Origin of the sequence: Turicimonas muris (assembly GCF_002221595.1) — a bacterium.
GTDB lineage: Bacteria > Pseudomonadota > Gammaproteobacteria > Burkholderiales > Burkholderiaceae_F > Turicimonas > Turicimonas muris.
The window spans coordinates 346030-445785 of the sequence record NZ_NHMP01000002.1 but is presented as its reverse complement, the minus strand read 5'-3'; the positions used below and the strand labels follow the sequence as shown (position 1 = coordinate 445785).

The 99756-nt window shown below is 42.7% G+C and carries 84 protein-coding genes and 1 tRNA gene (1 of these 85 only partly in view); 36 read left to right on the top strand and 49 right to left on the bottom strand.

Annotated elements, in window-relative coordinates; translation table 11 throughout:
* Window positions 1-470 precede the first annotated feature (470 nt).
* The 4 genes from ADH67_RS05325 to ADH67_RS05310 form a co-directional block, all read right to left on the bottom strand.
* The gene (locus ADH67_RS05325) at window positions 471-2030 is read right to left on the bottom strand and encodes a 2-isopropylmalate synthase (RefSeq protein ID WP_066592093.1); all 1560 of its coding nucleotides are present in this window, start codon (window positions 2028-2030) and stop codon (window positions 471-473) included.
* A gap of 135 nt (window positions 2031-2165) precedes the next feature.
* Entirely contained in the window at window positions 2166-3044 is an 879-nt protein-coding gene (gene pssA, locus ADH67_RS05320) for a CDP-diacylglycerol--serine O-phosphatidyltransferase (RefSeq protein ID WP_089275712.1), read from the bottom strand.
* Window positions 3045-3065: 21 nt separating this feature from the next.
* Window positions 3066-3827: a phosphatidylserine decarboxylase gene (locus ADH67_RS05315; protein ID WP_066592086.1), complete on the bottom strand. Its 762-nt coding sequence runs from the start codon at window positions 3825-3827 to the stop codon at window positions 3066-3068.
* Between the two features lie 163 nt (window positions 3828-3990).
* Window positions 3991-4740: an SIMPL domain-containing protein gene (locus ADH67_RS05310; protein WP_066592084.1), complete on the bottom strand. Its 750-nt coding sequence runs from the start codon at window positions 4738-4740 to the stop codon at window positions 3991-3993.
* 484 nt (window positions 4741-5224) lie between these two features.
* Here ADH67_RS05310 and ADH67_RS05305 point away from each other — a divergent pair, with 484 nt between their 5' ends.
* Entirely contained in the window at window positions 5225-6214 is a 990-nt protein-coding gene (locus ADH67_RS05305; RefSeq protein ID WP_066592082.1) for an NAD-dependent epimerase/dehydratase family protein, read from the top strand.
* 151 nt (window positions 6215-6365) lie between these two features.
* Here the strand turns inward: ADH67_RS05305 and ADH67_RS05300 are convergent, their stop codons facing one another.
* From ADH67_RS05300 to ADH67_RS13625, 3 genes are all read right to left on the bottom strand, one after another.
* Window positions 6366-7031 (bottom strand): DNA-3-methyladenine glycosylase family protein, encoded by a 666-nt coding sequence (locus ADH67_RS05300; RefSeq protein ID WP_066592079.1) that lies wholly within the window; start codon window positions 7029-7031, stop codon window positions 6366-6368.
* Complete coding sequence (locus ADH67_RS05295; RefSeq protein ID WP_066592077.1) at window positions 7021-7380, bottom strand: antibiotic biosynthesis monooxygenase family protein; 360 nt, start codon at window positions 7378-7380, stop codon at window positions 7021-7023. Before ADH67_RS05295 ends, ADH67_RS05300 begins: the two co-directional genes overlap by 11 nt.
* Window positions 7381-7517: 137 nt before the next feature.
* Window positions 7518-8054, bottom strand: a complete 537-nt coding sequence (locus ADH67_RS13625) for a methylated-DNA--[protein]-cysteine S-methyltransferase (RefSeq protein ID WP_066592075.1) — start codon at window positions 8052-8054, stop codon at window positions 7518-7520.
* 120 nt (window positions 8055-8174) lie between these two features.
* Here ADH67_RS13625 and ADH67_RS05285 point away from each other — a divergent pair, with 120 nt between their 5' ends.
* A complete protein-coding gene (locus ADH67_RS05285; protein WP_066592073.1) occupies window positions 8175-8921 on the top strand; it encodes an AraC family transcriptional regulator in 747 nt (248 codons plus the stop codon).
* A gap of 16 nt (window positions 8922-8937) precedes the next feature.
* Here ADH67_RS05285 and ADH67_RS05280 read toward each other — a convergent pair whose 3' ends face one another.
* Together ADH67_RS05280 and ADH67_RS05275 are read right to left on the bottom strand one after the other, a co-directional pair.
* Window positions 8938-10146, bottom strand: coding sequence for a MalY/PatB family protein (locus ADH67_RS05280; RefSeq protein ID WP_066592072.1), 1209 nt, complete (start codon window positions 10144-10146; stop codon window positions 8938-8940).
* A gap of 332 nt (window positions 10147-10478) precedes the next feature.
* Window positions 10479-11159 (bottom strand): hypothetical protein, encoded by a 681-nt coding sequence (locus ADH67_RS05275; RefSeq protein ID WP_066592061.1) that lies wholly within the window; start codon window positions 11157-11159, stop codon window positions 10479-10481.
* A gap of 220 nt (window positions 11160-11379) precedes the next feature.
* On the opposite strand from ADH67_RS05275, the gene ADH67_RS05270 reads away from it, so the two are divergent.
* Both ADH67_RS05270 and ADH67_RS05260 read left to right on the top strand, forming a co-directional pair.
* Complete coding sequence (locus ADH67_RS05270) at window positions 11380-12294, top strand: DUF805 domain-containing protein (RefSeq protein WP_066592052.1); 915 nt, start codon at window positions 11380-11382, stop codon at window positions 12292-12294.
* 519 nt (window positions 12295-12813) lie between these two features.
* Window positions 12814-13584: a DUF805 domain-containing protein gene (locus ADH67_RS05260; RefSeq protein ID WP_066592049.1), complete on the top strand. Its 771-nt coding sequence runs from the start codon at window positions 12814-12816 to the stop codon at window positions 13582-13584.
* Window positions 13585-13594: 10 nt separating this feature from the next.
* On the opposite strand, the gene radA is transcribed toward ADH67_RS05260, so the two are convergent.
* Complete coding sequence (radA, locus tag ADH67_RS05255; protein WP_084081448.1) at window positions 13595-15025, bottom strand: DNA repair protein RadA; 1431 nt, start codon at window positions 15023-15025, stop codon at window positions 13595-13597.
* A 158-nt stretch (window positions 15026-15183) separates the two neighbouring features.
* On the opposite strand from radA, the gene wbaP reads away from it, so the two are divergent.
* Window positions 15184-16635: an undecaprenyl-phosphate galactose phosphotransferase WbaP gene (gene wbaP / locus ADH67_RS05250; protein WP_066592047.1), complete on the top strand. Its 1452-nt coding sequence runs from the start codon at window positions 15184-15186 to the stop codon at window positions 16633-16635.
* Window positions 16636-16654: 19 nt separating this feature from the next.
* On the opposite strand, the gene ADH67_RS05245 is transcribed toward wbaP, so the two are convergent.
* A complete protein-coding gene (locus tag ADH67_RS05245) occupies window positions 16655-17635 on the bottom strand; it encodes an NAD(P)H-dependent glycerol-3-phosphate dehydrogenase (protein ID WP_066592045.1) in 981 nt (326 codons plus the stop codon).
* A 551-nt stretch (window positions 17636-18186) separates the two neighbouring features.
* Here ADH67_RS05245 and ADH67_RS05240 point away from each other — a divergent pair.
* From ADH67_RS05240 to ADH67_RS05230, 3 genes are all read left to right on the top strand, one after another.
* Entirely contained in the window at window positions 18187-20157 is a 1971-nt protein-coding gene (locus ADH67_RS05240; RefSeq protein ID WP_066592042.1) for an acyltransferase family protein, read from the top strand.
* Between the two features lie 462 nt (window positions 20158-20619).
* Window positions 20620-21543 (top strand): O-antigen ligase family protein, encoded by a 924-nt coding sequence (locus ADH67_RS05235; protein WP_158212627.1) that lies wholly within the window; start codon window positions 20620-20622, stop codon window positions 21541-21543.
* The gene (locus ADH67_RS05230; RefSeq protein ID WP_066592038.1) at window positions 21521-22627 is read left to right on the top strand and encodes a glycosyltransferase family 4 protein; all 1107 of its coding nucleotides are present in this window, start codon (window positions 21521-21523) and stop codon (window positions 22625-22627) included. Before ADH67_RS05235 ends, ADH67_RS05230 begins: the two co-directional genes overlap by 23 nt.
* Here ADH67_RS05230 and ADH67_RS05225 read toward each other — a convergent pair.
* Window positions 22566-23549 carry a hypothetical protein gene (locus ADH67_RS05225; RefSeq protein ID WP_066592036.1) on the bottom strand — a complete coding sequence of 328 codons (984 nt, stop codon included), beginning with the start codon at window positions 23547-23549 and terminating at the stop codon, window positions 22566-22568. The genes ADH67_RS05230 and ADH67_RS05225 overlap by 62 nt on opposite strands.
* Entirely contained in the window at window positions 23549-24328 is a 780-nt protein-coding gene (locus tag ADH67_RS05220) for a glycosyltransferase family 2 protein (RefSeq protein ID WP_201415715.1), read from the bottom strand. Before ADH67_RS05220 ends, ADH67_RS05225 begins: the two co-directional genes overlap by 1 nt.
* On the opposite strand from ADH67_RS05220, the gene ADH67_RS05215 reads away from it, so the two are divergent.
* Window positions 24210-25208, top strand: coding sequence for a glycosyltransferase family 2 protein (locus ADH67_RS05215; protein WP_084081447.1), 999 nt, complete (start codon window positions 24210-24212; stop codon window positions 25206-25208). The genes ADH67_RS05220 and ADH67_RS05215 overlap by 119 nt on opposite strands.
* Window positions 25209-25210: 2 nt before the next feature.
* On the opposite strand, the gene ADH67_RS05210 is transcribed toward ADH67_RS05215, so the two are convergent.
* Together ADH67_RS05210 and ADH67_RS05205 are read right to left on the bottom strand one after the other, a co-directional pair.
* Window positions 25211-27046: a sulfatase-like hydrolase/transferase gene (locus ADH67_RS05210; RefSeq protein ID WP_066595679.1), complete on the bottom strand. Its 1836-nt coding sequence runs from the start codon at window positions 27044-27046 to the stop codon at window positions 25211-25213.
* Between the two features lie 90 nt (window positions 27047-27136).
* On the bottom strand, window positions 27137-27454 hold the full coding sequence (locus tag ADH67_RS05205; protein WP_066592035.1) for an HU family DNA-binding protein: 318 nt from the start codon (window positions 27452-27454) through the stop codon (window positions 27137-27139).
* 503 nt (window positions 27455-27957) lie between these two features.
* On the opposite strand from ADH67_RS05205, the gene ADH67_RS05200 reads away from it, so the two are divergent.
* The 6 genes from ADH67_RS05200 (at window position 27958) to ADH67_RS05175 (ending at window position 36423) form a co-directional block, all read left to right on the top strand.
* A complete protein-coding gene (locus ADH67_RS05200; protein WP_066592030.1) occupies window positions 27958-30093 on the top strand; it encodes an acetate--CoA ligase family protein in 2136 nt (711 codons plus the stop codon).
* Window positions 30094-30122: 29 nt separating this feature from the next.
* Complete coding sequence (locus ADH67_RS05195; protein WP_066592029.1) at window positions 30123-30704, top strand: 2-oxoacid:acceptor oxidoreductase family protein; 582 nt, start codon at window positions 30123-30125, stop codon at window positions 30702-30704.
* Window positions 30705-30706: 2 nt separating this feature from the next.
* Complete coding sequence (locus tag ADH67_RS05190) at window positions 30707-31960, top strand: transketolase C-terminal domain-containing protein (protein ID WP_066592027.1); 1254 nt, start codon at window positions 30707-30709, stop codon at window positions 31958-31960.
* Entirely contained in the window at window positions 31960-33021 is a 1062-nt protein-coding gene (locus ADH67_RS05185; RefSeq protein ID WP_066592020.1) for a thiamine pyrophosphate-dependent enzyme, read from the top strand. The genes ADH67_RS05190 and ADH67_RS05185 overlap by 1 nt, the downstream gene beginning before the upstream one ends.
* 16 nt (window positions 33022-33037) lie before the next feature.
* The gene (locus tag ADH67_RS05180; protein ID WP_066592017.1) at window positions 33038-34666 is read left to right on the top strand and encodes an NAD(P)-binding protein; all 1629 of its coding nucleotides are present in this window, start codon (window positions 33038-33040) and stop codon (window positions 34664-34666) included.
* A gap of 353 nt (window positions 34667-35019) precedes the next feature.
* A complete protein-coding gene (locus ADH67_RS05175; RefSeq protein WP_066592015.1) occupies window positions 35020-36423 on the top strand; it encodes an FAD-dependent oxidoreductase in 1404 nt (467 codons plus the stop codon).
* A gap of 58 nt (window positions 36424-36481) precedes the next feature.
* Here the strand turns inward: ADH67_RS05175 and ADH67_RS05170 are convergent, their stop codons facing one another.
* Both ADH67_RS05170 and ADH67_RS05165 read right to left on the bottom strand, forming a co-directional pair.
* Window positions 36482-37102, bottom strand: coding sequence for a response regulator transcription factor (locus tag ADH67_RS05170; RefSeq protein WP_066592012.1), 621 nt, complete (start codon window positions 37100-37102; stop codon window positions 36482-36484).
* The gene (locus ADH67_RS05165) at window positions 37089-38843 is read right to left on the bottom strand and encodes a sensor histidine kinase (protein WP_143597726.1); all 1755 of its coding nucleotides are present in this window, start codon (window positions 38841-38843) and stop codon (window positions 37089-37091) included. The genes ADH67_RS05170 and ADH67_RS05165 overlap by 14 nt, the downstream gene beginning before the upstream one ends.
* A gap of 216 nt (window positions 38844-39059) precedes the next feature.
* Here ADH67_RS05165 and ADH67_RS05160 point away from each other — a divergent pair, with 216 nt between their 5' ends.
* Complete coding sequence (locus tag ADH67_RS05160) at window positions 39060-39560, top strand: Tat pathway signal protein (RefSeq protein ID WP_066592007.1); 501 nt, start codon at window positions 39060-39062, stop codon at window positions 39558-39560.
* Window positions 39561-39696: 136 nt separating this feature from the next.
* Here ADH67_RS05160 and ADH67_RS05155 read toward each other — a convergent pair whose 3' ends face one another.
* Window positions 39697-42567 carry a heavy metal translocating P-type ATPase gene (locus tag ADH67_RS05155; RefSeq protein WP_066591994.1) on the bottom strand — a complete coding sequence of 957 codons (2871 nt, stop codon included), beginning with the start codon at window positions 42565-42567 and terminating at the stop codon, window positions 39697-39699.
* Between the two features lie 103 nt (window positions 42568-42670).
* On the opposite strand from ADH67_RS05155, the gene ADH67_RS05150 reads away from it, so the two are divergent.
* From ADH67_RS05150 to ADH67_RS05135, 4 genes are all read left to right on the top strand, one after another.
* Window positions 42671-43060, top strand: a complete 390-nt coding sequence (locus ADH67_RS05150) for a winged helix-turn-helix transcriptional regulator (protein WP_066591991.1) — start codon at window positions 42671-42673, stop codon at window positions 43058-43060.
* Window positions 43061-43094: 34 nt separating this feature from the next.
* Window positions 43095-44339, top strand: a complete 1245-nt coding sequence (locus ADH67_RS05145; protein WP_066591989.1) for an AI-2E family transporter — start codon at window positions 43095-43097, stop codon at window positions 44337-44339.
* A gap of 89 nt (window positions 44340-44428) precedes the next feature.
* Window positions 44429-45895, top strand: a complete 1467-nt coding sequence (cuyB, locus tag ADH67_RS05140; RefSeq protein WP_066591983.1) for a cysteate racemase — start codon at window positions 44429-44431, stop codon at window positions 45893-45895.
* Window positions 45895-46797, top strand: a complete 903-nt coding sequence (locus tag ADH67_RS05135; RefSeq protein ID WP_066591981.1) for an NAD(P)-dependent oxidoreductase — start codon at window positions 45895-45897, stop codon at window positions 46795-46797. Before cuyB ends, ADH67_RS05135 begins: the two co-directional genes overlap by 1 nt.
* Before the next feature lie 289 nt (window positions 46798-47086).
* Here ADH67_RS05135 and orn read toward each other — a convergent pair whose 3' ends face one another.
* The gene (gene orn, locus ADH67_RS05130) at window positions 47087-47665 is read right to left on the bottom strand and encodes an oligoribonuclease (RefSeq protein WP_089275707.1); all 579 of its coding nucleotides are present in this window, start codon (window positions 47663-47665) and stop codon (window positions 47087-47089) included.
* A gap of 182 nt (window positions 47666-47847) precedes the next feature.
* Here orn and ADH67_RS05125 point away from each other — a divergent pair, with 182 nt between their 5' ends.
* From ADH67_RS05125 to ADH67_RS13250, 5 genes are all read left to right on the top strand, one after another.
* Window positions 47848-49116 carry a M48 family metallopeptidase gene (locus ADH67_RS05125; RefSeq protein WP_369910914.1) on the top strand — a complete coding sequence of 423 codons (1269 nt, stop codon included), beginning with the start codon at window positions 47848-47850 and terminating at the stop codon, window positions 49114-49116.
* Complete coding sequence (gene rsgA, locus ADH67_RS05120) at window positions 49103-50008, top strand: ribosome small subunit-dependent GTPase A (RefSeq protein WP_066591980.1); 906 nt, start codon at window positions 49103-49105, stop codon at window positions 50006-50008. Before ADH67_RS05125 ends, rsgA begins: the two co-directional genes overlap by 14 nt.
* A gap of 558 nt (window positions 50009-50566) precedes the next feature.
* On the top strand, window positions 50567-51082 hold the full coding sequence (locus tag ADH67_RS05115; RefSeq protein WP_236578477.1) for an IclR family transcriptional regulator: 516 nt from the start codon (window positions 50567-50569) through the stop codon (window positions 51080-51082).
* Between the two features lie 764 nt (window positions 51083-51846).
* The gene (locus tag ADH67_RS05110; protein ID WP_330873126.1) at window positions 51847-52569 is read left to right on the top strand and encodes a transposase; all 723 of its coding nucleotides are present in this window, start codon (window positions 51847-51849) and stop codon (window positions 52567-52569) included.
* Window positions 52570-52661: 92 nt separating this feature from the next.
* Window positions 52662-52802: a hypothetical protein gene (locus ADH67_RS13250; RefSeq protein WP_157108096.1), complete on the top strand. Its 141-nt coding sequence runs from the start codon at window positions 52662-52664 to the stop codon at window positions 52800-52802.
* A 201-nt stretch (window positions 52803-53003) separates the two neighbouring features.
* Here ADH67_RS13250 and rplS read toward each other — a convergent pair whose 3' ends face one another.
* The 6 genes from rplS to ADH67_RS05075 all read right to left on the bottom strand — a co-directional run bounded on the left by rplS (window position 53004) and on the right by ADH67_RS05075 (window position 56836).
* Window positions 53004-53372, bottom strand: a complete 369-nt coding sequence (rplS, locus tag ADH67_RS05100) for a 50S ribosomal protein L19 (RefSeq protein ID WP_066591966.1) — start codon at window positions 53370-53372, stop codon at window positions 53004-53006.
* Window positions 53373-53457: 85 nt separating this feature from the next.
* Complete coding sequence (trmD, locus tag ADH67_RS05095) at window positions 53458-54195, bottom strand: tRNA (guanosine(37)-N1)-methyltransferase TrmD (protein ID WP_066591965.1); 738 nt, start codon at window positions 54193-54195, stop codon at window positions 53458-53460.
* Between the two features lie 9 nt (window positions 54196-54204).
* Entirely contained in the window at window positions 54205-54729 is a 525-nt protein-coding gene (gene rimM / locus ADH67_RS05090; RefSeq protein ID WP_066591962.1) for a ribosome maturation factor RimM, read from the bottom strand.
* Window positions 54730-54754: 25 nt separating this feature from the next.
* Window positions 54755-55015, bottom strand: coding sequence for a 30S ribosomal protein S16 (rpsP, locus tag ADH67_RS05085; RefSeq protein ID WP_066591959.1), 261 nt, complete (start codon window positions 55013-55015; stop codon window positions 54755-54757).
* A 136-nt stretch (window positions 55016-55151) separates the two neighbouring features.
* Entirely contained in the window at window positions 55152-56078 is a 927-nt protein-coding gene (locus ADH67_RS05080; RefSeq protein ID WP_066591956.1) for an electron transfer flavoprotein subunit alpha/FixB family protein, read from the bottom strand.
* An 11-nt stretch (window positions 56079-56089) separates the two neighbouring features.
* Window positions 56090-56836: an electron transfer flavoprotein subunit beta/FixA family protein gene (locus ADH67_RS05075; RefSeq protein WP_066591953.1), complete on the bottom strand. Its 747-nt coding sequence runs from the start codon at window positions 56834-56836 to the stop codon at window positions 56090-56092.
* A 185-nt stretch (window positions 56837-57021) separates the two neighbouring features.
* Here ADH67_RS05075 and ADH67_RS05070 point away from each other — a divergent pair, with 185 nt between their 5' ends.
* The 3 genes from ADH67_RS05070 (at window position 57022) to ADH67_RS05060 (ending at window position 59950) form a co-directional block, all read left to right on the top strand.
* On the top strand, window positions 57022-57426 hold the full coding sequence (locus ADH67_RS05070) for a YqaA family protein (RefSeq protein ID WP_066591950.1): 405 nt from the start codon (window positions 57022-57024) through the stop codon (window positions 57424-57426).
* A 191-nt stretch (window positions 57427-57617) separates the two neighbouring features.
* Window positions 57618-58145 carry a hypothetical protein gene (locus tag ADH67_RS05065; RefSeq protein WP_066591946.1) on the top strand — a complete coding sequence of 176 codons (528 nt, stop codon included), beginning with the start codon at window positions 57618-57620 and terminating at the stop codon, window positions 58143-58145.
* Between the two features lie 161 nt (window positions 58146-58306).
* Window positions 58307-59950: a formate--tetrahydrofolate ligase gene (locus tag ADH67_RS05060; protein WP_066591943.1), complete on the top strand. Its 1644-nt coding sequence runs from the start codon at window positions 58307-58309 to the stop codon at window positions 59948-59950.
* Window positions 59951-60020: 70 nt separating this feature from the next.
* On the opposite strand, the gene ADH67_RS05055 is transcribed toward ADH67_RS05060, so the two are convergent.
* On the bottom strand, window positions 60021-60791 hold the full coding sequence (locus ADH67_RS05055) for a metallophosphoesterase (RefSeq protein ID WP_066591940.1): 771 nt from the start codon (window positions 60789-60791) through the stop codon (window positions 60021-60023).
* A 216-nt stretch (window positions 60792-61007) separates the two neighbouring features.
* On the opposite strand from ADH67_RS05055, the gene ADH67_RS05050 reads away from it, so the two are divergent.
* The gene (locus tag ADH67_RS05050) at window positions 61008-61844 is read left to right on the top strand and encodes a DNA adenine methylase (protein ID WP_201415714.1); all 837 of its coding nucleotides are present in this window, start codon (window positions 61008-61010) and stop codon (window positions 61842-61844) included.
* A 182-nt stretch (window positions 61845-62026) separates the two neighbouring features.
* Here ADH67_RS05050 and ADH67_RS05045 read toward each other — a convergent pair whose 3' ends face one another.
* Window positions 62027-62953: a histone deacetylase family protein gene (locus ADH67_RS05045; RefSeq protein ID WP_066591929.1), complete on the bottom strand. Its 927-nt coding sequence runs from the start codon at window positions 62951-62953 to the stop codon at window positions 62027-62029.
* Between the two features lie 221 nt (window positions 62954-63174).
* Between ADH67_RS05045 and mltB the strand changes: the two genes are divergently transcribed.
* Window positions 63175-64353 (top strand): lytic murein transglycosylase B, encoded by a 1179-nt coding sequence (gene mltB, locus ADH67_RS05040; protein ID WP_066591921.1) that lies wholly within the window; start codon window positions 63175-63177, stop codon window positions 64351-64353.
* Here mltB and ADH67_RS05035 read toward each other — a convergent pair.
* The gene (locus ADH67_RS05035; protein WP_066591919.1) at window positions 64350-65066 is read right to left on the bottom strand and encodes a fumarylacetoacetate hydrolase family protein; all 717 of its coding nucleotides are present in this window, start codon (window positions 65064-65066) and stop codon (window positions 64350-64352) included. The two genes, mltB and ADH67_RS05035, sit on opposite strands and share 4 nt — an antisense overlap.
* A gap of 8 nt (window positions 65067-65074) precedes the next feature.
* Complete coding sequence (locus ADH67_RS05030; RefSeq protein ID WP_066591917.1) at window positions 65075-65662, bottom strand: DUF2939 domain-containing protein; 588 nt, start codon at window positions 65660-65662, stop codon at window positions 65075-65077.
* A gap of 170 nt (window positions 65663-65832) precedes the next feature.
* On the opposite strand from ADH67_RS05030, the gene ADH67_RS05020 reads away from it, so the two are divergent.
* Together ADH67_RS05020 and ADH67_RS05015 are read left to right on the top strand one after the other, a co-directional pair.
* Window positions 65833-67635 carry an FAD-binding protein gene (locus ADH67_RS05020; RefSeq protein ID WP_066591909.1) on the top strand — a complete coding sequence of 601 codons (1803 nt, stop codon included), beginning with the start codon at window positions 65833-65835 and terminating at the stop codon, window positions 67633-67635.
* Between the two features lie 171 nt (window positions 67636-67806).
* The gene (locus ADH67_RS05015) at window positions 67807-71043 is read left to right on the top strand and encodes an MFS transporter (RefSeq protein ID WP_066591903.1); all 3237 of its coding nucleotides are present in this window, start codon (window positions 67807-67809) and stop codon (window positions 71041-71043) included.
* Between the two features lie 426 nt (window positions 71044-71469).
* Here ADH67_RS05015 and ADH67_RS05010 read toward each other — a convergent pair whose 3' ends face one another.
* The 14 genes from ADH67_RS05010 to leuC form a co-directional block, all read right to left on the bottom strand.
* Window positions 71470-73287 carry an IS1634 family transposase gene (locus ADH67_RS05010; protein WP_066591901.1) on the bottom strand — a complete coding sequence of 606 codons (1818 nt, stop codon included), beginning with the start codon at window positions 73285-73287 and terminating at the stop codon, window positions 71470-71472.
* Window positions 73288-73476: 189 nt separating this feature from the next.
* A complete protein-coding gene (locus ADH67_RS05005; RefSeq protein WP_236578476.1) occupies window positions 73477-74994 on the bottom strand; it encodes an efflux transporter outer membrane subunit in 1518 nt (505 codons plus the stop codon).
* Window positions 74991-78473, bottom strand: a complete 3483-nt coding sequence (locus ADH67_RS05000) for an efflux RND transporter permease subunit (protein ID WP_066591900.1) — start codon at window positions 78471-78473, stop codon at window positions 74991-74993. The genes ADH67_RS05005 and ADH67_RS05000 overlap by 4 nt, the downstream gene beginning before the upstream one ends.
* 15 nt (window positions 78474-78488) lie before the next feature.
* Window positions 78489-79856 carry an efflux RND transporter periplasmic adaptor subunit gene (locus ADH67_RS04995; RefSeq protein ID WP_066591897.1) on the bottom strand — a complete coding sequence of 456 codons (1368 nt, stop codon included), beginning with the start codon at window positions 79854-79856 and terminating at the stop codon, window positions 78489-78491.
* A 436-nt stretch (window positions 79857-80292) separates the two neighbouring features.
* Window positions 80293-81792: an amidophosphoribosyltransferase gene (gene purF / locus ADH67_RS04990; protein ID WP_066591896.1), complete on the bottom strand. Its 1500-nt coding sequence runs from the start codon at window positions 81790-81792 to the stop codon at window positions 80293-80295.
* A gap of 26 nt (window positions 81793-81818) precedes the next feature.
* The gene (locus ADH67_RS04985; protein ID WP_066591894.1) at window positions 81819-82307 is read right to left on the bottom strand and encodes a CvpA family protein; all 489 of its coding nucleotides are present in this window, start codon (window positions 82305-82307) and stop codon (window positions 81819-81821) included.
* Between the two features lie 3 nt (window positions 82308-82310).
* Entirely contained in the window at window positions 82311-83339 is a 1029-nt protein-coding gene (locus tag ADH67_RS04980) for an SPOR domain-containing protein (RefSeq protein WP_158212625.1), read from the bottom strand.
* A gap of 86 nt (window positions 83340-83425) precedes the next feature.
* A complete protein-coding gene (folC, locus tag ADH67_RS04975; RefSeq protein ID WP_066591884.1) occupies window positions 83426-84697 on the bottom strand; it encodes a bifunctional tetrahydrofolate synthase/dihydrofolate synthase in 1272 nt (423 codons plus the stop codon).
* A 32-nt stretch (window positions 84698-84729) separates the two neighbouring features.
* Window positions 84730-85605, bottom strand: coding sequence for an acetyl-CoA carboxylase, carboxyltransferase subunit beta (gene accD / locus ADH67_RS04970; RefSeq protein WP_066591883.1), 876 nt, complete (start codon window positions 85603-85605; stop codon window positions 84730-84732).
* 79 nt (window positions 85606-85684) lie between these two features.
* The gene (gene truA, locus ADH67_RS04965; RefSeq protein ID WP_066591882.1) at window positions 85685-86458 is read right to left on the bottom strand and encodes a tRNA pseudouridine(38-40) synthase TruA; all 774 of its coding nucleotides are present in this window, start codon (window positions 86456-86458) and stop codon (window positions 85685-85687) included.
* A gap of 2 nt (window positions 86459-86460) precedes the next feature.
* Window positions 86461-87591, bottom strand: a complete 1131-nt coding sequence (gene asd, locus ADH67_RS04960) for an aspartate-semialdehyde dehydrogenase (RefSeq protein ID WP_066595666.1) — start codon at window positions 87589-87591, stop codon at window positions 86461-86463.
* A 41-nt stretch (window positions 87592-87632) separates the two neighbouring features.
* Window positions 87633-88709, bottom strand: coding sequence for a 3-isopropylmalate dehydrogenase (gene leuB, locus ADH67_RS04955; RefSeq protein WP_066591880.1), 1077 nt, complete (start codon window positions 88707-88709; stop codon window positions 87633-87635).
* Window positions 88710-88721: 12 nt separating this feature from the next.
* Window positions 88722-89369 carry a 3-isopropylmalate dehydratase small subunit gene (leuD, locus tag ADH67_RS04950; RefSeq protein ID WP_066591871.1) on the bottom strand — a complete coding sequence of 216 codons (648 nt, stop codon included), beginning with the start codon at window positions 89367-89369 and terminating at the stop codon, window positions 88722-88724.
* Window positions 89370-89378: 9 nt separating this feature from the next.
* Window positions 89379-90815 (bottom strand): 3-isopropylmalate dehydratase large subunit, encoded by a 1437-nt coding sequence (gene leuC, locus ADH67_RS04945; RefSeq protein WP_066591869.1) that lies wholly within the window; start codon window positions 90813-90815, stop codon window positions 89379-89381.
* A gap of 365 nt (window positions 90816-91180) precedes the next feature.
* On the opposite strand from leuC, the gene ADH67_RS04940 reads away from it, so the two are divergent.
* On the top strand, window positions 91181-91609 hold the full coding sequence (locus tag ADH67_RS04940; protein ID WP_084081445.1) for a hypothetical protein: 429 nt from the start codon (window positions 91181-91183) through the stop codon (window positions 91607-91609).
* A gap of 155 nt (window positions 91610-91764) precedes the next feature.
* Window positions 91765-93039 carry an IS256 family transposase gene (locus tag ADH67_RS04935; RefSeq protein WP_066591855.1) on the top strand — a complete coding sequence of 425 codons (1275 nt, stop codon included), beginning with the start codon at window positions 91765-91767 and terminating at the stop codon, window positions 93037-93039.
* Between the two features lie 309 nt (window positions 93040-93348).
* Here ADH67_RS04935 and ADH67_RS04925 read toward each other — a convergent pair whose 3' ends face one another.
* Both ADH67_RS04925 and ADH67_RS04920 read right to left on the bottom strand, forming a co-directional pair.
* Window positions 93349-93768: a YolD-like family protein gene (locus ADH67_RS04925; protein ID WP_066591850.1), complete on the bottom strand. Its 420-nt coding sequence runs from the start codon at window positions 93766-93768 to the stop codon at window positions 93349-93351.
* Window positions 93765-95276 carry a Y-family DNA polymerase gene (locus ADH67_RS04920; RefSeq protein WP_066591845.1) on the bottom strand — a complete coding sequence of 504 codons (1512 nt, stop codon included), beginning with the start codon at window positions 95274-95276 and terminating at the stop codon, window positions 93765-93767. The genes ADH67_RS04925 and ADH67_RS04920 overlap by 4 nt, the downstream gene beginning before the upstream one ends.
* 403 nt (window positions 95277-95679) lie before the next feature.
* Between ADH67_RS04920 and ansB the strand changes: the two genes are divergently transcribed.
* A complete protein-coding gene (ansB, locus tag ADH67_RS04915; protein WP_066591843.1) occupies window positions 95680-96723 on the top strand; it encodes an L-asparaginase 2 in 1044 nt (347 codons plus the stop codon).
* Between the two features lie 101 nt (window positions 96724-96824).
* Here the strand turns inward: ansB and ADH67_RS04910 are convergent, their stop codons facing one another.
* A complete protein-coding gene (locus ADH67_RS04910) occupies window positions 96825-97055 on the bottom strand; it encodes a hypothetical protein (RefSeq protein ID WP_066591838.1) in 231 nt (76 codons plus the stop codon).
* A gap of 88 nt (window positions 97056-97143) precedes the next feature.
* A tRNA-Ser gene (locus ADH67_RS04905) sits at window positions 97144-97235 on the bottom strand.
* A gap of 100 nt (window positions 97236-97335) precedes the next feature.
* On the opposite strand from ADH67_RS04905, the gene paeA reads away from it, so the two are divergent.
* A complete protein-coding gene (gene paeA / locus ADH67_RS04900; RefSeq protein WP_066591833.1) occupies window positions 97336-98682 on the top strand; it encodes a polyamine export protein PaeA in 1347 nt (448 codons plus the stop codon).
* Here the strand turns inward: paeA and ADH67_RS04895 are convergent.
* Both ADH67_RS04895 and ADH67_RS04890 read right to left on the bottom strand, forming a co-directional pair.
* Window positions 98679-99212, bottom strand: a complete 534-nt coding sequence (locus ADH67_RS04895) for a GNAT family N-acetyltransferase (protein ID WP_066591830.1) — start codon at window positions 99210-99212, stop codon at window positions 98679-98681. The genes paeA and ADH67_RS04895 overlap by 4 nt on opposite strands.
* Before the next feature lie 48 nt (window positions 99213-99260).
* On the bottom strand, window positions 99261-99756 hold the 3' portion of the coding sequence (locus tag ADH67_RS04890) for a DUF4198 domain-containing protein (RefSeq protein WP_158212624.1). It continues 158 nt past the right edge of the window; the window shows 496 of its 654 coding nt (coding positions 159-654); its start codon lies off the right edge, out of view; the stop codon is at window positions 99261-99263.

Genomic DNA, 99756 nt, shown 5'->3' with positions numbered 1-99756 from the left:
CCTAACTCCCATTTTCGCTTTGGTAAAACTCCCAATTTCGCCCTGGAATAAGCTCTCAGAATCGCCTAGGAAACTACTCTCAAAATCCCGTAGGAAGTTACTCTCAATTTCCCTTTTGCTTAACAAATGTCGTTTTGTACGAGGTAAAGAAAATGACGCTTAGTTACAATTACATCTGAGTGAACTTGTGAGCTTAGAAATTTTGTGAGTTCCCTGTCATGCAGTATCGAAAGGACCCATAAATTCTCTTTTTAACTGTCGACCCTCCCACAGACAGTAGTCGCCATCCATAGTCGATCGGCGATTTTTTTTTGCCGGCAATTTGCCCAATAAAAAATCCTTTATAAACAAAAGAATCCTGGGAAAGACATTTAGAAAATTAACAGCGCGATCTTCGGCTTAGCTGTAAAAGAAACAGCACACAAAAGTTCGAACTTTCATGTGCCGCTCTGAATTGAAATTAGAAGAAATTAGACCGCTGCCGCGTCGTTTCCGAATTGCGGATTCTTCTTCTCTCTTACAACATTGAGTTTATTCAAAGCATCCAGATAGGCTTTGGCAGAAGCTGCCAAAATATCCGGGTCTGCTCCATTGCCATTGACCATTCTGCCGCCAAATGACAATCGGACTGTAACTTCGCCCTGAGCTTGGGTTCCAAGAGTCAATGCATTAACGGAGTAAAGAAGAAGTTCTGCCCCGCTCTTCGCACAACTTTCAATCGCATTGAAAGTTGCATCGACCGGGCCGTTTCCTTCGGCTTGACCGTGACGTTCTACTCCGTTTTCCAGATAAACAATTTCTGCATAGGGACGCTTGCCGGTTTCGCTAGCCTGTTTCAAAGAAACGAATTTAATGTTTTGCTGCTCGGTGTATTGCTCATCAAATAATGATTGAATATCTTCATCAAAAATATCCGTCTTTTTGTCTGCGAGCTCTTTAAACCGAGCAAAAGCTTCATTAATTTCTTCTTCACTCTTTGTAGGAATACCGAGTTCTCTTACGCGCTGACGGAAGGCAGATCTACCGGACAATTTTCCGAGAACAAGCTTGTTGGTATTCCAACCCACTTCCTCAGCCGTCATGATTTCGTAAGTGTCTCTAGCTTTTAAAACACCGTCCTGGTGAATACCCGAAGCATGAGAGAATGCATTGGCACCAACAATGGCCTTGTTCGGCTGAATCGGGAATCCTGTGATAGAAGAAACCAACTTGGAAGCTGGAACCAGTTGTCTCGTATCGATATAGCAGCCGAGGTTAAAGAAATCTTTTCTTGTCTTAACGGCCATTACAACTTCTTCCAAAGCGCAATTGCCTGCTCTTTCGCCCAGACCGTTGATAGAACACTCAATTTGGCGGGCACCTCCGAAGTGGACACCGGAAAGAGAATTAGCAACAGCTAAACCGAGATCATTATGACAGTGAACAGACCAAATAGCTTGATCCGAGTTGTACACATGCTCTCTTAGATTCTTGATAAATTCTCCGAAAACAGATGGAACGGCATATCCGACGGTATCCGGAATGTTAATCGTGTTTGCTCCCTCTCTGATAGCTGCCTCAATGATTCGATATAAAAATTCAGGTTCAGATCTGGAGGCATCTTCACAGGAGAATTCGATATCGTCCGTGTATTTTTTAGCCTCACGGATCGCAGAAACCGCAGCTTCAATTACTTGGCCTGGCTGCAAATTGAGCTTTTTCTCCATATGCAGGGGAGAAGTAGCAATAAAGGTATGAATTCTCTTTCTGGGAGCGGCTTGAATAGCCAAGCCAGCCTTTTCGATATCTCTAAGGTTTGCTCGTGCCAAAGAACAGACTGTTGAGTTTTTAACGACCTGAGCAATAGCTTGAATAGCTGCGAAATCACCGGGAGAACTCGCTGCAAAACCAGCTTCGATAACGTCTACTCCCATTCTTTCTAATTGTTTAGCAATTCTTAATTTGTCTGCCTGCCCCATTGTGGCGCCCGGGCTTTGCTCACCGTCTCGAAGAGTGGTATCAAAAATGATTAATTTTTCCGGTGTATTCATATAATTTTCTGAATTTAAGGTTTATAGGCTTAGAGTTGTATCTAATCCTATCAATTATATTGAGGTGTGAAAAGAAATCGTAGTTTTCGATCAATAAAAAGGCGCCACTCGGGCGCCTAACTTTGATCAAATTAATTATTGCCGATCTTGAGCCTCAACAGGTTCCTCCGGCTCGTCTAATTCGATCTCATCTTCTTTGGGTCTGACCGGATTATCTTGCCCTGTGTACCAAAGATAGAACTGGTAAATAAATCCGCTGAGTGCGTAGCAGCAGAAAAGGACAAATACCACTAAAGCAGGATCATTTGCTACAATAAACAAAACAACCACAGCAGCAATCAGAACCCAGAAAGGAACGCTCTTACCGGAATGGAAGCTCTTTCCGGAATAGAAAGGAGCGTTGCAGACCATGGTTAAGCCGGCATAAACTGTGATAACCAAGGCGAGCCAAGGCAGCCATGCAGCATTAACCGGAATTCTTTGATCAGCAGCAAGCCAAACGAAACCAGCTACAAGAGCAGCCGCTGCCGGAGAAGGAAGACCTTGGAAGAAACTCTTATCAACTACACCGACATTAGTGTTGAAGCGTGCCAGTCTCAGAGCCGCGCCTGCACAGTAAACAAATGCAGCCGCCCAACCCAGACGTCCGAGATCATGCAAACACCACTGATACATAACTAAAGCCGGTGCCATGCCGAATGCACACATATCTGCCAAGGAGTCGAATTCAACACCAAATTGGCTGGAAGTATGAGTCAAACGCGCTACGCGTCCGTCGCATCCGTCCAAAACCATGGAGACGAAAATGGCAAGAGCAGCTTTCTCGAAATCTCCCTGTATTGCTACGACCACTGCGAAAAAGCCCGAAAAAAGACTGGAAAGAGTAAATAAGTTCGGAAGAAGATAGATCCCCTTCTTCTTTACCGTGTCAATTCTTTCCTTGACAATAGCCTGAGGAGTGATACGGGGTCTAGGAGCGAGATTTAAACGTCTTCTCGAGCGAGCGGCTTTCATCTTATCGCTTGGTGTGGGCATTTATGCCTCCTGTTTTTCAGCTGTTTGAACCGGCTGAGCAACCGGGATTTCAACTTTTTCAGAAGCTTCTAATTCAGGAACAGGCTGACCTTGGACCGGTTCCTCTAATTTTTCCGGATTCAAAAGGGCAATCACTGTATCAGTAGCTCTGACCTTCTGTCCTACAAAAACTAAAACTTCTGAATTTAAAGGAACATAGATATCAACTCTGGATCCGAAACGGATGAAACCATATCTCTGTCCTCTTTCAACTTCTTCACCAACATGCAGATGGCAAATGATACGGCGTGCAACTAAGCCGGCAATCTGTACGAAAGTGATAACAGGACCTTCATCGGACTTGACGACAACAGCGTTTCTTTCATTTTGCTCGCTGGCCTTGTCCAGGTCGGCGTTAACGAAAGAACCGGGGATATATTCGATGGCTTCAACTTTACCGCCAACAGGGCAGTAGTTTGAGTGAACATTGAAAACATTCATGAAGGTAGAGATAAGCATCTCTTCCTTGCCTGTATACGGGTTAATACATTTTTGAATCTTGCAGATTCTGCCGTCAGCACCGGCTAATACAGCATGAGGTGTCTGGCTGACTGCCCTGGGCGGATCTCTGAAGAACTGAATAACGAAGGCCAACAGGACAAAGCAAAGGAAGGATATAAATCCTCCGAAAAGGAGCCAAACAAGAAGGGCCACAAAAATTGAAGCGCCTATGATGCCCCAACCTTCTTTAGCAAGAATGGGGTGGGATGAATTTGGTCTCACGAATAAATCTCCTTATTAGTTTCCGCAGATTCAATCAACTTCTGCGACTGTTTGTGCATATCTTGATTATTTTAGTCAAAAACCCTAGTGCATGAGCGCCAAAGAGCAAATAAAAACGCAAAATTAACCGATTTTCAACTAATCATTCGGGTTTGCAATCGGGTTACTGTGGGCTGTCGGGTAGAATTTTCAGACTTGCCCGTGCGGATAGCTCTACATTTGAAGTACCCGCTTCGAAAGACGGCATCGTCACCCCTGCAGAAGAATCTGCCGCCATCATGGAGCGCACAGCGAAGTTTCTTGGAGCAGAATCAAATCCTTGATTAAACTCAAGCTTTTCTATATAAAAAGTTTCAACCGGAAGTTTCATCGCCAATGCAACATTGGCTGCTTTTTTGTTGACGTTTTCGACAACCATGCCAATTAATTTTTCCTGAGTAAGTTCTTTGGTTGCTTTTGTCAGACCGTAGTTAATGTTGTCTAGAGCCAATTTGGCATTTTGTGCGGTTTGAACGAGAGCAGGAACCCCTTCAATATCTTCAGTCTGAACCTGGATACGCTGAACGGCTTTCCAGCCGACAATTTCAGGGGCCTGCCCTGCTTTTGGTTTGGAATAGACAGGAAAAGCGGAGTAACCGTAATTTTGAATTTTTGCTAAAGAGGAAAAATCAGAGATAGTCTTTTGTGCCTCGGCCATGATCCCATTTAGATTTGACTGAGCCGTAGGAAGATCCTTACTCTCAGAAACAGCCGAAAAAACCATCACTGCCAGATCATTCGGAATTTCCGAACTTGCTTGTGCAACAAATGTAAGATTTGAACCAGCCGGCAATGACTTTAGTTGGATACTTTGAGCCGCAGCTCCTGTAGAAAGAATAACTGCGGCAGTAATAGCTGTTAAATATCTAATCATTTTTTTCCTTTGTTTGAGTAGACTTCAATGATATACAAATAGCACGGAAATGTTCCTGTCTGAAGAAACTCGAGGCTCAAATTAAAAAATGTCAGCAATTCTGTAAAACCTTGTTATTTTGTATACCAATTCTTAATTTGGTTAAAAGAAAACTAGAAAATTATTGGTAGTATTGTCCATGTTGTTTGCAGGGGTGAAGAAAAATCTAAATAAGTCTGTGATTTATCCACCTCATAATCCTAAGTAATTTCCATGGATAAGTAGTTTATTTAGTCATATTAAATAAGTTTGTAATATAGCGAAATTATGCTCCTACATTATGAAATAAATGACAAATATCAAAGGTTTTAATTCCATTTAACCCCTAAAACTGACAAATTGAAATATAGGCTATAAGTACTAAGTGTTTTTACTCTATAACAAATCCCAATTTTAATTTTGAAAGCAGTTAAATAGAATGAACCCAATAATATGAGGTGCAAGTTTGAAACGTGTTGCAGTTTTTGGTGGTGCCGGCTTTATTGGCACCAACCTCGCCTATCGTCTTATTGAAGAAAATCGGCAGGTTTATAATTTTGATAACCTTTCGGGTTCGGGAAATCTGCTCAATATCGCTGATTTGATGCAGAAGCCTCACCATATTTTTGCCCGCTGCGACGTTTCCCATGCTGATGAAGTCCGTCAAGCGCTTCTTACAGCTGCAGTAGATACAATCTTTGTCACAATCGCTCCCAGGAATAAGTCTGTGGAGGATGCTCTAGAGGGATTGAAGACTTTTTTAGATTCGTTAACTCTTTGGAGAAACAGGTTTGTTCGGAACCCTGAGAATGCGCAAAAGATTATTTTTCTGACAACCAGAACCTGCAAAAATGGTTTTTCAGAGAAAGCTGTACAGATGATTGACGGTTACGCCTCACAGGGGCTGCCTATAATAACTTTATCCGTTCCTTCGGTTTTCGGTCCATTCCAACAACCAGACAGCCCCACTCCTTTCATGATTTACCGTGCGATCGAAGGAGAAAGCATTCCGGTCGTTCCGGAAGCTCTTATTGACGATCCTCTCGTCTCCGTAGATGATGTTGTATCAGCCCTTCTTTACATAGAAGAGAACGGGAAGCTTGGAAAGCATTACCGCCTCCTTCCTCCGGCCTCCCAACTTTCACAGCTTGAGATTGCTAACACCATCTGTGACGTTCTCAATGCTGAAGTTCCTCCTCCAATGGGAAAGTATCAAGCTTTGATTGATGAACTGGATAACCCGGCGATTCAAAATGGAATTTCAAACAGCTGGGAGAATGAACTCATTCCTCTTCAGATTAAAAATCCAAAAGAAATAAAAGCCGCTCTGAATGATACGGTTAAGTGGTACTTAAAGCATCCGGCTTGGTATTCTCAATCTAGAACCAGATTTTTTGATCTCTGGCAGGACAGCAATAACATTTTTAATTTTTCCGGACTTCAAAAAGTCAGTTGACCATAAACAAGGCTGCACCTTTCGTTCCTGACAATTACTGGTGCAGTCATGAGCTTTGCTGAAAAATTCTGGTGCATCTTTACAAACTAACCTGACTTTCACCGGACAACGCTGCAGAGCTATGTTCTCTCAAGACTTCAAAAACTATTCTTCATCTTTTCAACGAGCGTTTTTTAGTTGCATAGTCCTTCATTTCCAGGACTGCTCCGCCGGCAACCGCCCAAAAGTAAAGACTTGCCACAGATGCGTAAGGAGATAAACGTTTTTTATATTTTTCAAAAAGTTTTTTAGAGATTTGTCGATGATGGTAAACCATCCGCATTCCTCTCAAGATGGCTAAGTCACCGAAGCTCAATATATTTGGACGCCGCATTGAAAAAATTAAAAGCATTTCTGCTGTCCAAACTCCTATTCCATCGAGTTTGACCAATTCTTTGCAGACTTCGTTGTCAGACAGGAACCTCAGCCTCTCTATGTCTAAATCTCCGTCCACAACTTTCTTAGCCGCTACTTTGATGTATTCCTCCTTCTTAAAAGTAATGCCAAAGGTTTGCAAAGTTTCTTTATCCAAGCCTGCAATATGTGTAGGAATCAGCGGATATCCAAGTTCATTCTCCATCCTCTGCCAAATTGTGGAGTGATCCTTAGTAGAAATCTGCTGACCGACAATTGAGTGGACCAGGGCGGAAAATAAATCCGGGATAGTCTCTCTTTCAATGTGGACAACTTTATCGATGACCTTCCCTAAGCGCTTATCTTTGGCTTTGAAGTAACTTATTTCCTTTTTGCCATAAACGAAGAAAGCCTCATCCTTCATCGTTTTCTTCTAGAAAGTATTTATTTGAATCTTCCGGAGCTTCTTCCCTCTCCTTATCTCCGTATTCCCTCACTGCATGAGCAACGGTTATTCTGTAACTTTCGAACAATTCAGACCGTCCTTCTTTCTGAGATATCCGATGTGCAATTGTGTTTCTCCATCTGTCAACATCTTTTTCACTTTTCCAGACATTCAAGGACAAAAGCTTGTCTTCATCCTTCAAACTAACGAATCTCTCTGTACGGACGAGTTCTTCTGCCCCGTTGAGCAGATGTTTAAGTTCTTCTGCTAACTCGAGATAATGATCTTTTTTGTTAGGTAAAAGCCTTACCTCAAAAATTACGAACACATTTTGATTTTTTTGTCAATTTTCATTTGATCTTGCCATTAAAGAGGATTCTAAAAATATTCATTTGCCGTGCACCTTCAGCCCCCTTTCATTGAAGCTCCGTTTGGTTCCCAGTGAACTCCTCTTAGCCACCGAGCTCAAGAGAGATAGAACTTGGAACGTTCATGGGATAACAGCCACGTTTTAGCCTCAAAGCCTCCACCATAGCCAGTGAGCTTGCCGTTTGCTCCAATAACTCTGTGACAAGGAACAATAATAGAGAGAGGATTAGATCCAACAGCCCCGCCGACAGCCTGGTAAGCTTGGCATCCCACAGTTGCAGCTATCTCACCATAGCTCTTTGTTTCACCAAAGGGAATATCCAGAAGTGCAGTCCAAACTCGTTTCTGGAAATCTGTTCCTATAAATTCAAGCGGAAGATCAAAATTTTCCCTTTTCCCTTGAAAATATTCGAACAACTGCGTCTTCGCTTTTTCAATAACCGGAGAAGTTCCGGTTTCAAACTCCTTCTTTGTCAAACGACGAAAACGACTTAACGTTGGTAAACGATGCCAACCCTCCACCCAATCACTCATGACAAGGGTATTTCCGATAGAAGCTAAATCTAGCCAGCCGCAAGGGGAACACCACTCTTGGTGAATAATTACATCGTTGTAGTCGGTAGTTTTTATCATTTTGACTCCTTGTAAAAATATAATGCTGACTTGAAATAAACTTTAAAGAGGTGCTGTCTCAACCTCTTAAATCAACTCAATTAAGGAAACCAAGCTCGTTCTTTATCTGAACAGTTAAATATGCAAAGCGAAACCTCTGACAAGTGGCAATCCGTCTCTAAAGACTACATAGCGGGAGAAATGCGCCCGGCCCACAAACATTCAAGAGCCCAGCTTCTCTATGCTTGCGAAGGCATAATGCTTGCCACCACACGCCAAGGAAGAAGAATAATTGCTCCTTATCAAGCTCTTTGGATTCCTGCCGGCATTGAACATACAATCACATTTTTATCAGCTACTAAAATGCGTTCTTTGTATTTTGATAAGAGCGAATACAAAGATATCTTTGAATCAAAAAGCATTAAGGTTTTTGCCGCAACTGCTCTAATTCGAGAACTTATCGCTACTCTTTTTCAGCACCAATTCCCCGGGGCAAAGCAAGAAATGAGACACCTTCTTCTGCTTCTAGTCCAAGAGACAAAAGCTTTTAACGCAGACGTCTTAATGCCCGAAGAAGAACCGTTACGTTCAGTGCTCAACGATTTACTTCATCATCGTGCCTGGTCAACCAGTGCACAAGAGCTAGCCAATAAATTAAATGTGACCCCGCGAACCTTAACTCGTCACTTTATCCGAGCTACCGGTATGAGCTTCCGAGATTGGAAACACCGGATGCGTCTTATATTTGCTCTTGAAAAAATTGCGAACGGCTCTCCGGTGAAATCCACCGCCATTCAAGCCGGCTATAGCGACGCATCGGCATTTTCAATTCAGTTCAAGAATCTTTACGGCTCCTGTCCGAGAGATTTTTTCAAATCCGACAACTAATCTCCGATCTATTGGATTAAATAAAAACGTACTTGAGCAGTCGGTCACACACTTCCTTTATCTTGGCAAACGGAATCCCAACGTTCATTCGGATTCCGCAGGGAACATTGAAAGCCTTCCCGTCTCTCCAAATAACACCGGCTTCAACCCCTCTTAATAAAACTTCTTCAATGGCTACCCCATGTTTTTGACACCATTGAGAACATTCAAGCAACATCACGAATGTGCCTTGAGGCTTAACCAGTCGGATGCCCTCAAAATTTTGATGAATAAAATGAGTAGTGTAAGTAATGTTCTCTTCAAGAACTTGTTTAAGTTCATCCAGCCAGATTCTTCCTTGTTCTGAATAAGCACCTATTAGTGCATGCATTGTCAGAACGTTCATATCGTTGTAGTGAGATGTGCAGCTCTGCCAAGAAAGTCGATCCATCAGTCTCTGGTTATAAACAATATGGTATGCACCGACAATTCCGGCTAAATTGAAGGTCTTTGACGGAGAATAAAAGGCCATTGTCCTTTCTCTTAGTGCCAGAGACACAGTTTGAAGCGGAATGTGGCGGTTTCCGAATAATGAGAAATCAGCCCAGATCTCATCACAGATAACGTAAATATCATATTTTTCACAGAGATCTGATAAGCGTTCCAGCTCCTCTCTGCTCCATACTCGGCCGGTCGGGTTATGAGGAGAACAAAAAAGGAGAGTATGGATTTTGTATTGTTGGATTTTTCTTTCCATATCAGCAAAATCCATTCTCCAAACTCCAGCTTCATCTACTACCAAATCACTCAAAACAATCTCATAACCATTTCGCTTTAACTGAGTTAAAAAACCAGAATAAATGGGTGAGTGAACAAGGACTGCTCCTCCCCGATCCGTGAGGACGGATAAGGCACTTGTGACACCACCTAAGACGCCGTTTTGGTACCCAATGTTTTGCTCTGACAAATCCGTTACGCCGAAGCTGTCTTTTTGCCATTTCTTGATTGCTTCGTAATATTTTGCAGAGGGAGCAAAATAGCCAAAGATTGGATGATCCAAACGTTTTTTGATTACTTCGATTACGCATGGGGCTGTAGCAAAGTTCATGTCTGCCAGCCATAATGGAATTGGGTCAAATCCCGGTTTTGGATTTCCAACCGGCAATTGCCATAAATCATTTTTTAATCGATCCGCAGACATCGAATCGTGTCCGCACCTATCAACCCATGTCTCAAAGTCAAACATTTTTTCCTCGGTAAAAACTAACGGTTTAATTGGTTTTAAAAATCACCTAATCAACCTAAGCAGAAATTACTTGCCGAGGGGGAGAATTAGCTCATAACTCCTGACCCCATCAGCTTTTAATTGAAATCAGTCTACCAAAGGCAACATTTTCTTAAAAGACAAAGAGTTTTTGTTAACAGACAAAAAAAATGAAAACTCACCGCTTACAGATAGCCAACATAAGTCTTTAACGGAGAGTCTTATTGCAATTACTTTGAATTTAGAGCTTTAAAAGAAAAAATGCCCCTTTAAGAAGGCAGCTTTAAACCGTCAACTTAAAGGAGATTGAAGATTTAACGGGTTGGTTTCGACTTCCAATAATCTTCTTCCGTATCCGGTTGGAATACTGATGTGATGCTCACAGCTTTCATTGATGGAACGTACCCGAGGCCAGGCTGAACCATTTCTTGGAATCTTGGATCACTAATTGTTTTAAGAATTGACCAGGCAACAGCCTTATCTAGTCCAGCGGCTAATCGTGAGCAGCCCTCTCTCATGTTCTTTAAACCGTCAGTCGGAGCGTTATAGGTAATTTCTTGTTTAAGCATACCGCCATTGGAAGAAAAGATTTCCATTTTGATCCGCCATTGAAGCTGAGTCGGCTCAGCAATAATTTTGACGGAATCGATGAGGTTATAGAGCTTTACCTTTGGCTTTTCTTGATTGAGCATTCCAACACTGGAAAGATCGGTGATGAACGCATTCTTCCAATAATGAGCGAAAGCGTCCCTCAGATCTGAAAATTCTCCTTCACCTGGAACAGCAATTCTGTCGCCAGCACAATCCAAATCTATTATTTTGACTACTCTTACTTGTTCAACCCCAATGTCTTTTGCGTCGATGCGATGCCATGCACGCTGAATTTGTGCGTTAGGCTCGAAGGAATAGCTGTAATAAGGCTCTGTTGTTTTACAAGCAGTTAACAAAAGAGCGGCAGAGACTGCCAAAGAAATAGAGAGAAGTGTTTTCTTCATGAGAGGAATTTACCTATTCAGATTTTTTGAGGAATTGTATCGCACCTCTTACCTCAAACTTTTGACTTCCGCTGATTTTCCATCTATTACCTTAAATGGAAACAGGAATCTTTCGTAAAGCCTATGAATTGGTCTCCGTATTCAGCCATTCTTTCTCGAAACAAAACCTATATCTTCTGTGCCTCTCATCAGCTATCATCTTATAAAAGGAGAAGGCGATATGTTGAATTGGTACCGCTATTGCTTAAGAAAATACTTTGATTTCAATGGCAGAGCATCCAGAGCTGAATTCTGGTCATTCGCGCTAATTAATATTTTTGTTCTTTTCAGCTTTTCTCTTCTTACCGGAACTATTCATGGAGAAACCACATCCGGAGAAAAATACAGAGTAATGCTCGCTGCGCTGAACAACTCTCCTACCTTAGTTTCTGTTCTCACTATTTTGGAGGTTGTATTCGGCGTATTTATTTTTTGTCCGGCTCTGGCTGTTACCGTTAGAAGACTCCATGATAGAAACCATTCCGGCTGGTGGGCGGTAGGACAGTTCATTCCTTTCTTGAACTTTCTTGTTCTAATTTTTTTAATGCTTGATTCACAAAAAGCTCAGAATAAATACGGTGCATGCGCTCCAGCTAGTCCAGACGACGTTGTCCATTCTGAAAACCAGACCTCCGATAATTTTTTCTCTAGATATTTACGACCAAACAGAAAAAGCTCCTATAGTTTTCTCTCTCAACACCAAAGGCTAAGCAGTCCGCATTCTGATGCTCCTTCAGCCTCTAATCTTCTAAAAGATGAGAAGAAAGAACTGGAAAGAATTGTTGACGAATTGCTATCCGAAGACTTTCCTGGCTCTCTGGAGGATTTTGACCGAGAGGTTGAAGTAAGATTAGACAAAGCTATGGGAAGAGACCCTGCTTATCCAGATGAATTTCTTTCCGGAACGTCTTTTGCTCGACACCGTATAGAAGAAAAAGGATATGAAATAGCCAGGCGGCTCGATGCTCTAGCAGAGCGTCAGCCCCCGCTCTCCAAGGAGGAAATGGATAGGGAGGCCGAAAAAATCATTAATGAAGGATTGGGGAGGCATTGGAAAACACAAAATGTTTCTTCCGAAACTTCCTCTGCGATCTAACTAGTTGAAGAAAAAGGAGATGAAATAGGAAGAAAGCTCGAAGCTCTTAACGAACGCTCACCTGCACCTTCAAAGAATGAACTTGCTAGAGAATTTCAAAAAATAGTAGATGAGGCATTGGAAAGAGACACAAACGATCAAGTTCTCTCTTCCCAAATCTTTTTTGCCTCCAATCTAGACAAGATGGAATGAGGTAATGAGCAGACTTGAGGAACTAGCGTCCCGAAAACCGCCACTCTCTCAAGACGAACTTGATAGAGAAGCTTTGGTAACCTCGGTAGAAGTGTTGGGCAGATAGGATCCCCTTGATTATTCATAATCAGAACTTTAAGAATATTGTCTTTCCTGTTCTCAGATTCTGAATGAAAATATTTCAAGAAAACCAACTTGTTGTGTTTTGCAATATCGCCCAACGGAATCAAAATTTGGTTTTTCTTGTCCTTTACTTTTTTGGGTGATAATCTCGCTCAGCCTTTTGCAGGTACTCTAAGATATCAACGCTTATAAGGAGAAGAAGCCATGTTTCGTTGGTATTTTTATTGTTTTTCTAGATATTTAACTTTTAAAGGAAGAGCATCCAGAGCTGAGTATTGGTCATTTACTTTAATCAATATCGTCATTCTGTTTTGTTTAGCTCTTTTTGGTGGCGACATAGATGCCGTACTTACCTCCGGCGATTCCATTAAAACTCTTGTCAATCCCCTCGCAGGCCAGCCTGAATTGGTTTCTGCTATCTCCATCATCAATGCGGCGTATAGCCTGCTAGTTATTTGTCCGGTTATTTCGGTGACAATTCGCCGCCTCCACGACCGAGATCACACAGGATGGTGGATTTGGGCTCAATGCATTCCTATCCTGAATGTTGTTCTTTTGATTTTCCTCTTGTTAGGCTCTCAGCGCGGTCCTAATCAATACGGTTTACGGGCTCCAACCAGCCCCTCGGATATTGTGCCCGAAGGTTATATGAGCCCTTATGGTTATTTCCAAGCAGAGGATCCTTCACAACATCCTTACAACAATAGTAATATCTATCAAAGACAGCCTGAGCAAAGCTATTATCGCCAGCCTGCTCCGGTTCAGACCAACAACTATCAAAACGTAGGAGAAGGAAGCGTTATGGACGAAATGATGAAGAGCAATGAAAAAAATGCAGACGTTCAGGCCGGCATTGATCAAGGAAAAGCACAAACTCCGGCACAACCTGCCAGCAAATCCTCAACTCACCGTCCGATGGGAGCTGAGGAATCCAGTATGGTAGATTATTTAAAACGCCTTTCCCGAAAGAAATAATCAACCGAAATTAAGAATCAAAAGATTCTGCTTGAGAGACTTGAGAGCCGAAAACGGCTTTCACAGCCTCTCTTAAATTTTCTACCGGTACGATTTCAACTCCCAGCAACTCAGCAACTTTGTTCTTCTTCGGAACAATAATTCTCGTAAATCCAAGTTTTGCAGCCTCTTTAATTCTTTCCTGGCCTCTGGAAACCGGACGAATTTCCCCGCCCAACCCTACTTCGCCGAACATGGCTGTTTTGTTAGATACAGCATGATTGGTCATAGAAGAAACAATAGAAATCAAAACCGGCAAATCACTTGCCGTTTCGGTAATCTTTATACCTCCGACGGCATTTAAAAAGACGTCCTGGTCATAAGTCGCCAATGACACATGTCTGTGAAGAATCGCCAGAAGCATGGTCAATCTTTGGCTGTCAGTACCTACCGTCAAACGTTTTGGATTTGGCAGCATTGATTTATCAACCAGAGCTTGAATTTCAATGAGAATGGGCCGCGTTCCTTCCAAGTTGATAAAGGTTACGCTTCCGGATACGCCTTCCCTTCTTTCAGCAAGGAATAAAGCAGAAGGATTTCTAACGCCTCTGAGCCCTTTATCTGTCATTCCGAATACGCCGATTTCGTTGACGGAACCAAATCTGTTCTTACAAGCTCTAAGGATACGATAGTTTGATTCGGTGTCTCCCTCGAAGTAGAGGACTGTATCTACCATATGTTCTAAAACACGAGGGCCCGCCATTGCACCTTCTTTAGTTACGTGGCCAACAAAAATCACGCCGATCCCTTTTCGTTTTGCTAGGCGAGTTAATCGAGCAGCGCACTCTTTCACTTGTGAGACCGAACCGGGAGCTGCAGAAAGCGCATCAGAGAACATGGTTTGAATGGAGTCGATCACAACCCATTGAGGCTGCTGGCTTTCAATAATACTCTCGATCTTTTCCAGTTGAATTTCGCTAACGAACTTCAATCCCTTGGTATCGACTTCCAACCTTTTTGCTCGTAAAGCAACTTGCGTCGGACTTTCTTCACCGCTCGCATACAAACAAACTTGACCGAGGCCAACCATTTTACACATTGACTGAAGCAATAAGGTTGATTTACCAATGCCAGGATCTCCACCGATAAGAACTACCGAACCGGGAACAAATCCTCCTCCGAGTGCTCTTTCTAACTCGCTGAATCCAATGTGAATGCGTGCAACTTCTTCAGCTTTTACATCCGAAAGGTCCAAAATGTCGCTAGTTCCTGCAAGGGCCAAATGAGCTGGCTGAGAATCTTCTTCTGCTCTCGCGTAGCGATTCTGAGAGGGCTCTGCCACCTTGAACTCCTTCATCGTGTTGTAGGCTTTGCAAGACGGACACTGCCCGAACCATTTCACGGTGTCATACCCGCACTCAGAACAAACCCAGTAAGTTCTATTTTTTGATTTTGCTGCCATATTCGATCTCTAATTTCATGCCGGCTAATTGTATTTTCTTTCTGAAGAACTGAAAAGGAGACCCTTCGAATGACTAAAACTTATTCGAGAACCGACAAATCAGAGAAAACACCGACACTAAGGTAAAATCATACTTAGCAACAACCGAACCTTATTAAATGCCTATACCTAAAATAAAAGACTCAGAGAGATGGAGTACTTTCATTCAGCCAGTAATTATGCTGGCTGTTGATTATTGTTCTATTCTTCTCGCTGAATGCGTTGCAATTGAATTTCGAGAATTTATCCTACAGACATTAGGACATACGCACGACAAATTCGACTTAGACAGCTTTTATTTTTTCCTGTTTGTTCCTTTAATTTTTATTGTGTTTCTCCACTGGGGCCGAACTTATATTCGTCTCCTTTCCATCGGAGAAATGATAAGAAGAACTTTCTGGTCAGTTCTTTATTCCGTTGTTGTTTACATCGTCATTTTATTTTTAGCAGGAAAGGCTCCGGTTGTATCCAGACTTTTTGTGACTTTATTAGGCACGTTCGTATTTTCTTTTGTCTGTGTCGGGCGCTTAGTGATGAGGCACCTCCTAAACAGGTACTCATTATTTTTAGAACCGACAATTATGATTGGTTCAGATGAGACAGCTAAGAAGTTTTTAAATTACACAACGTCCAATGTATTTTTCGGCATCCGAGTCGTTGGCCTAATCGATGATAATCCAAAAGGAAAAGCTCTCAGCGGGAAGTTTCCGATCCTCGGTCCAACATCAAAAGCCACTGAAATTATCAAAGGAACCGGCGTTCAGAATGTTTTGATTCTTGCTCCGAAGATGGACCCTAAGAAGCTTAATCTTTTAGTTGATGAGCTTTTTCCTTTGGTAAAAAACGTTTCTTTTGTTCCGGATACCGAAGAGATGCCGGTATCCAATATGGAACTGCATCGTCTTTATTCCGAAAACTTAATTGTTTTATCCGTCAAGAATAATCTTTCCCGTTGGTACAACCAATTTGTTAAAAGGGTATTTGACTTGGTCGTTTCCGTCATTGGAACCCTTCTCATCTTTCCTTTCCTTCTGGTAATTGCTATTCTTATTAAAGCGACCAGCCCTGGTCCTGCAATCTACGCCCATATGCGGTTAGGAAGACACGGAAAGATGTTTCCCTGCTACAAATTCCGTTCCATGGTGAAAGATGCGGATAAGAAGCTTGCCGCTTACCTAGCTTCAAATCCGTCTGCGAAAGCTGAATGGGAAAGAGAACAAAAACTCAAAAATGATCCGAGAGTGACTAGGGTTGGTATGTTCTTGCGAAAAACCTCCTTAGATGAATTACCTCAGTTATTCAATGTCATTATCGGTGACATGAGCCTTGTCGGGCCTCGTCCTATAACGCGCTCTGAAGTCTGCAAATATGGCACTTACTTTTCTGATTACGAGATGGTTCGTCCGGGAATGACAGGGCTTTGGCAAACGAGCGGCCGCTCAGATACTTCTTATGACAGAAGAGTTCGGCTTGATGCTTGGTATGTCAGAAATTGGAATCTTTGGCTTGACATCAGCATGCTGGTAAAAACCGTCCGAGTACTCCTGTCCAAAGATTCCGGTGCCTACTAAACGAGCGCCCTCTGCCTCCTTAGTAAGTGCCTTTAAGAAGCTGAACGAGTCCTTTCATCTTGGTTGGCGAAATTCTCTTCTTGATGATGTTGTTTATGAAATTAATAACCGGAATAGAGACTTGTTTTTCTTGAGCAAGTTCTAATGCGCCTTCCATCGCATTTACGCCCTCAACAACCATCCCAACCTGTTGGAGAGCTTTTTCAACAGAAATACCGCTGCCTAATAGTTGGCCGAATTTCCTATTTCTGCTGTACGGACTGCCGATAGTTGTAATGAGGTCTCCCAGGCCACCAAGTCCCATTAGAGTTTCGGGGGCCGCTCCTCCAGCCACTGCCAAATTTCTCAAATCTGCCATACCTGCTGTGACCAGCATGGAATAAAAGTTAGTTCCGAGACCTTGTTCAAGTGCAATCCCATATCCAATTGCAATAATATTCTTGAGAGCCCCTCCCAGCTGAGTTCCTATCAAGTCATCTGTTGCCGGAAGATAAACATTTGCTTTATTGAAAGCTTTTCGAATTAATTCAACTGCTCGCAAATCTACGGATGCTAATTGCATACCGAAGGGCTCCCCTTTGATTACTTCCTCGGCATGGCTTGGTCCGGATAGAACAGCAACAGAATTATGAGGGAAAGCCTCTTGAATAATTTGCGAAGGGACGAGAAGCGTAAGCGGCTCTAAGCCTTTAATGACCGAGATTAGGAGCTGACTTTCTTTAATAAAAGGTTTTACTACTTCAATAGAGGGGCGCAAGTATTTTGAAGAAACAGCAAAAATTACAATATCAGCGTTAACGAGGGAATCTTCAACACTCTGAGTAAATTCGACTTCCTTTGGAAGGAGCAGCCCTTCAAAATTTGGATGGTATCCGGAACGAAGTGAGATTAAGTTTCTTTTGGTCAAACTTAATACTTTGACTTGATTCCCGGCCTTGGACAAAATGACTGCCAAAGCTGTACCCCAGCTGCCGGCTCCAATCACTGTAATTTTTAACATTTAATCAACTTGCTTTTCTGTACAGGCAGATCTTATTTCAAATTCACAATGTGCATATGAAACATTTCTCAAATTTTAGGTTAATCAGCATTTCGGCCCCATTAAAGTTTGGGCTCTGCGGACCTTGAATAGAAAATCTAACGGTCCTCTGCCTTTTATCCATTCCGCATTATAAAAATTCACGGTAAAAATTAGACTTTTAAGACCTTAAAACATAAAGAAGAGGAAATAAACTCTAAACATCTATTAAAACTCCAGTTTCTGAATGAGTTCTAGATCTTTAAGCAACAAATTGACCTAACTCATTAACGCTTATTACCATTTTCACTCTAGGTTTCCAACGATCAACCTATTAAGAGCTTTATTTATTTTTATCTAGAAATTACCATTAAAATTTTTGGGAAATAAAGAATATCATTCTTAGGAATAGGTATGGACTAGAGACACTTTACTATAATTTCAAAACTTTTAAAAAGAACAGGACTATTTCTACTCACTGTTCCATTAAATATTCTAAGAAGATTTTCCAAAAACCATATGGTCTGAGAGACATGTTTTATTCCCCTCCAAGAATAAATAATTACCGTCCGGACATCGACGGTCTAAGAGCTATCGCTATTTTGACCGTAGTATTTTTTCATACTTTTCCCGAGTTTTTTCCTGGCGGATTTATTGGCGTAGATATCTTTTTTGTTATCTCAGGCTTTCTAATTTCTGGAATTATCTTTAAAAAATTAGAAAAAGAAAATTTTTCATTCACCGATTTTTACTTTCGAAGAATTCGAAGGATTTTTCCAGCATTAATTTTTCTTTTAATTGGTATCACAATTGCTGGATGCATACTTTTGGCCCCTCCTGAATTACGCTTATTGGTTCGTCAGATTTGTTGGGGAGCTTTTTTCGGAGAAAATATTTACCTCATTAAAAGCACAGGGGGATATTGGGATCAAGCTACAGAAATGATGCCATTGATGCATCTATGGACATTAGCCGTTGAGGAACAGTTCTATATTTTTTATCCCTTAATATGCGTGATTCTTTTCAAAATTAAAAAACTTGTCTCAGCTTTAGTCATCCTAACCCTTCTTTCATTTTTTTCCGTTTATTTTTTTAAAGATAATACTATTTTGAACTTTTATTCTCTCCATACGCGTTTTTGGGAACTCGCATGTGGTGGATTATTAGCTTTTTATATAAATAAAAATAACTTTTTATCTATTTTATCTTTAGCCAAGCAAAATTTGTCATCCTTCTCAGGCATTTTGTTAGTCACTATTGGATTAGTTATAACAAATGAACAAGACAAGTTTCCTGGAATAATCACTCTTTTTCCAGTTCTTGGAACTCTCTTGATCCTAATAGGCCAAAACTCCATCTTTAATAAATCCATTCTTTCACATCGATTAGTAGTTTTCGTTGGCTTGATCAGTTATACCTGGTATTTGTGGCACTGGCCACCTTTAGCCTTCTCCAGAATCATTCTTGGGGGAGATATTCCGGGGTTTGGAGCAAGGATTATCCTTATCTTTGTTGGTTTGTTAATCGCAATTATTAGTTATTTCTTTGTTGAAAATCCAATAAGAAAAATGAAGGCGACTTTGAGACTTTCCATTTCTCTGTCTGTAATTCTTTTTTTTGTATTTGCTTCTGGAACGACTATTCGCCTTATGAAAGGACTTCCACAACGGCTGGATAAGGCACAACAATTAGTCTTGGAGAGCGCAGATAACAATTTCCCCCATACCACCGACTATTGCTTAGAGAAATATGGAAAAGGAAGTCTTGATGCTTATTCTTTTTGCTACGCAGAAAAAGGTAAAACTGCCGAGATTGCAATTTTAGGGGACTCACATGGCAGGCACCTCTTAAGAGGCCTTTTCGCGGGCACCTCGAAAGGCATTGTGTTTCTGGGGATGAAAGGAACGCCCGCGATTAAAAACGTATTTGAGGTTACAGCAGAGCCAAACTACATCAAAAAAGGACAGGGACAATCTATGCTCGATAAGGCTTTCGACAAGATACTTAATGATCCGAAGATTAAAACTGTAATTCTGGCATCTAGATGGAATCTTTTTTTGAATTCACCAGGCCTATACAGCTGGCTCAACGACAATAGGGTTGAGCCGAACGATTATACAAAACGTGAGGAGGCTCTTAAACTTTTTATGACCGATTGGTTGAAGCAACTGCAAACTCACAAAAAAAATGTGATGATTATTTTGAATACACCAGAATTTCCCTTTACTGTCTACTCTTGTTACCGACCTATCTTCTCTTTAGACAAATGTGGTGTAAGCCAAAAAGAAGCAACTGCTGCTACTTCTAAGGTAAACGAAATCATCAAGGGGATCTCTTCAAAATTTACAAATGTGGAAGTTATAGATCCTACTAATATAGTTTGTAAAAATGGCTATTGTTCTCTCGTAAATAATGGTAAAGCTGTTTATAGAGATGAAAATCATTTAACTTCATATGGGAGTACTTTGATTGCTCCGGCAATCCTTGAAAAACTAAAAGACTAGTAAAAACCATTTTACTGGGTGAGTATTTAGAAATAGTTAAAGAGACTTTTGGTTATGTGTTGTAAGAGTCAAAACGGCGTAATGCAACGGGGAAAGCGAGAAGATCTCAACTATGGACATTCTCTGTTCTCAACATTTGGATGGATAATCTGTGGAAATAAAATGAACCTCTCAAACTTTTTTAAACGACAAAATTTCTTGGAAAGTTCTCTACTCCTTTGTTTTTGTCTTTGTGCATTTTTTCAATGCATCCAAGTTAAGGTTTCGAACTTATTTCAGATCCTTGTTTATCTTTTTTTTGTTCTCTACTTAATCAAAAATCCTCAGGAAATTAAGACGAGATTCAAAAGATTTCAAATCTTTTTTTTGATTTACTTAATTTACGCTATTTTAGAGTTTTTACCAGTTCTCACCAGCCCTGACATCTTCATAGCCCTAGGGGTGTGGTCCAGAACTTATCTAATGAGAGGGGTTTTATTTTTAGTTCTTTTGCTAAGTTTTAAAAACTGGAGGCCATACTTTCTAGTATTTTTTTCCTTAGTTGTTTCTTTTAGTGTCGACTCCATCGCCTGTCTTTTTATTGATCCTCTACCTAAATTTGGTGGCCGAGTGACTGGATTCTTTGGTCACCCTATGGTCTATGCTGGCTTCGCATGCATTGTTTTGCCTTTTTTCTTCTACAAGGCATTGCAAGAAAATATTCTTTTTAAGAAAGTAGCTTGTATTGCTTTTTGTTTTGCGTTTTTAGTCTTGCTGGTCTTGAATGGCACTCGAGGAGCATGGCTTGCTGTTGGGGCCAGCTTTATCGTAATGCTTTTATTCTTTAAGTTCTCTTTTAAGAGCTTACTGATAGTGTTCTGTATTGCAAGTAGTATTGGTGTGGGATCTTTATATACCTCAGAAGAAGTTTCTAGCCGAATGAAAACCCTAACTTCTTCAGAAATTTATTTGAAATCAGAACGAATACTTTTGTGGAAAAGTTCCTACAAAATGTTTCAAGATCATCCTTTTTTTGGAGTGGGTCTAGGCGCGTATGGCGACCAATATAAAAATAAATATATAGATAACAACGCAAAAGAAAGAAATCTAACCAGAGCTCACAGCAATATATTTCAACTCTTAGGAGAAAGTGGTTTGTCTGGACTTATTGGATACCTGCTTTTATTTGGCTTCCTTCTTCTAAATAGCTTCAGAAATTTTACTAAGTTTAAACAAGGCATTTATGTTGTGATTTTTGTATCAACTCTTTGTCTTTTTCTTCAGGGATTAACAGAATATAACTTAGGGCATTCAGCTGTAATGAAGTTTTATTGGTTATGGGTAGGAGCACTTTTCCCTTTATCTTTATATTTAAGAAATCAAAATGAAAATTGGAATAGCCTGTAATAGTTTTAAAAATGATGGAGGAATGGAGACCTACACATTACAGTTAGTTGAAGCTCTTTTACCTTATTTAGAGTCCAAACCTGTCATTCTTACGAAAAGAATTGATCCAGAACAGAGGCTTCTTAATAATGTAAGTCCCGTCAAGATAAATGTCACTTGGCTACCAAGGATATTAAAAGATCTTTACTTCTCCTGGAAAGTTAAAAAACTTAAGAAACAGTTAGGAATTGATATTTTAATTGGTTGCTGCAGATGTTCGGCCTCAGATATCGTTATGTGTGGAGGCACTCATAAAGGATTTGTTTTATCGAAGGGACGTAGAACTCTTTATGACAGAGTTATTGAAAAAATAGAAACATCTCAGAATAATTCAGCTAAATTTATCGTCGCTCATTCAAAATTAATGAAAGATGAACTCATGAGGCTTTATGGAGTACCTTCCGAGAAAATAAGCGTACTTTATCCCCCAATATCTTATGCAAAATTTCATCCTGTTTCTAAAGATGAAAAAGCAAACTTAAGAAAAAAATTGGGTTTGTCCCCTGAGAAATTATATTTTCTGTTCGTTTCTTCTAGCCATAAGAGAAAAGGATTAGATCTCCTTGCTCAATATTTCTCAGAAAGCGATCTTCCGGTAATTCTTTTAGTGGTTGGTAAAAAAATTGATCGCCCAATCAGAAATGTTGAATATTTCGGTTACTCCAATAACATTGAAGAACTTTATCAAGCTGCTGACTTTTCAATCCTAGCTTCCAATTATGAGCCTTTTGGTTTAGCTGCTGTTGAAAGTATCGCTTCTGGCACACCAATAATCGCATCTAATAAGCTTGGAAGCAACGAAATAATCGAAAACAAATTCAAGTATGTTTTCGAGGCTGGCAGTATAGAAAGTCTGAGAACTCAAATAGAACTTGCGATCAAAAATCGCTCCCCGATAATAAGAGGAAGAGATGATAAAACCAAGTTTAACTATGATCTCTCCGTCCATTACCATGTCTCTAAAGTTTTAGAAATAATAAATTCTATTCATTTGAAAAAAGGCCAAAATCAAGATACGGAACTACTTCATAAGGAAGTAAAGTAGATGGAGAACAATTAAAAATTTTTCGATTGTTCTTCATAAACCAAGCCGAAGCTAATAACATAAATGGAAGGATCCCGGTTTCATAATCGGCTAGCAACCCACTCCTAACTTGGTCCCCTTCCTTTTCATAGAATCGAGGCTGGTTGGAATTTCCTATATCAAATCCTAAAAGGTATACTTCCTCATAACCAAGAAAAGCCGCAATTTGAATTCCGACTGTCATAACCGAACCGCAGTGAAAGACTCCAGCCTTATCAAAGGAAGAGAATATCTTCATGGTAACGTCATTACGTTCAATCCTTTGCTTGTAATCATAAATATTTAAAGATGCTTGACTTTGTACGACCACGTCGGGAAGTAATTCTTCAAAGAGAAAAATCTTTGCGCCCTCCGGAAGGAGAATTTTTTCTTTAAGAAAAGCCCGAAGAACTCTAAAGGAAAAACATAATCTAATCTTGCTCCCACTCTCTTGAACATACTTCAGCACTTCATTCAACAAACGACTTCTTTTTTGTATAAACGAATCATCTGAGATAACGAGTGTCGCTTCTTTTAAAGCGAGCTGTTTGATTAGAATACAACTTCCGTTTAGAAGAATAACTTCTTCATTTTTCAAAACATTAAGATTCTGCTTAGCAATTGATGGACCACTTCCAATAATGAAAATTCTTTTACTTCTGCTATCCATGTTTTTTCTAAGAGATTGAAAAGAAGAAGTTAAAAGGAGGAAACGACTATTGAAATATATCGAATAAACATCGTCAAATATTTCCTCCCCATCTTTTGAAAATGAGAAACTCCTTTTCTTCCATAGACCATCAGAAAAAAGATAAATTTGAGAAAAATCCGGGAGTCCAAAAAGTCTTAAAAATTTTTTAAATATACTTCTGCGTTGTTTAGAACGAAAAGCTGGGGATAACATCAAAATTTCCCTCCGGAATGCCTAAGCAGATAGTATCTTATATATTTTTGAAGAGTATATGAATAGTGATTGGCTGCAAAAATAAACCCAATCTTTCCATCCAGAAATCCTAAATTTATGAAATAAACCTTAAATGCTGCCCACGCAGGCCTAAGCACAATATCTCTAAAGAAAGAAAGCTTTCTTTCTTCTTTAAAATATTTTTCAGCACTAAGCTTTGCATATTGATTCAATTTTCTATAGTACTGATCAGGGTTCTCGTATGGAAAGTGAATCATTCTTCCTTGAAGTTTCTTCTCGGGAAAGGAAGAAATGATCTTAGGATGGACAAAGCCTTCAACTCTGATTCCTTCATTTGGAAAGAACCTCTGAACCCAATCTGGCCTTAAGGTACCATGTTGAGCATGATAGTGTTTAAAGTGATTTTCTCTTTGGATCAAATAAGTCTTTTTTTCACCAGTTCCAATTACGTCTTTTATGCTCTGATACAGACTAGACGTTATACGTTCGTCGCAGTCGAGAAGTAATAACCAAGGCTGAGTGGTCTGGTTAATACCAAAACTTTGTTGACTTCCCCAATCGCCGTTCAGAGAACGCTCAAATATTTTTGCATTAAACTTTTTTGCAAGTTCCACAGTTCGATCTGAACTACCATCATCGATGAGGATTATCTCATTGGCAAATTTGCAGGATTCTAAGCAATCTTCAATATTTTTTTCTTCGTTTTTAGCCAGGATGACCACTGAAATTGGAAGCTTTTTGTCTGTTCCTGTCGTCAATTTAAATTCCTACTCTTTAAAATTTTTGGTACATTTACTTATTCTACTCAGAGTTGCTCTTCTTACTATGAAGTTAAGTTTAATCCTTTCTACTTACAACCGGCCAGACGCTGTGGAAAAGTCCTTACAATCGTTAATGAAACAGAATGATAAGGATTTCGAGTTATTAGTTGCTGACGATGGAAGTACGGCCGAGACTAGAGAGCTCCTTAACTCTTACAGGTCTTTTTTTAAATTTGGATTCAAACATATATGGCAAGAGGACTTAGGTTTCAGACTAAGTGCGTCGAGGAACAATGCTCTTCGTCAAGCAAGAGGGGACTATATTGTTTTTTTAGATGGTGACTGTTTGGCTAACCCAGAATTTATTGCAAACCATAGAAAACTTGCAGAGCCTGGTTTTTTTGTTACGGGTAATCGAATTTTAGCCTCCCCATCTTTTACAAAACAAATTCTGGCAGCTAACGATTTTTCCTTTCCCTCTTTAGGAACGCTATTTAGGCTTAAGAGGAATAAAGAAATAAATAAGGCTATATCGGGTATAAATTTCCCTCGGCTTGATTTCTTGAGAAAACTCTATCCACAAAAATGGCAAAGGCTGAGGGGCTGTAATTTTGCAGCCTGGAGAAAAGATATTTTTGCCGTCAATGGATTTGATGAAGATTTCGTCGGCTGGGGGTTTGAGGACTCAGACTTCGCAGTCAGAATGATAAACAACAAAATTTACAGAAAGTCTGGAAACTTCGCAACCGCAGTCCTGCATCTTTACCATCCAGAAGGGAATAAAGCAAAGGAAGGTCCCAGTTGGGAAAAGCTCTCATATCGCTTAAAGCACAAAGAGAGCTTCTGTGCTAATGGGCTAATAAAAAGTGATTGTTAGACTTATTTAAGAAATTTAGTCATCTCTTTTAGAGCCTCTTTCCAATAAGAGGGCACATCTCTATCTGATGCTTTGTCGTTGTTGGGCAAACGATAATCTAAGCTTCCTGCCTTGTTAATAATGACTATTCTTTCCGGCTCAATAAAGGCATCATTGCTGTAATTGCTGCCAAACACAAATTTACGTTTTGAATCTCTCCAGAGAGATGCCCCAGAAGAATAATCCTCTATTGGATTTTCGCATCCTAAAGCATCAGTTAGTAGCGTAGGAGCTATATCAAGCATTGAAGTTCTGTAACCAACCTCTTCAGCTTGTTTCCCGGGCCATAAAATAACGAGAGGAACTCTTGCTTGATATGTTGTGAAATTCCCATTGTGCCCCCAGAAATTCTTTTTATTGTCGTTAAATTCTTCTCCGTGATCTGCCCCTATCACTATGATCGTCTTGTTCAGAAGATCTTCTTTTCCTAAGAAATCAATTAGTTTTTTTATATTCCTATCAGCAAATCTAACAGCATTCTTATAACGATTAAAGTAAGGTTCTCGATCAAAATCGTTGTTCAATTCCAAGTGATTTATTTGTTTCCAATATGGTTCATAGAACGTGTTCTCTGTATCTTCTGGGAAAGCAGCAGAATGTACATTATCTAAGAAGATAAAACCAAAAAACGGCCCTTTATTTTTTTTCTCCTCAGCCCATTTTTCAAAATCTCGGATAGCGTCCAGATCTCTTTCTATAACGTTGTTCCCTTTTGATGACAGTCTTAAGTCTTTAACGCCTGCAAATATAGTCTGATTAAACTCCGGCATGGTCAAACCCGCGCCGGTAAAAGCTCCGATAGAATAGCCACGCTGTTCAAGAGCTTGAACTAATATAGAAGGGGTCTTTGTAGACAGAGCTTTAAACCAATAACTTCCCGGGAGGCCCGTAAACAATGTAAAGATTCCGTGTCTGGTGTTTATGCCTCCGGAAATATGATCTTTGAATACAATTCCTTCCTTAGAAATTTCATAGGTATTCGGCATGTACTCTTTATCGAGCATGTCCGCCCTTAAAGAATCAACGAAAAGAAAGAGAATATTGAAATCCTCTCCATTTTTTTTACAAACAAGCGGATGAAGAGGATAGTTCATCTTCTTGTTCTTTCCATTCCCAGGAAGTTCAGTTGAGTAAACTTCCTCTTTTGTCAGAATCCCAGTCTTTATAAGCAATTTGCTAAAAGTCAAGGGCTTATTGAGAGGGAGCATTTCACTCACTTCAACATAATTTTGTTTATGTGTAGCAAAAGCAAAGCCGTGAATGCCGTTGGTAATTATTAGAAGGAGCAAGGAGAATACAAAAGTAGTGACAGCAAATCTTTTGCTTTTATTAAGTTTCACGGCTAAAAAGACACATAAAACGGCTGCTGCAACACAAGCAGCTGAAAGTCCGAAAATTTCTATGAGCATCTTGGGCGAGAAAGAGACGATCTGACCTCCTCCCAAGAATGTCATTTCTAACATGGCTAAATTGATGTGTAATCTAAACTGATTAAAAACGAAGGTATCAGCTAAGAAAAGAATCAAAATAACGGCATCAAGCAAAAGAGAAAGAACAATAACGGTTTTTCTTAACTTAAAAATATTGAAAATTCCAGTCAACAACAGTTGAACAAGGAAAGTTATAAAAAAATAAAGGGAAAAAGCTACGGCATAAAAATAAACAAAATTGAACCAGCTCCAACTTTCTGTATCCACAACACTTACGAATCTGCCTGAACAGATAGATAAGCATATGGACATAAATAAAGAGTTATATAGGAAAAAAGAAAATTGAAGGCGCCCCGTTCTATCTTTCATCATTTTTATGCAATTTAAGGAATTTTTCTTATACTCTAAAGAAAAAGCCCTCGGTTTAACTCGAGAGCTCTTGACAGAATAAATTAATTCTTATTTCTTAGCAGCTTTCTTAGTTCTACGAGCTGATTTCTTAGGTACATTGACCGCATCTTTGAACTTCTTGCCAGCTACGAATTTTGGAACTGTGGCTTCAGCGATCTTAATAACAGCGCCTGTAGAAGGATTGCGGCCTTCACGTGCTTTGCGGACAGCAGACTTGAAGGAACCGAAGCCAATGATTGTGAATTCACCACCAGCTGCTACAGTTTCAACTGTCTTTTCTACAAATGCGTTGAGAACTTTTGCAACATCGGCTTTTGTCAGGCCAGTTTGTTCAGCAATCGCATCAATCATTTCAGTCTTGTTCATTGGAATTCCCCTTTACGACGGTTATTTGAAGGTTTGAACATAGTTAACAGTCCAACTATACGCTAATTTGCAACAAATTTTATAAATTTTTTATCACAAACCCTCTTGTTTACTGACTTCCTGCTGTTTTTTTCCAAAAAACAACAAAAAATCTAGCAATTTTCTCGCTGCTTTTGACTTGAAAAGTTCTTTCCTCTTTTCTGAATACTTCTTTCTCTCTCCACTACCGAGAATCCGGTATAAAAAATTTAAATCTTAGTAACAACTTGTCTTCAGAATTCAACTGTTTAGTATTAAAGTACAAACCTAATTTCAAATTATAAATTTGATTTTCATAATGTGAAATATTTACACATTAGTTTGCTTGTAAAATACCAGGTCAGCTAAGTATTGACCTGCGATGGGATCAAAACCATCTTGTTCCTCAAAACGATGGTTATAGTCCCTTGTTGACTGAGCATTTGTTTTTGATAATTTTTAGCCTCTACTAAAAAAGGAATGAGATGTCAGTAAGTGCAATGGACAAAATCATGAGTCCTGCCTCGATGGCAGTCATTGGTGCATCTTCCAGAGAGCACACCATTGGTTTCGATATCATGAAGAATCTACAGAAATACGGCTACTCTGGAACGATTTACCCGATTAATCCTAAAGATTCTGAAATTCAAGGCTTAAAAGCCTATCCATCCGTTTTGGATGTTCCCGGCCCTATCGATATGGCCGTTATCGTTATTAATTCCAAGTTTGTTCTTTCAACAATCGACCAATGCCATCAAAAAGGCATCAAGGGCGTTGTAATTATCAGCGCAGGCTTCAAAGAAACAGGTCCTGCAGGGAAACAGTTAGAAGAAGCTTTAGTCGCCAAACTTCATGAATACGGAATGACTTGCGTTGGCCCAAATTGCCTGGGAGTTGTAAACACCGATCCGAAGGTCCGCTTAGACGCTTGCTTTGCCGAAACTCTCCCGGTTCGCGGAGACATTGGTTTCGTTTCTCAGTCCGGAGCTCTCGGTGGCGGTATTCTAAATATCCTTAAAGATTTGAATATCGGTTTTGCCCAGTTCATTTCAATCGGCAACCAAGCTGACGTCAATGCTGACTCCGCTATTGAATACTGGGAAAATGTTGACGATGTTCATCAGATTCTTCTTTATATGGAATCTATTGCTGATCCTCAGAAGTTCAGAACTTTGGCAACAAGAACCACCAAAAAGAAACCTATCGTGGCTCTTAAAGCTGGCCGCTCTGCAGCCGGAGCTTCTGCAGCTTCTTCTCACACAGGGTCTTTGGCCGGTGCCGACAAGGCCGCAGCAGCCCTCTTAGCACAATCCGGTGTTATTCGTGAGTTCTCTTTAGAAAACTTATTCAACACCGCTAAAGTCTTCAGTCATTGCCCGATTCCTAAAGGCGATCGCGTTGCCATCGTCACTAACTCCGGCGGTCCCGGAATTATGTGTACCGATGCTGTAGTTGAACACGGTATGCAAATGGCTCAGTTGTCCGAAGAAACAAAGAATAATCTTCGCGCATTTCTTCCACCGGCAGCCTCCGTCAAGAACCCGGTTGACATGATTGCTTCCGCTCCGTTGGAACACTACAAGCAGACATTAAAGACTGTACTTGCTGACGACGGCGTAGACATGGTTGTTGTCATTTACCTGCCGTTCTTGGGTTTGAAAGACATTGATGTTGCTAAAGCCATCATGGAAATCAAAGCCGAGAATCCTTCTAAACCGGTTGTCGGAGTCTTCATGACAACTCAAGACTTCTTCCAGAAGATTTCTGAAATGGAAGTAAATATCCCGTTCTTTATGTTTGGAGAACAAGCTGTCGAAGGATTGAACCGCTTGAACCAACAAAGAAAATGGATCGCTAGACCGGAAGGAAAATTCCCTGAATTTAAAGTCGAATCCGAAAAAGTTAAATCTGTTTTCTCCTCCGTCCTTTATGAAGGAAGAGAACAGCTGACAACCGCCGAAAGTCTTGCAGTCTTGTCCGCATACGGCATTCGTGTGTGCAAAGACGGAGAAGCCAAAGATTTAGACCAAGCCATCGCTTTAGCCGACAAGATTGGCTATCCGGTTGTCATGAAGCTTAACTCTAAGAAGATTTCTCATAAGACAGATGTAGGCGGTGTCCGTGTAGGTATCGAAAACGCTGACCAGCTTAGAGCTGAATATACTGACATGGTCAATAAGCTTAAAGCTAAGAATCTCCTTGACGGTATGGAAGGCGTCATCATTCAGGAAATGGTTAAGAGCGACAGAGAAATGGTCTGCGGTATCGCAACCGATCCTCAATACGGCCCGATGATGATGTTCGGTTTAGGCGGCGTATTCGTGGAAGTCATGAAAGACGTTTCCTTCAGACTTGCTCCTTTGAGCGATCTTGATGCCCTTGACATGATTAAGTCCGTCAAAGCTTACAAGCTTCTTGAGGGTGCCAGAGGGGAGATTCCTGCTGACATTAACCAAATTAAAGATATTCTTCTAAGACTTTCTCAGCTGGTTAAGGACTTCCCGTTTGTTGATGAATTGGACATCAATCCGTTAATGATTAGTGATAAAGACGGAGAACCCATTGCCGTCGATGGAAGAATTAAGATTCGTCTTCAAGAAGCAGAAAGATTAATTAAGTAAACCCAATAACTAACTATAAAGGAACTAAAGTGTTTCAGATTCGTCTACACGGCCGAGGAGGCCAAGGTGTAGTTACCTCAGCCGAAATGCTCTCCATTGCAGCATTTACTGAAGGTCACTATGCACAAGCGTTCCCAAGTTTCGGAAGCGAAAGAACCGGTGCACCGGTAGTTGCTTTTGCCCGCGTTCACAATGAACCTATCCGCTTAAGAGAACCGATTATGGAGCCGGATGCAGTCTTGATTCAGGACCGTACCCTTCTCGAAAGCGTCAACGTATTCGGTGGATTGACACCAAACGGATATGTTTTGATTAACAGCTCTCATTCTGTCGAAGAATTAGGACTGGAAGACTTGGCAACTAAACTACCTAAGGGCCACCTTATTACTCTTCCTGCGACGGAATATGCGATGAAGCACATCAAACGTCCTCTTCCTGGTGCAGCTATGCTTGCTGGGTTTGCCGCTCTTACTGGCAAATTGAAGCTCGAAAGCATTCAGGAAGCGTTCAAAACTAAATACAAGGGCAAAGTTGCTGAAGCTAACGGTCTTGTAGCCGCCGATGCTTATCACTTTGTTCTTGAAGCTAAAAAGAAGATGAAGGAGGCCTAAGAATGCTTAAGCAAATTCAAGGTTCTCAAGGCGTCGCTCAGGCAATTGCACTCTGCCGTCCGGAAGTTATTTGCGCCTACCCTATTTCCCCGCAGACTCACATTGTCGAAGCCCTTGGTGCATTAACCGGAAGCGGTAAGTTGGAAGACTGCGAATTCATCAACGTTGAAAGCGAGTTCGCCGCAATGAGTGTGGCCATCGGTTCTTCCGTTGCAGGTGCACGTTCTTACACCGCTACTGCGTCTCAGGGACTGCTGTTTATGGCAGAAGCTGTGTACAACGCATCCGGTTTGGGACTTCCAATCGTGATGACCGTTGCATCCCGCTCAATCGGCGCACCTATCAACATTTGGAATGACCACTCTGACTCTTTATCTCAACGAGACAGCGGTTGGCTCCAAATTTTTGCAGAAGACAATCAAGAAGCCGTTGATATGCACATTCAGGCATTCAAGATTGCCGAAGAACTTTCCATTCCAATCATGGTCTGCATGGACGGTTTCGTCTTGACCCATGCTTATGAAAGAATGGACATTCCTACACAAGAGCAGGTGGATGCTTACCTTCCTCCGTACGATCCAAGACAGAAGCTCGATGTAAATCATCCGGTTTCCATCGGAGCGATGGTCGGTCCTGAAGCCTTTACCGAAGTTCGCTACTTGTTCCATCACCATACTATTGAAGCTCTTCAAGCCATTGAAAAAGCTTCCGAAGACTTTGAAAAGGCCTTCGGCCGCAAATCCGGTGGTTTGCTAAGCCCATACAAGATTGAAGGTGCAGACACCATTGTTCTGGCCTTAGGCTCCGTCATCGGTACGATTAAAGACACTATCGATGAAATGGAAAAGGAAGGTAAGAAGGTTGGCTTAATCGGCATTAAATCCTATCGTCCCTTCCCGGATAAACAGCTCGCTGAACTCCTGAAAGGAGCAAAGAAAGTTGTCGTTATCGACCGTGCACTGCAGGTTGGAATCGGCGGTGTAGTCACTGATGATGTTATCCGTGCTACCCGCAAGATGGACCTAGACATTTTTTCCGTCATTGCCGGCTTAGGCGGCCGTCCAATTACAAAGAAAGGTCTTAAAGATGTCTTCAATAAAGCTATGAACGGCGAACTTGAGGAACTTTATTTCTTGGATTTGGATAAAGAACTCGTTGAAAAACAATTGAAACGCGAAAAAGAAGATCGTCACACAGGACCTCTTGCTGAAGCAGTAGTTCGTGACTCCGTCAGCATCCATAAAGGAGGCATCTAATGAGCGAACATCAAATTAAGTTCTATCAGACCGGCACTTTTACTGTCGGTAACCGTTTATTGGATCCTTCTCAAAGATCCGGACAGGCAAATATCGAACGCTTCAACTCCCTGAACTCCGGCCACAGAGCCTGTCAGGGCTGCGGTGAAGCACTCGGCGCTCGCTATACGGTTGACGCTGCCATGAAAGCGACTGACGGCAATTTGATTGCCGCTAACGCTACAGGCTGCTTGGAAGTGTTCTCCACTCCTTATCCGGAAACCAGCTGGCAGCTTCCATGGTTCCACTCTCTTTTCGGCAATACTGCGGCTGTCGGTACAGGTATGGCAGCCGCTATGCGGGTTAAAGCAAAAAAGAACGGCGGTCCTTTGGTCCGTGTCCTTGCCCAAGGCGGTGACGGCGGTACTACCGATATCGGCTTCGGCTGTTTGTCAGGTATGTTCGAAAGAAATGATGACGTCCTTTATGTCTGCTACGACAACGAAGGCTATATGAACACTGGTGTTCAGAGGTCTTCTGCTACACCTCCGGCTGTCCGTACTGCCACAACACAGATCGTTGGCTCACATCCTGGCAACGCTTTCGGTCAAGGGAAAGAAGTTCCGCTGATTGCTATGGCTCACGGTATTCCTTACGTCGCTACAGCCAGTATCGCAGACCTACGCGACTTGGAACGAAAAGTTAAGAAAGCCATGACTTTCCACGGTGCCCGCTATATTCACGTACTGGTACCATGCCCTCTCGGCTGGGGAGCTGCCTCCAAAGACACCGTTAAACTTGCCCGCTTGGCACAAGAATCCGGCTTGTTCCCGGTCTTCGAAGCTGAATACGGCGAGATCACTAACGTAACTAAGATCAGAAAACTTGCTCCTGTCGAAGACTACATGAAGCTGCAGAAACGCTACGCTCACTTATTCGGACCGAAGGCCGATCAAAGCGCCTTGATCAGAATTAAAGCAATTGCTGAAAGAAACATTCGCCGCTTCGGTCTTCTTGGTGATGAAAGAAGCGAACCAATGCCTCCGGCAGTTCAGGCTGACGAACGCGCAGACAGACTATAACGAGGAGAGATAAATCGTGAAAAAACCTTTTGCTATTACTCTTGATGTCGGAAGCTCTCTGGAAAACAGAACCGGCAGCTGGAGAACATTGCGCCCGGCTTATGTTCATAAGCTTCCTCCTTGCAACAATCAGTGTCCTGCAGGCGAAGATATTCAAGGCTGGCTTTTCTATTCCGAAAGCGGCAACTACGAAAAAGCCTGGCGTCATTTGACAAAACGCAACCCTCTTCCTGCCTGTATGGGTCGTGTTTGTTATCACACTTGTGAAGGTGCATGCAACAGAGGATGCTTGGATGAGTCCGTCGGCATTAACTCCGTTGAACGCTTCCTTGGCGACCATGCTATCGAGAACGGATACGCTTTTGTTAAACCTAAGAAACTTTCCGGCAAGAAAGTTTTGGTTGTCGGTTCCGGTCCTGCCAGCCTTTCAGCTGCTTACCAATTGGCCTTAAAAGGACATGACGTCACTATTAAGGAAGGCAGTCCCCAAGCCGGCGGCATGATGAGATACGGTATTCCTAAATATCGTCTTCCAAGACATGTTTTGGATAAAGAAATCCAAAGAATTCTTGACCTCGGCGTTAAGCTCGAACTTAACACGACCGTCATGGATGTAAACGACGAAATGAAGAACAACGGCTATGATGCCGTGTTCCTCGGAGTTGGTGCTAACCTTGCCAAACGTGCTTATATCCCGGGCGGAGATGCTAAGCATATGCTTGATGCCGTTTCTGTTCTGAGAAGCATGGAAGGAGAAGGAGAACCTCTGCTCGGCCGTAAAGTCGTTGTTTACGGCGGCGGCAACACTGCTATCGACGTAGCTCGTTCCGCTAAGAGATTGGGTGCTGAACCTCTCATCATCTATCGCCGTACCCGCGACAAGATGCCAGCCCATGACTTTGAAGTTGAAGAAGCTTTACAGGAAGGCGTTTCCGTCAAGTGGCTGTCTACTATTTCCGAAGTAGACAGCGGTCAAGAAATCAAGATCGAAAAGATGAAGCTGGATGAAAACGGTCATCCGCAGCCTACCGGAGAGTTTGAAACCGTTAAGGCTGATGCCGTAGTTTTGGCTTTAGGCCAGAACGTTGACTTAGGATTGCTGAAGTCCGTAGAAGGCTTGAAGATTGAAAACGGCAGCGTCATTGTTGACTCCAACATGTTTACCGGCGTTAAAGGCATTTATGCCGGCGGCGATATGGTTCCAGGAGAAAGAAACGTTACCGTGGCTATCGGACACGGCTACAAAGCTGCCAGAGCTATTGATGCATTCTTGAACGGCAAAGAAGTTGTTGTTCCTCCGAAACATCAGATTGTTACTTTCGACCAGCTCAACACTTGGTACTACTCCGATGCTCCTAAGACTGTGCGTCCGATGCTTGACATGGTTCGCCGTCAAAACACCTTCGATGAAGTTCAGCATGGCTTGACTGAAGAGAATGCCTTGTTTGAAGCCAGACGCTGCATGTCATGCGGCAACTGTCTGCAGTGTGATAACTGCTACGGTGTCTGCCCTGACAACGCCGTTATTAAGACCGGTGATGACAACGTTCCTTATATCTTCAACTATGACTATTGCAAAGGCTGCGGCATTTGTTCTTCAGAATGTCCGTGCGGTGCAATTAACATGGAAAAAGAATCTATCTAGTCCTTAGATATTTCTGAACAGGCCGGCTTTCGCCGGCCGTTTTCTTTTTAAGACTTCAGCAATAAAACCGGTAGCTTGATTAATTGACTGCACGAATTTTTAACAGAAATTCAAAAAGTTAGTCATTCTTGCCGTAGCTTTGTGTTAGCTCAATTCATTTAATTTCCTCTACCACGGCAGACTGCCCTCCTCTCTCCTTTCCTGCTGCATACCCTTTTTCTTCCTTTTCTCGCCTAAATTTTGTGCTAACAAAAATAATTGAACGTTCATTGACCTAGATCAAGGTACTTAAGTACCTCCCCATGAAAAAATTCAATCATCGAGATAACGATGAATCTTTCAAGGAGAAAATAATGAAACGTCTTTTAATCGCTTCCCTGTGCACAATTGCATTTAGCTCTTTTGCATTTGCCGAAGAAACTGACTTGGTTGTTGTCGGTTCGGGCGGCGCCGGAATGTCTGCTGCTCTTACAGCAGCCCAAGCAGGCAAGAAAGTCATTATGCTTGAAAAAATGCCAATTATCGGCGGCAACACCAATCGTGCAGAAGGAGGCATGAATGCTGCAAGAACACTTCAGCAGCTTGAAAACGGCATCACTCATGACAGCGCTATGACTATGTCATTGGACGCTCAAAAAGGCGGACATTACCTCAACAATCCGGAATTGACTTTGGCTCTCGGAGAAAATGCTAAAGAAGCAGAAGCTTGGATGCTCTCTCTCGGTGCAGATTTCTGTCATAGAATGGGCAGAGGCGGCGGTCAATCCGTAGCCCGCGGTCATGGTCCTTGTGATGGTTCTGCTGTCGGCGCTCACATCATGAAACTCTTCTACAAGACAGCCAAGAGCATTCCGGGAATCGAAATTCGTCCTTCTAATAAAGTAACGGAAGTCATCGTCAAAGACGGTAAAGTTGCCGGCGTTAAAGTTATCGGCAAAGATAAAAAGGAATACACCATCGACTCTAAAGCCGTTGTTTTGGCAACCGGGGGTTTCGGTGCTAACGCCAAGATGATTGAGTCTCTTAGACCGGAATACAAAGGGTTTGCAACCACTAACCACCCGGGAGCTTTAGGTGAAGGCATCGATTTAGGCCTTAGGGCTGGAGCTACACTGGTTGATATGCGCGAAATCCAAGCTCATCCGACAGTGGTTCCGGTTAAAGGAATTTTGATTTCTGAATCTATGCGCGGCCGCGGTGCTTACTTGGTAAATCAGGATGGTAAACGTTTCATCAATGAACTTCTGCCGAGAGATATCGTTGCAGCCGGCGTTTTAGCTCAACCGACCGGCAAAGCCTGGATCTTGATTGATAACGCTCTAGTACAGAAAAACAAGCTTGCTCAAGGATACATTCAGCAAGGACTGGCTGTAAAGGGAAACAATGTCGAAGAATTAGCAAAAGGCATTGGTGTTCCGGCTGCCAACTTAAAGGCCACAATGGAACAATATGCTAAGGCTTTTGAGACTAAGAAAGATGAAGCTTTCGGACGTCCGGAAATGATTACGCCTAACAACGTATTTCCGATGTATGCCATTCAGATCACTCCGGCTATTCACCACACCATGGGTGGCTTGAGAATTAACAAGAATGCCGAAGTCATTGGCGTTACCGCTAAACCGGTTCCCGGATTGTTCGCTGCCGGTGAAGTCACAGGCGGAGTCCACGGCGGCAACAGAATCGGCGGAAACGCAGTCGCTGACATCATTACTTTCGGACGCATCGCCGGCAAGAGCGCCGCCGACTACATCAAATAACTCCTAAAAAAAATAAACTAGCTAATTACCTCTTGCTCCGGAGAAATCCGGAGCTTTTTTATACTTGTTCCAGATGGGAAATTAATGTCGCAATATCCGCTGGTGCATTAAGCTTTAATTTCTTTGTCGCAGAAAGTCTATGAACCTCAATAGTTCTTTCCGATAACCCAAGACGCTGGGAAATTTCTTTATTAATCAGTCCCTTGGCAACAAAACCAATGACTTCTTTTTCTCTTTTGCTTAACGACTCATATCTGGCCATTTCCTCTTCTTGAGAAACCGTCCAACCTCTATGTGATAAATCCCAATCAATGGCTTTTGCTATAGCTGAAAGCAGCTTTTCTTCATTGATCGGTTTTTGAAGAAAATCAACAGCACCTTTTTTCATCGAGTCAACAGCCATTTCGATGTCTCCATGGCCGGTTAAGAAAATGATCGGGCACTCATACTCTCTTTCGACTAAAAGTGAATGCAGCTGCAATCCGGTCATTTCCGGCATGCTAACATCTAAAATAACGCACCCGGGAACTGAAGGTGCATCTTCGGCTAAAAATTCCTTGGCTGAGCTGTAACACGTCACCTTCCAACCTTCCATTTCTAGGAGAATTGTTAAAGCACGTCTCATTGATGCTTCATCGTCAACTATTCGAATTAGTGGTTCAACTTTATTTTTTTTCATTTTTATTTTCTGTCTTGAGAATTGGAATCCTAACCATTACCTTTAGTCCTCCCAATTCTGATTTTTGAAAGCTTATGCTTCCGGCATGATTCTCAACGATGGCTTTCACGATTGCTAAACCGAGCCCCAACCCCTCTTTTTTAGCCGAACTCATAGGCTCAGATAAATTCTTTATTTTTTCTTCTGAGATATCACCGTTATCTTGAACGATTAAAACGGCATCGCCCTGCTCCTCTCCCACGGAAACCTCAATAAAAGGATGCTTAACATCAAGCGTCTTAAGTGATTGCTGAGCGTTTCTTACCAGGTTGATTAGGACTAGTTCGATTTCCAAACGGTTAGCACTAATAAGAGGCTCTGCAAAGACTTCAAGCTTTGGTTTAATTGTTGAGGAGGAATGCTTGGAGTAGTCGTTTAAAACTTGTCTAGAAAATTCTGCAAGAAAAATATCCGCTCTCTCTGATTTTTCTCCTTTTGCATAGCTTCTTACTCGTTGAACAGTTTCGCTGGCCTTAACCGCCTCTTTTCTAATTTCGTCCAGAACCTCAATGAGTTTCTCATTGGTTAATTTTTGAAGATCGGCAGCTCGAATCAAACTTCTTGCATAAAGATTTAATGAACCCAGAGGTTGATTCAATTCATGAGCCAGCAGCCCGGAAACCTGTCCAACGACTCCGGCTCTTTGCAGAGCCATCATTCTTTCTTGTGCCGTTTTTGTTTCCTGATTTAAAAATTTTTCTCTCAGTAAAGCTTCTTTCAATTGTCTGGTTCTTTTTCCTACGGCTCGAGACAAAAAGTAAGAATAGGAAAGGAGCATTCCGAGAATGCAAAATGCAAAAAAGAAGTAGTGAACGTTATCCAACAAAAAGCGTCTGATTGAAAGTTTTGTGACCTTCTCATAGGTTCCGATTTTAAGAAGTTCTTGGAGTTTATCGAGCTCGCTGAAATCACTTCCAACCTGCCAATAATTTCCTAATTTTGTACGCGGCTGGTTGATTAAAGCAACCGTAATTTTGCTTGTCAAACCTGCGTCTAGTGAAGGCATCGAAGCAAGGGTCCAATTCGGATATAGGGCTGTCGAGCGTTTACACACATGCTTTCCGTCCTCAATAAGATTGATGAACTTAACGTCAGAGTCCTTCAAAATCTTGCGGTTTATTGCATCTTCCAAATAACATATTCGCAGTATTCCGACATCAGAGTCTCCGTTTAATACATCTCGAATAATGTTGTCCCTATCCAACCCATGGAAACGAGAGACGGAGAAGAAAGTATTCGGATTAAAACCTTCTCTGGCAATCTCTCCCATTCCGGCAATGTACATGCCGAAAGCTGTTGGGCGACCTGCTGAAACTCGGGCTCCTTTCAGATCTGAAATTTTCTTTAAATCATCTCTGTCGGCCTTTACGATAAATAAGGAAGCCTCGCTCCTGTTGGGGTCCTTCGAAAAAGGCGAAGCAGCAACAGTTAAATCTTTAGCTCCTTCTGTTTGAAACTTTTTAATGAAGTTGCTGGTGACAAGAAATAAATCAGCTTTTCTGCTCTTAACATCCTGCTCTAATTGAGGAAGCTCCAAAAATTTCACTTCCAATGGCCTGGGAGAAACTGCCTTTTTCAAAGTATCAATAGTTTGGAACACAAATTCTTTTGTGAGCAGAGGATTGACGGCAGAGTTGATAGCTACAACTACAGGCTTATCCTCAGAAGAGGCAAACACGGCAGTGCAGCAAAAGGCAGTCAAAAGGAGGATTCTCTTCAATTTAAGAATTGAGTCTATTGTTAATTAATCTTGATTTTTAGATTATCTCATACCCTTCCGGTTCTCCCACCCAACCCCTCGTTGAGTGTTGAACCGTTTACGCTTGGTAAAAACTCTTAGGAACACTTTAAGGAAGCCAGCTTTAGCTAGCCAGAGGTAGAATGGCTGCCGAAGTTAAAACATTCCAAGGAGACAAATATGCTTCGCAGAAATTTCACAGTGACCGCCGGCATCATCTTGGTGAGCGGCCTTCTTGCTTCCCCTGCCTTTTCAGCAGACTTCCAATCAAAATATTATGACCTGCCTCTTACCAATGATTGGATGGCTCAAAAAGTTAAAGATGTCAACGTACCGGCAGGCGGAGATGCCACTTTATTTGCCAGTAAGAAGTTTGGAGAGGGTGTTCTAATCACTGTTATGCCGTCAGACGTTCCTGCTAAAGACGCAGCCGACAAAATGGCACAGAGCTACAAACAACAAGGAATGAGAATAATTGCCGGCCCCGTCCAAATCCCAGGACAAAATAGCTATCGTTTTACATACGTTTCGGCTAACAAAAAAATGCGAGCCATTACCTTTGTAACCAGCAATGGTAAGAACCTGTCTCAAATTTCCGTACTCGGTCGTCAAGGAACTCAAGGCACTTACCTATTGAAAGGCTTAAAACCTAAAGAAGAGGGACTCTTCCCAAAACTCTAGCCTTCTTTTTCAAGGCTGGATAAATTTTATAGCTAGGTTGTAAATGCCTGAATGATTAGGTCTGTCACTGGTCAACAGACCTTTCGAAAAGAAAAACGGGAGGATTCGAAGTAAATCGTCATCCCGTTTTTCTTGATTATTCTTCTATTTTCTTAACTGAATATCCCAATTTTTCCACTGTAGTCTTAATTGTCTCGTCGCTGAGAACTTCCTTATAACGAAGGACGGCTAGCTTATCTTTTAAGTCTACTTCAACGTTTTCCACGCCCGGAAGTTTAGAAAGTCCTTTCTCAACCGCAGAACTGCAGTGAGAACACATCATTCCTTCAATGACAACTTTCTTTGTATGAAGAACAGGCTTTTCAGTTTGGCAGCATTTCCTCTTATCCTGAGTTCTTGACAAAACCTCACCCCTTTCAGGAGCGGCAAGATCCTCAATCTTCACAACTTGATATCCCAGCTTCTCAACAGTGGCTTTAATCGTCTCATCGCTCAGCTCTCCGTTAAAAACAATCGTTGCCAACTGATCCTTTAGATCGACTTTTACGCTTTGAACGCCCGGAAGTTTAGCAAGTCCTTTCTCCACCGAAGAACTGCAGTGAGAACACATCATTCCTTCAATAATCACAGCTTTTGTATGTGCATCGGAATGCGAAACTGAAGAAGCGGCTTCTTGCTTGAGTGCAACTGACATAACTGCAGCTTTACCGCTGCTTGCCTTTCTTTGCTCTTGGTTAAAAACTAACTTCGGTTTCCAGCCTCTTAAACGTAAAGCGTTGCTGACTACACTAACTGAACTCATGCTCATGGCAGCCGCCGCAATCATTGGACTTAACGTCCAGCCAAGCACCGGATAGAACACACCGGCAGCAACAGGAATACCGATGATGTTATAGAAGAAAGCCCAAAACAAATTCTGTCTGATGTTGTTCATCGTTGAATGAGATAAGTTTTCTGCATTAACGACGTCAGTCAAACGATTTTTCATTAATACGATATCGGCAGATTCAATTGCCACATCGGTACCGGCTCCAATAGCAATCCCAACATCTGCTCGAGCCAATGCAGGAGCATCGTTGATTCCATCGCCAACCATAATGACTCTTTTGCCTTCGCCTTGCAGTCTGCGGACAATTTTTTCTTTATCGGAAGGCAAAACGCCGCTTTCAATATGATCAATGCCGACTTTAGAAGCAACTGCCTTAGCCGTTACCTCATTGTCACCGGTCACCATCCAAACTTCTTGACCTGCTTTTTTCATAGCCTCTATGGCAATTTTGCTGTCAGGCTTGATTGGATCGGCGACCGCAATAATTCCTTTCGTCGCACCGTTAATCTTAACTATAAGCGGAGTTTTTCCTTGCCTTGCCAATGACAATGCCTGTTCGGTTATCTGACTATTTTGAATGTTTAGGGCCTTAAGATTTCCGATTTCAACTTTCTCATTTCCGACTGTACCGGACACACTTCCCGACACTTGTTTAAAATCTGACGATGAAGAAAGAGAGATTTGAACTTCAGCGCAATAGCTAGAGATAGCGGTGGCTAAAGGATGTTCGGACTTACTCTCTACGGCATAAACTTTTTGAAGTAATTCATCCAGAGTTTGGCCGTTAAATAACACGATATCGGTCACGGATGGTTTCCCTTCAGTAACCGTTCCTGTCTTATCTAAAACAACAGCATTGACTTTTTCACTGCTTTCAATCGCCTCAGCTGATTTGAATAAGATTCCCTGCTCAGCCCCTTTCCCGCTTCCAACCATAATCGCTGTCGGTGTAGCTAACCCCAGCGCACAAGGACAAGAAATAACGAGAACGGATACTCCAATCATGAGAGCAAATTCCCAAGAATATCCTAAAAGCATCCAAGTCACTGAGGCAATAACGGCAAGCGCAATTACGGTCGGGACGAAAATTCCCGAAACCTTATCAGCCAATCTTGCCACCGGCGCTTTTGAGGAAGTAGCTTCATCTACAAGCTTAATAATTTGAGCCAAGGCCGTGTCTTCTCCGACCTTGGTAACTTGCATTAGAAAATGACCTTGTGTGACCAAGGTTCCTCCAGATAGGGCTGAGTCTGCTTCCTTCTCCACCGGAAGGCTTTCTCCGGTCAATGAAGATTCATCCACCGAGCCGGTTCCTTCTTTGACAACTCCGTCAACCGGAATTCTTTGTCCGGTTTTCAAAACAACGATTTCTCCCGGGCGGATTTCATCTACGGACACTTCGATGTCTTTTCCGTCTCTTTGAACGACCGCGGTATCCGGAACTAATTCCAACAGTTTAGAAATAGCATTAGTAGTTCTCTTTTTTGCTCTTGCTTCAAAATACTTACCTACGGTAATGAGTGTAAGAATCATTGCGGCGGAATCAAAATAGAGATTATGAGCATACTTAGCAACGAGTTCTTCATTACCTGCTGACAAGCCTATAAGCATCATATAAAGCGCAAACAATCCGAAAAATACGGACGCAGCAGAACCAATGGCTACAAGAGAAGCCATATTAGGAGCTCGCGAAAACAACGAACGGAATCCGATGTTGAAGAACTTGAAATTAACAAAAACTACCGGAATGGTTAAGAGAAACTGGGTTAATGCATTGACGGCAGCGTTCTGATGTCCACTTAAAAAAGAAGGACTTGGCAATCCGACCATCGGAGCCATCGCGATGTACATCAAAGGGACGCTGAATACGATAGAAACCCAAAGACGTGTTTCCATGTTCTTGAGTTCCTCTGCTTGGATGTCTTCCTGAGGTTTAGAAGAAGCTGTTGTTCCCTTGCCTCTTTCTTCAGATTTGACGATTGCGGAATATCCTGCTTTTTTCACGGCGTCTTCAATTTGCTCTGTGCCTGTTTTGGTCGGATCAAAATCAACCACCATGGAATTTTTTAAGAGATTGACATTTACGTCATCAATTCCATTTAGTGCTTTAACGGCCTTTTCCACCCTGGCGGAACAGGCAGAACAGCTCATCCCAGTAACATCAAAATGTTCTTTCATTTCTATTCCTTATTTTGCAAGAACATTGTATTCAATACTTTCAAACTAGCAAGAACTACCAAGAAAGGAATATAGTATCTAAAAATATACTTAGGAACGCTTAATGGCAAAAGGTTGCTCAAATCAAAATAAGCTTCAGAATTGCTGTCCGGTAGAAAGAACCTTGGATCTCATCGGAGGGAAATATAAGGCGCTTATTCTGTGGAACTTGGTTGGAAAGACCCTTCGTTTTTCTGATCTTCAGAGAGAAGTCACCGCAGCTACTCCCAGAATGCTTACTAAGCAACTGAGAGAATTGGAGGAGGACGGACTTCTAAGCCGTAAGGTTTACGCTGTCGTCCCTCCAAAAGTAGAGTATTCTTTGACCGAATTAGGTGAATCTCTGCGTCCGATTTTGGAATCCATGTATATTTGGGGAACAGCGTTTTTACATAAACAAGGAAGAACTCCTTGCTGTTCAATGAAAGAGCTCCCTAAAATTCAGGAACACTAAATGCCCGGGGCCTTAAAAATTAGATGAGTCCACTATGGCTGACAATAAAATAGAAAACTCAAACCTTCCAAAGCTGGTTGGCTTCCTCTCTTTCAAGGATAGAGTCGATGTGATCGTCAGAGTCCTATTCGGCTTCTTTATTGCCATCGGCTGCTTTTTAGTCGTTTGGCCTTTTGCTACGGCAATCTCAGTTGCGGCTGTGATCGCCATTGTTTCCTGGCCTCTTTTTAAGATCATAAGAAAATGGTGCGGGAACAGGAACCTGTTGTCCAGCTTCATACTTGTCTTTCTATTGACGGTTTTAATCGTTATCCCGATTACAGGCCTGTCTGTTGTTTCTGCCCAACAGATACCTAATTTGATTTCTATGGTAAGAGAATGGATTTCCTCAGGCTTTTCTCTGCCAAATGAAATCAAAGATATTCCTTGGGTTGGAAACTGGCTTTACGGGCAGCTCGACAGTTTTATCGGCAATCGGGAAGATTTGGCAGCTACAGCTCAAAAACTCTTTGATCCTGTCAGCAAAATTCTCCTTAAAGGCGCAGTGATGTTAGGCGACGGCCTTTTCCAACTGTTCCTGATGATTTTTATCATTTTCTTCTTTTACAGAGACGGAGATTACCTTGCAGACAAGAGTCTTGCCCTATTAACCCGTATGAGCGGCAACTTAGCTGTAGAAGTAAGAAATATCATTGTTAATACAACAAGAAGCGTTGTATTTGGAATTGTCGGAAGCGCTGCCGGTCAAGGCATCGTTGCTTTTATCGGCTTTTTGATAGCCGGAGTTCCCGGTGCAGTCACTCTTGGTGTTGCAGTGTTCGTACTTTCTGCCGTTCCAATTGGACCACCCTTGGTTTGGGGTCCGGCAGCAATATGGCTTTATTACCAAGGTCAAGTAGGAATGGCTGTGTTCCTTGTTTTGTGGGGTTCTCTTGCTGTTTCCAGCGTTGATAACTTCTTAAAACCGCTGCTGATTTCAAAAGGAGCTTCCCTACCACTGTCCTTAATCTACTTGGGAGTATTCGGAGGCATCATAGCATTCGGCTTTATGGGTATTATTCTTGGACCCGTTGTGATCGCCGTCGGAATTGCGATGAGCAAGACTTGGCTTTCTATTTCGGCTTCCGTTAACGCTCAAAACCAACCAACTGAGGAAACTGAGAAAATTCTAGACAAGCTGTCTCAAAATTCTATTAACGACAGTAACCCGATGGATGATGAAATCCTCGATGGAGAAATTGAAAAACCAAAACAGGCAAAAAATAAACTAAAACTTTAAATAGTCAAGAGCAAAAGTCCACTGCCAAGTGGGCTTTGTCGTTTTATACTCTTAAAACTTATTTACGACTTTTGAGAGTATTTACAATCATGTCTGACCTGCATAACATTATCGCTATTTCCGGCGCAATCTGCCCTTCTTTCTTCGTTGAAAAACTTACAGCTGCTATTCATAATGAACCTACTGAAGGAAAGGAAAAACCTCAGGTTGAATCTGTTCGTTTGAAATGGGAATGCCCTCCTGCCGATGCTTCGAAGCTAGTAAAAGAAGGTGACAGAAAGTGCAGGGTCTATAATGAAGTTCAATATTTTACTGACCGGGGCGTAAAAGTTGTTGCCCTCCCCAACTTTCAAGCCCTTACCTTCTTAAGCGAACTTCAAGTTGAATTTACGACTCCGATTGCCAACATAGGCAAAGCTGTAGCTGAATCTCTTAAAGATAAAGAAGGACTCAAACTCGGATACCTTGGCTTAGCTTCTGAACCAAAATTCGAAGCCGTTAAAAACTCTTTCGAAGGTATTGCCAAAGTTGAATGGGTAGTTGCCGAAGAAGATGCTCAAAAAATGCTGAAAGAATATGAGCTTAAGTTCTTTGATAAGAATCTTAACGCAGAACAAAAAGAAGCGGCATTGTCCATCTTAAGAAACGGCTGCCATAGCTTGCAAGAAAAAGGAGCAGAACTTATCCTGCCTTCTTGCACAGGTCAAGTTGAATATGCAGATGCATTAAATGCTGCCGGTTTCCGTTTGATTGATATTGTCGGAGTCTACGCCCACTATCTTTGCACCAAGAGCTGGGAACAGCTTCCCAAACCTTTTAAACTTGGCATTGTCGGCGGTATGGGGCCGGCCGCAACCGTTGATCTTTATGACAAGATTACCCGTGCCACTCCGGCAAAAATCGACCAAGATCACTTTAAAGTCGTTATTGAGCAGAATCCACAGATTCCTGACCGCACCAAATATCTGCTTCACGGAGGAATTGACCCAACTCTTTCCCTTTATTCCTGCTGCAAGAAGTTAGAAGTCGATCAAGTTGATGCCATCGTATTCCCGTGCAACACTGCTCATGCATACATTGAAACCATTGTTCCTCACCTTGATGTTCCAATCATCAATATGCAGAGAACAACCCTAGAAGAAATCAAGAAAAAATTCGGTGAAAAAGCCGTTATCGGTTTGATGGCTACAGACGGGACCTGTGAAACAGGCATTTACAGCAAGAAAGCCGATGAAATGGGTCTCAAATGTGTACGCCCGGATCCTGAATATCAAAAATACGTCATGGAAGCTATTTACGGTGAAAAAGGAGTTAAGGCTGGATACACAACCGGAATATGCCGCGATCAGCTTTTAGAAGCTGCTAAGCACTTGGTTAAGGACAAAGCCGCAACTGTTTTAATTTTAGGGTGCACCGAACTCCCGCTTATTCTGGATGAAGACGATAACTTTGATATCGATGGTAAAAAAGTTGCAATTGTTGATCCGACTTCTGCAGTAGCTAGAAAGGTTGTTACTATTGCCACTTTAGTTACCAAAGAAAGAGGTCGCAAATAATGGCTGATCAAAATAAAACAGAGATCAAAGTCGCTTTTATAGGCTTAGGCGTGATGGGCTACCCGATGGCAGGCCATCTTGCAAAAGCCGGAAACGAGGTGACGGTGTACAACCGCACTACTTCTAAGGCAGTAAGATGGGTTGAAGAATTCGGCGGAAAAATGGCCTTAACCCCAAAAGAAGCTGCTCAGGACTGCGACATTGTCTTCGTTTGCGTCGGTAATGATGATGACTTAAGAAGCGTAGTGTTAGGAGAAAACGGGGCTTTTGCAGGCATGAAAAAAGGTGCCGTTCTATGGGATGACACTACTGACTCAGCCACTGTCGCACAGGAACTCTATGCCAAAGCCAAAGAACTTGATCTAAACTTTGTTGACGCCCCGGTTTCCGGAGGGCAAGCTGGTGCAGAAAACGGTGTTTTAACCGTGATGTGTGGCGGTGATGAGGACGTCATCAACCAATGCATCCCTGTTGCCAATGCTTTTGCATGCTCCATCAAACGAATCGGACCTTCCGGCTCGGGGCAGCTGGCTAAGATGTGCAATCAGATTTGCATTGCAGGCATCGTTCAAGGGTTATCAGAAGCGATTGCTTTCGGTAAGACAGCCGGGTTAGATATGCCCTTAGTTCTGGGAGTTCTGGAGAAAGGTGCGGCAGGAAGCTGGCAGATGGCTAACCGCGGAATCACGATGGACTTGAATCAATTTGATTTTGGTTTTGCTGTTGATTGGATGCGCAAAGACTTAGGTCTTTGTCTTGCACAAGCCAATAAAACCGGTGCAGTTCTTCCTATTACCGCTTTGGTTGATCAATTCTATGCTGAGATTCAGAACCGCGGAGGCGGACGTTGGGATACTTCATCCTTGATCACATTGCTGAATACCCAGCCAAAGACTAAATAATTCTGCTATTTATCAAGGCGCTTCTACGAGGATTCAATTTGTAGAAGTGCCTTTTTCCGCGACTCAATACTGGCCCTCTCGTTCTTTCTCAATTTTCTAGTCAGCTAACTTTTTCCCGAGATAAATAGGGCGCAATATACCTTTGACAGAATTAGAGATTCTTTCAAAATACTCATAGATACAACTTCATTACAATGTAATAACGTCCACTCAACAATTCAATGTAGGAAAACTTCAAGTGGAAAGAACTCTAAAATTATTGTCAATGAGAAGAAGGAAGAAACAACAATCAGATTTTCATAATCTCTTTTCTGTAGAACTTCATCTCCTCAATTGAATCATAGATATCTGAAAGGGCCTCGTGTTTTGAGGTCTTTACATACTTCCTCATGACTTCAGGAGCCCACCTTCTAACGCACTCCTTAATTGAAGAAACGTCAATATTTCGATAATGGAAAAACTGCTCAAGATTCGGCATCCAACGAGCCATGAATCTTCTGTCTTGCCCGATGGAATTGCCGCACAGAGGGCTCTTCCTTGGAGAAACATACTGAGAGAAAAAGCGATAGTAAATGTCTGCCGCCTGTGCCTCATCAATTTCGCTTTCGAGAGATTTCCGGACTAAACCTGATTTCGTATGATGACTTGTATTCCAAGAGTCCATTGCATTCAGCACTTGGGGAGTTTGATGAATTACAACAACCGGCCCCTCTGCAATCACATTCAATTGAGGATCCGTAATAACTGCTGCCATTTCTAAAATACGGTTGACTTGCGGTTCCAACCCAGTCATTTCCAAATCCATCCAAATGAGATTATCTTCATTAAAGAGTGCTGAGCGCGGAATCTCGGGCATAAATCCTGACATTTTTAAAGTCCTATTCTTTGTTTTCAAATTTGAAAACATTCTAATCGTTCTTGAGAAAGACTACGTTGTCCCGGTACTAACTTAAGCCGTGGAATTCTTTACTCAAATCAAATTGGAAGCGTCGTCATGAAGAATGTGATGAAGTATTATTCTGTCTGACCTTATTTACCAGAGAGACTCCAGTGGCAATTGATTTTTCTATTATTTTTATTGTTTTTCTAGTGATCAACACTTGCTTGAAATTATGGCTGGATAAGAGAGAAATAGCCAGCATTCTTAGACACCGATCAGCCGTCCCTGAAGCTTTTGCACAAAAAATAACTCTCCAGGCACATCAAAAAGCAGCCGATTACTCAATTGAAACCATTCGATTTTCTCAAAAAGAAAGATGGGTTTCCTTACTCTTTCTACTCATTGCTACTTTCGGCGGTCTCATACAACAGATTTATGACTTTTTTACAGCATGGTTAGGAAACGGAATTTGGACTCAAATTTCAATCGTCGGCGTTTTTGCTTTGATTTCTTCTTTAGTGGATCTCCCTTTCTCGTGGATTAGCCAATTCAAGATTGAAGAAAAATACGGCTTTAATACCATGAAAAAATCTCAGTTCTTTAAAGATTTAGGTATTTCAACCCTCCTCAGCATAGCTCTTGGATTGCCTCTTTTAGCCGTAATCTTCTGGCTCTGGCAAGTGGCAGGAAGTTTGTGGTGGTTATGGGCCTGGACTTTTTATGTTGCATTCAATTTTGCCGTTCTTTGGATTTATCCAAATTTCATCGCGCCTTTATTCAATAAGTTTGAGAACCTTCCGGAAGGTGATCTCTATAACAAGATCAACTTTCTTCTTCAGAAAGTTGATTTCGAATCTAACGGGCTTTATGTAATGGATGCATCAAAGAGAAATGCTAAAGGAAATGCCTATATGACAGGATTCGGCAAGAATAAACGTATCGTTTTTTTTGACACATTAATCAAAAAACTTACGCCCGATGAGATTGAGGCGGTACTTGCTCATGAATTAGGACATTACAAGCTAAAGCACATCTACAAAATGATGGCAGTATCTTTTGTTTTCGCTTTTGTTGTTTTTGCTTTGCTTGATTTTGCTTCGGAAGCTGATTGGTTTTATAAAGGACTTGGCGTGGTATTGAATGACGGAACGAGCCACGGGGTCGCCCTTATTCTTTTCTCTTTAGTTTTACCCGTTTTCACTTTCCCCTTCACTCCTCTTGCTAGTTTGTCCTCAAGAAAGCATGAGTTTGAAGCCGACAAATTTGCGGTTGAGAATGCCAACGGCAGAAGCTTGATTACTGCCCTAGTTAAGCTATTTAGCGACAATGCATCAACTTTAACGCCCGATCCCGTGTATTCTGCTTTTTATAGTTCTCATCCGGACGCATCAACCAGAATTAACGCTATAGAGAAGATACTTAGAAATGAGCAACAATAAAGATTTTGTAGCTAGAGTCATCGCCACTCACGGCAAACATAGCTTCGTTGAAGATAAAACGGGAAAAATCTTTGAAGCTATCAGACGCGGTAAAAAGAAAGATGTAGTAGTTGGAGACTTGGTTAAATGCAAACAATCTTCAGACGAGCAAGTTGCTATTGAATCAGTGGAAGAACGAAAGTCTCTTTTGTATCGAAGCGATGAATTCAGAACAAAGCCTTTAGCCGCCAACATAGACCAGGTAGCGTTGGTTTTTGCCACTAGGCCGACCTATAACCCTAGATTTATTTGGAAGGCTATTCTGGCGGCAGAAACGGCAAATATTCCCATGCTGATTATTCGTAATAAAAGCGATATCACCGAGGACGATAACCAAGTTCGCCCGTTTATTGACCAACTGAAAGAATTGGGATGCTCAATTATTGAAGTCTCTGCTACTGCTTATCCAAAAGAGACGGAAGAAAAGCTCTTTCCGTTGTTCGAGCATCGTATCACTCTTCTCATCGGCCAATCAGGTATGGGAAAATCCACAATTCTGAATTTATTGGTAAAGGATGCAGAACAAAAGACTCAAGAATATTCCAAAGCATTAAACCTAGGGAAGCAAACGACTACCTCAACCAGATGGTTCCAATTTGGAAATGACGGAGCCATCGTCGACTCTCCGGGATTCCAAGAATTTGGATTAGCTCATTTGACATTGAATGACATCATGAGAGGATTCCCGGAAATTAAAGAGAGAGTTGAGTACTGTAGATTTACAAATTGCAGGCACCTCGAAGAACCCCAATGTGCTGTTAAAGCAGCCGTAGAAAATCATGATATCGATCCGGAACGCTATGCCTTATATAAAGAACTGGCAGAAGAAACGCTAAAACCAAAGAATTATTAGGAATTTAAGACCGAAGTTGCTTCTCTGTTTTTTTATTCATCATGAATCATATTATGAATTTCGTACAAATCAATCTAGAAATTTCAAATCAAAATAAAGATTGATAATCAAGAGGATCATTTCCTAAATTGGTAGAAAAGAGGGTAAAAATTCCTTTAATCATCTGAAAAATTCTCTCCCTAATTGACAATTCGTTTACTAAATAATTAAATTTGTTTTATTTTTTCTTATAAATATAACAATAACTAGGTATATTCATTATTGACTTACTTAACTTATTGTTTTGTTGAGTATTTCTCTATGGAAAGGAGGTAATAGCATTCCTTTATGTAAAGGTAATTAGCTCATTTTGAGCTTAAATTTCCCACATTATGGAATTATCGAAAAAACATTAGCGTGCGTAACTAATTGTTTTTATGTTAATTATTAGAGCTTTACCTACTTATATAACTTATTTATGGCATTTAATGAAATTTTTAAGTCTTGCTTAATTCGGGATTTCCCTTTATGATGAATTCAACGTAGTGAAAACACCTAATCTATAAGAAGGAGTCTCAAATGTTAAGAACTCATCGCACGCCTAGGGACAGAGCAGCTTTTCCAACCGAACTCCCGCAAATGCATATTCCTGCCGGCGTATCTCCTACCGTTTACGCTCAGCACCGTGACTTGTTGTCAGTTCTCATGCTTAGGTTTATGACCAGCAGACTTAGAGCTATGTATCAAGCTTATGACGGCGACTTAACTCTCTGCTTAGTGCTTGGTGAAATCGCTTCCAGAAACACCGAACGTCACTTTGATGAAAGAAGGGGATATCAGCCGCAGTACGAACATCAGCCAAAACCTTTGCTTCCGTGCAATGCACTATCCATCTCTGATGTAACCGGCATTCCTCGTGAAACGGTACGACGCAAACTCGCAAAACTTTTAGCCTTAGGCTGGATTGAAAAAACTCCGGAAGATATGTACGTCATTACGGATAAAATTGGTGAAGTTTTTGCTGCTTTTGATGACTCTCAAACCTATGATCTGATGCACACTGCTGATTTAATCGGAGCTGTATTGCGTGGTTAAACAAATAGCATTTCTCTGGTAAGAACTATAGATAAGTGATGAAATCCGCCGCTGGCAACAGCGGCATTTTTTTCCTGAATTCTCGAAAAGAATATTAGTTTCTTTATAAATGCACACAAACTTAAAATTAACTGTTTGCTATTACGGGCTTTTGAATAGTTTCACCCCTAATTTCATAGATTAGAATTTTAGTATCTGTGTAATCGAGGGATAAATTGCTCTGGAGTCGATACGTAACGTCTTAAAAGTTACGCTCAATCGACTATCTCTACAGATATAAAAACGCCTGGGACAAGGATAAAAACGTTCTTATTGCAATCACAGATACTCAATTGGCCGTCATAGGGACGGGAAAGTTGAATTAGGAAGAAAGTTTTTATCAGAACATTACGAGTGCAAACGGATTGAAATCAAATTCGAAGACCCAGCCAGTTCTTTGCAAAATCTTTCGAACCAGGAAGTCCTCGTTGTCCTTACAAAAACATATCCGTTAAATGCCAGAAGCGCTTATGTGCTTAAGAAACTAGCAATTCAAAGTGGGGTAATGGAGGATTTAAAGGCAAACTTCCCTCACAATTAGTCGAAAATTTTGTCTTCGACAATGTTTTTTGTTATCTACCCTGAACAGAATTTAGCCAATTACGACGTAACGGCCGCCCATTGCGATTTTCCACTCTCCTCCACTTTTTTGAACTGCTCGTCTCAATCACTTTTGAGCAGCCTGAGCATAGGGCTGGCCTGCTGCACAAAGGAAAACAGTTCTAATTACTGGCACTTCCATTTCTTTATTTTCACAAACGCTTAATAAAGTTGCTTTCGGTCATAACAAAGAGGATCCTGAGATGACAATGCTCAAGATAGCACTGCTTATTGATGAAATTACGGGAGAGCCCTTGTACTACAAGGTGTTAGACGGCTCCATTGCTGACGTCACCTTATTACAGAACTTGTTTGCAGAGCTCTCCAAGTTTGATGCTGAACAGATCTACTTGGTTTTGGATAGAGGCTTTTGCTCGGAAAATAACTTTCAAATGATGTTTCGCGACAACATTGGCTTTGTAGCTGGTCTGAAGTCAAATTTAAAATTTGCTCAGCAAGCCCTGCAGGAATTCGTCCCTCAGCTAATGCTGGCACTTTCTCAACAACACTCGCCTGAAATTGACTGCTATTGCGCAACCAAGAAAATAGAGTGGTACAGTTCGAGCCGCGCATTTGGCAAAGAATATTCGCCCTTCTACATACACGTCTGCTACGACCTGCAAAGAGAAATCAGCGAAAAAATTCATATGACATCTCTAGTGGAAAGCTTTCACTCGCGACTAAAAAAGGGGAACGTTCCTAACTCTCCTGTTTTTAAAGAGTTCTTTAAACTTAAACCTTCCGCAAAAAACAAGACGCGGCAGTTGAAAAATATCAGTTCGACGTTAACTCTTGGGATAAATTCACAAAATCCTTCAGATTCTTTGTGCTCGGTTTCGATGAAATAAGCTTTTCGCCGCAAGCATTACATATTTACAAACAGAAGGATGTTGTTGAAAAGGCCTTCAACAATTACAAAGATAAATGCGGAGGCAGAAAAATGAGAAGCCAAGAAACTTCTTTAGACGGCCGGGTATTCCCCACCTATCTAAGCCTGATTCTTCAAAGGCGGTTAGAACAAGCTAAGAAAAATCCGTGGGATATGTCTAGGATTATCGATGAACTTTCCGCCACGATGTAGAAGGGAAAAAAGCGTCGGTATTGGCAAGAATGACCGAAACGATATAGGGAACTGCTAGAAGAGCTGGAAGGCAAAACTCCTGCTCCTCTTGTTTTGTAATCTAGGAGCAGGAGTTCAGTTTTTTTATCTTCAATAAAGGCAAAACCGCAGATTTCGACGTCTGCGGCTTCGCGGAAAGCTTTAGTTTTAATTTTTCGAAAATTAGGCCTTGCGAACCAATTTTTCTTTAATTCTTGCTGCTTTACCGGACAAGTTGCGCAAGTAGTAAAGTTTGGCACGGCGGACAGCGCCATGACGCTTAACTTCGATACCGGCAATGATCGGAGAATAAAGCTGGAATGTACGTTCTACACCTTCGCCGCTGGAAATCTTACGAACAGTAAAAGCACTGTTCAAACCGCGGTTACGAATAGCGATAACTACGCCTTCGAAAGCCTGTACACGTTTACGGTTACCTTCAACAACGTTAACGCTGACAACTACTGTGTCGCCTGGGTTAATGCGAGGATAAGTCTTGCCTTCAGAAAGACGGGCAATCTCTTCCTTTTCAAGTTGTTCAATAATATTCATGAATATCTCCAATGACCATCTTCATGCAGTTCTTTTCATCTTTGCCTGCAGAGAGGATGGGTTTTAATCGTCAGCAACTAACTGACTATATAAAAAATTGTTCCAAAAACTTTTCATCCGATTTGGACAGCAGCTTTTTAGAACGCGCTATTTTAATCATTTCAGGACGTGTTGTGGCGGTTATTTGTAACGCTTGCTGTCTTGTCCAGGCATAAATGTTCTTATGGTGTCCCGAGATAAGAACATCCGGAATCTCCTTACCTCTCCAGACCTCTGGTCGAGTGTAGTGAGGAGCATCCAACAATCCGGTAGAAAACGATTCGTCTGAAGCTGATAAATCTTTAATTGCTCCCGGAAGTCTCCTGACAATCGCATCAAGCATAACCATCGCTGGCAACTCACCGCCGGATAAAACATAGTCTCCGATGCTATAAGTTTCATCAACAAAAGAATCTAAAAATCTTTGGTCGATCCCTTCATATCTTCCGCAGACAAAAACCAAAGGTTGGCTGCTTTCTGCGAAAGCCTTGACATCATCGTCATCCAGTTTTTTTCCGGTTGGAGAAAAAGAAATCACTTTTCCATGATTGCCGTCGGCACGGACTGCTTCGACTGCCAAAGCCAGAGGCTCAGCCTTCATAATCATTCCTGGACCGCCGCCAAACGGTCTGTCATCAACCGTTCGATGCGCATCATGAACAAAATCGCGAGGAGACCAGCACTTCAGAGACCAAAGCCCGTTTTTGAGAGCCCTGGATGTAATTCCGTTCTCAGTAATAGCCGAGAACATCGGCTCAAAAAGTGTGACTGCGTCAACTCTCATAAAAATTAATTAATCCCAATCAAGAGACCAGTCAACCGTAACTTCTTTCTTTTCCATATCAACGAGCTCAACATACTCCGGAACCAGCGGAATCAAAATCATTTTTCCTTTGACGCCGTTAACTTCCAAAACATCATGAGCACCGTTGTCGGTAATAGATCTAACTGTGCCGATTTCTTCGCCTTTAGTATTCACTACCTTAGCGCCGATGATATCGACCCAGTAAACCTCATTCTCTCCCAAATCTGGGAAATCCTCTCTCAGAAGACCAACAGCACCTTTTAGGGCAGCTGCCGCTTCCGGAGTATCGATTCCTTTTAGCTTAGCGACAATTCCCTTCCCATGAAACTTGGCACTTTCCATCGCCATGGGCTGAGGCTCGCCGCCGAGGGTTAAATGAAACCAATTTTTAGAATCCAGCAACGCATCACCGTCTTGGAAAGGAAGGACTCTCACCCAACCTCTCAAGCCGTACGCACCACATAAAGCACCGAGCGCTATAGGCTCAGCAGCGGAATTCTTTGTGTCTTCCACGACTTAATAAGTCTTAAAGTCTCAATTAAGCGGCAGGAGCAGCTGTTTTCTTGAATTCTTTGTAAAGACGAGAAACAGTTTCGCTCATTTTGGCGCCGTTGGCGATCCACTTGTTGAGGTTGGCTTCATTGATAGACAAACGAACTGCCTGACCGGAAGCTACAGGATTGTAGAAACCGATACGTTCATTGAAGCGACCATCGCGTGGATTGCGGGAGTCGGTCGCGACGATATTGTAGAAGGGGCGCTTCTTGGAGCCGCCACGAGCCAGACGAATAACGACCATGTTTAAATACCTCTAAAAATATACTAGGTTTAGTGTAAAACGTTTAAAACTAAGGGGCTTTCCCTTTTAAAACCCGTGATTTTATCTGATTTTTTCTAATCAAACAAACGGTTAAAATAAGAAAGCCCAAGGATTATTACAATTTTGTTTGCAGCTGACGGATGACGTCCATTGCATCAGCTACCAATCCGTAATCAGCCACGTCGAAAATCGGGGCTTCCGAATCTTTATTCACCGCAACGATAACTTTAGCGTCCTTAATACCGGCGATATGTTGGATAGCTCCCGAAATGCCTAAGCCAATATATAAGTCAGGGGCAATCATCTTACCTGTCTGACCGATCTGCCAGTCGTTAGGAGCCATTCCAGCATCAACCACTGCACGAGTTGTTCCAACTGCAGCTTTTAGCTTATCGGCAAGCTGTTCCATTTCAGCGAATTCCGCTTCATTTGCCAGGCCTCTTCCGCCCGCGATAACTATCTTGGCAGATTGAAGCTCAGGTCTGTTGCTTTCAACTTTTTCCGCGCCCAAGAAAACTACTTTACTAGTACCGAGCACTGCTTCTATTTTTTCAATGGAAGCAGTGCCTTCTTGGCCAACCGGATCAAATGCTGTAACACGTACGGTTAAAACTTTGACGGGATCTAAGCTTTTTACTGTTGCAATAGCAGCACCGGCGTAAATCGGACGCTTGAAAGTATCTTCAGATACAACTTTAATAATTTCCGAAATCTGAGCAACATCAAGTTTGGCCGCCACTCTAGGAGAAGCTGCTTTGCCAAATGAGTCAGCCGCAAAAAGAATGTGAGAATAATCTTTAGCAACTTGGAGAACCTGAGCGGAAACGTTCTCTGCAATAGGATGGTTGAACTGTTCTCCCTCGGCGAGAAGTACTTTTCTAATGCCGCTTAATTTTGCAGCCTCAGAAACAATCCCTTCACCGGACTGGCACATCACCAATACATCTACATCAGAAGAAATCGCAGAAGCGGCTGCTGCTAAATTAGCTGCAGACGGGTTTAATACGCTCCCATTATGTTCACCTATGATTAAAACTGCCATCTTCTGCTTCCTTATAAAACTTTAGCTTCATTTTTAAGTCTGTCGATCAGCTCATCTACGTTGGAGAGCATTACCCCGACTTTTCTTGCTTCCGGAGCTTCAACAGTCAAGAGCTCAACATGTTTCTTGAGATCGACACCGAAGGTCTCTGCTTTGATAACTTCTTGCGGTTTTCTTTTAGCTTTCATCATCATCGGCAATGTGACATAGCGCGGGGCGCTCAGTCTCAAATCAGAGGTAACGACCGCAGGAAGAGTCAATTCCAAAGTTTCCAAACCACCGTCAACTTCAATAGTCACTTTAGCTTTATCACCGATTACTTCTAAAGAAGAGGCGTGGGTAGCCTGAGGCCAATCGCATAAAGCAGAAAGCATCTGACCAACCTGGTTGGCATCAGTATCAACGCCTTGTTTACCCGCGATAATTAACTGCGGATTTTCTCTTTCAGTGAGAGCCTTGAGTAACTTAGCAATTCCAAGCGGTTCAATGACTTCTTCCGTTTCAATAAGAATTGCTCTGTCTGCTCCCATTGCTAAAGCAACTTTCAACGTTTCAGAGCTGTCGGATTTTCCGATAGAAACGGCGACAACTTCTTTAGCAACGCCCTTTTCTTTCAATTGAACGGCTTGTTCAAGAGCAATTTCATCGAAAGGGTTCATAGCCTTCTTGAGAGAGGCTGTCTCAATTGTTCCTTCAGGGCTGACTTTAACCTTGATATTGGCGTCTACCACCCTTTTTACAGGTACTAAGATTTTCATTTTTTTTCCTGTTGAAAAATTCTCGGAAAATTATACAAGCGAAAAAAAACCATTAACCGACTAAAAAAGCTAAGTTGTTGATATTGGTAAGGCTTTGCCTCGGACAAATACTGCATCTTCGCCTAACTGGAAGAGAAGCCTTCCAAGCAGGTAGAATTTCTCTGTTCTTATCATCAGTTTCGAACATGTCCTTTACCTCTTTTTTAATATCTCTGTTTACCAGTGCCTTTATTTCCTCCACTCTTTTGCCCGGAGGAAGCGAAGCGTTAGTGGTATGGGGAATGACAGAATGGAAAGAAAGACTATGGGACATCGTGCTTGTTGCATCAGCCGGGAACACACTGGGCGCCTTGGTTACTTACTTGATAGGTTTGCTTATTCCAAATAAAGTTGTTCAAAAGAAAATAGAACTCTTCAAGAAGTGGGGACCTATTTGTCTTCTGTTTACCTGGGTGCCTATCATCGGTGATGCTTTTCCCCTTGCTGCAGGATGGTTAAGAGTGAACTGGATTTTAACTGCTGTCCTGATTCTCATTGGAAAATTTACACGTTATGCTGCCCTAGCCTACGGAACCTCCTTATTCCTTTGACAGAATCTTTTTACTGACTTTTCTACTTTCTATTTGAGCAGCACCATCAAAATACGATCAGCCAATGTACAAAGTGCACTATTTCCTTCACCGTTCCTAATTTTCTTTCTGATATTAAAGTTTTCTGTGGTAACCAGAAAAAACTCGTTGGCAATCCAATACAATTTCAACAAATTAATCAGGTTTCCACTATGACAACTCAACAAGAAATCAGCGCAGTACAAAGAGTCTACGATCACTTCTCTAAATCTAGATATAAGTCTTTCTTAAAAGCCTCAGATTTTTATGTACCTTTCTTCTTCGGTAAGAAGAAGAGAATGGCCGAATTCAGCAAAGAATATGCTCCGTTTGCTGCCGCTTGCTTCACAGAAACTCTTCGTAACCAAACTGCAAAAGACAGCGGAGAACCAAACGAAGAACTGATTTCAGCCTTTGTCAACAAATACGTCCCTGAAGCTCTCAAACCTGCTTACGACGAATACTGGACTTTAATCTGTACGGAAGTGGACAAAAATCCCGAAGATGCCCGTCAAATTGTCAGCGGCTTAAGTACACTCTTTATGTATAAGCTTTTTGGTCCGAATGCTGAACAACCTGACCCTGATATCTTAAATTCGCATCGCCATCAAGTTGCGATGGATTTCCAAGTCGGAAGCCTGATGTTTGAATTCACCCATGGTATTAAAGTTGTTCTAGAAAAAGAAAAGAAGAAAAAGTAGCGTTCCGAGGCATTATTTGAACAGTTCCAGTGTAGGTAATCTTTTCGGCTGTAAGTATTCAGTGTTATTAACAAATCAAAGAACTGAAGATTTTAAAAACGATAGAGTTAGTAAGCTAAAATCACGCACTACCCACCAATGATTCTTCAAGGAACTGTTCAATGCTTACAGATATTGAAATAGCTCAACAAGCGACCCTCATCCCTATTGATCAATTAGCTAAAAAAATTGGCCTGAAAGAAGAAGAATTCATTCCTTACGGCCGTGATAAAGCAAAAGTTGAAATCGATACATCAAACCCTAAAGGCAAACTTATTCTTGTTACGGCAACTTCCGGAATGCCTGCAGGTTCTGGTAAAACAACAACTTCTATTGCCTTAGCTCAAGCTCTTCAAAAATTAGGTGAAAGCGCTTGCTTAGCTTTAAGAGAACCTTCCCTCGGACCATCCTTCGGCATGAAGGGCGGTGCGGCCGGCGGCGGTTATTCTCAGGTTGTTCCGATGGAGTCCATCAATCTCCACTTCACAGGCGATTTCCATGCAATTACAGCAGCCAATAATCTTTTAGCTGCTTTAATTGACAATGCAAAACATCAAGGTCAAGTTGAACTTAAGGAAGTTACTTGGAGACGTGTTCTCGATGTTAATGATCGCTCTTTGAGAGACATCGTTACCGGTCTCGGCGGCTTAGCAAACGGAACACCGGCTCAGACAGGATTTGACATTACTGCTGCCAGTGAACTCATGGCAATTATCTGCTTAGCTGACGGCGAATCTGACCTTCGTGCCAGACTTGATCGCCTAGTTGTCGGTATCAAAAAGGACGGCTCGGCCTACACTTGCGGCGAACTCGGCGCAACCGGTGCTTTAATGGCTTTATTAAAGGACGCTATGCTTCCAAACCTTGTCCAAACATTGGAAGGTGTTCCGGCTTTCGTTCACGGTGGTCCTTTCGCTAATATCGCTCACGGATGCAACTCCGTTGCAGCAACAAGAGCAGCTTTGAAACTTGCTGACTGGGCTATTACAGAAGCAGGCTTCGGCAGCGATTTAGGCGCTGAAAAATTCTATGACATCAAGTGCCGTTTAACAGGTCTTCAACCTGCCGCTACCGTTTTAGTTACCTCTTTGAAAGCTTTGAAGTGGCACGGCGGTGTTGCTCTTCCTGAAATCGGAAAACCGAATATGGAAGCCTTAAAAGCCGGCTTGCCGAACTTGAGAGCTCACATCAAAAATCTTCAGAATTTCGGCCAACAGGTAGTCGTATCTCTCAATCATTTCTTCGGCGATCCGGAAGATGAAATCGAGGTCGTACGCAATGAATGCAAGGCCTTAGGTGCAAAATTTGCTGTCAGCGACGGTTTTGCCAAAGGCGGTGAAGGTGCTGTAGACGTAGCCAAGGAATTAATTGAAGCAGTTAAAGAAGGTTCACAACCTCTCCAGTTTTCTTACAACCTTGACCAGACAGTTCTTGAAAAGATTCAGGAAGTTAATACAAAGGTTTACGGCGGTAAAGATGTTGAATTCTCTCCCGCAGCTCAAAAAGACCTGGCCAAGATTGACGCTTTGGGCTTCAGCAAACTTCCTATCTGCATTGCCAAGACACCATTCTCTCTTTCTCATGAACCTGGCTGGAAAGGTGCTCCGAAGGACTTCACTCTTCCGGTTCAAAGACTTATCCTCAATGCAGGTGCCGGCTTTATCGTTGTTACAACCGGCGCTATTATGAGAATGCCGGGCCTGCCGAAAAAACCGGCAGCCTACTCTATTGACGTTGTTAACGGAAAGTTTGTTGGCTTGAGCTAATGTTATCCAGCTCGGCCTCGCACTGAGCCAACTTGCTGGAAAACTCCAATCTGAAAAAGGTTGGAGTTTTTTAGATTTCTAAATGCAGTGGTTTAAAAGACCGGTTATTAGCATTGTAATAACCGAACGAATGTTCTAACACCTTGGCCTGTCCGATGTGAATGACATCAGACTCATGGCAATGCCCGAATACCCACGCCTTAATCTGAGGATTATCCAAAATAATGTCTTCAAGAGACGTACAGAAGCAGCTCTTAATAGGACTTTGGGACCAACGCTCGGTTGTTTGGTAAGTCGGGGCATGGTGAGTCAAAATCAAAGTCTTCTGATCAGCAAATTTGTCTATCTGTTTCTTTAAATTTTCTAACTCTAAGTTATACAGAGCCTTATATTGTTCCAATGAAAATTTCTTGATGGCTTTGAAATCATTCAATGCGGCCTGAATAAGAACTTCATAGACAGGGTCCAGCTCCGACCACAAAGTACCTCCGATAACTACAGTGTCATCGATAATGATTTCATTCGGCTCGCTCAGACTAAGAAAATGAATATTAGGAGCGTTATATCTTTCGGACCAATACTTCCAAGGAGATTCGGTATTAAGATCAAATCCCCAATAATCATGATTGCCGAGAATACAGGCAACCTTTTCATATTTCTTTTTTACCAAATCAAAGAAATAGGAGGAATAAAAATCACTCTGGAAACCTACATCACCGCCAATCAGCAAATTAGGTGCTGTCGGATTTTCAAAGACAGAGTCTATAAACTCTAACCCTTTATCTCCCGTACCGGTTAGGTGGTCTAAATGAATATCAGAAATGATGTCAAAGCTAGGCATCTTAAAACCGAACTCCTAAGTGTTTATACCTAGGTATTTTTAAACTATAACGTTCCTTTTGACAAGAGTGTGAAGCTTTTTGAGTACACAAAATATTTACTTATTAAGTAAAAGACAATTTAGGAGCAGTATCTGAAGAAAAGTTTGCAGAGGTAGTTTTTTATGAATTGCATTAATATCTACGTAGAGAAATGCAATTTTTGGAAAGGAATAAGGGTGTCAACAAAAGTCATGTCACCTGTGCTCAAATGGGCCGGCGGGAAGACACAACTTTTAGAAGAGTTAATGTCTAAAGTTCCGCAAACTTACAATACGTACTTTGAGCCGTTTATCGGTGCAGGGGCATTTTTTTTATCGCTCAAACCAAAAAGTGCGGTCATCAACGATACGAATGAGCAACTGATTAATCTTTATCAACAATTAAAGCATAGTCCCTCAGAAATAATTTCTATTGTGAGCTCATTGGATGAAGTTGCTTGTGATAAGAACTACTACTACAAGATTAGAGAGAGGTATAACCAGAAAATTACATCAAAGGAGTTAGATCCGGAATGTGCCGCTCTCATGATATGGATTAACAAACATTGTTTTAATGGGTTGTATAGGGTCAATAGCCAAGGTTTCTTCAATGTTCCTTACAATAACAAAGTGACTGGTAAATCCTTAGACAAAGATAATGTAGAAGCGATTTCTCGATTCCTTAAGGAACAGAATGTAACGATATTATGTTCCGATTTCGAAAATGCCTGCAAAAAAGTTAGTCCAGGCGATTTTGTCTATTTGGATAGTCCGTACGTTCCAGAAAGCAGTTCTGCTGACTTTACTGACTATACGAAGACTGGATTTTCTTATGAAGATCACGATCGTTTAGCCGACCTTTTTGTTCGCTTAGACAAACTTGGGGCCTATGTAATGCTCTCAAACAACGATGTTCCCTTAGTGAGGGAACTTTATAGAGAATACAACATTGAGCCCTTAGAAGTTAAACGGCTTATCAATAGAAACGCCGCAAAGAGATCCGGAAAAGAAGTGATAGTCACTAATTATCAATAATTGAATTTTCAATGGCTCTTTTCCAAAACTGAAGCCATATTATTAAGAAAAAAGCATCGAACTATATCTTAGAAAGTCTTTTGCGGCGTTAGAGCTGACATGCCAGGAAAGCATAGAAGGCGTCATACACCCGCTTTCTTTACTTGCCCCGTAAATCCACTCCAATCAAAGATCAAACAAATCTAGGAGGCTAGTTGTCTGACAAAGGAAACACTGCTTCTGGACAGAGAAGACATGGAATATCCGCCTTCAAGGCAAGCGACCACACCTTTGCAGTCAGGCAGTGTTTCCATCACGTTCACCAAACGGCGACCTAAAAATGCATAATCCTTCTCAATCATGAGTAATTGGGCCTGATCTTCTTCACGATGAGCATCAAATCCGGCCGACACTAAAATCAGCTGCGGCTGATAGTCTGTTAAAGCCGGGAACCAAACCTCATCCATCGTCTTACGGAGAGCCTCTCCTTCGGTGCCTTCCTCAAACGCTGAATAAATCGCATTGGAAGGACAATGATGCAAGTGAGCATAGGGATACAAAGCATTTTGGAATCCGTCCAAAATCAAAACATCTTCCCTCCCTCCTAGGATGTCGGAAGTACCATCTCCATGATGAACATCAAAGTCAACAACAGCAACACGTTTCAAGTGATAGACGCCCAATGCATGCAAAGCAGCTATAGCAATATTGTTAAGAAAGCAGAAACCTCCGGAATGATCCCGATATGCATGGTGTCCGGGCGGACGGACCGCGCAGAAAGCTCGTTGAAACCTTCCTTCCATAACACCGTCGACGGCAGCACATGCAGCCCCCGCCGCAAATTGAGCCGCTTCCCATGTGTATGGATTCATCGCCGTATCTTCATTAATGACCGTTACTCCCTCTTGCGGAGACATACGGGATAAATACTGGATGTAGTCAGGATCATGCGCAGATAACATATCAGAGAGGGAAACTCTGACGGCCGTATGCTTTTCAATGTAATCATCAGCACCTGAGGCAAACATAAGCTCATTGATTTTCTCTAACCGTGCCGGAGATTCCGGATTCATATCTCCCATTTTGTGCTTCAGAAAAGCCTCATGAGTAAAGAATGCTGTTTTAGCCATAAATGTTAATCTTCTTCGCTTTTTAAGAATTCTAGCAAGCTCACGCCTTCCTCCCACAAATATATGCCCGCAACATTAAGGAACACTATGTTATGGTTTATACCATGTATTTAGTGTTCTAACGACTATAATCCAACCAATGTAATTGTCTCATCGTCTATTTGATTTATTGTCTGCTGTACAAGAATGATTTAGGCTAGAGTAATTGGAGGTAATGTTATATGTTTAGACGCCCATTACTATTAGCTGGAGTTGTCTCTTTATCTGTCTTTTCCGGACTGGCGCTTGCTCAGTCTATGTCTTCTACTTCAGCGGAAAAGGCTATGCGCTACAGCGAACGTCCGGACGTGAAGAAATTCATTGCCGATGTCAGCCGCAGAAGAGGCCTGGACAGTGAATGGATGGCTGAAGTTCTTGACCAGGCAACATATCAGCCCAAAATCGAACGGCTCATGACTCCGAAGAAGTTTAAACCCGGCACAAGGGACTCTCGGCGTGACTGGGAAAAATACAGAGCCATATTCCTCGGACGCGATAGACTAAATCTTGGTGCCCGATTCTGGAAAGAAAACCGAGCAACTCTAGAGCGAGCAAAAAAAGAATTCGGAGTGGATCCAGCGGTTATCGTTGGGATTATTGGGGTTGAAACCCGCTACGGTGAAAACACAGGATCCTGGAAGGTTTTGGACTCCCTTGTTACCCTAAGCTTTGATTACAAGCGCAGAGCTGACTTCTTCAAAAAAGAATTAGAAGAGTATCTAGTCTTTATTAACAACAATCAATTTAAACCTCGGGAGATTTTAGGATCTTACGCAGGTGCCGTAGGACTGCCGCAGTTCATGCCCTCCTCTATTAAAAGATTTGGAGTAGATTTTGACGGCGACGGTAAAATTGATATCAACAACTCCGCAGCGGATACCATTGGTTCCATTGCCAACTATTTGTCCAAACATGGTTGGATTGAAGGCGCACCAATGGTAATGCAAGCTGATATTTCGGAAGAAAATGCCAAACGTTTCGGCGGCGGTACAGCTGCGAAGTACCGTTGGCAGACACTCCAGAACAATGGAGTTAAACCTGCTGCGGGAGTAAAAGCCGAACCATCCGATCTTCCGGTCTTTATTGTCGATTTTCCTTTCTATCCCGCTGGCTCAAACGACTCAAAGAAACTTTATCGAGTTGGAACGAAGAATTTCACTTCTGTATTGAGATACAACAGCAGCTATTTCTATGCAGGCGCCGTTGCGGAATTAGGGACCGCTATTGCGGCACTGGTTGGCGAGACAGGGCTCATTGACGGAACCCCTATCCTTCCAAGCAAATACGATATAGAACTTGATCCGACCGGAAAAGGATTAAAACCGGATCAAATTCAAGTAAAAGTCACTCCGGTAAGTTAAGGTCTTGGTGTAATCAAGCCTCGGAATGTCCCGACACCGTTAACTCCTCCTTCAAAGGACTGTCCAGCCTCAATAGGGCCGCTTCCTTTTGGAGAGCCTGTGTATATTAAGTCTCCGGCCATCAAGCGGAAATTCTTAGAAAGCTCGTTAATGATTTCAGGGATCTTCCAAATCATCTCTTTGGTATTGCCTCTTTGGCGTTCCTGATTATTAACATAGAGCCAAAGGACGGCTTCGTCCATATCCGGCATTCTATGTTTATCTCGAATTTCAGAAATAACCGCAGAAGCATCAAATCCTTTAGCTAGTTCCCATGGCTGACGATGCTCCCTAAGAATATTCTGCCAATCTCTCTTGGTAAAATCTATTCCCGCTCCGTAGCCATAAATGTAATCATCTGCTTCCGCAACAGAAATCTCTCCGGCTTCCGGAGCATTCTTGCCGATAGCAATTACCAGTTCAACTTCCAAGCAAAGGTTTTCCGTATTTCTTGCATAAGGAATCTCAATTGACTTCCCTTCTCTGCAAACTTGAACGGCATCGGCCGGCTTAGCAAAGAAGAACGGTCTTTCTCTTCCTTCAGCACCGACTTCTTTGACATGATCCCAGTAATTAGCTCCGATGCAATAAACACGGTTAATTGGAAAATAAATATCCTTTTCTCCCCAAATAGGAACGGCAGGAACGACGTTTTGAGCAAACAAAAATGGCATAACTTCAATTAATTAAATTTGAACGGCAGAAGAATGTTATTAACCTTCCAATCAAAAAAGCCTTCTCTTACAAGAGAAACTTCAATTTTATCGTTCTCCTTTTGATTAGGTCTAATGATTGCAAAAAATTGGTTGGTATTGTCTCCGTAATTCAAAGACCAAGTAACGTTAGAAGGAGATTTTTTCTGAGTGTTGGTTTGCTTGGCGCTCGTGGATTCTTCTTTCAGTTTGAATTCTTTCTTTATCGTTTGCAGCGTGTTTGCACCGGAAAACAAATCTTCGATGCCTTCAGGCGTCACATATTGATCGACAAGGTTATCGATTGCTTCATAAGAAAATGCTTGAATGACCTGATTTATTGGTTTTTGTTGTTTTTCCGCAAACTGCATCTCCACTTGATTCGTTAATTGATTTTTTAGATTTGTCCTTAAACTATCAAAATCAATATAAGAGTCAATGACTTCTTGATTCCTATCTGCAAGAGCTTGTTTGATTGAATAAACCGCCCAGTACGGAGAGCCCAAATAGCAAAACATGAACATACCCACCGCCAGCAGAAGGAACATCCACCCCCATGTCTTTTTAATAAAATTCATATTTCACCCCGTTTTTTTTTTCAATCATATTCGGAAAGATTTGCAGTCGAATTCCTCCAAGCGAAAATTGAGAATAGAACTGAAATTTGGCTTTGTAAGGGTTTGCATCAATAGTAACAACCTTATGGTTGATTACAATCAGAAACGTTTTATACCCATCAGGAGAAAACATGAGACCCACAAAGTTATTGATCGCTACGGCCGTCTCTTTCGCTTTAGCAGCAACTGTACAAGCTGCAGCAAAAGACGGCACATATGAAGGAACTGCAAACGGCAAAAACGGCCCATTGACAGTTCAAGTTGTGATCAAAAACAGCAAAATCGCTTCAGTCAAAGTATTGAAGAGCGGTGAAACTGCCATGGTATCCGATGCTGCCATGGAAAGAGTTCCTGCAGAAATCGTCAAAACTCAATCGCTCAGAGTCGATAATGTCGCAGGAGCAACATTGACAAGCATGGCTATTCAAGCTGCAGCTACAAACGCAGTTAAGGCTGCAGGCGGACAACCTTCCGAATACTACAAAAAGCCTGTTAAGAAACAGCCAAGCGGCATGGAAGTCACCTACAAAACTGACGTTGTCGTCGTCGGCTCCGGAGCTTCAGGTATGGCGGCTGCCGTACGTGCACAGCTTAACGGCCTCCCAACAATCCTTATCGAAAAAATGCCGACTCTCGGTGGCGATACTATTTTGAATGCCGGTACTCTTATCGCTACAGGTTCTCGCTATCAGAAAGAAGTCATGAAGGAAATGAAAGACTCTCCTGAATTGGCATTCAAAGACATCATGAAAGTCGGTAAGAACAAGAACGACCCTGTTCTCGTCAATATGGTTACCCATAAAGTCGGCGGTGTTGTTGATTGGCTTATCGATGATTTGAAGATCCCTTATGGCCCGGCAGCAACCCAGTACCCTGACCACTCTGCCGAAAGACAACTCGGTGTTCAGGGTCGTTCCCCGAACTTCATTAAGACAATGGCTTCCATCTTGACTGATCATGGCGGCAAGATTTTAATGGAAACAAAAGCCACTAAACTTATCTATAAAGATCACCGCGTTCGCGGCGTTGAAGCTGTTAACGCAGCCGGTGACGAAATCAAGATTTACGCCAAAGACACAATTCTTGCTTCCGGCGGTTTCGGTGCCAACACCAAGATGCTTCCTCCGACTCTCAAGGGATTCCTCTTCTATGGTTTGGACAGCGATGCCGGCCAAGGTTACGAAATGGCTCGCAAGATTGGTGCTAAAGACATTAACATGGACTTAGTCAAGGTCTATCCGCAAGGCGTTGAAACAACACCTAACCACGGTTTAGCCGCTACAGCCAGCTCTACAGCCACTATCAATGACACAGGTGCTATTTACGTCAACAGCGACGGCAAACGCATCATTAATGAAAGAGCGTCTTTGGGCGAATTGACAGATATCACAGTCGCTCAGAAAGACAAGATCATGTACTTAGTCATGGACGCCAACGGCTACAAGCGTTATCTTTCTAAGAGCTTGGAAGATAAGTTAGTGCCGGATGAAGCCGAACTACGCAAATGGCTGAAGATCGTCAACAACGGCAAACCGGTGATGGTTGAATCCGACTCCTTGGCTAAAGCCGCAGATGTTATGGGCATCAATGCTAAGAACTTGGAAGCCACAGTTGCCGAATGGAACAAGATGGCGGAAGCCGGAAAAGATACTCAGTTCGGTCGCAAAGATCCGAAAGAATTGATCAAGGCTCCATACTACATCGTTGAACAGAAACCTCGTTTTGCTACTACATTAGGCGGCTTAAAAGCTAATGCCAAGATGCAGATTATTGGCAAGAACGGCAAACCAATTCCTGGCCTTTACGGCGCAGGCTGCGTTGTCGGTGGTGCTAACGGTGCAGACTCCATGACAGCCATGATGAACTCCTGGGCTATTATTTCCGGTGTCGAAGCTGCTGACGCTATTACAGCATCTTTGAAGAAAAACAAATAATAAAAAAGTAAACTCCTAAGCAAAAAAGGGTAAAGGATCGGGTCCGTCCCGGTCCTTTTTTTATTTGGAACTCCTTGCTAACCTTTTGTTTTCGTCGGTGAAATCCCTTTCGGAAATTTGGCTCCCAACGTGCTCGGGTACAATAAAAACATTAATAAAAAGAGAAGAAAAATGCACGCCTCTATCCAATTTGATAAAAAAGACAGAGAACTATTAAAAATGATTAATGACGTGTTGGACAATGGTCTTACAACGTCAGAAGAAAAAGAAGTCTTGTCAACTTCTCTCCATCCTCACGGCATCCAAAACATGGTGGACACACACGAAGTCAGGATGGCTTTGGCCGTGATTAATCTTTTGGAAAGATTGGGAAACAATGAGGGTTCGAGAGAACGTTTAGCTGCCTTAAAAACTTTGCACAACGAAGTTGTCTACAGTGCTCAGACTTCGTTTAAGTTCAATACCTCACGTGTCCTCATTCAGATAATGAAAGAGCTTGTGAGAGCTCGCGGAAATGTTGAAGAACAGTTAAAGCTTATCCATGACTTTCAGAAGGCAGCTGCCGGTAATCCAAGAATTGTCCGTCACTATCTGACCAAGTATTTCTTGTTGGAAATGCCGGAAGAATGGAACCAAAAGACTCTGGATGATCACGTTCATGATTCCTCTACCCGCGGCAGAAAGAATCCTACCTACCTCGTCATGGATGCCAGAGTCAAAGGCATCAGAAGATTGTCTGTGGTCTATTACAACTTTATTGATCCGAATGTCGCCTTTGAATTGATGGAAGCCGCTTCCATCATGGGTATTACCGTACGCATCGGAATCAAACTCAAAGCAGTACATAACGGAAAATATCTTGAATTTATTTGGACGCCTAGAGGATTTACTGGGCCTCACAGCATAATAGAGTTTCTACAGGATCCAAAAACCAGAGTTTTCTTAGAAAAAGGAAGAAAAGCGGAAGAATGGGCCTCCAAACAGGTTATTAAAACACTTCATCACTTTAACCAAGTCCACGTCCCCTCAATTTGCGCTGAGTACAAACTTCCTGAATTTTCGCTAGATGAACAGAAGTTCATGAACTTCATAGCAAGTTCCCAAATATCCTTGGTGCACTTGGCAGAATTTGCCCATATTTCTCTCCTCCCTTTGCTTACAGCAAAGGCAGATGCAATCAAAAAAGAAATGGAAACAGCAGATGAAGAGAAAAGGAAACAGCTTCGGGAGGAACTAGATAAACTCGATGCACTTTCCCCACAGACAATTTATCTGCGCTGGGTGCATCCTAAACAAAATCCCAACATTCCTAACTTAATTGTTCCACAGGACGACGACAGGCCCGACTTCCTCAAATATACGATTGAAGAGTTCTTGTGCGCTCTCAAAAAGCTTCGTCCCAATTCACGAGTCACTCTCCTCACCTCTTTCTTAGAGGCCAAGGACGTACTTGAACTTTTATGGGATAACAAGGGATTAATTACCCACTTAGAAGTCTTCAATCTTAAAGATTGGCTGAATGGCAGACTCACTCATTTGGAAGAGATTAATGATCTTCAAGTCGCCATAAATCAAAAAAACGTTCTAAAAATCAAACATATTATTCTCAAACTTCTACAGAGAGACGATGTCAAGAATGATGCTCAGTTGTTTGCAAAGCTCAACGAAATCCTTCAAAACATTCCCAAGCTGATTAACTTCTACAGCAAAGAAGCCCTTGGAAGCCGTTTCGGCACCGACTCTACAAACTCACTTGGCACCCGATTCGGAATGGGCTTGGCAGTGCCGGAGACTCTTCCTAGAAGTGCTCAAAAACTCATCGGTAAGAAAGGAAAACTCAACCCGATAAAACTCCCGTTGAATGTTCCCCTCTCCTTCTCCGACATTTATGAAGAACCGCTTCATCAGTCCAAACTGCAAAAATGGATTAGACACTCTATGGGCTGGCTTTGTTTCGGATTAAAAAGAAGGAGAGATTGGAAAGCCAGTTACGCAAATACCTATATTTCTGGTGAGGGCAATATCATCACATTAGGCGGAAGAACTGAACCCTTAAAAAATGGTTTTGTGCCCAATGAATCAAAAGAAACCAAAACAGAAACCAGAGGCGCTTCTTTCTCCTATATGAACACAACTCTTCTCAATGTAATTAAAGTTACTTTGGGATTCTTGCCGGCGTTTCTTACCTTCATGCTTACACAGAACTGGTGGGTCCTTGCTTGGTTCGGTGCTTTAATTTGGTTCAGCATTACGGGTATTCGGAATATTATCCAAGCGATTATCTCCGGAGGCGGATTCCAAAAAGGTGCTCGTATTGACTGGAGGCAGCTGATTAATTGGTCACGCATTAGTGACTCTCTAATGTACACTGGTCTGTCAGTTGTACTGCTGGAAGGCTTTACAAGAAACGTTGTGTTAGGCCACATTCTCGGCATCACGGTTGATAAAGCACCCTTGCTCGTTTTCTCAATCATTGCACTGGCTAACGGACTATATATTTCTTCGCACAATATTTTCCGAGGCTTTCCTAAAACCGCTGTCGTAGGAAACCTTTTCCGCAGCATTTTAGCCATTCCGGTAGCCATGGTATATAACGTGATTCTTGCCATGATTCTTCCGGTGATTACCGGTATGCCAGCTGCCGCTATCTTGGTTCCGGCTGCCGCCATCGTTTCCAAGTTCGCTTCAGATACCGTGGCAGGCGTCATCGAAAGCTTTGCCGACAGAAGAAATAACTACAGACTAAGAACAAGCGACTTTTCAATGGCCGTTAGTTCCTTATTCTCATGTTTCACTCATCTGGAGCTGTCTTTTCCGGAGAAAGACATTCTTCAGCTCATGAAGAAACCGTCAGAATTCGTCCGAATGCTATCAGCTAAAGCTCCTTCGCTGGAAATAGAGTGCTTCATCATCTCTCTGGACTTGATGTACATGTGGTACTACCAGCCATGTGCAAGACAGGCTTTCTTAACCCAGTTGAAAAGAATGACACCGGAAGAAAGATTGATTTACGTCCGATTCCAGCGGCTCTTGTCCGAGTATAAAGAAGTCTCTCGTCTCTTCCTCTCAGGAATGTTAGGCAACAATTTTTCTCATGCTCTAGCTTTCTATCTGGATAATTACAAAGATTACCTCCGCTCGATCGATGAAATCCGCTTAACTCTAGATAGCAAAGAAATATCCACCTCAGAAAGTTCAACTCAACAATTACTTTCTGAGAAGTCAAAAGCATTCTTAGCGGAAGTCAAAGTGACTTTTAACAGAGCTCTCTTCTTCATTAAAGATTGCCGTATTAAAGCCAATTATTTAATTCAGAAAGTCTCCAATAAGGAACCGTACAGAACAAATCTGGAGACCGAGAATGGTGAGATAACTGAAATCAAAGATAAAGATTCGGCTTCAAGATAACCATACTTTTTACATTGCGCCTCTTCTGCTAGTCCGAAGAGGCTTTTTTGTTGTCGAAAATTTCTCCTACTCCCAACCATGAATGATAAATATTTAATTTATTTTCAAATAGTTATAGCCGAAATCTAACTTAACAATTTTTTCAATTTTAGTTTGAATTACTATTCCAAAAGGAATACTCTACTAACGTCGTAGAAGCAGTTACTTATCGTCGTTTCAGAGAAGAGAAGCGGCGTTTTGGCAAATCAAACGGTAGTGAGTCAAGAATTTTTTCCTCCTATGTCTATTTTGACTCCTGGTCAACCGCATCTTGCCTCTCCGGATCTGTATCGGATCCGGAGAATTTTTTTCCTTCCGATTCTTGTTTGACTGAAATATTGCGTCCGTTAGAGTATCTATGGGAGGGCCTTCCTCCCATGGTTCGGGCTACAGTTCATCGTCATCGTATTCATCAGCCTCATCATCGTAATCCATTTCTCTTTCCGGCTCAGAATCTGGTACGCTAACTCCGAGAGCTTCAAATAGCTTTCTGCGCTTCCCAGCAATTTCTCCGAAGTAATAACCTGCTTGGAACTTTGTCTGCATAATGTTGTTTAAACTCTCGAGCACTGTTCCGTCAGAATCGTAAATGAGAGCTGGTCCATCAGACTTTCTGCACTCCTCAGAATACTTTTTCAGCCTTGCTCTTACTACCATAGCAATAGAGGCAGCCAAGAATTGCACAAAGATTTTTCCGTTTAAAGATTCATTGTCTGAGACTCTGTTGCGAGAGCATCCTAAGCGGGACTTTAAAGTCTTAAAGGTGTCTTCGACTTTCCAGCGCTCTTGATATGCGCACCAGGCCTTGCGGGCATCGGATATTTCATTGCTGACCAGAACTCTGTAACCCTTATATCTGAGCTTTTCATCAACCTTTTTATTATTGATGGTATAGCTTACGGGTGTATCTTCGTCGGTGCTTTCTGCTTTTTCAAAAACTTCTTCGAACAAAGTTTGTTCATTCTCGTCAAGGCTCTCTTTCTTATGAAGCTTTTCTTGAATTTTTCCTATTCTTTCAAAAAGACCCTGAGTGACTTTTTCGGCAATTTGCTTATCGAAGTAGATATGCCAGTAAAGCGTTGCCACGTCCCGCGTATTCTTGCTTGGCCTCTTTCTTGGAACCGGTTGTCTCTCATAGCTCCATTCAATTTTTTTTGTTATCTGGAACGCTTCGGTGTACCAATCTCGTTTGTTCAGATCTCTAAGGTTGGACATCTCTTCATCTATCACTTCTTGAGTGAGGCTGTCTTTTACACCGCACTTCATATTGAAGAGCAAGCCAACATCATTCCTTAAACAATCGTTGATGTTTTTATTGCTGCTGTAGCCTTTATCTGAGACCAGCACTACATCTGTCAGTTTCAGTCTGGAGTTGTCGGCAATAACTCTTCTTACGGTCTGAGCGTCAGGAACATTGCCGTCATAGTGTCTATAAAAAAGAGGAAGTCCAGTTTTAGAATCGACGAGCATTAATAAATTGATTTGAGGCAAATTATCTTCGTCCTTGTTTCTGCCTCGGACAACATTCGGAAGTTTTTCGGAGTAGCTCGATATAGATGTTGAGTCCAGTGCCAGTGTAAGTTTATCGGTGTCGTTTGCTTTGATTTTTTGTTCCAGCAAACCTTTTTGGACCTCCGTAAAGTAATTTTCAATCTGTTGGCTTTTTATTCGTCTAAAAATTCTTCCGATGGTTGATGCATGAAGAGCACCGGGCCAAGGTAAACGGGTTGTTTCAGCAAAATTCGGATACCGAGAAATATTGTTGTTTTCATTAAGAATTATGAAATAAACAATGGAAAGAGTCTTTAGATAGTCTCGTTTCTGAGGAAAGGCCTTCTTCAGAGCCGGACCTATCGGGGTGCTGCTGACAATTTGGTCTAACGCCCAGGTCGCCCCAGCATGTAATTGCTTGATGCCGAGGACTTGCTTGAGGCTAAGGCCAGTCTCTTTTTCCAGAGGTTCGAATACGTAGCCTTTAGCCTTTCTTTCACAAATAAAGTTTCTTAGCTCCGGACGCTCTTCTAAAAATTTTTCATCCCAGCGGATGCGTCCTTCTTTTTGACCGGACACCACCGTTCCGACTTTTTTAAATTCAACACGCTCGCTTCTAGCTTTTTCGCTGTTCCACTTGTTCTTGTAGGTGTAAACGTAGAAAGCAGAGGGGCTTTTCTTAATAATCAGCGGAGGTAGTTTCGGTGTGCTCATGATCTCATAAATTATCTATTTGGGTCATCCGATTTATCACAAAAAATCAACGAAAGCAACTGAAAATAAAGAATTTTTTAGGATTTTTAAAAGTTAGGTATTCTAGAAATGCAATTTTTCAGGTTTGAGCGAGACGAATTACAAAAGGTCACGCCCTCAGCATGACCTCTTATTTCTTAACAATGAGTTTTACATTAAGGAGTTTTCTTCTCTTTCTTCAGGAGATGCTTCTTGGATTTCTTTCTTCAGTTGCTCTTCTCTTTCCAAATCTGCAATTGCTTGTCTTTCCTCTTGGAGAGCTAAATCAATCCATCCGCCGCCTAAAGATTGATAAATCGATGCAATAGAGCTTAATGTATTGGCTCTAACCTGGGCGAGCTGAAGCTGCTGAGGAAGCAGAGATTGCTCAGCCTGCAATACGGTAAAGTAGCCGGTGTAACCTTCTTGATACTGTGCAGTTGCCAATCTCTTGTACTCCTTCAAACTAGCCACCAAGCCAGTTCTATCTTTAAGCTCTTGTAGAGCCTTCTGGCGTTTGCTCAGAGCGTTATCAACGTCGGCAAAGGCTTGTGACACTGCTAAACGATAAGCTGCCACTAACCCTTTTTGCTGAGCTTCTGCTTGTTTCACACCTGCTTCCACAGCACCCCAGTGGAAAATAGGACCGGTTATGTTTCCGCCGACAGACCAAACCCTTGAAGGAGATTTAATCAAATCGTGAAGTTCTTCACTAGAGAATCCCAAACCGCCGGAAAGAGAGATTGACGGAAAATACATCGCCCTCGCAGCTCCGATATCCGCATTTGCCGCCTTAAGATTTTCTTCGGCCTCAACAATATCCGGACGTTCAGTCAGCAGTTTGCTCGGAATCCCCTTTCCTATTGCCGGAACCTTCAAAGCTCTTAACCTCTTGAACTTGGGCATATCACCTACGTCTACGCCGGTCAGAATAGAAAGAGAGTTCATGAGCTCAACTCTGGACTGCTGCAAAACTGGGATCTCAACTTTAGCGCTCTGCCACTGACTCTTTGCCTGTGCAACTTCCATGTCAGATACATTGCCATGAGTAGCACGAACTTTGAACAGGCTATAGGTCTGATAATAACTGTTGGCTGTCTCTTTTGCGACTTCAAGCTGTTCGTCTACCGTCAAAATGCTGAGATAAGTAGTGACGACAGACGTAATGACCGAGGATAACGCAGCCTTATGAGCGGCTTCCATAGATCTTAGAGTCGCCGTAGCACTTTCAGTTTTCCTGCGGATTTTGCCCCACAGGTCGATTTCCCATGATGCACTAGCCAAGACTTCTTTCGTACTGAAAGGTTTCCCTTGGAGCGCTTCACCCATAGCAGTGTTGATACTCTGGCGCTGACGCATCGCATCGCCCTGATAATTCAACTGCGGGAACAAATCTGCTCTGGCAACGGTAACTGCAGCAGCAGCTTTCTCTACGTTCGACATAGTCTGCTGCAGCGTTCTGTTGTTTTTAATAGCGCTTGATACAAGAGCATCAATCGCTGGATCTTGATACTGAGTCCACCAGCGTGCAGTCAGCCACTGAGCATTATCCTCAACTTCTTTGCTGATCTGCCTGTATTCCAGAGGAACATCCAACGTTGGTCTCTTGTAGTCCGGTCCTACCGTGCAACCGCTCAGCGCAATCACACCGGCCAATGACATCAATGCGATTAATCTAATTTTCATCATTTATCCTTGTTTTCCTGAACGGTTGATGAAGGTTTTCCTGCAGAATCCGGGTCTTTGAAGGAAGGTTCTGTTTTCTCGGAATCTTCCGGCTTTTTCACATCCTTAGCGGAAGTCTTTTCCGGAGTGGCAGGAACTGTGTCAACATCTCCTCCAGGGACACCGTAATCAGCATCTCTAATAGTTGCTGGGTTAAAGCCCGGAGAATTGGTAATTGTGACCTGGCCTTCCGGAGAAACTGCGACGGTAGCCTTCGGATCGAACAAACTTCCGTCCCTTCTTAAGATGGCACGGCGCAGTTTTTCAGTCATGGAAATGCCGCGCTTAGACAGCTTAGCGGCTGTCTTAATGGCAGATTTGCCGCCTCTCTTTTCAGCCCAACCTTCAAACCAAATATAGAAAATTGGGACAAAGAGCAACGCCAAAGAGGAAACGCCAATCATGCCGCCGACAATACCCGTACCGATAGAATGTCTTGAAGCAGCGCCGGCACCTGTAGCTAAAGCCAACGGAAGAGTACCGCCGATAAAAGCTAGAGAGGTCATGATAATCGGACGGAAACGAATCTCACCGGCGTCAATAGCTGCAGTCAGAAGATCCAAGCCTTTATTTCTCAGTTCAACAGCGAATTCAACAATCAAAATAGCGTTCTTCGCCGCCAAGCCAATCATGACCAGCATACCGATTTGGAAGTAAACGTCGTTGTCTAATCCTCGCATCCAAGTTGCAAGCAACGCACCGATAACGCCGAATGGAACTGCCAGAATGACTGAGCCCGGAAGTGCCCAGCTTTCATACTGAGCTGCCAGCACTAAGAATACGAGAAGCAAACCGAATCCGAATACAATTGCAGACGATGAACCTGCAGATTGCTGTTCATAGCTGATGCCGGTCCACCCGTATTTGTATCCCATTGGCAGAACCTGATCGGCAACCTCTTCCATAGCAGCCATACCTTGTCCCGAAGAATACCCTGGGGCTGTATTACCGATAATCTGAGCTGCCGGGAATCCGTTGTAGTGAGGCAGCAGCGTCGGACCGTTAGTATATTCAGTTGTAATAACTGAGGACAGCGGAATCATATCCCCGCTGGCATTTCTAACATAGAGTTTGCCGACGTCGTCCGGTTTTACTCGGAATTCGGGAGCAGACTGGACAATAACGAACCATACTCGAGAATACTGACTAAACTGGCTGACAATGGCACTGCCGAACTGAGCCTGTAATGTGTCGAACACATCAGCAGATGTCAGACCAAGCAACTGGGCTTTGTCTCGGTCGTAGTTAATCTTAAGCTGCTGGTTAGCCGCAGAATAAGTAGAGGTCAAACCGGTCAGTTCCGGACGCTTCTTGGCCTCTTGTAGATACTTATCTAAAACTTCCTGAAGCTGTTTAGCCGATCCGCCCGCGGTATCAGAGATCCAGAATTCAAAACCGCCCGTATTGCCTAAGCCCGGAATGGCGGGAGGATTCAACGGAACAACCAAACCGTCAAGCTGTGAGGTCATACCGATTCTGGCAAGTTCTGCGACAATAGCATCTGAACTCTCTTTACGCGCTGTCTCAGAATTCTTATAACGGTCTGAGAACGGCTTCAAAGTCATGAAAAATGTACCGGCACTTGTTTTGAAACCGCCGTCGATCAAGGAGAAGCCAGAAATGGCGTTAGATGTTTGTACACCTGGAACATCCTTAATATTGTTTTCTATCTTTTCCAAAACCGATGTGGTTCTTTCCAAGCTTGAAGAGTTCGGCATGATAATGGCAGCCATCACATAACCCTGGTCTTCAGCCGGAACGAAACTTGTCGGCACCACACGGAACATCTGGTAAATGCCCAAGAAGATAATGGCCATACATGCCAAAACGATCATAGTGTGACGGAACAAGGCTTTAGTCCACCCTCCATAAGCTTTGGTAATTCTGATAAAGAATTTATTGAACCAATGGAAGAAACCCTTTGTGGGAGCTTGTCTGTGAGTAAGCAACGCAGCACAAAGTGCAGGAGTCAGGGTCAACGCCACAAAACCGGAAATCGTCACGGAGATGGCGATGGTAATAGCGAACTGCTTGTACAGCATCCCGGTCGTCCCTCCCATGAAAGCAGCAGGTACGAAAACGCTGGCCAGCACTAACACTGTTGCTATGATAGGTCCGGAAACTTCGGCCATAGCGGTTTCAGTTGCGTCGATCGGGTTCATGGCGAAATCGCTCATGTTGCGTTCGACGTTTTCCACCACCACAATGGCATCGTCAACCACCAATCCAATTGCCAGCACCAACCCGAATAACGTCAGAATGTTGATGGAGAAGTCCAGAAGCAGCATCCCGATAAATGTGCCGGTCAAAGCCACTACGATGGCGGAACACGCAATAGCTGTTGATTTGAAGCTCTGAAGGAACAAGTAAATAACGGCGACAACGAGCAAAACCGCTTCGAATAAGGTCTTAATAACTTCGTCAATAGAAATTCTGACGAAATCGGTGGTATCTACAGCGATCTTGTAGTCGATACCGTCGGGGAACTGACTCTTCAGATTTTCGAGTGCTTTGTACACACCGTCTGCCACATCCAAAGCATTTGCCCCCGGCTGTGAGTAAATAGCAATAAAAGTAGTCGGCAAGCCGTTCATGTTAGTGTTGACTTGATAGCTCTTCATGCCTAAAGAGACATCCGCTACGTCTTTAACTCTAACAATTGCGCTTCCTTCGCTTTCGCTTCTGACAACGATGTTTTCATAGCCGGAAACATCGGTTGAAGGAGAAGGAGCAATAATAGGGAAAGTTTGAACTGTTTCCGGTTCGGATGGAGATGCACCAACATTGCCGGCAGCGAATCTTTGGTTTTCCGTTCTGACGGCAGTCGCAACATCCGTAGTTGTAATGCCTAAAGAAGCCATTCTGTCCGGATTCAGCCAAATTCTCATGGCTTGGTCAGCAGTACCCATCACCTGGGACTGACCCGCTCCCGGCACTCTCTTCAGCGCATCGAGAACATAGACATTGGCATAGTTGTTAATGTAGTCACGGGTATAACGGCCGTCGGTGCCGTAAATACCGACCAACATCAAAATAGAATCAGAACGCTTTTCAACCGTCAAACCGTTGGTGATAACGCTTTCCGGCAAATTCGGCTGTGCAATATTGACACGGTTCTGAACCTGAACCTGCGCCATGTCAGGATCGGTTCCGATAGCAAAATAAACGGTAATGGCACATGCACCTGAGGACGAGCTTGAACTCGTCATATAAATCATGTTGTCCACACCGTTAATCTGTGTTTCGATTGGTGCAGCAACCGTCTGGGCCACGGTTTCTGCATCGGCACCGGGATAAACACCGGTTACCATAATTTGAACCGGACTCATATTCGGATATTGTTCCACCGGAAGCTCTTTCATCGAAAGCAACCCGGCGAGCACAATCACGATCGAAACAACGATCGCAAATATCGGCCGTTTAATAAAGAAATTAGAAAACATACTCTCCTCCTAGATCTACTTCTTGGTTGGAGAAGGTGCAGCTTTATCCTCGATTTCTTTCTCAGGAGCAGCTTTCACGGGATTCTTAGATGGGGTGCTTGAAGAAGAAATCAAATTACCGGTTAAAGGATCCGTTTGAATCAGTTGATCGGGATCCTGCACGAATTCAGGCATATTCTTTGCAACCTGATCCTGCATGGGGCGACTAACTTTTTCTTGCTTCGTGCTCTGAACGATCGTGACAGGAGCATCCGGACCAAGAGTCAAGACACCCTCGGTAACCACCTTGTCTCCAGCTTCCAGCCCGTTTGTAATCAGCCAGTTACTGCCGATCCAAGAACCGACGGTAACAGGACGGTATTGCGCTCTGCCTTCTGAATTGATAACCCAAACAAAATGTCCTTTTCCGCCTTGCTGGACGGCAATTTGAGGAACAATGATAGAGTTTGGATACGTGGCGCCCTTCACGATCAACCGGACATACTGCTGAGGTTTCAGGACATTATCCGGATTCGGGAAAGAAGCTCTAATTTCAAAAGTACCTGTATTCGGATTGTAATCTGGACTGGCAAAAGTCAAGCGGCCGGGATATTTATAAATCTGGCCGCCGGCCAATTCAACTTCCGCAATAAACTTGTTATTTGCCGGCACTTTCATGATCCCGTCGGCAACTTCCTTACTCAGTTTTGCTTCCTGATTTTCCGACATAGAGAAAGTCACCCACATCGGCGACATAGCATATACAGTCGTCAGATGGGAATTGCCCGTGTTGATGTATGTTCCGTCAGTCTGCAACGCAGATCCTGCATAACCGCTGACTGGGGAAGTAATGGTACAGTAGGAAAGGTTAAGTTTCGCCGACTCTACTTGTGCCTGTGCGTTTGCAATCTGAGCAAGTGTCGTTTGGAACTGGCCTTCAGCGCTGTCTAAATCAGACTGGCTTAAAGCTTTTAACTTAGCCAAAGGACGAATGCGGTCTAAGTTCTGCTTTGCAACCAAATGGGCAGCTTTACTGGAATCCAAGGCTGCCTCAGCTTCTTTGAGCTGTACTTCAAACGGCTGTTTATCCAGAACAAAAAGAACTTGACCTTTCTGGACCATTCCGCCTTCTCGATAAAGTCTTTTATCTAAAAAGCCGGAAATACGGCTGTAAATCTCAACTGCGCGAGAACTTTCCGTTTTAGCAACGAAACTTAGATCCGCAGGTACGTCTTGCCGGATTACTTCTACAACTTGCACCGGTGATGCTCTATGACTCTCTGTTTGAGCTTTTTTGTCATCGCATCCGACCAGACCGGCTGCAACAATTACTGTCATTCCAAAAAGAGCGAGTTGTCTTCTATATTCTTTCACAATAACACCGCCTTTAAACGTAGGGCCCATCCGCCCCTTTGTAACAATTATGTTAATTATTTCTCATAATGTCCTTACTTCCCTTGGAGATACACCATAATGGTCAACACAGAATTCCATTCAATTATTAATTATTTGAAAAGTAACGCTTTATTCACAGCATAAATACGCACCCAAAAACAGGAGGTTCTCAACCTTCAAAAAGTGTAGAACGCGAACTTTTTACCCGATCAAAAACACCAAAAAGTTTTGCGGTTTTCTAAAGAAATAAAAATTAGGACGTTGAGTTCTAAGTGTTTTATGAACAATGAAATTGACCTCAGGACTCGTGAGAACTTAGACGGGCTCTTCTGCAAATTAGGCGTCCAGCAGGCGCTGACTAGGAGAACAGACTTTTTTCTCCATGCTTCGTGAAAAGAAAAGGCGCCGGATTTTCTCCAAACGCCTTTGATACTTTTATGAAAGTCTATTCTTCTCTTTCAGCTTTCTTCTTCGCTTCCTTGGCTGCTTTTCTTTGGCCTTCGATGAAGTTCAGATAAGCAGGAGAGACATCACCGGTAACGTATCTTCCATCAAAACAAGAGCAATCAAAATCAGGAACTGCGGGATTCAAACCGCCGACGGCTTCTCTCATTCCTTCAATTGTTTGATAAACCAAAGCATCCGCTCCGATTTCTTTTCTGATGGATTCAACATCCTTACCGTTGCCGGCAATCAACTCATTTGTGGTCGGCATGTCAATGCCGTATACGTTCGGGAAACGAACCGGTGGCGCACCGCTGGCAACATAAACCTTTCTGGCACCACTCTGACGGGCCATTTTCACAATTTCTGTGATTGTCGTTCCGCGTACGATGGAATCATCAACAAGAAGAACTCTTTTATCCTTGAATTCAACCGGCATTGCATTGAGCTTCTGGCGAACGCTCTTCTTGCGGATTGCCTGACCCGGCATAATGAAGGTGCGACCAACATAACGGTTCTTAATGAAACCTTCACGATATTCCAGTCCCAAAACCTTAGCTAACTGAGCAGCCGCAGGCCTGGAAGAGTCCGGAATCGGCATTACAACGTCGATTTCATCCAATGGAATCGTCTTCTTAATTTCTTCCGCTAATTTTTCTCCAAGACGAAGTCTTGCTGCATAAACGGAAATGCCGTCAATCGTAGAGTCCGGACGAGCAAGATAAACATACTCAAAAATGCACGGAGCCATTGTGACTTCTTCAGCACACTGCCTGGAATGAAAGTTGCCTTTTTCATCAATCCAAATAGCTTCGCCTGGTTCAACGTCGCGAAGAAGCTTAAATTCGCTGCCTTCGAGGGCAACGGATTCGCTGGCCACCATGTACTCCGTGGTTCCGTCTTCGGCCGTGTTAGTACCGATGCATAAAGGACGTAGACCGTGTGGATCACGGAAGGCAACCAACCCATGACCGGAAATCATGCACACAACGGCATAAGAACCTTTGAGTCTCTTGTGCATGGACTTAATTGCATCAAAAAGACAATCTTCATCAAGATGCTTGCCTTGAGTTGCTAATTGAAGTTCATTGGCAAAAACATTGAGCAATACTTCCGAATCGCTGGTGGTGTTGATATGACGGCGATCGTGATCGTAAAGCTCCCACAACAGGGTCTCTGCGTTGGTGAGATTGCCGTTATGAGCCATCACCAGGCCATAAGGAGCGTTCACATAGAATGGTTGAGATTCGTTGTTAGAACCTGCATTGCCTTGTGTAGGATAGCGAACTTGACCGATACCACAGTTGCCGAACAAATCACGCATGTTTCTGGTCCTGAATACATCACGAACCAGACCCATGGCTTTATGCATATGAAATGTTCGGCCTTCAACGGTACAAATGCCGGCCGCATCCTGTCCTCTATGCTGTAAGAGCAGTAATGCATCGTAAAGTCTCTGATTAACAGGACTTGATGAATACAGGGCAACAATGCCGCACATACTTTTCTCCGAGATTAAGGATTAAATTATTTCTGTAAGTTAAACAATTCCTTAGGGATATACGGAGAGAAAAGAACAATACCTTTCTCCACGTAGGGAACCAAGTTCGAGTCTTTCCACCAAATCTGTTTGGATACGAACTCCGTCGAACCTCCCAAATAGACTAACAATCCTACGATCAAGACTCCCCTTAAAAAACCGAACAGACACCCTAAAAGTCTGTCCTCTGCCCCAATTGAAATTGAGGACAAAATATGTCTCAGAAGCTTACCAATCAGGCCTGCAGCAAAAACGCAGGCAATGACGATAAGAACCACTGCTAAAAACATCTTCAGCATCGGTCCTACTGTTTCCAGAGGCAGCATCTGAGCAACATCTCCCGCATAATACAAAGAGACAAAAAATGCCGCGACCCAACCAATCAGTGCAAAAATTTCCCTCACCATTCCGCGGGAAACTCCGATGATCGTCGAGATGAGAATAATTACGGCTAAAACCCAGTCGAGTTCACTCATAGATTATTTAATTTGACCAACTTTTCCTGTTAATCCTAACAGACCAACACGAGCTCTTGCATCCTCAGCAGCTTTGCTGGTCGGGAAGTTACCAGCTCGAACACGCCAAATTTTACCGTTCTTAACGGCAACCGGCTCAATATATCCCGGAATGCCTGCCCCTTGAATCTTCTTCAACAGTTCTTTGGCGCGTGCTTCGTTAGAAATAGCTGCAACCTGAACATAATAACTGCCTTTCGCTGCAACTGCAGGTTTTGCAGTTTCCTGAGACTTAGCCTTCGGCTGATCTTTCTTAGCATCCTGCTTTTTAGCTTCACTCTTTTCAGGTTTCTGCTGACTCTTATCTGCTTTTTGTGGAGTTTTCTCGTCTTTCTTGCTTGCTTGAGCAGGAGGGTTTTGCTTAGAAGAAGCAGGCTTCGCAGTCGCAGCATCAGTTGCGGGAGCAGGCCTAGCCGCATTGTCCTGAGAAGAAGGAACCACGGAGGAGTTTACAGCAGCTGAACTGCCAGGAACCTGAATGCTGGCCACATCCACACTATCTTGGCTCGGTATTCTAAGTGGAATAGTTACTGTCGGAGGTGGAGGCTCCTTATCAAATAAGAAGGGGACTGTAACCACAACTAAAGCTAAAAGCATTACCGCACCGATAAGTCTGCGGCGCGCTCGAATTCTTTTAATCTGTCTGTATTGTTCTTGAGAAGAATTGATTTGTTCCGATGTCTCCTTGCTCGGCTTCTGCTCAGGGAAAACCTTTCTTGGAGTCGGGATGAATTCTTTAGGTGCTGACAGAGGCACTTCCTGAGAAGGAGAAGCCGGCGGCACGGGAGGCTTCGCAGTATCTCCTCTGGGGCCGGAAGAAAGAAAACTAGTCTCGGATTTGGATTCAGAAAAAGCAGGTTGATTTTGAGTTTCAGCTGGACTGGTCCTCAGAATCTGAGTAGTTGAATTTAGAGGGTTTTTGGGCTGGTTAAAACCAGGTTCCCTACCTGCAAATTCTTTATTGACGACGTCGTTGTTAAGACTTCTGCTCATCCCCGGTTCTTCATGAGTTTGTGGCTCCTCGGGCTTTTTGCTGAATTTAGAAAACAGACCCATTTAACTTCTTTCCATTGACCTTCTTACAACACAGGAACTTTTAAGATGGTAAGCGCTGCACTTACCGTCACAAAAGAACCAAACACGAGTATTCTATCAGTGCTCCGGGCAGTCTTTAGCGCATTTTGGAGACCATATTCAACATTTGCAAAAATTTTTATTTGATCATCCGCAACTCCTTCTTTTATCAAACATTTTTGCAAATCTTCCGCTTTTCCTCCCCGCTCTCCGGGCAAATCGCAGACCATCCAACAGTCTGCACAAGATCCCATAATGGAGCAAACCTTTTCTCTGTCTTTGTCAGAAAGCATTCCAAAGACTGCATAGGTTTTCCCTCCAATCGGATTGGCTTTTAAGGTCTCGGCAAGCTGAACCGCAGCGTGCGGGTTATGTCCTACATCAACAATAATTTCCGGTTTGCTCTGAATTTTCTGGAATCGACCGGACAAAAGGGCTGTTTTCAAGCCGGTTTCGATACTACTTCTATCAACTTCAATTTGATCTTCAACGGCTTCAAGTGCCGCCAAAGCAGCTGAAGCGTTATTAATTTGATATACACCTTTCATAGAAGGAAGCGGCAAATCATTGAGCTTCCATTTGGGACCGGCATAGTTCCAAGAATTATCACCCGTCTTGATACCTTCAAAATCTTTACCGTTAATTTCCAGCAATGCGCCTATTTCTTTTGCATAAGAAATCAAAGTCTCCGGAGGATTTTTGTCTCCGCAAATTGCAGGCTTGTTATGACGATAGATATGAGCTTTGTCCCAAGCTATTTCTTCACGCGTATTTCCTAGATATGCCGTGTGATCTATGCCTATGCTGGCAATAATCGAAACAGTCGGATCAACAGTATTAACAGCGTCCAACCGGCCGCCTAAGCCAATCTCCAAAATTACCGCATCGAGATGTTTTTCTTGAAAAAGCTTCAGAATGGCCAACAAGGTGTATTCGAAGTAAGAAAGCGTCAATTCGCCCCGAGCTTTCTCAACTTCTTCAAAATATTTGCAGAATTCTTCATCTGCGACGTATTGACCGTTGACTTTAGCTCTTTCATTAAAACGAATTAAATGAGGCGAAGTGTGAACACCAACCTTGTAACCCTGGGCTTGAAGGATGTGTTCAAGATAAGAACAGATCGACCCCTTGCCGTTGGTACCTCCGACCGTAAAAACCGGAACATCAAACTTGATGTCCATTTTCTTAATCATCTTATTCATTCGTTCCAATCCCATATCTATGGTCTTGGAATGAAGATGCTCAATGAACGAGAGCCATTGTTCTAATGTTTGCATAAATAAAAAACCGCCTACACGGCGGCATAAAATTATTCCAATACGTCTATAGACTCTTTTTGCAAAAGAGCGATAAGCTTAGAAATTTCTTCTTTTAAATCTTTACGGTGAACAATCATATCGATTGCACCTTTTTCTTGTAAGAATTCGGAACGCTGGAAGCCTTCCGGAAGTTTTTCTCTGACAGTCTGTTCAATAACACGCGGCCCTGCAAAACCAATCAAAGCCTTCGGTTCGGCCATGACAATATCACCCATGAAAGCAAAACTTGCTGATACGCCGCCCATGGTTGGGTCGGTTAAAACTGAAATAAAAGGCAGTTTTTCATTGGACAAACGGGCAATCATGTCAGTTGTCTTAACCATCTGCATCAGAGAGAACAAACCTTCCTGCATACGGGCACCCCCGGTTGCAGTAAAGCAGACGAAAGCACACTTACGGCGAATGGCTTCCTGTACGCCTCGCACAAATCTTTCTCCGACAACGGAACCCATAGATCCTGCCATGAAATCAAATTCAAAAACTGCAGCAACAACAGGAATGTTGTTCATGTAACCGCTCATGACAACCAAAGCATCCGTCTCATTGCTCTTAGCTTTAGCTTGTTTTACTCGATCGGTATATTTCTTGCTGTCATTGAAGCGGAGCGGATCTAAAGGCTGGACTTCCGCGCCAATCTCGGTTCTTCCCTCTTTATCCAACAGGAAATCCAAGCGCTCTCTGGCGTTAATGCGCATGTGATGATTGCACTTCGGGCAAACGTTGAGATTTTCTTTTAATTCTTGAGCGTACAAAGTGGCTCCGCAGTCCGAACACTTAATCCAGACGCCGGTAGGCATGTCTTTCTTGCCGGTTTCTCCGTCGGTACGCTTAATCTTTGGAGGAAGAAATTTATCAATCCAACTCATGTTCAATTCCAAAACAATTTCCCGAATTTTATCGCAAGCAGGCAAGCTGTGCTTTGCGTTTTTTGCTTACTTTCTTAACTTAGAATGGCGAGGCTCCGTACTGAGGGAGCTTAAACTCTTCGGGATATCCGACTCCGGTCAGATATAAACCGGAAGGGAAAAATGTAGGCGCGGCTTTTTCTCTTTTTTTGGCGGCAAGCACTTCTGCCATCCATTCAGGATTTCTGGCGCCAGATCCAATGTATACCAAACAACCCACAATGTTTCTAACCATATGGTAGAGGAAGGCATTGGCTTGGAGTTCAACTTTAATAAACCGTCCTCTCCTTTCTACTTCTATAAAGTTGACGGTTTTGATTGGCGTCTTAGATTGGCATCCGGCAGCTCTGAAACTGGAAAAATCATGTTCGCCCAGAAGGTAATCGGCCCCTTCCTGCATTTTTTTTTCATCAAGCGGACGAAAAACCCATCCCGTTCTTCCCGCCAATAAAGGAGAACGGACAGGCTCATTAGAAATCCAATATTGATAGGTGCGGGAGACGGCAGAAAATCTCGCATGAAAACTTTCCGGCACATATTGCGCCCAACGCACCGCTACGGTGGGTTCTAAATAAGAATTAAGACCCCGAACCCAAGAGAAATCATTTCTCTCGCATTCGGTGTCTATATGAACAACCTGTCCGGAAGCATGTACTTTCGCATCAGTTCTTCCGGCACAGACGGCATTTACTTTTTCACCGGTAAATTTAAAAATGGCTTCCTGGAGATGGTCTTGGACCGTTCTTCCTGAAGGTTGGGTTTGCCAACCTTCGAAGAACCTCCCGTCATACTCCAGCCCCAGAGCAACTCTCATGTCTAGGCTTTCTTGAAATCAACAAGAATTCTCAGCATGCGGCGCAGCGGTTCGGCAGCTCCCCACAAGAGCTGGTCGCCGACAGTAAAGGCGGTAACATACTCAGGTCCGATGTTGAGCTTATGGATACGGCCGATTGGAACGGAAAGCGTTCCGGAAACTTTAGCCGGCGTAAGTTCTTGAATAGTTTCTTCCTTATGATTAGGAATAACTTTAACCCACTGATTGGCACCAGCCAGAATCTTTTCAATTTCTTCGCAGGAGATGTCTTTCTTCAACTTAATTGTTAAAGCCTGAGAGTGGCAGCGCATGGAACCAACACGGACGCAAAGACCGTCGATTGGCAAGCAGCCTTTTTCGCCGATACCCGGAAGACCTAAAATCTTGTTTGCTTCAGCTCCGCCCTTCCATTCTTCACGGCTTTGACCATGTTCTACTTCTCTGTCAATCCATGGGATCAAGCTTCCGGCAAGAGGAACTCCGAAGGCCTTAACCGGAAATTCCGGGCTTCTCATTTCTTCAGTGACTTTTCTGTCGATAGCCAAAATGGCAGAACGCGGATCCTGCAAATCATCGGCTACGACCCCGTACAAATCGCCCATCTGTTTGAGAAGTTCACGCATGTTCGGAGCGCCTGCACCGCTGGCTGCCTGATAAGTCATGGAAGTAATCCATTCAATCAAATCAGCCTGAATAAGACCATCCAAAGCCATCAAAAGCAAGCTAACTGTGCAATTGCCGCCGACATAATTTTTAACACCGGACTCCAAGCCTTTTTGGATAACGTCCATATTGACAGGATCAAGAACAATGATCGCATCTTTTTCCATACGCAGTGTGCTTGCGGCATCAATCCAGTAGCCATTCCAGCCCTTTTCTCTCAGCTCGCCGAAGTGCTCTTTCGTCCAATCACCGCCTTGGCAAGTAATAACTACATCACATGCTGCCAAAGCGTCTAAATCCCCGGCGTCTTTCAACACAGGATCGGCATTGGGCACGTCCGGAGCTTTGCCCCCTGCATTACTTGTTGAGAAGAATGTTGTGCTGACAAAGTCAAAGTCTTTTTCAGCCATCATTCTGTCCATGAGGACGGAACCAACCATTCCTCGCCAACCAACCATCCCTAATTTCAACATCGATAACCTCCGCGAGATTTACTAATTTGAGTTTTTAATTACTGTAAAGCAGCTACTACTGCATCACCCATTTCGGAACAGGTAACTTTCTTGCAACCTTCGCTCCAAATATCGCCTGTTCGATAGCCTTCGGCCAAAACCCTCTTAACGGCCTTTTCAATCTTGTCGGCAGCTTCAGGCATATCCAAAGAATAGCGGAGCATCATGGCCGCTGACAAAATTTGAGCTAGAGGATTTGCAATATTCTGGCCTGCAATATCCGGTGCCGAACCATGGGAAGGCTCAAACAATCCCTGTTTCTTTTCATTTAAAGCTGCAGAAGCAAGCATGCCGATAGAACCAGTAAGCATGGCAGCCTCATCGGACAGAATGTCGCCGAACAAGTTGCCTGTCACCAATACATCGAGTTTCTTAGGAGCTCGAACCAACTGCATTGCGGCATTGTCTACATACATATGCTCCAGAGTGACGTCCGGATATTCTTTAGCAACACGGTTCATCGTGTCGCGCCAAAGTTGGCTGGTTTCCAATACGTTGGCTTTATCAACACTGGTTAAGTGCTTGCCGCGGCCTTGAGCAGCCTTGAAGGCAACATGAGCGATTCTTTCGACTTCAGGCTTGGAGTAGCGCATTGTGTCGAAGCCCTCTTCGCTTCCAGCGAATAATCCGTCCGGGCTTATTCTTCTGCCTCTTGGCTGACCGAAGTAAACGTCGCCGGTCAGTTCTCTGACGATCAAGAGATCAAGGCCCGAAACTAGTTCAGGTTTCAAACTGGAAGCGTAGGTCAATTCTTTATAGCAAACGGCAGGACGCAGATTGACGAAAAGTCCGAGAGCTTTTCTTAAACCAAGAATGGCTTGCTCCGGTCTTAAATGACGTTCTAGGTTATCGTATTTAAAATCTCCAACAGCGCCGAACAATACTGCATCACTTTCCTTGGCAAGTTTCAATGTCGATTCCGGGAGCGGATGACCGTACGCTGCATAAGCTACACCGCCTACCAAGGCCTCCTCATATACCAAATCCAAATCAAGTGCTTTCAGCACTTTTAAGGCCTGCGCCATGATTTCACTGCCGATACCGTCACCGGCTAAAACAGCAACTTTTTTTGTCATTTGAATCCCTTATTAATAAATAGACTTTACTAACCAAGGCTTATCAGTAAGCCTTCTGTTTTCAAAAGCTTCAATCTCATCTTTATGCTGCAGAGTGATCCCGATGTCATCGAGACCGTTCAGCAAGCAGAATTTTCTGAATTCAGGAACTTCAAAATCATGAACCGTACCATTCGGTTCAATGACTTTCTGTTCTGCTAGGTTGATCGTCAGCTCATAACCGTTATTGGCATTGACTTCGTGAAAAAGAGCGTCAACGGTAAATTCAGGAAGAATGACCGGAAGCAAACCGTTCTTGAAGCTGTTGTTGTAGAAAATATCAGCAAAGCTCGGAGCAATAATGGCTCTGAAACCATATTGTGATAACGCCCAGGCTGCGTGTTCTCTGGAAGAACCGCATCCGAAGTTCTTGCGGGCTAAAAGAATATTCGCACCCTCATATCGAGGTTGGTTTAAAACGAAATCAGGGTTAAGTGTTCTTTCACCAATTGGTTTTCCAGGTTCTCCTTTATCCAAATATCTCCATTCGTCAAAAAGGTTCGGACCGTAACCTGTGCGATAAATAGATTTCAAGAACTGCTTAGGGATGATTGCATCTGTATCAACATTGGAGCGATCTAAAGGAGCAACAATGCCTTTTAAAACTGTGAATTTTTCCATAATTACTCCTTAAAAGATCTTGCGCACGTCTACGAAGTGACCTTCAATAGCGGCAGCTGCTGCCATTGCAGGAGAGCACAAGTGGGTACGGCTCTTATTGCCTTGTCTTCCTTCAAAGTTGCGGTTACTTGTGGAAGCGCAGCGATCTCCTTCGGAGAGCTTGTCCGCATTCATAGCCAAACACATGGAGCATCCCGGACGTCTCCACTCGAAACCGGCTTGAATGAAAATCTGATCAAGCCCTTCCTTCTCAGCAATTTCTCTAACCAAGCCGGATCCTGGAACAACCAGAGCTAATTTGATATTCGGAGCCACTTTCTTGCCTAACTTCTTAACGACATAAGCAGCTGCCCTAAGGTCTTCAATTCGTCCATTGGTACAGGAACCAATAAAAATTGAGTTCGGATAGATTTCAGTCATTTGAGTTCCCGGTTCCAGCCCCATATATTTATAGGCGCGTTTCCATCCTTCTCGCTTAACCGGATCCGGTTGATTTTCAGGAAACGGAGTTGAGCCAGTAATCGGAACGACCATTTCCGGAGAAGTACCCCAAGTAACCATTGGAACTATTTCGGAAGCATTGATTTCAATAACGGTATCGAAATTAGCTCCTTCATCTGAATGAAGAGTCTTCCAATATTCAACTGCATGCTCCCATTGCTTACCTTCCGGAGCAAGGGGCCTGCCCTTCATATACTCGATTGTCTTCTCGTCGACAGCGACAATACCGCATCGTGCTCCGGCTTCAATTGCCATGTTGCACAGGGTCATTCTTCCTTCCATCGATAGTTCGCGGATTGCACTTCCTGCAAATTCAATAGCGTAGCCTGTTCCACCGGCGGTACCGATTTTTCCAATGACTGCCAAAGCTAAATCTTTACCAAAGACACCAGTCTTTAATTTTCCGTCAACCTTGACCAACATATTTTTCATTTTCTTGGTCAGAAGCGTCTGGGTAGCCATCACGTGCTCTACTTCGCTGGTACCGATACCGAAAGCAATAGCAGCGCAAGCCCCGTGAGTACTTGTATGAGAGTCCCCGCAAACAACAGTCATTCCGGGGAGAATAGCACCCTCTTCCGGCCCCATGACGTGGATCACGCCTTGTCCTCTGCTAAGGAATGGGAAGTATGCGGCACAGCCGTTTTCCGCCAAATTCTTATCTAACGTGATGACCTGAAGATGAGCAATTGGATCGGTAATACCGTCCATGCCCTTTTCCCAACCGGTTGTCGGAGTGTTATGGTCGGCAGTAGCAACGATGGAGGTGTTGCGCCAAAGTTTTCTTCCGGCCAAACGCAATCCTTCAAAGGCTTGAGCACTTGTCACCTCATGGACTAGATGGCGATCAATATAAAGAGTTGATGTCCCGTCTTTCTCGGTTCTGACGACATGCTCATCGAAGATTTTGTCGTATAGGGTTTTTGGATTGGTAGTCTCTTGCATTCTTTTTCAAAAAATTACATTCAGCTAATTTTTTGAGTATGCCATTAATTGTTGAAAGAATTCTTAGATTGAGCATAAAAATCTATTCCATGGTCCTACAGGCAAAAAGAAGACATCAAAATGATAGTTTTACATTTTGAAATTGTCTGTAAGAAAGCGACATCAGTTTTGGATTAACAACTAGAGATACCTGAAAATCCTTCAGGTACTTTTCAATGTTCGGTAATGCATTAACTATTTAATTGTTTTTCCTTTGATATCTTTTGGATAAGACGTTAATTATTAAAAAAAATTACTGTCGGCCTTAAATATAGATGGAGACAAAAAGAATCATTACACTTTGAAGAAAAATGAGGTCCCAAGATATGAAGAAAATTTTATTGACAGCATGCCTTTTTTCCTTTTTCATCGCCGTTCCATTTGCTCAAGCCATGGATCACGACCGAAGCGATGGTAGAGGCGGATACTACACCAACGATGAAAAAAACATCCGCAGCGATGGCAGAGGTGGATACTATCATCCGGATGGTAGCCATACCCGCAGTGACGGCCGGGGCGGTTACTATGATCAGCGCGGCAACCATACCAGAAGCGATGGCAGAGGTGGATACTATCATCCGGATGGTAGCCATACCCGCAGTGACGGCCGGGGCGGTTACTATGATCAGCGCGGCAACCATACCAGAAGCGACGGCAGAGGCGGCTATTACGATCAGCATGGCAACCATGTGAGAAGTGACGGCAGAGGCGGACATTACGTACCTAATCACTTCGGTCAGAAGCAAACAAACTAATTATTGGGAAATAATGGGTAAGAAAAAGTGAACGATTTTTATCTCGGTGCATATTTTCTAGAGTATGTAAGCAATTTTGTGTCTTGTCCGATTTAACAATTTTCCTTTGTTTGGAGAGTAGTTAAACTTCTAAGCAAGGGATTGGAGAATCAAAGATGGCAAGAAGAGTAAAGCAACCTCTCAGTGAGGCCGACGCTTTTTTAACGAAGTACATTGATCAAACCTTAGCTAACACTGGCAAAATCGGCTGGAGCTCAGAAGAAGTAACCGGCATGGTTCAAGAGGTAATGAAACGGTTTCTTGAAAGATGCCTGGAAAGCGAAATGGATTTTCATCTCAAAAACGGAGAAATTGTTCCTGTCTCAAAAGAAGCAAAGGATGAACCTGAGCCGGTCAATAAGAGAAATGGGACAAGCAGTAAGACGGTCATCACCGACAATGCCCAAGTTCGTATAGAAGTTCCTCGAGACAGACTAAGCAGTTTTGAACCGATCTCCGTTCCCAAATACGAAAGACACTTAAAAGGGTTGGATGACAAAATCATCAGCATGTACGCAAGGGGTATGAGCAATCGTGAGATCTCTGCCCATATGAAGGAAATTTACGGAGTTGGAGTAAGTGCAGAATTCATAAGCAGAGTGACCGACGAGGTGTTAGAGGACGTGCGTGCATGGAGGAGTCGGCCTCTGCAAGACTTTTATCCGGTGGTCTTTTTTGATGCTCTGAGAGTAAAAGTAAAAAACGGCAATACCATTACGCCCAAAGCCCTGTATCTTGCCTTGGCCGTTAGAGCCGACGGCTCCCGTGAAGTTCTCGGGATGTGGCTGTCAGACAATGAAGGGGCCGCATACTGGACAAGCGTATTCAATGAAATCAAAGCTCGCGGCTGCAATGACATTTTGATAGCAGTAACAGATGGTCTTAAAGGAATGACAAAGGCCATAGAAACCGTATACCCAAAGACGATACATCAGACTTGTATTGTGCATTTGCTGAGAAATTCAACGGCTTTTGTCTCCTATAAGGACTTGAAAGGAGTGATGACTCAACTCAAGGGAATATATGGGGCAGCTGATGCGGAGGAGGCAAGAAACAGACTTGAAGATTTTGCCGAATCTACGCTTGGTAAACGCTACAGTGTCATCAAGGGGATGTGGCTGAATCAATGGGAACAAGTTATTCCCTTGTTTAACTTTCCTCCGGAAATTAGAAAGCTGATCTATACAACCAACAGTATTGAAGCGTTGAATCGTTCGATTAGGAAGGTAATCAAAACCAGAACAATGTTCCCGACGGATGATTCAGTTTACAAACTGGTATTTTTAGCAATAAAGAATGCCACCAAAGACTGGAACAAATCAGTATTTAGATGGCGTCAGGCAATGCTCCAGTTCGTTGTGATGTTTGGAGATCGCTTCAAACAAGGATAAAATGGATGGGATGGGCGAAGCCCTCGGGAAGGCAGTTCGCTTGTTCCACTACGTTCCACAAGCGAACTGCCTTCCCGGGAAAACAAACTACATTATGAAATTGGGACAGACACAAAATTTCGGACACTCCCATTTTCTATTTTCTCAACCTGTCTTCCTAATAAACTTTTATTGGCCTCTCATTCCCAACTGAATTCGAATTAGATAAAGAAACCGACAATCTCTTTTCTGAGAGTGCCGGTTTCTTTATAGAAATTTATCCTTACTCAACGTTATGAGCTTCTAAGAAAGAAGTGATTAATGCCGTGATTACCATGGCACCTGGTCGAGAGAAGAGTCCTCAGTTTTGATACCAATAATGTTCTCTAAAATGATCTGTCTGCCGTTCTCAAGCACCAGTTTCCGTTCAGTCTCATCTATTTTTTTGATGCGTGACGTTACTCTGCTGACTCTTCCTCCAGATTTGTGTAAGTCCGGTTCAAAAATTATCAGATCCACAGCATCATCAAATTCAATAGCGTCCCTCAAGATCTGATTTATTCTCTCTACTTCATGATCGTCTAGAAGAGGTTTTTCTGCGACAAAGCGTGAGGCTTCTTTAACAGCATCTTCATAACCCGTCAAAGCAGCAAACGGTGCAAATTGCGCCGCCCTTGCCTGCCGAGACATTTTCGGAAAACGTGAAACCGGACGCTCAAGGTCAATAATGTCACTATAGTCTTTGATCATGCTTTGTGTCCGCCGATTTGGTTGTTGCGTAAAATGCCAGTGGCCCCCTCTTCTAAATTCATACCTTTAACGACGGCATTTTTTCCGAATTTGTTCCGCAAAGCTAATATTGCCTCGTTAACCTTTCTCTCTTTTTCCCCCTTCCTGTCGCTTTGATGGTCGAAGAGTTCGGCCATTTCCATGCTGTCGAACAAATCTAACTGGGCAGTATCCGCCGACTCCTCACAAATCGATTTCTTCGGACATACCGCCGCGGACATCGTTATTCTGCGAATCAAAAGACTAGGATTCACAATTTGTTTGAAAAGCTTCTCCATTTCTTTTCTGATTTCCGAAGAAGATGAGGTTGCTCTGGAAAGAGATACTGTTCCATGGGCCGGCTTGGGCACTTTCCGGCCGTAAGAATCTACTTTAATTGGACCTTGATATCCGTTGCCTTTTTCGGCCTCATTCAAATTCTCTACATCATAACCGATCGTCAAAACTATTTTTGTAGCTACATAATCTTTGGAAAAAAGATCTAAACCTAAAGCATCTGCCATTTCTTTGGTTACTAACAAGGCCTTTTCAAAAGAATATGGCTCCTGAAGAACCTGACCTGAACCAATACTTTTTCCATCGGGTTCAAATGACTTAATGTCCTTCATTGTGCAAGACTCTAGTCCCCATGCGTGGTCAATTAGAAGTTCTGCATTCACTCCGAACAATTCAAACAGATGTTTCTCGTTCCTAATAGAATACCGAGCAACATCTCCCATTGTCCTTAAACCAATTTTCTCAAGAGAATCCGCATAACCTTTTCCGACTCTCCAAAAATCCATGATTGGCTCATGGCTCCAAAGATTACTTCTGTAGGTTGCAGCATCTAGTTCCGCTATCCGAACACCGTCCTTATCCGGTTCGCACTGTTTTGCCTCGATATCCATGGCTACTTTGGCCAAATATAAATTCGGGCCGATACCTGCGGTTGCTGTAATGCCTGTCTTTTTCAGGACTCTTCTGATTAATTCACGAACCAAATTATGTGCAGTTGTTTTATAGGTTTCCAGATAAGGCGTGATGTCGATAAAAACTTCATCAATTGAATAAACGTGAATATCTTCGGGTGCAATAAGTTCCAGGTAGGTTTCGTAGATCTTCACGCTGGTGGCCATGTAATGAGACATCTGCGGAGGAGCGATTACAAAATCTAATTTACTCTTCTCATTTGCTCCATACTCTTTTTTATCAAAAGCAGTGCTTTCAAATTCGGAAAAGCCGGCTTTGATTTTTCGTGCCTTGTTGATTTCTTCGACCTTTTTCTTAACTTCGAATAAACGCGGTCTACCGGAAATTCCAAAAGCTTTCAAGGCTGGAGAAACAGCTAAGCAGATTGTTTTTGAAGTTCTGGAAGGATCTGCTACAACCAAAAAACTTGTCAATGGATCTAAATTTCTTTCATAGCACTCGACCGATGCATAAAAAGACTTGAGGTCTATGGCGACATAAGTTCTCTGGCTTTCTTTCATTTCTCAGGCTCTCTTAACTTGTCCGAAAAGAATAAGACCTAAATCTTAGTTGTAACTACAAAGTGCTGGAAGGATAAAGCAGTCATCCGCTACATTTCTGATCTTTGGAAGGAAATTCTTTCATCTTTGCGGCAAAGCAACAAAGTAAAAAGAAGCTTTGGCCTCAAGAGGAACCTCGAAACTAACAATATATAGACCTTGAGTGGCAAGCCTTTGAAAGAACAGAACTTCTAAGGAAATATCCAACAATTGTCCTTTTTATTTATTCATATATACCATGTTTAGGTGATTTTATTTAAGATTTGTACGTAATAAACTCTAAAAAAATATACAAATATTCACGTTTCGCATTCGTGACCACTTAGACGAATGAGAAATTATTTCCACATAGAGGAGGACTACGATGTTCACAAAGGCACTTATTGCCGCTTCTTTATCTCTTGTTTTCGGTGCAGCTTATGCTGCTCAACCTAATGTTGCTGTTTATGCAACAGGCGGTACTATTGCCGGTCAATCTAAAGCTGCAGATCAGACAAACTATTCCGCTGCTAAGGTAGGCGTCAATGCTTTAGTTCAGGCTGTTCCTGAATTAGCTAACATCGCCAACGTTTCCAGCGAACAAGTTGCTCAAATCGGCTCTCAAGACATGAGCGATGAAGTTTGGCTGACATTGGCCAAGAAAATTAATGCAGAATGCGGCAAGAAAGACGGTTTCGTTATCACCCATGGAACTGACACCATGGAAGAAACTGCCTACTTCCTTCAGCTGACAGCTAAATGCGATAAGCCTATCGTTCTGGTCGGCGCAATGCGTCCGTCAAACGCTCTCTCTGCTGACGGTCCTGCCAACTTGTACAACGCTGTGGCAGTTGCAGGAGATCCAACCGCACGCGGCAAAGGCGTTATGGTTGTAATGAATGACCGCGTTCTCGGTGCCCGTGATGTGACTAAGACCAATACAACCGGCGTTGAAACTTTCCAGAGCCCGAATGCCGGCCAACTCGCCACCATTCATAACGGAAAAGTCCTTTGGGATGCTGCTCCGGTCAAAGCCCACACAACAGCCACTCCGTTCAATGTAGATAAATTGGAAAAACTGCCTAAGGTCGGTATTATTTATCAGCACGCAGGAGTCGAAGGCATCCAGGCCCAAGCTTTGGTTGATGCTAAGTATGACGGTATCGTCACTGCCGGTGTCGGTAACGGCAACCTCCATAAGTCTACTTTCCCAATCATCGAAAAAGCAGCTAAAGACGGCATCGCTGTAGTCCGTTCTTCTCGTGTTCCTACCGGTTCAACAACTAAGGACGCAGAAGTAGATGACGCCAAGTACGGCTTTGTTTCTTCCGGTTCTTTAAATCCGCAGAAAGCACGTGTTCTTTTGATGCTCTCCCTGACACAAACAAAAGATCCTAAAGAAATTCAAAAGAATTTTGACCAATACTAATATTATCTAATTTCTAACAAAAGCAGAAAAAGGTGGTTCACAAGACCGCCTTTTTTTTCATTCTCATCGAGTATCGAATAGTTTCTTCGGTTTCTTCTTAATTAGCAAGCCGGACGTCCCACCTGTTTTATTAGCTGTTCTCGAAGACTTCTTTTGTTGGAAGTTATACCTTCATCAAAAAGAAGTTGGTTTTTAACTTCTGTGACAGTAGATCCTTCGATAACTGTGGAATGGGTGATGATTGAATACAAATTAAATTTTGAGTAATCCAATTGCTGCGGGATTCCCAGCTGACAGTATTCTGAGAGGGTTTCCAAAAGCGCTTTTTTCATGAACTTTAATCTTCAGGCTTCCTTTCAACCAAAAATAAGCAAAAAAAAGCGGGATATAAGAGAGAGAGAAAAGAAAACAGAAGGATTCTGGCGGAGAAAGAGAGATTTGAACTCTCGATACGGGGAGACCCGTATACCGGATTTCGAGTCCGGCGCATTCGACCACTCTGCCATTTCTCCGCACAAGGTCGTTATCTTATCAGATCAAAACCGCTTTAAGCTGAGTAAATTCTTTTTTTACTTATTTTTGCCATAATAGTCCACTGTTGCGGAGAAAAAAATGGAATTAGATCTAACAACAAGACTCATTATTATCGTGGCATTGATCCTTTCTAGTGCTTATTTCTCAATTGCCGAAATTTCATTAGCTGCCTCAAGCAAAATCCGAATGCAGCAATTAATTGAACAAGGAAACAAAAGAGCAAAACAAGTTCTAGATCTTCAAATCAAACCTGGACCGTTTTTTTCAGTTATCCAAATCGGTGTTAACGCGATTGCAATTCTCGGCGGTATCGTAGGTGAAACAGTATTTTCTCCCTTTTTCGAACAATTTTTTCTTTATTTCTGCGCTCCGGATTTGGCCGCCTCTTTAGGCTTTTTCTGCTCTTTCTTTGCGGTCACAATGATTTTCGTTTTGTTCGCAGACTTAATTCCCAAAAGAATTGGTTTGAACAAGCCCGAAAAATATGCATTGCTTTTAATCGGCTCAATGCGATTCTTGATTCTTATCTTGAAGCCTTTCGTTATTGCATTGACGGGCCTCTCAAATTTCTTCTTAAAAGTTATAGGAGTTCCGACAAAGAATGAGGCCACGATTACGAGCGAAGATCTTTTAGCCACTGTTGGTGCCGGGGCAGAAGCTGGTTTGCTTGATAATGATGAAAAGCAAGCCATTGAAAATGTTATTAAATTAGAAGATCGTTTTGTCACTAGCGCAATGACTCCAAGAGATTCCGTTACTTACTTCACTCTTGGAAATTCTCTCGAGGATATTAAGAAGAAGATTGAATCGGATCCTCATAGTAAATATTTAGTCTGCGATAAGAACATCGACAGAGTTATTGGTTATATTGATTCCAAAGATCTACTCTGCAGGGCCTTGGAAAATGAGAGTCTTTCACTTCATGAAAAGAGCCTCTTAAAGAGTATTCCTTGTCTGCCGGATACATTATCTCTCTCGGAAGTTTTGGAAGTCTTCAAGCAGCAGGGCAAAGATATTGCTGTTGTGTTGAACGAATATGCTCTTACGGTGGGAATAATCACTCTAGGAGATGTCATGAGTACGGTGATGGGTAACCTGGTACAAACCGAGGATGATTCCTATATCGTACAAAGAGAAGATGGGACTTGGCTGATTGACGGGGCAACCCCTATCGAAGATCTTGAAAGAACCTTAGAGCTAGATAAAATGCCCGATGATGAAAGTTATGAGACCGTTGCCGGATTCATGATGTATATGCTGAGAAAGATTCCAAAGCTAACGGACAAGGTAATTTACAGCGGCTATAAATTTGAAGTCATCGACGTGGATATGAACCGGATTGATCAAATCTTAGTCAGCAAAATTGAGACAGAGCAAACGAACAAAGAGGAGAAACAAGGTTTAGAGAAAAAGCCCGAGAATTAATCTTCATCACTCCAAAGGGGGTCAAATCGTTCCCAAAACTTTTTGACCTTTTCTTCATTCCAGTTTCCAATTGCCATCGTTTGAAAAAATTCTCCTCTCCACTCGTGCTCTTTGCCAACTTTTTTAAATCCTAGGCGTTTATAGAAATTCAAGCGTTTTAGTCGGGTCTGCAAACGCTCAGGTGCGCTTTCTAATGGGACTTCGCAGTGAAGGAAAAGAAGGTCGCTGGGATACGCTTCCTTAACGAAGTTCACAAGCCTTGAGCCTACTCCTTTGCCTTGATGTGCCGAATCGGTAGCGAGATAAAAGATATAACTTATGGGAGGAAGCGTAAGAAGAGTAACGAAGCCTAAGACTTTGTCTCCTTCAGCAAGAACCCAGGCATCGGCACCCTCGACAGAAGGATCGAAAAAAGGCTCTAAAGAAACTCTCTCATGGACCGGAAATTGATGCATGAATACGATCTTTATTTCTTCCACAAATTTAGATCCGGCATCAACCTTAGTAATCTTAGGCTCTAACTCTTTCATTCCTTAGAATTCAAAACAAATCCCTTGTATTCTAAAGGATAACGCCTACTATTGTTTTACAAATTTAGTCCATAAAACACTTCCCAGTTCGATTGAAGAACCATCCTTGCTGACTGTCAGAGAATTTGCATTGTTAAGAGCTACAAAGCCCCACCATCCTTCCCAGGGGATCGTAAAGTCAATTACGCCGTCTTTATTCGTTCTCAGAAGAGTAATGATCTTGGTGGTTGCTGACGCACCTTTATAGTTATCAGCTCCGTAGTATTCCACTGCGACTACGGTATTGACAGCGGGCTTGCCATTCAGAACTACTAGCGCAGAGAACTTGCCTCCCGCAGCTTGTCCAAAGGCAGGAGTAATCGGAAAGATTTGATTCTGCATTTCCTTATATTTCGGCCAATCACCGTTTTGTCCATAAACCGGTTCCATCAATCTTCTGACCTGTGGGCTGAAAGGATTATCAGAGCCTTTTGGATAGACAATGAATTGGTAGAGACCTGGTCTCATTATTTGGAAATTTGTGGTCCAGCCGAATTTGTCCTGT

What these genes read in the sequence shown, in the direction of transcription:
- ADH67_RS05215 (WP_084081447.1), top strand. Translation starts at nt 24,210, where the DNA reads ATGAGGATTATCTCATTGGCAAATTTGCAGGATTCTAAGCAATCTTCA.
- leuD (WP_066591871.1), bottom strand. Translation starts at nt 89,369, where the DNA reads ATGGAAAAATTCACAGTTTTAAAAGGCATTGTTGCTCCTTTAGATCGC.
- leuC (WP_066591869.1), bottom strand. Translation starts at nt 90,815, where the DNA reads ATGCAAGAGACTACCAATCCAAAAACCCTATACGACAAAATCTTCGAT.
- ADH67_RS05285 (WP_066592073.1), top strand. Translation starts at nt 8,175, where the DNA reads ATGCAAAGCGAAACCTCTGACAAGTGGCAATCCGTCTCTAAAGACTAC.
- ADH67_RS05155 (WP_066591994.1), bottom strand. Translation starts at nt 42,567, where the DNA reads ATGAAAGAACATTTTGATGTTACTGGGATGAGCTGTTCTGCCTGTTCC.
- ADH67_RS05235 (WP_158212627.1), top strand. Translation starts at nt 20,620, where the DNA reads ATGAGAGGGGTTTTATTTTTAGTTCTTTTGCTAAGTTTTAAAAACTGG.
- ADH67_RS05245 (WP_066592045.1), bottom strand. Translation starts at nt 17,635, where the DNA reads ATGTTAAAAATTACAGTGATTGGAGCCGGCAGCTGGGGTACAGCTTTG.
- ADH67_RS04995 (WP_066591897.1), bottom strand. Translation starts at nt 79,856, where the DNA reads ATGGGCCCTACGTTTAAAGGCGGTGTTATTGTGAAAGAATATAGAAGA.
- truA (WP_066591882.1), bottom strand. Translation starts at nt 86,458, where the DNA reads ATGAGAGTTGCTCTGGGGCTGGAGTATGACGGGAGGTTCTTCGAAGGT.
- ADH67_RS05260 (WP_066592049.1), top strand. Translation starts at nt 12,814, where the DNA reads ATGTTTCGTTGGTATTTTTATTGTTTTTCTAGATATTTAACTTTTAAA.
- ADH67_RS05300 (WP_066592079.1), bottom strand. Translation starts at nt 7,031, where the DNA reads ATGAAGGATGAGGCTTTCTTCGTTTATGGCAAAAAGGAAATAAGTTAC.
- ADH67_RS05075 (WP_066591953.1), bottom strand. Translation starts at nt 56,836, where the DNA reads ATGAAAATCTTAGTACCTGTAAAAAGGGTGGTAGACGCCAATATCAAG.
- cuyB (WP_066591983.1), top strand. Translation starts at nt 44,429, where the DNA reads ATGTCTGACCTGCATAACATTATCGCTATTTCCGGCGCAATCTGCCCT.
- ADH67_RS05010 (WP_066591901.1), bottom strand. Translation starts at nt 73,287, where the DNA reads ATGAGCACACCGAAACTACCTCCGCTGATTATTAAGAAAAGCCCCTCT.
- ADH67_RS05115 (WP_236578477.1), top strand. Translation starts at nt 50,567, where the DNA reads ATGTTAAGAACTCATCGCACGCCTAGGGACAGAGCAGCTTTTCCAACC.
- ADH67_RS05170 (WP_066592012.1), bottom strand. Translation starts at nt 37,102, where the DNA reads ATGAAAAAAAATAAAGTTGAACCACTAATTCGAATAGTTGACGATGAA.
- ADH67_RS05240 (WP_066592042.1), top strand. Translation starts at nt 18,187, where the DNA reads ATGTTTTATTCCCCTCCAAGAATAAATAATTACCGTCCGGACATCGAC.
- ADH67_RS05210 (WP_066595679.1), bottom strand. Translation starts at nt 27,046, where the DNA reads ATGAAAGATAGAACGGGGCGCCTTCAATTTTCTTTTTTCCTATATAAC.
- ADH67_RS05035 (WP_066591919.1), bottom strand. Translation starts at nt 65,066, where the DNA reads ATGCCATTTTTGTTTGCTCAAAACGTCGTTCCTGCCGTTCCTATTTGG.
- ADH67_RS05135 (WP_066591981.1), top strand. Translation starts at nt 45,895, where the DNA reads ATGGCTGATCAAAATAAAACAGAGATCAAAGTCGCTTTTATAGGCTTA.
- ADH67_RS05190 (WP_066592027.1), top strand. Translation starts at nt 30,707, where the DNA reads ATGCTTAAGCAAATTCAAGGTTCTCAAGGCGTCGCTCAGGCAATTGCA.
- ADH67_RS05060 (WP_066591943.1), top strand. Translation starts at nt 58,307, where the DNA reads ATGCTTACAGATATTGAAATAGCTCAACAAGCGACCCTCATCCCTATT.
- orn (WP_089275707.1), bottom strand. Translation starts at nt 47,665, where the DNA reads ATGTCAGGATTTATGCCCGAGATTCCGCGCTCAGCACTCTTTAATGAA.
- ADH67_RS05275 (WP_066592061.1), bottom strand. Translation starts at nt 11,159, where the DNA reads ATGAAGAAAACACTTCTCTCTATTTCTTTGGCAGTCTCTGCCGCTCTT.
- ADH67_RS05160 (WP_066592007.1), top strand. Translation starts at nt 39,060, where the DNA reads ATGCTTCGCAGAAATTTCACAGTGACCGCCGGCATCATCTTGGTGAGC.
- ADH67_RS05175 (WP_066592015.1), top strand. Translation starts at nt 35,020, where the DNA reads ATGAAACGTCTTTTAATCGCTTCCCTGTGCACAATTGCATTTAGCTCT.
- ADH67_RS05030 (WP_066591917.1), bottom strand. Translation starts at nt 65,662, where the DNA reads ATGAATTTTATTAAAAAGACATGGGGGTGGATGTTCCTTCTGCTGGCG.
- ADH67_RS05150 (WP_066591991.1), top strand. Translation starts at nt 42,671, where the DNA reads ATGGCAAAAGGTTGCTCAAATCAAAATAAGCTTCAGAATTGCTGTCCG.
- radA (WP_084081448.1), bottom strand. Translation starts at nt 15,025, where the DNA reads ATGGCAGCAAAATCAAAAAATAGAACTTACTGGGTTTGTTCTGAGTGC.
- ADH67_RS05225 (WP_066592036.1), bottom strand. Translation starts at nt 23,549, where the DNA reads ATGTTATCCCCAGCTTTTCGTTCTAAACAACGCAGAAGTATATTTAAA.
- leuB (WP_066591880.1), bottom strand. Translation starts at nt 88,709, where the DNA reads ATGACAAAAAAAGTTGCTGTTTTAGCCGGTGACGGTATCGGCAGTGAA.
- folC (WP_066591884.1), bottom strand. Translation starts at nt 84,697, where the DNA reads ATGCAAACATTAGAACAATGGCTCTCGTTCATTGAGCATCTTCATTCC.
- ADH67_RS04980 (WP_158212625.1), bottom strand. Translation starts at nt 83,339, where the DNA reads ATGAGCAGAAGTCTTAACAACGACGTCGTCAATAAAGAATTTGCAGGT.
- ADH67_RS05325 (WP_066592093.1), bottom strand. Translation starts at nt 2,030, where the DNA reads ATGAATACACCGGAAAAATTAATCATTTTTGATACCACTCTTCGAGAC.
- ADH67_RS04925 (WP_066591850.1), bottom strand. Translation starts at nt 93,768, where the DNA reads ATGATCAAAGACTATAGTGACATTATTGACCTTGAGCGTCCGGTTTCA.
- ADH67_RS13625 (WP_066592075.1), bottom strand. Translation starts at nt 8,054, where the DNA reads ATGATAAAAACTACCGACTACAACGATGTAATTATTCACCAAGAGTGG.
- paeA (WP_066591833.1), top strand. Translation starts at nt 97,336, where the DNA reads ATGGAATTAGATCTAACAACAAGACTCATTATTATCGTGGCATTGATC.
- ADH67_RS05055 (WP_066591940.1), bottom strand. Translation starts at nt 60,791, where the DNA reads ATGCCTAGCTTTGACATCATTTCTGATATTCATTTAGACCACCTAACC.
- ADH67_RS05065 (WP_066591946.1), top strand. Translation starts at nt 57,618, where the DNA reads ATGACAACTCAACAAGAAATCAGCGCAGTACAAAGAGTCTACGATCAC.
- trmD (WP_066591965.1), bottom strand. Translation starts at nt 54,195, where the DNA reads ATGAGAGTTGACGCAGTCACACTTTTTGAGCCGATGTTCTCGGCTATT.
- purF (WP_066591896.1), bottom strand. Translation starts at nt 81,792, where the DNA reads ATGTGCGGCATTGTTGCCCTGTATTCATCAAGTCCTGTTAATCAGAGA.
- ADH67_RS04940 (WP_084081445.1), top strand. Translation starts at nt 91,181, where the DNA reads ATGAAGAAAATTTTATTGACAGCATGCCTTTTTTCCTTTTTCATCGCC.
- ADH67_RS05200 (WP_066592030.1), top strand. Translation starts at nt 27,958, where the DNA reads ATGTCAGTAAGTGCAATGGACAAAATCATGAGTCCTGCCTCGATGGCA.
- accD (WP_066591883.1), bottom strand. Translation starts at nt 85,605, where the DNA reads ATGAGTTGGATTGATAAATTTCTTCCTCCAAAGATTAAGCGTACCGAC.
- ADH67_RS05185 (WP_066592020.1), top strand. Translation starts at nt 31,960, where the DNA reads ATGAGCGAACATCAAATTAAGTTCTATCAGACCGGCACTTTTACTGTC.
- ADH67_RS05080 (WP_066591956.1), bottom strand. Translation starts at nt 56,078, where the DNA reads ATGGCAGTTTTAATCATAGGTGAACATAATGGGAGCGTATTAAACCCG.
- ADH67_RS13250 (WP_157108096.1), top strand. Translation starts at nt 52,662, where the DNA reads ATGAGAAGCCAAGAAACTTCTTTAGACGGCCGGGTATTCCCCACCTAT.
- ADH67_RS05310 (WP_066592084.1), bottom strand. Translation starts at nt 4,740, where the DNA reads ATGATTAGATATTTAACAGCTATTACTGCCGCAGTTATTCTTTCTACA.
- ADH67_RS05205 (WP_066592035.1), bottom strand. Translation starts at nt 27,454, where the DNA reads ATGAACAAGACTGAAATGATTGATGCGATTGCTGAACAAACTGGCCTG.
- ADH67_RS04920 (WP_066591845.1), bottom strand. Translation starts at nt 95,276, where the DNA reads ATGAAAGAAAGCCAGAGAACTTATGTCGCCATAGACCTCAAGTCTTTT.
- ADH67_RS05045 (WP_066591929.1), bottom strand. Translation starts at nt 62,953, where the DNA reads ATGGCTAAAACAGCATTCTTTACTCATGAGGCTTTTCTGAAGCACAAA.
- wbaP (WP_066592047.1), top strand. Translation starts at nt 15,184, where the DNA reads ATGCCTATACCTAAAATAAAAGACTCAGAGAGATGGAGTACTTTCATT.
- rpsP (WP_066591959.1), bottom strand. Translation starts at nt 55,015, where the DNA reads ATGGTCGTTATTCGTCTGGCTCGTGGCGGCTCCAAGAAGCGCCCCTTC.
- ADH67_RS05000 (WP_066591900.1), bottom strand. Translation starts at nt 78,473, where the DNA reads ATGTTTTCTAATTTCTTTATTAAACGGCCGATATTTGCGATCGTTGTT.
- ADH67_RS05280 (WP_066592072.1), bottom strand. Translation starts at nt 10,146, where the DNA reads ATGTTTGACTTTGAGACATGGGTTGATAGGTGCGGACACGATTCGATG.
- ADH67_RS05145 (WP_066591989.1), top strand. Translation starts at nt 43,095, where the DNA reads ATGGCTGACAATAAAATAGAAAACTCAAACCTTCCAAAGCTGGTTGGC.
- ADH67_RS05070 (WP_066591950.1), top strand. Translation starts at nt 57,022, where the DNA reads ATGTCCTTTACCTCTTTTTTAATATCTCTGTTTACCAGTGCCTTTATT.
- ansB (WP_066591843.1), top strand. Translation starts at nt 95,680, where the DNA reads ATGTTCACAAAGGCACTTATTGCCGCTTCTTTATCTCTTGTTTTCGGT.
- pssA (WP_089275712.1), bottom strand. Translation starts at nt 3,044, where the DNA reads ATGAAAGCCGCTCGCTCGAGAAGACGTTTAAATCTCGCTCCTAGACCC.
- rsgA (WP_066591980.1), top strand. Translation starts at nt 49,103, where the DNA reads ATGAGCAACAATAAAGATTTTGTAGCTAGAGTCATCGCCACTCACGGC.
- mltB (WP_066591921.1), top strand. Translation starts at nt 63,175, where the DNA reads ATGTTTAGACGCCCATTACTATTAGCTGGAGTTGTCTCTTTATCTGTC.
- rplS (WP_066591966.1), bottom strand. Translation starts at nt 53,372, where the DNA reads ATGAATATTATTGAACAACTTGAAAAGGAAGAGATTGCCCGTCTTTCT.
- ADH67_RS05270 (WP_066592052.1), top strand. Translation starts at nt 11,380, where the DNA reads ATGTTGAATTGGTACCGCTATTGCTTAAGAAAATACTTTGATTTCAAT.
- ADH67_RS05015 (WP_066591903.1), top strand. Translation starts at nt 67,807, where the DNA reads ATGCACGCCTCTATCCAATTTGATAAAAAAGACAGAGAACTATTAAAA.
- ADH67_RS05020 (WP_066591909.1), top strand. Translation starts at nt 65,833, where the DNA reads ATGAGACCCACAAAGTTATTGATCGCTACGGCCGTCTCTTTCGCTTTA.
- ADH67_RS04910 (WP_066591838.1), bottom strand. Translation starts at nt 97,055, where the DNA reads ATGAAAAAAGCGCTTTTGGAAACCCTCTCAGAATACTGTCAGCTGGGA.
- ADH67_RS04895 (WP_066591830.1), bottom strand. Translation starts at nt 99,212, where the DNA reads ATGAAAGAGTTAGAGCCTAAGATTACTAAGGTTGATGCCGGATCTAAA.
- ADH67_RS05005 (WP_236578476.1), bottom strand. Translation starts at nt 74,994, where the DNA reads ATGATGAAAATTAGATTAATCGCATTGATGTCATTGGCCGGTGTGATT.
- ADH67_RS04935 (WP_066591855.1), top strand. Translation starts at nt 91,765, where the DNA reads ATGGCAAGAAGAGTAAAGCAACCTCTCAGTGAGGCCGACGCTTTTTTA.
- ADH67_RS05230 (WP_066592038.1), top strand. Translation starts at nt 21,521, where the DNA reads ATGAAAATTGGAATAGCCTGTAATAGTTTTAAAAATGATGGAGGAATG.
- ADH67_RS04985 (WP_066591894.1), bottom strand. Translation starts at nt 82,307, where the DNA reads ATGAGTGAACTCGACTGGGTTTTAGCCGTAATTATTCTCATCTCGACG.